Annotated in this window: 105 protein-coding genes, 1 tRNA gene and 1 pseudogene (1 of these 107 cut by a window edge); 54 read left to right on the top strand and 53 right to left on the bottom strand. The window is 66.8% G+C overall.

Annotated features, from left to right (window positions below; genetic code table 11):
• Positions 1-301, top strand: the end of a protein-coding gene (locus tag Q0Q36_RS06870) for an orotate phosphoribosyltransferase (RefSeq protein WP_293796688.1). It extends 413 nt beyond the left edge of the window; 301 of the gene's 714 nt are visible here — the last part of the coding sequence; its start codon lies beyond the left edge, outside the window; its stop codon occupies positions 299-301.
• Positions 302-304: 3 nt separating this feature from the next.
• Positions 305-940 carry a TIGR00725 family protein gene (locus Q0Q36_RS06865; RefSeq protein ID WP_293796686.1) on the top strand — a complete coding sequence of 212 codons (636 nt, stop codon included), beginning with the start codon at positions 305-307 and terminating at the stop codon, positions 938-940.
• 9 nt (positions 941-949) lie between these two features.
• On the opposite strand, the gene Q0Q36_RS06860 is transcribed toward Q0Q36_RS06865, so the two are convergent.
• Positions 950-1,453, bottom strand: coding sequence for a MarR family winged helix-turn-helix transcriptional regulator (locus Q0Q36_RS06860; protein ID WP_293796684.1), 504 nt, complete (start codon positions 1,451-1,453; stop codon positions 950-952).
• 45 nt (positions 1,454-1,498) lie between these two features.
• Between Q0Q36_RS06860 and Q0Q36_RS06855 the strand changes: the two genes are divergently transcribed.
• A complete protein-coding gene (locus tag Q0Q36_RS06855; RefSeq protein ID WP_293796683.1) occupies positions 1,499-2,389 on the top strand; it encodes an alpha/beta fold hydrolase in 891 nt (296 codons plus the stop codon).
• Position 2,390: 1 nt separating this feature from the next.
• On the opposite strand, the gene hemH is transcribed toward Q0Q36_RS06855, so the two are convergent.
• Entirely contained in the window at positions 2,391-3,455 is a 1,065-nt protein-coding gene (hemH, locus tag Q0Q36_RS06850) for a ferrochelatase (RefSeq protein WP_293796681.1), read from the bottom strand.
• 175 nt (positions 3,456-3,630) lie between these two features.
• Between hemH and Q0Q36_RS06845 the strand changes: the two genes are divergently transcribed.
• Together Q0Q36_RS06845 and ung are read left to right on the top strand one after the other, a co-directional pair.
• A complete protein-coding gene (locus Q0Q36_RS06845) occupies positions 3,631-5,151 on the top strand; it encodes a bifunctional UDP-sugar hydrolase/5'-nucleotidase (protein ID WP_293796678.1) in 1,521 nt (506 codons plus the stop codon).
• On the top strand, positions 5,148-5,846 hold the full coding sequence (gene ung, locus Q0Q36_RS06840) for a uracil-DNA glycosylase (RefSeq protein WP_293796675.1): 699 nt from the start codon (positions 5,148-5,150) through the stop codon (positions 5,844-5,846). Before Q0Q36_RS06845 ends, ung begins: the two co-directional genes overlap by 4 nt.
• Positions 5,847-5,855: 9 nt before the next feature.
• Here ung and Q0Q36_RS06835 read toward each other — a convergent pair whose 3' ends face one another.
• From Q0Q36_RS06835 to Q0Q36_RS06805, 7 genes are all read right to left on the bottom strand, one after another.
• Positions 5,856-7,088: a phenylacetate--CoA ligase family protein gene (locus Q0Q36_RS06835; RefSeq protein ID WP_293796674.1), complete on the bottom strand. Its 1,233-nt coding sequence runs from the start codon at positions 7,086-7,088 to the stop codon at positions 5,856-5,858.
• 41 nt (positions 7,089-7,129) lie between these two features.
• Positions 7,130-7,975: an ABC transporter ATP-binding protein gene (locus Q0Q36_RS06830; protein WP_293796672.1), complete on the bottom strand. Its 846-nt coding sequence runs from the start codon at positions 7,973-7,975 to the stop codon at positions 7,130-7,132.
• A gap of 70 nt (positions 7,976-8,045) precedes the next feature.
• Positions 8,046-9,374, bottom strand: coding sequence for an ABC transporter substrate-binding protein (locus Q0Q36_RS06825; RefSeq protein ID WP_293796670.1), 1,329 nt, complete (start codon positions 9,372-9,374; stop codon positions 8,046-8,048).
• A 104-nt stretch (positions 9,375-9,478) separates the two neighbouring features.
• On the bottom strand, positions 9,479-10,558 hold the full coding sequence (locus tag Q0Q36_RS06820; RefSeq protein ID WP_293796668.1) for a branched-chain amino acid ABC transporter permease: 1,080 nt from the start codon (positions 10,556-10,558) through the stop codon (positions 9,479-9,481).
• 12 nt (positions 10,559-10,570) lie between these two features.
• Entirely contained in the window at positions 10,571-11,485 is a 915-nt protein-coding gene (locus Q0Q36_RS06815; RefSeq protein ID WP_293796724.1) for a branched-chain amino acid ABC transporter permease, read from the bottom strand.
• Between the two features lie 172 nt (positions 11,486-11,657).
• Positions 11,658-12,452: an ABC transporter ATP-binding protein gene (locus tag Q0Q36_RS06810; RefSeq protein ID WP_293796666.1), complete on the bottom strand. Its 795-nt coding sequence runs from the start codon at positions 12,450-12,452 to the stop codon at positions 11,658-11,660.
• Between the two features lie 17 nt (positions 12,453-12,469).
• On the bottom strand, positions 12,470-14,452 hold the full coding sequence (locus tag Q0Q36_RS06805) for a long-chain fatty acid--CoA ligase (RefSeq protein WP_293796723.1): 1,983 nt from the start codon (positions 14,450-14,452) through the stop codon (positions 12,470-12,472).
• 270 nt (positions 14,453-14,722) lie between these two features.
• Between Q0Q36_RS06805 and Q0Q36_RS06800 the strand changes: the two genes are divergently transcribed.
• The gene (locus tag Q0Q36_RS06800; protein WP_293796665.1) at positions 14,723-15,121 is read left to right on the top strand and encodes a VOC family protein; all 399 of its coding nucleotides are present in this window, start codon (positions 14,723-14,725) and stop codon (positions 15,119-15,121) included.
• Between the two features lie 87 nt (positions 15,122-15,208).
• Here Q0Q36_RS06800 and Q0Q36_RS06795 read toward each other — a convergent pair whose 3' ends face one another.
• From Q0Q36_RS06795 to Q0Q36_RS06780, 4 genes are all read right to left on the bottom strand, one after another.
• Positions 15,209-15,511 (bottom strand): hypothetical protein, encoded by a 303-nt coding sequence (locus tag Q0Q36_RS06795; protein ID WP_293796663.1) that lies wholly within the window; start codon positions 15,509-15,511, stop codon positions 15,209-15,211.
• A gap of 79 nt (positions 15,512-15,590) precedes the next feature.
• A complete protein-coding gene (locus tag Q0Q36_RS06790) occupies positions 15,591-15,797 on the bottom strand; it encodes a hypothetical protein (protein WP_293796662.1) in 207 nt (68 codons plus the stop codon).
• 78 nt (positions 15,798-15,875) lie between these two features.
• The gene (locus tag Q0Q36_RS06785; protein WP_293796660.1) at positions 15,876-16,550 is read right to left on the bottom strand and encodes a Crp/Fnr family transcriptional regulator; all 675 of its coding nucleotides are present in this window, start codon (positions 16,548-16,550) and stop codon (positions 15,876-15,878) included.
• Between the two features lie 92 nt (positions 16,551-16,642).
• Positions 16,643-20,185, bottom strand: a complete 3,543-nt coding sequence (locus Q0Q36_RS06780) for an indolepyruvate ferredoxin oxidoreductase family protein (protein ID WP_293796659.1) — start codon at positions 20,183-20,185, stop codon at positions 16,643-16,645.
• A 309-nt stretch (positions 20,186-20,494) separates the two neighbouring features.
• On the opposite strand from Q0Q36_RS06780, the gene Q0Q36_RS06775 reads away from it, so the two are divergent.
• Positions 20,495-21,139 carry a DUF1007 family protein gene (locus tag Q0Q36_RS06775; protein ID WP_293796657.1) on the top strand — a complete coding sequence of 215 codons (645 nt, stop codon included), beginning with the start codon at positions 20,495-20,497 and terminating at the stop codon, positions 21,137-21,139.
• Entirely contained in the window at positions 21,130-22,152 is a 1,023-nt protein-coding gene (locus Q0Q36_RS06770; protein WP_293796656.1) for a nickel transporter, read from the top strand. The genes Q0Q36_RS06775 and Q0Q36_RS06770 overlap by 10 nt, the downstream gene beginning before the upstream one ends.
• Positions 22,153-22,156: 4 nt before the next feature.
• On the opposite strand, the gene Q0Q36_RS06765 is transcribed toward Q0Q36_RS06770, so the two are convergent.
• Genes Q0Q36_RS06765 through Q0Q36_RS06745 form a run of 5 tightly spaced genes read right to left on the bottom strand, consistent with a single transcriptional unit; the run spans position 22,157 to position 26,623 of the window.
• Positions 22,157-22,543 (bottom strand): nitrile hydratase accessory protein, encoded by a 387-nt coding sequence (locus Q0Q36_RS06765; RefSeq protein WP_293796655.1) that lies wholly within the window; start codon positions 22,541-22,543, stop codon positions 22,157-22,159.
• Positions 22,530-23,189, bottom strand: coding sequence for a nitrile hydratase subunit beta (nthB, locus tag Q0Q36_RS06760; protein WP_293796654.1), 660 nt, complete (start codon positions 23,187-23,189; stop codon positions 22,530-22,532). Before nthB ends, Q0Q36_RS06765 begins: the two co-directional genes overlap by 14 nt.
• Complete coding sequence (nthA, locus tag Q0Q36_RS06755) at positions 23,186-23,815, bottom strand: nitrile hydratase subunit alpha (RefSeq protein WP_293796653.1); 630 nt, start codon at positions 23,813-23,815, stop codon at positions 23,186-23,188. The genes nthB and nthA overlap by 4 nt, the downstream gene beginning before the upstream one ends.
• Before the next feature lie 12 nt (positions 23,816-23,827).
• Entirely contained in the window at positions 23,828-25,024 is a 1,197-nt protein-coding gene (locus tag Q0Q36_RS06750) for an amidase (RefSeq protein ID WP_293796652.1), read from the bottom strand.
• 6 nt (positions 25,025-25,030) lie between these two features.
• Positions 25,031-26,623 (bottom strand): gamma-glutamyltransferase family protein, encoded by a 1,593-nt coding sequence (locus Q0Q36_RS06745; protein ID WP_293796649.1) that lies wholly within the window; start codon positions 26,621-26,623, stop codon positions 25,031-25,033.
• 259 nt (positions 26,624-26,882) lie between these two features.
• On the opposite strand from Q0Q36_RS06745, the gene Q0Q36_RS06740 reads away from it, so the two are divergent.
• Positions 26,883-27,122, top strand: coding sequence for a hypothetical protein (locus Q0Q36_RS06740; protein ID WP_293796647.1), 240 nt, complete (start codon positions 26,883-26,885; stop codon positions 27,120-27,122).
• 18 nt (positions 27,123-27,140) lie between these two features.
• Here Q0Q36_RS06740 and Q0Q36_RS06735 read toward each other — a convergent pair whose 3' ends face one another.
• From Q0Q36_RS06735 to Q0Q36_RS06725, 3 genes are all read right to left on the bottom strand, one after another.
• Positions 27,141-27,506, bottom strand: a complete 366-nt coding sequence (locus Q0Q36_RS06735; RefSeq protein ID WP_293796646.1) for a DUF1850 domain-containing protein — start codon at positions 27,504-27,506, stop codon at positions 27,141-27,143.
• Positions 27,503-29,641 (bottom strand): TRAP transporter permease, encoded by a 2,139-nt coding sequence (locus Q0Q36_RS06730; RefSeq protein ID WP_293796722.1) that lies wholly within the window; start codon positions 29,639-29,641, stop codon positions 27,503-27,505. Before Q0Q36_RS06730 ends, Q0Q36_RS06735 begins: the two co-directional genes overlap by 4 nt.
• Positions 29,642-29,821: 180 nt before the next feature.
• Complete coding sequence (locus tag Q0Q36_RS06725) at positions 29,822-30,790, bottom strand: TAXI family TRAP transporter solute-binding subunit (RefSeq protein ID WP_293796644.1); 969 nt, start codon at positions 30,788-30,790, stop codon at positions 29,822-29,824.
• Positions 30,791-30,998: 208 nt separating this feature from the next.
• Here Q0Q36_RS06725 and Q0Q36_RS06720 point away from each other — a divergent pair, with 208 nt between their 5' ends.
• From Q0Q36_RS06720 to Q0Q36_RS06670, 11 genes are all read left to right on the top strand, one after another.
• Entirely contained in the window at positions 30,999-32,648 is a 1,650-nt protein-coding gene (locus Q0Q36_RS06720; RefSeq protein WP_293796642.1) for a glucan biosynthesis protein, read from the top strand.
• A gap of 419 nt (positions 32,649-33,067) precedes the next feature.
• Entirely contained in the window at positions 33,068-33,802 is a 735-nt protein-coding gene (aztA, locus tag Q0Q36_RS06715; RefSeq protein ID WP_293796641.1) for a zinc ABC transporter ATP-binding protein AztA, read from the top strand.
• 21 nt (positions 33,803-33,823) lie between these two features.
• Complete coding sequence (locus tag Q0Q36_RS06710) at positions 33,824-34,699, top strand: metal ABC transporter permease (protein ID WP_293796639.1); 876 nt, start codon at positions 33,824-33,826, stop codon at positions 34,697-34,699.
• Positions 34,700-34,733: 34 nt separating this feature from the next.
• Positions 34,734-35,675: a metal ABC transporter substrate-binding protein gene (locus Q0Q36_RS06705; protein ID WP_293796638.1), complete on the top strand. Its 942-nt coding sequence runs from the start codon at positions 34,734-34,736 to the stop codon at positions 35,673-35,675.
• A gap of 43 nt (positions 35,676-35,718) precedes the next feature.
• The gene (locus Q0Q36_RS06700) at positions 35,719-36,681 is read left to right on the top strand and encodes a GTP-binding protein (protein WP_293796636.1); all 963 of its coding nucleotides are present in this window, start codon (positions 35,719-35,721) and stop codon (positions 36,679-36,681) included.
• Between the two features lie 14 nt (positions 36,682-36,695).
• Positions 36,696-37,706, top strand: coding sequence for a WD40 repeat domain-containing protein (locus Q0Q36_RS06695; RefSeq protein ID WP_293796634.1), 1,011 nt, complete (start codon positions 36,696-36,698; stop codon positions 37,704-37,706).
• A 5-nt stretch (positions 37,707-37,711) separates the two neighbouring features.
• Positions 37,712-37,999 carry a hypothetical protein gene (locus Q0Q36_RS06690; RefSeq protein ID WP_293796631.1) on the top strand — a complete coding sequence of 96 codons (288 nt, stop codon included), beginning with the start codon at positions 37,712-37,714 and terminating at the stop codon, positions 37,997-37,999.
• A 252-nt stretch (positions 38,000-38,251) separates the two neighbouring features.
• Positions 38,252-40,069, top strand: coding sequence for a glucan ABC transporter ATP-binding protein/ permease (locus tag Q0Q36_RS06685; protein WP_293796628.1), 1,818 nt, complete (start codon positions 38,252-38,254; stop codon positions 40,067-40,069).
• Positions 40,070-40,124: 55 nt separating this feature from the next.
• The gene (locus Q0Q36_RS06680) at positions 40,125-41,105 is read left to right on the top strand and encodes a TRAP transporter substrate-binding protein (RefSeq protein WP_293796626.1); all 981 of its coding nucleotides are present in this window, start codon (positions 40,125-40,127) and stop codon (positions 41,103-41,105) included.
• A gap of 108 nt (positions 41,106-41,213) precedes the next feature.
• A complete protein-coding gene (locus Q0Q36_RS06675) occupies positions 41,214-42,323 on the top strand; it encodes a calcium:proton antiporter (protein ID WP_293796624.1) in 1,110 nt (369 codons plus the stop codon).
• 101 nt (positions 42,324-42,424) lie between these two features.
• Positions 42,425-42,760 (top strand): DUF1330 domain-containing protein, encoded by a 336-nt coding sequence (locus Q0Q36_RS06670; RefSeq protein ID WP_265056702.1) that lies wholly within the window; start codon positions 42,425-42,427, stop codon positions 42,758-42,760.
• A 6-nt stretch (positions 42,761-42,766) separates the two neighbouring features.
• Here the strand turns inward: Q0Q36_RS06670 and aroB are convergent, their stop codons facing one another.
• On the bottom strand, positions 42,767-43,906 hold the full coding sequence (aroB, locus tag Q0Q36_RS06665; RefSeq protein WP_293796621.1) for a 3-dehydroquinate synthase: 1,140 nt from the start codon (positions 43,904-43,906) through the stop codon (positions 42,767-42,769).
• Entirely contained in the window at positions 43,903-44,502 is a 600-nt protein-coding gene (locus tag Q0Q36_RS06660) for a shikimate kinase (protein WP_293796618.1), read from the bottom strand. Before Q0Q36_RS06660 ends, aroB begins: the two co-directional genes overlap by 4 nt.
• Before the next feature lie 175 nt (positions 44,503-44,677).
• On the opposite strand from Q0Q36_RS06660, the gene Q0Q36_RS06655 reads away from it, so the two are divergent.
• Entirely contained in the window at positions 44,678-44,830 is a 153-nt protein-coding gene (locus tag Q0Q36_RS06655) for a histidine kinase (RefSeq protein WP_293796616.1), read from the top strand.
• A gap of 256 nt (positions 44,831-45,086) precedes the next feature.
• Positions 45,087-46,016: a site-specific tyrosine recombinase XerD gene (locus tag Q0Q36_RS06650; protein WP_293796613.1), complete on the top strand. Its 930-nt coding sequence runs from the start codon at positions 45,087-45,089 to the stop codon at positions 46,014-46,016.
• 70 nt (positions 46,017-46,086) lie between these two features.
• Here the strand turns inward: Q0Q36_RS06650 and Q0Q36_RS06645 are convergent, their stop codons facing one another.
• Both Q0Q36_RS06645 and Q0Q36_RS06640 read right to left on the bottom strand, forming a co-directional pair.
• Positions 46,087-46,785, bottom strand: coding sequence for a carbonic anhydrase (locus Q0Q36_RS06645; RefSeq protein ID WP_293796612.1), 699 nt, complete (start codon positions 46,783-46,785; stop codon positions 46,087-46,089).
• A 60-nt stretch (positions 46,786-46,845) separates the two neighbouring features.
• A complete protein-coding gene (locus tag Q0Q36_RS06640) occupies positions 46,846-47,187 on the bottom strand; it encodes a DUF167 family protein (RefSeq protein WP_293796611.1) in 342 nt (113 codons plus the stop codon).
• Between the two features lie 133 nt (positions 47,188-47,320).
• On the opposite strand from Q0Q36_RS06640, the gene Q0Q36_RS06635 reads away from it, so the two are divergent.
• The gene (locus Q0Q36_RS06635; protein ID WP_293796609.1) at positions 47,321-48,814 is read left to right on the top strand and encodes an amidase; all 1,494 of its coding nucleotides are present in this window, start codon (positions 47,321-47,323) and stop codon (positions 48,812-48,814) included.
• 44 nt (positions 48,815-48,858) lie between these two features.
• On the top strand, positions 48,859-50,442 hold the full coding sequence (locus Q0Q36_RS06630; protein ID WP_293796607.1) for an ABC transporter substrate-binding protein: 1,584 nt from the start codon (positions 48,859-48,861) through the stop codon (positions 50,440-50,442).
• 50 nt (positions 50,443-50,492) lie between these two features.
• Here Q0Q36_RS06630 and Q0Q36_RS06625 read toward each other — a convergent pair whose 3' ends face one another.
• On the bottom strand, positions 50,493-52,088 hold the full coding sequence (locus Q0Q36_RS06625) for a gamma-glutamyltransferase (RefSeq protein WP_293796605.1): 1,596 nt from the start codon (positions 52,086-52,088) through the stop codon (positions 50,493-50,495).
• A 141-nt stretch (positions 52,089-52,229) separates the two neighbouring features.
• On the bottom strand, positions 52,230-52,520 hold the full coding sequence (locus Q0Q36_RS06620) for a YggT family protein (protein ID WP_265056692.1): 291 nt from the start codon (positions 52,518-52,520) through the stop codon (positions 52,230-52,232).
• A 119-nt stretch (positions 52,521-52,639) separates the two neighbouring features.
• Here Q0Q36_RS06620 and Q0Q36_RS06615 point away from each other — a divergent pair.
• Positions 52,640-52,715: transfer RNA gene (locus tag Q0Q36_RS06615), tRNA-Ala, on the top strand.
• A gap of 98 nt (positions 52,716-52,813) precedes the next feature.
• Here Q0Q36_RS06615 and Q0Q36_RS06610 read toward each other — a convergent pair.
• Positions 52,814-53,290 carry an Lrp/AsnC ligand binding domain-containing protein gene (locus tag Q0Q36_RS06610; RefSeq protein WP_293796719.1) on the bottom strand — a complete coding sequence of 159 codons (477 nt, stop codon included), beginning with the start codon at positions 53,288-53,290 and terminating at the stop codon, positions 52,814-52,816.
• A 148-nt stretch (positions 53,291-53,438) separates the two neighbouring features.
• Here Q0Q36_RS06610 and putA point away from each other — a divergent pair, with 148 nt between their 5' ends.
• Both putA and lhpH read left to right on the top strand, forming a co-directional pair.
• A complete protein-coding gene (gene putA / locus Q0Q36_RS06605; RefSeq protein WP_293796600.1) occupies positions 53,439-57,140 on the top strand; it encodes a trifunctional transcriptional regulator/proline dehydrogenase/L-glutamate gamma-semialdehyde dehydrogenase in 3,702 nt (1,233 codons plus the stop codon).
• Positions 57,141-57,227: 87 nt separating this feature from the next.
• Positions 57,228-58,235 (top strand): trans-3-hydroxy-L-proline dehydratase, encoded by a 1,008-nt coding sequence (lhpH, locus tag Q0Q36_RS06600; protein ID WP_293796598.1) that lies wholly within the window; start codon positions 57,228-57,230, stop codon positions 58,233-58,235.
• Between the two features lie 17 nt (positions 58,236-58,252).
• On the opposite strand, the gene Q0Q36_RS06595 is transcribed toward lhpH, so the two are convergent.
• Positions 58,253-59,335, bottom strand: coding sequence for an Ldh family oxidoreductase (locus Q0Q36_RS06595; RefSeq protein WP_293796595.1), 1,083 nt, complete (start codon positions 59,333-59,335; stop codon positions 58,253-58,255).
• Between the two features lie 71 nt (positions 59,336-59,406).
• The gene (locus Q0Q36_RS06590; protein ID WP_293796593.1) at positions 59,407-60,417 is read right to left on the bottom strand and encodes an amino acid ABC transporter substrate-binding protein; all 1,011 of its coding nucleotides are present in this window, start codon (positions 60,415-60,417) and stop codon (positions 59,407-59,409) included.
• Between the two features lie 183 nt (positions 60,418-60,600).
• Between Q0Q36_RS06590 and Q0Q36_RS06585 the strand changes: the two genes are divergently transcribed.
• From Q0Q36_RS06585 to Q0Q36_RS06575, 3 genes are read left to right on the top strand one after another with little or no spacing between them, the layout of a single operon-like run.
• Positions 60,601-61,401 carry an aldolase/citrate lyase family protein gene (locus Q0Q36_RS06585; protein ID WP_293796590.1) on the top strand — a complete coding sequence of 267 codons (801 nt, stop codon included), beginning with the start codon at positions 60,601-60,603 and terminating at the stop codon, positions 61,399-61,401.
• Positions 61,402-61,414: 13 nt separating this feature from the next.
• Positions 61,415-62,338, top strand: a complete 924-nt coding sequence (locus Q0Q36_RS06580; RefSeq protein ID WP_293796587.1) for a hypothetical protein — start codon at positions 61,415-61,417, stop codon at positions 62,336-62,338.
• A gap of 11 nt (positions 62,339-62,349) precedes the next feature.
• A complete protein-coding gene (locus tag Q0Q36_RS06575) occupies positions 62,350-63,282 on the top strand; it encodes a DUF6282 family protein (protein WP_293796585.1) in 933 nt (310 codons plus the stop codon).
• Between the two features lie 66 nt (positions 63,283-63,348).
• Here the strand turns inward: Q0Q36_RS06575 and Q0Q36_RS06570 are convergent, their stop codons facing one another.
• From Q0Q36_RS06570 to Q0Q36_RS06550, 5 genes are all read right to left on the bottom strand, one after another.
• Positions 63,349-64,335, bottom strand: coding sequence for a tripartite tricarboxylate transporter substrate binding protein (locus tag Q0Q36_RS06570; protein ID WP_293796583.1), 987 nt, complete (start codon positions 64,333-64,335; stop codon positions 63,349-63,351).
• 84 nt (positions 64,336-64,419) lie between these two features.
• Positions 64,420-65,223 (bottom strand): DNA-binding transcriptional regulator, encoded by an 804-nt coding sequence (locus tag Q0Q36_RS06565; protein ID WP_293796581.1) that lies wholly within the window; start codon positions 65,221-65,223, stop codon positions 64,420-64,422.
• Positions 65,224-65,315: 92 nt separating this feature from the next.
• A complete protein-coding gene (locus Q0Q36_RS06560; RefSeq protein WP_293796578.1) occupies positions 65,316-66,299 on the bottom strand; it encodes an NAD(P)H-quinone oxidoreductase in 984 nt (327 codons plus the stop codon).
• Positions 66,296-66,937 carry a fumarate hydratase C-terminal domain-containing protein gene (locus Q0Q36_RS06555; protein WP_293796575.1) on the bottom strand — a complete coding sequence of 214 codons (642 nt, stop codon included), beginning with the start codon at positions 66,935-66,937 and terminating at the stop codon, positions 66,296-66,298. Before Q0Q36_RS06555 ends, Q0Q36_RS06560 begins: the two co-directional genes overlap by 4 nt.
• Positions 66,934-67,803, bottom strand: a complete 870-nt coding sequence (locus Q0Q36_RS06550) for a fumarate hydratase (protein ID WP_293796573.1) — start codon at positions 67,801-67,803, stop codon at positions 66,934-66,936. The genes Q0Q36_RS06555 and Q0Q36_RS06550 overlap by 4 nt, the downstream gene beginning before the upstream one ends.
• Positions 67,804-68,041: 238 nt before the next feature.
• Between Q0Q36_RS06550 and Q0Q36_RS06545 the strand changes: the two genes are divergently transcribed.
• The gene (locus Q0Q36_RS06545; RefSeq protein ID WP_293796571.1) at positions 68,042-69,493 is read left to right on the top strand and encodes an aromatic amino acid ammonia-lyase; all 1,452 of its coding nucleotides are present in this window, start codon (positions 68,042-68,044) and stop codon (positions 69,491-69,493) included.
• A 4-nt stretch (positions 69,494-69,497) separates the two neighbouring features.
• Here Q0Q36_RS06545 and Q0Q36_RS06540 read toward each other — a convergent pair whose 3' ends face one another.
• Positions 69,498-70,181 (bottom strand): GntR family transcriptional regulator, encoded by a 684-nt coding sequence (locus Q0Q36_RS06540; protein WP_293796569.1) that lies wholly within the window; start codon positions 70,179-70,181, stop codon positions 69,498-69,500.
• A 321-nt stretch (positions 70,182-70,502) separates the two neighbouring features.
• Here Q0Q36_RS06540 and Q0Q36_RS06535 point away from each other — a divergent pair, with 321 nt between their 5' ends.
• The 11 genes from Q0Q36_RS06535 to Q0Q36_RS06485 are packed head-to-tail and all read left to right on the top strand — an operon-like array spanning position 70,503 to position 81,840.
• Complete coding sequence (locus Q0Q36_RS06535; protein ID WP_293796566.1) at positions 70,503-72,035, top strand: ABC transporter substrate-binding protein; 1,533 nt, start codon at positions 70,503-70,505, stop codon at positions 72,033-72,035.
• Positions 72,032-72,988 carry an ABC transporter permease gene (locus Q0Q36_RS06530; RefSeq protein WP_293796564.1) on the top strand — a complete coding sequence of 319 codons (957 nt, stop codon included), beginning with the start codon at positions 72,032-72,034 and terminating at the stop codon, positions 72,986-72,988. Before Q0Q36_RS06535 ends, Q0Q36_RS06530 begins: the two co-directional genes overlap by 4 nt.
• Positions 72,985-73,803 carry an ABC transporter permease gene (locus Q0Q36_RS06525; protein WP_293796562.1) on the top strand — a complete coding sequence of 273 codons (819 nt, stop codon included), beginning with the start codon at positions 72,985-72,987 and terminating at the stop codon, positions 73,801-73,803. The genes Q0Q36_RS06530 and Q0Q36_RS06525 overlap by 4 nt, the downstream gene beginning before the upstream one ends.
• A gap of 49 nt (positions 73,804-73,852) precedes the next feature.
• Entirely contained in the window at positions 73,853-74,677 is an 825-nt protein-coding gene (locus Q0Q36_RS06520) for a creatininase family protein (protein ID WP_293796560.1), read from the top strand.
• A 54-nt stretch (positions 74,678-74,731) separates the two neighbouring features.
• On the top strand, positions 74,732-75,787 hold the full coding sequence (locus Q0Q36_RS06515; RefSeq protein ID WP_293796558.1) for an extracellular solute-binding protein: 1,056 nt from the start codon (positions 74,732-74,734) through the stop codon (positions 75,785-75,787).
• Between the two features lie 10 nt (positions 75,788-75,797).
• Positions 75,798-76,847, top strand: a complete 1,050-nt coding sequence (locus Q0Q36_RS06510) for an ABC transporter ATP-binding protein (protein ID WP_293796556.1) — start codon at positions 75,798-75,800, stop codon at positions 76,845-76,847.
• Positions 76,844-77,686 (top strand): ABC transporter permease, encoded by an 843-nt coding sequence (locus tag Q0Q36_RS06505; protein WP_293796555.1) that lies wholly within the window; start codon positions 76,844-76,846, stop codon positions 77,684-77,686. Before Q0Q36_RS06510 ends, Q0Q36_RS06505 begins: the two co-directional genes overlap by 4 nt.
• Positions 77,683-78,471: an ABC transporter permease gene (locus Q0Q36_RS06500; RefSeq protein ID WP_293796554.1), complete on the top strand. Its 789-nt coding sequence runs from the start codon at positions 77,683-77,685 to the stop codon at positions 78,469-78,471. Before Q0Q36_RS06505 ends, Q0Q36_RS06500 begins: the two co-directional genes overlap by 4 nt.
• Positions 78,472-78,480: 9 nt before the next feature.
• A complete protein-coding gene (locus Q0Q36_RS06495; protein ID WP_293796552.1) occupies positions 78,481-79,161 on the top strand; it encodes an RraA family protein in 681 nt (226 codons plus the stop codon).
• Between the two features lie 10 nt (positions 79,162-79,171).
• Entirely contained in the window at positions 79,172-80,848 is a 1,677-nt protein-coding gene (locus Q0Q36_RS06490; protein ID WP_293796550.1) for a cephalosporin acylase I, read from the top strand.
• A 26-nt stretch (positions 80,849-80,874) separates the two neighbouring features.
• Positions 80,875-81,840 (top strand): 2-hydroxyacid dehydrogenase, encoded by a 966-nt coding sequence (locus Q0Q36_RS06485; protein WP_293796548.1) that lies wholly within the window; start codon positions 80,875-80,877, stop codon positions 81,838-81,840.
• A gap of 21 nt (positions 81,841-81,861) precedes the next feature.
• Here the strand turns inward: Q0Q36_RS06485 and Q0Q36_RS06480 are convergent, their stop codons facing one another.
• The 6 genes from Q0Q36_RS06480 to pobA form a co-directional block, all read right to left on the bottom strand.
• Complete coding sequence (locus Q0Q36_RS06480) at positions 81,862-82,578, bottom strand: ABC transporter ATP-binding protein (RefSeq protein WP_293796546.1); 717 nt, start codon at positions 82,576-82,578, stop codon at positions 81,862-81,864.
• Entirely contained in the window at positions 82,565-83,323 is a 759-nt protein-coding gene (locus tag Q0Q36_RS06475) for an ABC transporter ATP-binding protein (protein ID WP_293796544.1), read from the bottom strand. Before Q0Q36_RS06475 ends, Q0Q36_RS06480 begins: the two co-directional genes overlap by 14 nt.
• Positions 83,320-84,327 (bottom strand): branched-chain amino acid ABC transporter permease, encoded by a 1,008-nt coding sequence (locus tag Q0Q36_RS06470; protein ID WP_293796542.1) that lies wholly within the window; start codon positions 84,325-84,327, stop codon positions 83,320-83,322. Before Q0Q36_RS06470 ends, Q0Q36_RS06475 begins: the two co-directional genes overlap by 4 nt.
• Positions 84,328-85,191 carry a branched-chain amino acid ABC transporter permease gene (locus Q0Q36_RS06465; protein WP_293796540.1) on the bottom strand — a complete coding sequence of 288 codons (864 nt, stop codon included), beginning with the start codon at positions 85,189-85,191 and terminating at the stop codon, positions 84,328-84,330.
• A gap of 72 nt (positions 85,192-85,263) precedes the next feature.
• Positions 85,264-86,376: an ABC transporter substrate-binding protein gene (locus Q0Q36_RS06460; protein WP_293796717.1), complete on the bottom strand. Its 1,113-nt coding sequence runs from the start codon at positions 86,374-86,376 to the stop codon at positions 85,264-85,266.
• 219 nt (positions 86,377-86,595) lie between these two features.
• The gene (gene pobA / locus Q0Q36_RS06455) at positions 86,596-87,768 is read right to left on the bottom strand and encodes a 4-hydroxybenzoate 3-monooxygenase (RefSeq protein ID WP_293796538.1); all 1,173 of its coding nucleotides are present in this window, start codon (positions 87,766-87,768) and stop codon (positions 86,596-86,598) included.
• Positions 87,769-87,899: 131 nt separating this feature from the next.
• Here pobA and Q0Q36_RS06450 point away from each other — a divergent pair, with 131 nt between their 5' ends.
• On the top strand, positions 87,900-88,775 hold the full coding sequence (locus tag Q0Q36_RS06450; RefSeq protein WP_293796536.1) for a helix-turn-helix domain-containing protein: 876 nt from the start codon (positions 87,900-87,902) through the stop codon (positions 88,773-88,775).
• A gap of 6 nt (positions 88,776-88,781) precedes the next feature.
• Here the strand turns inward: Q0Q36_RS06450 and pcaD are convergent, their stop codons facing one another.
• The 5 genes from pcaD to Q0Q36_RS06420 form a co-directional block, all read right to left on the bottom strand.
• Positions 88,782-89,963: a 3-oxoadipate enol-lactonase gene (pcaD, locus tag Q0Q36_RS25095; protein ID WP_367187160.1), complete on the bottom strand. Its 1,182-nt coding sequence runs from the start codon at positions 89,961-89,963 to the stop codon at positions 88,782-88,784.
• 10 nt (positions 89,964-89,973) lie between these two features.
• Positions 89,974-91,113: a lyase family protein gene (locus Q0Q36_RS06435; protein WP_293796534.1), complete on the bottom strand. Its 1,140-nt coding sequence runs from the start codon at positions 91,111-91,113 to the stop codon at positions 89,974-89,976.
• Complete coding sequence (locus Q0Q36_RS06430) at positions 91,110-91,772, bottom strand: 3-oxoacid CoA-transferase subunit B (RefSeq protein ID WP_293796533.1); 663 nt, start codon at positions 91,770-91,772, stop codon at positions 91,110-91,112. The genes Q0Q36_RS06435 and Q0Q36_RS06430 overlap by 4 nt, the downstream gene beginning before the upstream one ends.
• Positions 91,772-92,482, bottom strand: coding sequence for a CoA transferase subunit A (locus tag Q0Q36_RS06425; RefSeq protein WP_293796531.1), 711 nt, complete (start codon positions 92,480-92,482; stop codon positions 91,772-91,774). Before Q0Q36_RS06425 ends, Q0Q36_RS06430 begins: the two co-directional genes overlap by 1 nt.
• Positions 92,483-92,667: 185 nt before the next feature.
• Complete coding sequence (locus Q0Q36_RS06420) at positions 92,668-93,102, bottom strand: PACE efflux transporter (RefSeq protein ID WP_293796714.1); 435 nt, start codon at positions 93,100-93,102, stop codon at positions 92,668-92,670.
• Between the two features lie 94 nt (positions 93,103-93,196).
• On the opposite strand from Q0Q36_RS06420, the gene Q0Q36_RS06415 reads away from it, so the two are divergent.
• Entirely contained in the window at positions 93,197-94,084 is an 888-nt protein-coding gene (locus tag Q0Q36_RS06415) for a LysR family transcriptional regulator (RefSeq protein WP_293796530.1), read from the top strand.
• 13 nt (positions 94,085-94,097) lie between these two features.
• On the opposite strand, the gene Q0Q36_RS06410 is transcribed toward Q0Q36_RS06415, so the two are convergent.
• Positions 94,098-94,970: a MurR/RpiR family transcriptional regulator gene (locus Q0Q36_RS06410; protein ID WP_293796528.1), complete on the bottom strand. Its 873-nt coding sequence runs from the start codon at positions 94,968-94,970 to the stop codon at positions 94,098-94,100.
• Between the two features lie 96 nt (positions 94,971-95,066).
• Between Q0Q36_RS06410 and Q0Q36_RS06405 the strand changes: the two genes are divergently transcribed.
• From Q0Q36_RS06405 to Q0Q36_RS06370, 8 genes are all read left to right on the top strand, one after another.
• Positions 95,067-96,680 carry an ABC transporter substrate-binding protein gene (locus tag Q0Q36_RS06405; protein WP_293796527.1) on the top strand — a complete coding sequence of 538 codons (1,614 nt, stop codon included), beginning with the start codon at positions 95,067-95,069 and terminating at the stop codon, positions 96,678-96,680.
• 85 nt (positions 96,681-96,765) lie between these two features.
• The gene (locus Q0Q36_RS06400) at positions 96,766-97,743 is read left to right on the top strand and encodes an ABC transporter permease (protein WP_293796525.1); all 978 of its coding nucleotides are present in this window, start codon (positions 96,766-96,768) and stop codon (positions 97,741-97,743) included.
• Positions 97,740-98,648, top strand: coding sequence for an ABC transporter permease (locus tag Q0Q36_RS06395; RefSeq protein WP_293796523.1), 909 nt, complete (start codon positions 97,740-97,742; stop codon positions 98,646-98,648). Before Q0Q36_RS06400 ends, Q0Q36_RS06395 begins: the two co-directional genes overlap by 4 nt.
• The gene (locus tag Q0Q36_RS06390) at positions 98,645-99,625 is read left to right on the top strand and encodes an ABC transporter ATP-binding protein (protein WP_293796521.1); all 981 of its coding nucleotides are present in this window, start codon (positions 98,645-98,647) and stop codon (positions 99,623-99,625) included. Before Q0Q36_RS06395 ends, Q0Q36_RS06390 begins: the two co-directional genes overlap by 4 nt.
• Positions 99,622-100,641 (top strand): ABC transporter ATP-binding protein, encoded by a 1,020-nt coding sequence (locus tag Q0Q36_RS06385; protein ID WP_293796519.1) that lies wholly within the window; start codon positions 99,622-99,624, stop codon positions 100,639-100,641. Before Q0Q36_RS06390 ends, Q0Q36_RS06385 begins: the two co-directional genes overlap by 4 nt.
• Positions 100,638-101,513 carry an alpha/beta hydrolase gene (locus Q0Q36_RS06380; protein ID WP_293796518.1) on the top strand — a complete coding sequence of 292 codons (876 nt, stop codon included), beginning with the start codon at positions 100,638-100,640 and terminating at the stop codon, positions 101,511-101,513. The genes Q0Q36_RS06385 and Q0Q36_RS06380 overlap by 4 nt, the downstream gene beginning before the upstream one ends.
• A 197-nt stretch (positions 101,514-101,710) precedes the next feature.
• Complete coding sequence (locus Q0Q36_RS06375; protein ID WP_293796516.1) at positions 101,711-102,352, top strand: outer membrane protein; 642 nt, start codon at positions 101,711-101,713, stop codon at positions 102,350-102,352.
• Positions 102,353-102,518: 166 nt separating this feature from the next.
• Positions 102,519-103,202: a response regulator transcription factor gene (locus tag Q0Q36_RS06370; protein WP_293796515.1), complete on the top strand. Its 684-nt coding sequence runs from the start codon at positions 102,519-102,521 to the stop codon at positions 103,200-103,202.
• Between the two features lie 31 nt (positions 103,203-103,233).
• On the opposite strand, the gene Q0Q36_RS06365 is transcribed toward Q0Q36_RS06370, so the two are convergent.
• Positions 103,234-104,562 (bottom strand): HAMP domain-containing sensor histidine kinase, encoded by a 1,329-nt coding sequence (locus tag Q0Q36_RS06365; protein ID WP_293796514.1) that lies wholly within the window; start codon positions 104,560-104,562, stop codon positions 103,234-103,236.
• A 135-nt stretch (positions 104,563-104,697) separates the two neighbouring features.
• Here Q0Q36_RS06365 and Q0Q36_RS06360 point away from each other — a divergent pair, with 135 nt between their 5' ends.
• Positions 104,698-105,432 (top strand): EipA family protein, encoded by a 735-nt coding sequence (locus Q0Q36_RS06360; RefSeq protein WP_293796512.1) that lies wholly within the window; start codon positions 104,698-104,700, stop codon positions 105,430-105,432.
• A gap of 20 nt (positions 105,433-105,452) precedes the next feature.
• Here Q0Q36_RS06360 and Q0Q36_RS06355 read toward each other — a convergent pair whose 3' ends face one another.
• From Q0Q36_RS06355 to Q0Q36_RS06340, 4 genes are all read right to left on the bottom strand, one after another.
• Positions 105,453-106,130, bottom strand: coding sequence for a DUF374 domain-containing protein (locus Q0Q36_RS06355; RefSeq protein ID WP_293796510.1), 678 nt, complete (start codon positions 106,128-106,130; stop codon positions 105,453-105,455).
• Between the two features lie 107 nt (positions 106,131-106,237).
• Positions 106,238-107,362 (bottom strand): amino acid ABC transporter permease, encoded by a 1,125-nt coding sequence (locus Q0Q36_RS06350; protein ID WP_293796509.1) that lies wholly within the window; start codon positions 107,360-107,362, stop codon positions 106,238-106,240.
• A 1-nt stretch (position 107,363) separates the two neighbouring features.
• On the bottom strand, positions 107,364-108,536 hold the full coding sequence (locus Q0Q36_RS06345; protein ID WP_293796507.1) for an ABC transporter permease subunit: 1,173 nt from the start codon (positions 108,534-108,536) through the stop codon (positions 107,364-107,366).
• Between the two features lie 179 nt (positions 108,537-108,715).
• Positions 108,716-109,738, bottom strand: a complete 1,023-nt coding sequence (locus tag Q0Q36_RS06340) for an amino acid ABC transporter substrate-binding protein (RefSeq protein ID WP_293796712.1) — start codon at positions 109,736-109,738, stop codon at positions 108,716-108,718.
• A gap of 292 nt (positions 109,739-110,030) precedes the next feature.
• On the opposite strand from Q0Q36_RS06340, the pseudogene Q0Q36_RS06335 reads away from it, so the two are divergent.
• A pseudogene (locus Q0Q36_RS06335) lies at positions 110,031-110,905 on the top strand (hypothetical protein); the annotation flags it as partial.

Raw genomic sequence — 110,905 nt, 5'->3', positions numbered from 1 at the left:
CGACGGGCGCAGCAAGGTCAATTTCGCCGAGGCGCTGCGCAATGCCGGCGCCGATGTGCAGCACTGCTTCGTGCTGTTCTATTACGACATCTTCCCGAAGAGCCGCGAATTGATGACCGAGATCGGCATCAACCTGCACTATCTCACCACCTGGTGGGACGTGCTCGCCGTCGCCAAGGATAGCGGCCATTTCCAGCCGAAGATCCTGGCCGAGGTCGAGAGCTTCCTGAACGATCCCGCGACCTGGTCGGCCAAGCATGGCGGCATCTCGGCCTTCGGCGAGGAAAAGAAGCCGGCCTGAGCCATGGCGTCCAACCTGCAACTGCGACTCGATATCGGGAACGGGCGGTTGCATGACGGGCACGGCCGGATCTTCGATCCGGCTGCACGGCGCTGGAACAAGACGGCGCTGCCAGCGTGGGGAGAGCCTGTCTCGCCCCGACGTGCCTTGCTCTGGCTCCAGCGCGACAGCGGCACCCCGCTGCGCGCGCCCGTCGCCGTGATCGGGACGCGCACGCCGACGGCGGCGCAGGTCGCTGCCGCGGTCGCGATGGGTCGTCTGCTCGCCGAGCACAAGGTCACCGTGCTCTGCGGCGGCCGCGCGGGCGTCATGGAAGAAGTCTGCCGCGGCGTGGCCGAGGCCGGCGGGCTGTCGATCGGGCTCCTTCCCGATGACGAGCCGGAAGCGGCCAATCCTTTCGTCACCGTCCCGCTTGCGACCGGCATCGGCGTCGCCCGCAATGCGCTGATCGCGCGAGCCGCCTGCTGCCTCGTTGCAATCGGCGGGGGCTATGGCACCTTGTCCGAGATCGCTTTCGCCCTGCAGTTCAAGCGGCCGGTCTTCCTGCTGGAAGGCGCGCCTGCAGTCGATGGCGGGCGGGCCTGTTCCGATGCGGAAGCCGCGCTCGACGCGGTGGCGCGGGTGATCCTGGCGCTCTGAACGTCGTTCCTACGGCTTGCCGGGGCGGCTCGGTGCCGCATTGGTCCGCGCCTCGAGCGCCTTGCCGACGCGGCGCATCGCTTCGCCGGCGGCATTGCATTCCTCGTCGGTGAGGACCTGCATCATCGCTTCGATCTCGGCGACATGGATCGCCATCGCCTTGCGGGTCAGCGCCTCGCCGTCGGGCGTGAGCCAGAGCCGCCGCAGGCGCTTATCGGCCTCGTCGTTGCGGCGCTCGATCAGGCCGCGCTTTTCCAGCACCGGCAGCAGCATGCTCATCGCGCTGCGCCCGACCAGCAGCTTCTCGGCCAGGGCCTGCTGCGACAGGCCGGGAACGTGGAAGACATTGGCCAGCACGTCGTAATGCGCGAGCTGGATTCCGAGTGGCGCCAGCGTTTCGGTGAGCACCTTTTCCCACATGTTATGGGCGCGGGCGATGGAGACCCAGTTGCGGAAGCGCGGCAGGTCCCAGGGCAGGATCTGCGTTTCCGAAGACTCTTGCTTTTTGTTCATGGCTGAACATAATGGTTCAGCGTTGAACAAAATCGGACCTTCGCCATGAGCGCTTCCGTCCTCCGTTACATGCGCCCGCTGGTCCGCGCGGCGAGCTTTGTGGCTCCGCGCACGGCCGGCCGGCTGGCCTTCCGCCTGTTCTGTACCCCGCCGAGGCCGCCAAAGCGAAACGGAAACGGCAGCACTGGAGAACAGGCTCTGCCTGCAAGGTTGCGGCAAGCGAACCTGCGCGCGATCCCGTTCCCCTGCGGGAGCGTGCAGGCCTATGTCTTCGAACAGGAGGAGCAAGCGCCGACGCGCACGGTGCTGCTGGTCCATGGTTGGACCGGGGATGCGGCCTCGATGACCGGCTTCGTCGAGCCGCTCCTGGCGGCGGGCTTCCGCGTCGTCGCCTTCGACCTGCCCGGCCATGGCGCCTCGACGGGGCGCGAGCTCAATATTCCACTGGGGGTTGCGAGCCTCGCCGCGGTCGCGCGGGTGTTCGGGCCGTTCCACGCGATCGTCACGCATTCCTTCGGGGGCGCGATCACGCTGGCTGCGCTGGCAGGTTCGGTCAGGGGGCAGCCGGTGGTCAGCACGGAACGGCTGGTCCTGATCGCCGCGCCGTCCTCGGTCACAGTCATCACCCGGCAGTTCGGCAACGCCATCGGGCTTGGCCGGCGCGGTCAGGCGGCGCTGGAGCGGCGCATCCATATCGTCGCCGGCAATCCGGTCGAGGCTTTTGAGGCGCCGCTTCAGCTCAAGGCGATCGGGTTGCCGGCGTTGGTGATCCATGACCGGCAGGATCGCGAACTGGGCTTCGCGCATGCCGAGGCGTTGGAGCAGGCCGGTCCGTTCGTCAGGCTGCAGGCGACGGAAGGCCTCGGCCATCGCCGCATCCTGAAGGCGCGGCCGGTGGCCGAGAGCGTGGTGCGCTTCGTGGCCGGCGGGAGCTAGCTCAGAGCCAACCCATCAATTCGCGCTGGACGACCTCGGCGATGACGTCGATGCCTTCGCGGGAATCGTTCAGGCAGGGCAGATAGGCAAATTTCTCGCCGCCATTGTGCAGGAAGATCTCGCGGTTCTCGCCGTCGAGCTCTTCCAGCGTCTCCAGGCAATCGGCGGAGAAGCCGGGCGCGACGATCGCCATCGATTTCCTGCCGGCCTGTGCGAGCGCCTTCACCGTCTCGTCGGTATAGGGCTGGAGCCATTCGTCCGGCCCGAAGCGCGACTGGAAGGTCAGCGGGAACTGCTCTTCGGAGAGGCCGAGCTCGGCGCGCAGCAGGCGCCAGGTCTTCACGCACTGGCAGTAATAGGGGTCGCCCTTCAGCAGGTATTCCTTCGGCATGCCGTGGAACGAGCAGAGGATGACCTCCGGCTCGAAGTTGAGCTTCGTCAGCGAGGCGCGCATCGAGCGGGCGAGCGCGCCGATATAGACGGGATCGTCGTGATAGGGCGGGGCAACGCGCACCGAAGGCTGCCAGCGCATCTGCATCAGCGCGCGGAAAGCCTGGTCGCAGGCGGTGGCCGAGGTCGGCGCGGCATATTGCGGATAGAGCGGCACCAGCAGGATGCGGTCGCAACCCTGGTCGAGCAGGGCCTTCAGGCGGCTCTTCACGTCGGGAAAGCCGTAGCGCATGGCCCAGTCGAAGACGACGCGCTCGCCGGAAAGCGGCTTCAGGCGCTCGGCGAGCTGCTCGGTCTGCGAGCGGGTGATGGTCTTGAGCGGCCCTTCATTGCGCTCGTTGTTCCAGATCGAGGCGTAGTCCTTGCCTTTCCGGCCTGGGCGGGTCGAGAGGATGATCAGGTTGAGGATCGGCCACCATTTCCAGCGGGGCTCCTCGATGACGCGACGGTCGGAGAGGAATTCCTTGAGATAGGCGCGCATCGGCCAGTAGCCGGTGCCTTCGGGCGTGCCGAGATTCATCAGCAGCACGCCGATGCGACCGTATTGCACCTTGGGGTGATCAGTGGGCAGGGAAGCGGCCTCGGGGCCGGGTGCCGTGGCGATGTCTGCAGTCATGAGCGCATGCTCTCCTTGCCCCCGTGATTTAGACGAGTTCGCGCTTTCGTCCAGCCTCGCAACCTTCCGAAAGTCCGGGTGCGACACTGCTGCCCCCCGGCGCAGCTTGCTCTGGCCAGCCCGGCCCCACTCTTGCTAGTCTGGAGCCGTTCTCAAAACACCAGGGGCGCCCGCCATGACGAAGCTCACCCGCCGCAAGGCTCTCGGCGTCCTGGCAGCTCCGGCGACGCTCGCCGCGACCGCACCTGTGGCGCTCGCCCAACAGCCGGCGCCGAGCTTCACGCTGCTGCTGGTCAACGACATCTACAAGATGAGCGACGACAAGGGCCGCGGCGGCTTCGCGCGGGCCGCGGGCATCGCCAAGGCCGAAAGGGCGAGGGGCGTGCCGGTGCTGTTCTGCCATGCCGGCGATTGTTACTCGCCTTCGCTGATGTCGGGCTTCGACCAGGGCGCGCATATCGTCGCGATGCAGAACAAGATGGGTCTAGATGTCTTCGTGCCCGGCAATCACGAGTTCGATTTCGGCAAGGAGAACTATCTCAAGCTGACGGCGGCTCAGACCTATCCGACCTTCGCCGCGAACCTGCGCGATGCCGGCGGGAACGTTCTGCCCGGCCACAAGGATTCGCAGATCTTCGAGCTCGGCGGGATCAAGGTCGGCGTCATCGGCACGACCTATGATCCGACGCCGCAGCTCTCCAATCCCGGCGACCTGAAATTCTCCTCGACCATGGAGGCGCTGGGCCGCGAGGCGAAAACGCTGAAGGGGCAGGGTGCCGACATCCTCGTCGCCGTCGTCCACGCCGATCGGAAGATGGATTACGAGATCGTGCGCTCGCGTCTGGTCGATATCGTCCTGACCGGCCACGACCACGATCTCGCCATCGCCTATGACGGCAAGGTCGTGATGGTCGAGTCGAACGAGGAGGGCAATTACGTCACCGCGATCGACATCGCCGTCAGCGTCAGGGGAGAGGGCGCGGCGCGGCAGGTCTCGTGGACGCCGACCTTCCGCGTCAACGATTCCCGCTCGGCGACGCCGGACCCCGAGGTCGCCGCCATCGTGAAGGGCTATGAGGGCGAACTCTCGAAGGAACTCGACGTCGATATCGCGACGCTTGCCGCGCCGCTCGATTCCCGGACCGGAGTCATCCGCACGCAGGAGACGGCGATCGGCAACCTGATCGCCGATGCGATCCGCTCCGCGACCGGCGCCCAGCTCGCCATCACCAATGCGGGCGGCATCCGCGCCAACAAGCAATATGCTGCCGGGCAGAAACTGACGCGCCGCGACGTGCTGAGCGAATTGCCCTTCGGCAACGCGACCGTGATGGTGGAAATCACCGGCAAGGACGTGAAGGACGCGATCGAGAACGGCTTGCGCGACGCGCCGCAGGGCGCCGGCCGCTTCCCGGTGGTGTCCGGCCTGAAGTTTGAGGCCGATCTCAAGCAGCCGCAAGGCTCGCGCGTCACCGCGGTCACGGTCGACGGCAAGCCGATCGATCCCGCCGCCAAATACACGGTGGCTTCCAACAACTTCATGCTGGAAGGCGGCGACGGCTACACGGCGCTCGGCCGTGGCAGGACCCTGCTCGGCCTCACCGACGGCAAGCTGATGGCGAACGAAGTGATGGTCTATGTCCGCAAGCTCGGCACGGTCGATGCCAAGGTCGAAGGCCGGGCGATCCTGAAGTGAGCTGCGAGGTAGCGCTCGCAGCCTTTCTGGCGAGCGAAGCGCCGCAGGGCTGGCGCGAATTGTCGGTCTTCGCCGCTGATGGAGCAGCCGCGCGGACCTGCGCGGCCGTCGATGCCGAGCGGGCGGGCGGTCATGTCGTGGCGCCGGCGCCGGAACGCGTCTTCGCCGCGCTGGCCCTGACACCGCTCCAGGCGGTGCGCGCCGTCATCCTGGGCCAGGACCCTTATCCGACGCCCGGCCATGCCAACGGGCTTGCCTTCTCCTATGTCGGCCCGCCGCCACTGCCGCGCTCGCTCGTCAATATCTACAAGGAGCGGGCGGAAGACCTGAGCAAACCTGCGCCGGCCGATGGCGATTTGACGCGCTGGGCGAAGCAGGGCGTGCTGTTGCTCAACACGGCGCTGACAGTCAGGGAAGGGGCGAGCAAGGCCGGCTCGCATCTCTCGCTTGGCTGGAGCGCGGTGACGGACGCGGTGATTTCGGCGGTCTCGCGCGAGCGACCGCATGTCGTCTTTCTGCTCTGGGGCAACCCGGCGCAGGCAAAGCGGCCGCTGATCAACGAAAGCCGGCATCTGGTGATCGCGAGCGCGCATCCTTCGCCGCTCTCGGCACGCCGCGGCTTCTTCGGCTCGAAGCCGTTCAGCCGGGCGAATGCTTGGCTGGAAGGGCAGCGGGAGAAGCCGATCGCGTGGTGACGCGCGGGCTCACCCCACCGGTCGTTCGTCGGCGATGACCTTGCCGTCGTTCGGCAACGCGCCGAGTGGCAGGATTTCCACCACTCCTTTCAGCTTGGTCACCTGCTGCAAGGTCGAGGAGACAGCGTCGATCAGGCCGGCAGCTTCAGCATGGATCTCGGCCTTCAAAGTCATCGTGTCGGTCTCGTCGGCGCGGCCGACGACGAGGCGGAGTTTTGCGATCTCGGCATGGCGCCTGGCGATCTCGGCGACTTGCTCGGGCCGCACGAACATGCCCTTGATCTTGGCGGTCTGGTCCGCGCGGCCCATCCAGCCCTTGATCCGGGTGTTGGTGCGCCCGCAGGCACTCCGGCCCGGCAGAACGGCGGTGAGGTCGCCGACGGCGAGTCGAATTTGCGGGTGGTGCGGGTCGAGATTGGTGATGACGACTTCGCCGACCTCGCCCTCCGGGACAGGGTCGCCGGTGCCCGGGCGCACGATCTCGACGATGAGGTTCTCGTTCAGCACCATGCCCTCGCGGCCCGAGGTCTCATAGGCGATGACGCCGACATCGGCGGTGGCATAGAGCTGGTAGGCGTCGATGCCGCGCTCCCTGACCCAGGTTTGCAGCGAAGGCGGAAAGGCGGCGCCGGATACCACTGCGCGCTTGATCGAGGAAATGTCGACGCCGCGCGTCTCGGCCGCCTCGATCAGAATCTTCAGGAAATCGGGCGTTCCGGCATAGGCGCTCGGGCGGTAGGCTGAGATAACCTCCATCTGCTGCTCGGTATTGCCGGGGCCGGCCGGGATCACGGCGCAGCCGAGGGCGCGGGCGGCCGAGTCCATGATGAAGCCGCCGGGCGTCAGGTGGTAGCTCAGCGTGTTCAGGACGATATTGCCTGGCCGGAAGCCGGCGGCATAGAGGCCGCGCGCTGCGCCCCATGCATCGGTCGCGATGCCCTCGGGCTCGAAGATCGGCCCTGGAGAGGTGAAGAGCCGACCGAAGGAACCGGGCGCTTCCGTGACGAAGCCGCCGAAGGGCAGGGCCGCCTTCTGCAGGGCGGGGAGGTCAGCCTTGCGCAGGACCGGCAGGCCGGCCAGCGCCTTGCGATCGGTGATCGCGGCAGAGTCGATGCCGGCGAGCCGCGTGGCATAGGCCGGCGCTTCCATGGCCGCAGCCAGCACCGCCGGCAGGCGGGCGAAGAGATCGGCCTCGCGCGCGGCAGGCGAACGGGTTTCGAGCGCGTCGTGGTGCTCTGTCATGGCGGGGTCTCGTCTGTCGGGTGCGGTGCCGGATCGTGCGTTCACGACAGCCAGCGCTTGCGGCGCTTGTAGCTCTTCACCTCGCGGAAGGACTTCTTGTTGCCCTCGGCGACGCCGAGATAGAATTCCTTCACGTCCTCGTTCTCCCGCAGCATCTTCGCTTCGCCGTCCATGACGACGCGGCCGGTCTCCATGATGTAGCCATAGGTCGCGTAGCGCAGCGCCATGTTGGTGTTCTGCTCGGCAACGAGGAAGGAGACGCCCTCATCGGCATTGAGCTGGCGGACGATCTCGAAGATTTCCTCGACGATCTGCGGGGCGAGGCCCATCGAGGGCTCGTCGAGCAGGATCATCTTGGGGTTCGACATCATGGCGCGGCCGATGGCGCACATCTGCTGCTCGCCGCCGGAGGTGTAGCCGGCCTGCGACGAACGGCGCTGCTTCAGGCGCGGGAACAGGGTGTAGATCTTCTCGAGGTCGCGCTTGATCGCGGCATTGCCGTCGCGGCGGGTGAAGGCGCCGGTCAGCAGGTTCTCCTCGATCGAGAGATGGCCGAAGCAGTGCCGGCCCTCCATGACCTGGATGCAGCCGCGCCGGACCAGCTCGTTCGGGGACATCTTGTCGACGCGCTCGCCGTCGAAGACGATCGAGCCCTTGGTGACTTCGCCGCGTTCGGCCTTGAGCAGGTTGGAGATCGCCTTCAGCGTCGTGGTCTTGCCGGCGCCGTTGGCGCCGAGGATCGCGACGATGCCGGCGCGTGGCACGGTGAGCGAGACGCCCTTCAGCACCAGCACGACATGGTCGTAGATGACCTCGATATTGTTGAGCGACAGGATCGTGTCGCTCGCGGTCGTTGCCGTTGGCTTTTCGAGGGTGGCGGTCGACATCGGCCTCTCCCGGGCAATCGGTATCGAAAGGGGTGCCGGCGGCGGGGAGCCGCCGCCGGCTGCCGTCAGATCAGGACGACTTCTCGCAGGGCTCGGTGCGCTTAGGCCAATTGCCGGCCTTCTCGATGTAGTCCTTGGCGTTGGACTCGATCAGCGGCCGGACCTCGTCCTTCAGAGGCTCGACCCAGTCGCCCTTCTTGGTCCACTTGGTGCCGTCCCATTCCGAGACGAACATCTTGCTGTGGCCGGAGTGGTCGGTGCAGGAGATCGTGGTCGGGGTGACGAAGCCGCCGAGACCGATTTCCTTGAGGCGCGCCTCGGTCAGGTTGAGCGATTCCAGGCCGCGGCGCATGTCCTCGGCGTTGATCACCTTCTTGCCGGTGAGCTTCTGCGCGTTGCGGATGCCCTCGACGACGAGCATCGCGTTGTAGACGCCGCGGTTGTAGAGGGCTTCGCCGACTTTCTCCTTCGGCGTCGTGCTCTTGCCCTTGTCGACCACGAACTTGAGGATGTCCTTCATCGCAGGCGCCTCGGTGCCGGCGAGCGTCCAGCTCAACGATTTGTAGCCCTTGGCCTGATCGCCGCCGGCACGGGCATCGTCGTCGCCGCCGGCCCACCAGACGCCGACGAACTTGTTCATCGGGAAGTTGTTCTTGGCGGCTTCCTTGACCGCGGTCGGGTTCATCGCGCCCCAGCCCTGGTTATAGAGGAAGTCCGGCCGGTCGCGGCGGATCGAGAGCCAGAGCGAGCCCTGGTTCTGCATGTCGGCGGCGGCGACCGGATAGAGCTTGAGCTCGAAGCCGTATTTCTTGGCGAGGTTCTCGAGAACCGGGATCGGCTCCTTGCCGAAGGGCGCGTCGAGATGGATCAGGCCGAGCTTCTTGCCCTTGAGCTTGTCCATGCCGCCGAGCTCGGCCGCCATGTGCTTCACCATGACGGAAGCGCCGTCCCAATAGGTGAAGGGCGGGATGAAGACCCAGGGGAAGTTCGTGCCGTCGGCCGAGGAGGACAGGCCGTAGGCCATCGACAGGATCGGAATCTTGTCGACATGAGCGCGCGGGATCGCGGCCAGCGTCGCGCCGGTCGACCAGGGCGAGTAGACGATGGTGTTCTTCGACTTGGCCTGCTCGTAGCACTCGATCGACTTCTTGGTGTCGTAGCCGGTCTCGCATTCCTCGTAGATGACCTTGACGCCGTTCACGCCGCCGTCGCGCTCGTTGATCATCGTGATGTAGTCGCGCATGCCGTCGCCGATCGGGATGCCCGAGCCAGAGAACGGGCCGGTGCGATAGGCGTTGTTGGCGAAATAGACGCTGTCCTGCGCCATGGCCGGGGCGAGCGCGCCGGCGGCGAACAGGGCTCCGAGCGCTGCACCCTTCAACAGATTGCTGGTCTTCATGGACTTCCTCCGTTCGTTTCCTCCCGACCAGACTGCTGTCGGATCGGTCTTTATCCGGCGGCGCTTCACTGTCGCCGGTCGTTTCTTGGGCCTCTCCCCCAGCCTCAGTAAGGGAAAGGCCACGTCCGCAATTTCTGCTTCCCGATTTGCCAGAGCCTGGCGAGGCCGTGCGGCTCGACGATCAGGAAGGTGATGATCAGCGCGCCGACCAGCATGAAGGTGACATGTTCGGCCGCCGCTCCCTGGATCGGGATGCCCAGTGCCGGCAGGCCGAATTTCAGCGCCGTCGGCAAGATCGAGAGGAAGGCCGCGCCGAAGAAGGAGCCGATCAGGGAGCCGAGGCCGCCGATGATGACCATGAACAGGATGTTGAAGGACAGGCGGATCGAGAACACGTCCGCCGCCTCGCCGCCGCCGTACCAGAGGAAGATCATCATCGCGCCGGCGACACCGCAGAAATAGGAGGAGACGGCGAAAGCCATCAGCTTGGCGTTGAGCAGCTTGATGCCCATCAGTTCGGCGGCGATGTCCATGTCGCGCACCGCCATCCAGGAGCGGCCGAGCTTGCCGTGGACGATGTTGGACGCGAACCAGGTCAGCACCACGACGAGGCCGAGGCAGACGAAATAGCGCGTTTCGGGCGTGGCGGCTGCGCCCGTCAGCGGGATGTCGAAAAGGGTGCGCTGCGGCACCTCGATCGCGCCCGAGGCGTTGTAGTTGAACAGCCAGGGCACGCGCACGAAAGCCCATTGCAGGAAGAACTGGGCAGCGAGCGTCGCGACCGCGAGATAAAAGCCCTTGATGCGCAGCGAGGGCAGGCCGAAGAGCACGCCGATGCCGGCCGAGAACAGTCCCGAGAGCAGGATCAGGACGATGATGTTCACGCCCGGGAAGAGCGTCGTGAGCTTGTAGCAGCTATAAGCGCCGACACCCATGAAGGCGGCGGTGCCGAGCGAGATCAGCCCGGTATAGCCGGTGAGAATGTTGAGCCCGATCGCGGCCAGCGAGAAGATCAGGAACGGTATCATCACCGAGGCGATGAAGAAGTCGCTGCCCAGGAAGGGGACGGCGACAAGGGCGATCGCCAGGATGACGGCGATGCCGATCCGGTCTTCCTTCAGGGGGAAGACCGCCATGTCGCTGGCATAGCTGGATTTGTATTGGCCGGCCTCACGGTAGAGCATGGTTCCGGCTCCTCAGATGCGTTCGATGATCTTGTCGCCGAACAGGCCCTGCGGCCGGAACAGCAGGAAGCCCAGGGCGATGAAATAGGCGAGCCAGCTCTCGATGCCGCCGCCGACCAGCGGGCCCCAGTAGAATTCGCCGAGCTTCTCGCCGATGCCGATGATGAGCCCGCCGACGATGGCGCCGGGGATCGAGGTGAAGCCGCCGAGGATCAGCACCGGGAGCGCTTTCAACGCCACGATCTCCAGCGCGAAGGACACGTCCGATCGGGCGCCCCACATGATGCCGGTGATCAGCGCGACGATGCCCGCAGTGAACCAGACGATGACCCAGATCTGGTTGAGCGAGATGCCGACCGAGAGCGCCGCCTTGTGGCTGTCGGCGACGGCGCGCAGCGCGCGGCCGATGCGGGTGTACTGGAAGAAGGCCGCAAGCGCGGCGATCATCAGCGAGGCGATCAGGGCGGCGGCAATGTCGATCTTCTGCAGCGAGACCAGCCCGCCGAGGATCTGCAGATCGACCGCGCCCTTGGGCAGGTAGAGCTGCTCGGCGATCATCTGCTTGGGATTGCCGCCGAAGAGCGCCTCGCCGAAGCCGATCAGGAAATAGGTGATGCCGAAGGTCGCCATGAACAGAATGATGTCGGGCTGGTTGACCAGCGGCCGCAGCACCACGCGCTCGATGGTGACGGCGAGCGCGAACATCACGCCAAGCGTGATGATGACGGCGAGGAAGGCCGGCACGCCCTTTTCGTAGAGGCCGACCAGCGTGAGGGCCGCGAACACGACCATGATGCCCTGGGCGAAGTTGAACACGCCCGAGGCCTTGAAGATCAGCACGAAGCCGAGCGCGATCAGGGCGTAGAGCACACCGGAGACGAGCCCTTCCCAGACCGTCTGCACGAGCAGGTCGGGCGCCTGGACCATCTGCTGGAATGGGTCCACGAAGATCGCATAGAGCGTGTTGGAAGTGTCGAGCCGGACGCCGATCGCGAGCGCGACGACGATGGCTGCGACGATCAGGCCGAACTTGACCAGCGGGCTGGCGAGGAGGCTCGGGGCGGGGCGGGTGGCGATGTCGCTCATGTCTCCACGCTCCTCAGTGCGCCACGCCGAGATAGGCGTCGATGACCTTCTGGTTCGCCTTGACCTCGTCAGGCGTGCCGTCGGCGATCTTGCGGCCGTATTCGAGCACGACGACCCGGTCGGACAGGTCCATGACCACGCCCATGTCGTGCTCGATCAGGGCGATCGTGGTGCCGAACTGGTTGTTCACGTCGAGGATGAAGCGGCACATGTCCTCCTTCTCCTCGAGGTTCATGCCGGCCATCGGCTCGTCGAGCAGCAGCAGTTCCGGCTCCATCGCGAGCGCACGGCCGAGCTCGACGCGCTTCTGCAGGCCGTAGGGCAGCTTGCCGACCGGCAGTTTGCGGATGTGCTCGATCTGCAGGAAGTCGATGATGTCCTCGACGACGCGGCGATGCGCGATCTCCTCCTGCATCGCAGGACCATGGCGGAGCGCCTGCCAGAAGAAGCCCTTCTTCATCTTGAGCGTGCGGCCGGTCATGATGTTGTCGAGCGTCGACATGCCCTTGAACAGCGCGACGTTCTGGAAGGTGCGGGCGATGCCGCCGGCGGCCGCGCGATGCGGGCGCATCTTGGCGCGGCGCTCGCCCTTGAAGACGATCTGGCCTTCCTGCGGCTGATAGAAGCCGTTGATGCAGTTCAGCATCGAGGTCTTGCCGGCGCCGTTGGGGCCGATGATGGCGCGGATTTCGCCCTTGCGGATGTCGAAGGAGACATCGGTGATCGCCTTCACGCCGCCGAAGCGCAGCGAGATGTTCTCGACCGAGAGCAGGACCTCGCCCTTGGCGCGGATGAGAGTGCCCGTCACGTTGATCGGCTCCGCGTTCATGCCGCCTTCGCCGAGGACGGCGCCTCCTGTCCGGTCGGATAGACCTTGGCGTCGCGCACCTTGACGCGGGCTGCGATCACGCCCTTGCGGCCGTCCTCGAAGGTGACTTCTGTCGAAATGTCGGCGGCGTCCGAGCCGTCATAGAGCGCTGTGACCAGCGGGGCGTAGCGCTCGGCGATGAAGCCGCGGCGGACCTTCTGGGTGCGGGTGAGCTCGCCGTCATCGGCATCAAGCTCCTTGTGCAGGATCAGGAAGCGTTTGATCTGAGCGCCGCCCATCATCGGCTCGGCGGCGAGCGAGCGGTTCACCTCGTCGACGTGTTTGGCGATCATGTCATAGACGAGATCGTGGCCGGCGAGCTCCTGATAGGAGGCATAGACCACGTTGTTGCGCTCGGCCCAGTTGCCGACGGCGATCAGGTCGATGTTCAGCGCGACGGTGGCGTAGTCGCGGCCCTGGCCGAAGGCGACGGCCTCCTTGATGTTCGGATAGAACTTGAGCTTGTTCTCGATGTATTTCGGCGGGAACAGGTCGCCGCTGGCGAGCTTGCCGACATCCTTGGCGCGGTCGATGATCTTGAGGTGCCCGCCATCGTCGAAGAAACCGGCATCGCCGGAGCGGACATAGCCGTCGGCGGTCATCGTCTCGGCGGTCTTGTCGGGGTCCTTGTAATAGCCGCCGAAGATCGAGGGCGAGCGGTAGAGCACCTCGCCATTGTCGTCGATGCGGATCTCGACCATCGGCGCGGGCTTGCCGACAGTGTCGGCCTTGATCTCGCCGTTCGGCTGCATGGTGATGTAGACCCCGGCTTCGGTCTGGCCGTAGAGCTGCTTCAGGTTGACGCCGATCGAGCGGTAGAAGCGGAAGAGCTCGGGGCCGATCGCCTCGCCCGCGGTGTAGCCGACCTTGATGTTGGTCAGGCCGAAGCGGTTGCGCAGGGGGCCGTAGACCAGCCAATCGCCGAGCTTGTAGAGCAGGCGGCCCTTCAGCGGCACGCTCTCGCCGTTCAGGATCTGCTCGCCATAGCGCTTCGCGACATCCAGGAAATAGTGGAACATCTTCCGCTTGAGCGCGCCGGCATCCTCCATGCGCACCATGGTCACGGTCAGCATGTTCTCGAACACGCGCGGCGGGGCGAACGCATAGGTCGTGCCGACCTCGCGGCGGTCGTCGATCACCGTGTCCGGGCTTTCCGGGCAATTGACGCAGAAGCCGGCGAGCATCGCCTGCGCATAGGAGAAGACGTGGTCGCCGACCCAGGCGATGGGCAGATAGGCGATCACCTCATCGGTCTCGTTCAGCCCGTCGAAGCCGCAGCCGATCTCGGCGGCGATCAGCACGTTGTAATGGCTGAGCATCACGCCCTTGGGCCGCCCGGTCGTGCCGGAGGTGTAGAGGATGATGCCGAGATCGGAGCCCTGGCCCTGCTCCATCTCGCGGGCGAGCGCGGCCTCGGCCTGCGAATCCTTCAGCGCCCGGCCGCCGTCAGCGATCACCGTCTCGATGGCGTGAAGCTTGCTGTGGTCGTAATCGCGCAGGCCACGGGGCTCGTCATAGAGCATGTGCCGGAGATGCGGCAGGCGATCGGCGATGGAGAGCAGCTTGTCGACCTGCTCCTGGTCCTGCACCACGGCGAAGACCGCCTCGGCATGGTCGAGGACATAAGCCATCTCCTCGGCGACGCCATCGGCATAGACCGGGACCGGGATCGCGCCGATCCATTGCGCCGCGCACATCGACCAGTAGAGCCGCGGCCGGTTCTGGCCGATGATCGCGACCTTCTCGCCGCGCTTCAGGCCGAGATCTGCCAAGCCTTTGGCGAAGTTGCGGACGTGCTCCGCGACCTCCGCCCAGTTCCAGGACTGCCAGATGCCCAAGTCCTTGTGGCGGAAGGCGACGCGCGAGGCGCGCTCCCGTGCGTTGCGCAACAGCAATTTCGGAAAGGTATCCGCCTGGCCGGCGGTGCCGCTTGCCACGATTGCGTTCTCCCTGTCGAGCCGCCATGCGTCGTGGCGACTTCCGCGGGCCGGTTTCCGGCCTCGTTCTCATGCAAGACTTGCAGGCGGCCATCATCCTTGCAAGGACCCGCTTGACAGACAATTCGCCTTTTGGTGACTATTGTCCCGCCGAAGTTTGCTTCGCGCGCAAATCAACCGCGCAACGCGTTGCTTTGGCTCTGATTTTCCTCACGAATTCTGCGGGTTGAATCGGCGGGCGCGATTGCGCCTGCGTCGGTGAGGGGCTGGCTCATGCTGCATCATCTGTCTTTCGGTGTCGCCGATATCGAGCGTGCGAGCGCCTTCTATGACGCGGTGCTGGCGCCGCTCGGCTATGGCCGGGTCTGGTCGGATCTGCGGCCGGGCGAGGCGGGACAGGCTGTCGGCTACGGCCTGCCGGGCGGGGGCGACAAGCTCGCGCTGAAGCTCAGGCCGGAAGGGCAGAGGCCGCCGGGGCCGGGTTTCCATCTCGCCTTCGCCGCGCCGGATCGTGACGCGGTCGACCGTTTCCATGAGGCAGCGCTTCACCATGGCGGACGCGACAATGGCGCTCCGGGTCTGCGTGCGCATTACGGGCCGCATTACTACGCGGGTTTCGTGGTCGATCCCGACGGCCATGCCATCGAGGCGGTGTTCAACGAGCCGGTTTAGCCGCCTCCGCCTCGCGAGATCCAGCTGGAAACGCCAAAGCCCGCCATCCCAGGCGATGGCGGGCCGCTGAAGCGGGATGGGAGATTGTCAGAAGCGCTCGTAATGGTGGCGCCGATAGCCATGCGCCGGCGCCCAGGGCGGCGGGCCGCCATGGCGGCGGCCATAGCCGTAGCCGCGATCATAACCACGACCGTGGCGATAATAGCCGTGCCTCTCCCTGTCGTGCCGCCTTTCCCAATGGCGATGCTCGCGTGTGTACTCGGCGGGCAGACGATCGAGGGTCTCGGCCTGCGGAAGCGTTACAGGGGCCGCTGTCGCTGGGGCCGCTGTCGCTGGGGTGGCGGCGATTGCAGCCAGCGCAAGGCCGGCTGCCATCAGAATTCCACGCATGGTCGTCTCCTTCGTTCGATATGCCCTATCTGAGCACGGCTCGATCCAACGCGACCTGAACGGTCGCGTTAGGCGCCGTTCAGAAACGCGGAGGCCGTTTCATCTGCGCGCGGGATGCCGTTTCGCCAGGGTTTTGGCGAGAAACCGGGATTCTCGCGGGCTGGTGGGCGTGGAAAGGATCGAGCCAGTCACCCCAGAGTCGCCGGGCGACATCCGACTGGACGGCGGCGTATTCGGCGATCTGGTCGTTGACCCGTTTCGTGAAGAGGTCGAGGAGACCAAACATAGCGGCGGTTCCTTTCTCAGCCTGGGCTGTTCGGGAGAAGGAACGCGCGAAACGCGATTTGGTGCCGTAGCGCGATCCTCAGCCTTCGTAGCGGGAAAGCCGGTCGAGGTCGCGAATGGTGACGCTGCCATGGCCAAGCTCGATGAAACCGAGATCGGCGAGCTTCGCCAGGCCCTGGTTGGCCATCTGCCGGGATATGCCGGCGAGCATGCCAAGTTCCTCCTGCGAGATCGCCAGCGTGCGGCCGAGATCAGGATAGAGGATCGGGTTGAACAGCCAGGCGAGGTTGCGGGCGAGCCGGCCTGTGGAATCGAGCGTGCGCTCGGTTTCGGCCAGCGAGATGAATTGCGCGAGGCGCTCGTTGAACTGGTGGACGAGGAAGCGGTTGAACGCGGCCGAGTGCTCGAACAGCCAGAGGAAGGTCGAGCGCCGCATCAGCGCGAGCCGGGTCTCGCGCAAAGCCACCAGTTCGTAGCGCCGCGGCTCGGCCTTGATCACGGTGCCCTCGCCGAACCAGGCGCCGGAGCGCATGCCGGCGAGCGTCGCGGATTTGCCGGTCTTCGAAGTCGTCGCCATCTTGACCAGTCCGTCGGCGATGCCGGTCCAGGCTTCCAGCCGGTCGCCGACATGGCAGATCGAGGCGTTCTTGCCATAGGTTTTGAAGGAGACGCCGCGCCGCGCCTCCTCGAACTCGGCCTCCGACAGGTCGCGGGACCAAGAGGCGATGGCGCGCAGTTCCTCAGGGGTGATCACAAGCAATCCTTGAAGCCGGCTGTCGGCTCAATATGGCGTGCGGCGGCAAGCGGACTCAAGTTGAACCAAAGAGGCGCCGGAAGCTCCATGTCTCATTCGGCGGCCTGCGGCAGTGCGGCTGAAGGCGATCCATCGCGCAACTGCGCTAACAGCGCGGCCTCCTCCGCCTTCGCTGCCTTGAGGTGCCGTTCCTTGACGTGGCCGAAGCCGCGGATCTTTTCAGGCGTCGCGGCCAGCGCCACGCAGAGCGCATGGTTATCCAGCGTGAGCTTGGTCAGCAGCTCGTTCAATAGCGCCTCGTAATCCGCGATCAGCTGTCGCTCCGTGCGGCGCTCCTGCGTGTAGCCGAAGAAATCGAAAGCCGTGCCACGCAGGCCCTTGAGCTTCGCCAGCACGGAGAACGCGCCCATCATCCAGGGGCCGAAGCTCACCTTGCGAGGCAGGTTGGTATTCGGGTCGCGCCGCGCCAGCAGCGGCGGGGCGAGATGGAACTCGTAGCGCAGCTTCTTGCCCTCGCTGCTCTCGGCCTCGAAGGTGGCGGCCACCTGCTTGCGGAAGGCGCCGTCGCTGTAGAGCCGGGCGACCTCGTATTCGTCCTTGTAGGCCATCAGCTTGAAGAGGTTGCGCGCGACGGCCTCGCTGAGCGCGCTCTGGCCGGGCATCACCGCCGCCTCCCGCGTCTGCACGCGGGCGACGAGATGGCGGTAGCGCGCCGCATAGGCAGCATTCTGATAGGCGGTGAGGAAGGTGACGCGGCGCTCGATGATCTCGTCCAGCGTCTGCGAGAGCTGGCGGCCCGGCGTCGCGGCCTTGCTTTGCGAGAGCAGGCCGCCGAGCGCTTCAGGGTCATGCGCGGCGCGGCGGCCGAGCTCGAAGGCCTGCTTGTTCATGGCGACGGCCTCGCCGTTGAGCTCGATCGCCCTGAGCAGCGCCGCGCGCGAGAGCGGCACCGCGCCGAGCTGCCAGGCATGGCCGAGCATGAACATATTGGCGGCGATGGCATTGCCGAGGAAGGCGACGGCGGCCGCCGTCGCATCGATGAAATGCGTCTGCTCGCGGCCGGCGGCCGAAAGGATCGCGCGCTTCAGGCGCTCGGTCGGCAGCGAAAAATCGGCATTGCGGGTGAAATCGCCCGGCAGGCTCTCGGCGGTGTTGACGATGACGGTGCCGCGCTCGGGCCGGATCGCGCCGAGAACCTTCTTCGAGCCGGTGACCGTCAAGTCGCAGCCCAGCACGAGATCGGCCTGTCCGGCGGTGACGCGGATGGCGTGGATGTCGTCCGGGTGCGGGGCGAGCTTGACGTGGCTGAAGACGGCACCGCCCTTCTGGGCGAGGCCGGCCATGTCGATCATGCCGCAGCCCTTGCCTTCGAGATGCGCGGCCATGCCGAGGATGGCGCCGATGGTGACGACGCCGGTGCCGCCGACGCCGGTGACGATCACCGCGAAGCTGCGGTCGAGCGTCGGTACGATCGGTTCGGGCAGTTCGGTTTCACCGAGCGCAGCAGCATCGAGCCGGAGCGGGTCGGCTTTCTTGGGCTTCGCGCCATGGACCGTGACGAAGGACGGGCAAAAGCCCTTTATGCAGGAAAAGTCCTTGTTGCAGTTCGACTGGTCGATCTGGCGCTTGCGGCCGAATTCGGTCTCCAGCGGCTGCACGGAGACGCAGTTCGACTGAACGCCGCAATCGCCGCAGCCTTCGCAGACCAGCTCGTTGACGATGACGCGCTTGTCGGGATCGGGATAAGCGCCGCGCTTGCGCCGGCGGCGCTTTTCGGTGGCGCAGGTCTGGTCGTAGAGCAGCAGCGAGACGCCGGAGGTTCCGGCCAGTTCGCGCTGGATGGCGTCGAGTTCGTCGCGATGGTGCAGGGTGGTACCGGCCGGCCACTGCGTTCCCGGCGGATATTTGCCGGGATCGTCGCTGACGACGGCGATGCGCTGCACGCCCTCGGCTGCGACCTGCCTTGCCATCTGGTCGGGCGAGAGATGGCCTTCCGCCTGCTGTCCGCCGGTCATGGCGACGGCGTCGTTGTAGAGCAGCTTGTAGGTGATGGTGACGCCGCTCGCGACGGCCCAGCGGATCGCGAGCGAGCCGGAATGGGTATAGGTGCCGTCGCCGAGATTCTGGAAGACATGGCCACGTTTCGAGAACGGCGCTTCGCCGACCCAGTTCGCGCCCTCGCCGCCCATCTGGGTGAAGCCCGCCGTGTCGCGGTCCATCCACTGCACCATGTAATGGCAGCCGATGCCGGCATAGGCGCGCGAGCCCTCGGGCACGACGGTCGAGGAATTATGCGGGCAGCCCGAGCAGAAATAGGGCGTCCGCCGTGCGATCTCCTGCGCTTCGGCGAGCCGCCCTTGCGCCGCAGCGATCTCCTCCAGCCGGGCGCGCAGGGCGGGATCGTCGTGGTATTGCAGCAGGCGGCCGCCGAGCGCGATGGCGATATCGTTGGGATCGAGCGCGCCATGGACGGGGAAGAGCCAATCGCCGTTCTCGTCCTTCTTGCCGATCACCATCGGCTGGTGCTTGGCGCCGTAAAGCTCTTCGCGGACCTGGACCTCGATCAGCGAGCGCTTTTCCTCGACCACCATGATCAGGTCGAGACCTTCGGCGAAGGCCTTCAGCTCGGCCGGATCGATCGGCCATGGACAGGCGAGCTTGAACAGGCGGATGCCCAAATCATTGGCGCGAACCTCGTCGATGCCGAGATCGGCCAGCGCCTGCTGGACGTCGAGATAGGATTTGCCGACGGTGGCGATGCCGATGCGCGGCGTCTTGCCGCCCTGAGTGACGATGCGGTTCAGCTTGTTGGCGCGCAGATAGGCCAGCATCGCATCGCGCTTGTAGAGATGCATCCGGCGCTCCTGCTCGACGAAATCGAGCTCGCGGCGGATGGCGAGGCCGCCGGGCGGCGGGGTGTAGTCGGTCGGCGTGACGATGCTGACGCGGTCGAGCGAACCGTCGACGGAAGCCGTCGATTCGATGTTGTCCTTGACGCATTTGATGCCGACCCAGACCGAGGCGAAGCGCGAGAGCGCGATGCCGTGCAGGCCGTAATCGATGATCTCCTGCACGCCGGCCGGGTTGAGGATCGGCATCATCCGGTCGACCAGGACGAATTCGGTCTGGTGGGCGTTGGTCGATGATTCCGCGGTGTGGTCGTCGCCCATCAGGCAGATGACGCCGCCCTTGGGATCGGTGCCGGCCATGTTGCCATGGCGGAAGACGTCGCCGGAGCGGTCGACGCCCGGCCCCTTGCCGTACCAGAGCGCGAAGACGCCGTCATGCTTGCCTTCGCCGCTGAGGCCCGCCTGCTGCGTGCCCCAGATCGCGGTGGCGGCAAGGTCTTCGTTCAGGCCGGGCTGGAAGACGATGTTTGCGGCCTTGAGCGGCTTGGACGCCCGCATCAATTGCTGGTCGAGCCCGCCGAGCGGGGAGCCGCGATAGCCGGAGACGAAGCCGGCCGTGTCGAGCCCGGCCTGCCGGTCACGCTCGCGCTGCATCAGCAGCATGCGGGCGACGGCCTGGGTGCCGGTGAGGAAGACCTCGCGCTTATCGAGATCGTATTTGTCGTCGAGCGCGACGCTGCGCAGCGCGCCCGCTTCGGTGCCGGATTTCCGTGGTGCCTGGGCCATGGCGGCCTCCCGGATCGTCGTTTCCCGCGACGGGCCAGTGGTCCCGGCCTCATGCTTTGCCGTCTCCGCGGCGAATATGTCAGCAAGGCTGACATATCGGCTAAGGGCGGTCAATTGATCTGGTATCATTCCAGTTTTCGGGGCCGGGTCCAGAGAATTGCGGGAACGGCTGGTGCGCGTCCAGCGGAGGCGCCGCGATTTGGCCCTGTTTGGCGGGGATGGCTGTTGCGAAGCGTCGCACGCCCGTCACGGTCGTTGACGATCGCTTCACCATGATCCACGCAAGCCGGGATCACGGAGGTTTCGCCTTTGACGCGACGCGCATCTTTGACGGCCCTCGCCGGGCTCATGCTGGCGGCCATCGCGGCCGGGCCGGCGGCTGCGCATCCGCATGTCTTCGTCGCGGCCAAAGCCGAAATCGTCTTTTCGCCTGATGGCGCGGTGCAGGCGATCCGGCACCATTGGAGCTTCGACGAAGCCTATTCGGCCTACATCACCCAAGGGCTCGATAAGAATGGCGACGGCAAGCTGACCTCGGACGAGTTGGCCGATCTCGCAAAGATCAATGTGGAATCGCTGCCGGATGTCGATTTCTTCACCGCCGCCAAGCTCAACGGCCGCAAGCAGGAATTCGGCACGCCGGGGGAGCAGGTCATGTCCTTCGACAACAAGGTGCTGACGCTGGTCTTCACGCTGCCGTTGAAGACCCCGGCCAAGGCGCGCTCCTTCGGCATCGAGATCGGCGACCCCACCTATTTCGTCGCCTTCGACATCGTCGATGCGCCGGATGCGGTCGTGACCAAGGGGGCGCCGCAAGGCTGCGTCGTGCGGGTCAACCGCCCCCCCAAGCTCGACGATGCGACGCAGAAGCGCCTTTCCGAGGCCGACATCACCGCGACGCCCGATGTCAGCGGGCTTGAGGTGACGACACGGGCGCTGGTGGCATGTCCGTGACATCGGCCGAGACAGCACGCCCGGCCGGAGCTGCGCTATCGCGGCGCCTGATCGCCTGCGCGCTGGCGCTGTTTCTGGTCGGGGGCGTGGTTGTACTCCTGGCCTTGCTGATCGCGAGCGTCAGCCCGCCGCCTCCGCCCCCGCCGCGCAATCCTTTCGGCACGGCCCTGCCGCGTGAGGCGCTGCCGTCGACTACCGGTTTTGGCGCCGTGCTGATCGCTTGGCAATCGAGCTTCTATCGCGAACTGACGGCGACGCTGAAGGCGATCGCGACGGCGCCGGCTGCGCTCTGGGGCTTGCTGGGGCTGTCCTTCGGCTACGGCGTCTTCCATGCGGCTGGGCCGGGACACGGCAAGGCTGTGATCTCCGGCTATATCGTCGCCGATAATCGCAGCCTGAAGCGCGGCCTGGGCCTCAGCTTCGCAGCCGCCCTGCTGCAGGCCGTGGTCGCGATTGCGATCGTGAGCGTGGCGACGCTGCTGCTGCGGGTGACCGCGATGCAGATGAACGCCGCGACGACCGTGATCGAGCAGGGCAGCTTCCTGCTGGTGGCGCTGGTCGGGCTGCTGATGGTCTGGCGAAAGTCCGGCGCATTGGTCAGGCTGGAAGCGGGCGGGGCGCATGACCCGGAGGCTTGTGACCATGTCCATATGCCCGATGCCGAGCAGGTTTCGCGGCTTTCCGGCTGGCGTGACATGGCGGGCGTCGTCGTCGCGGCGGGTGCGCGGCCCTGCGCGGGGGCACTGATCATCCTGGTCTTCGCGAATGCGCAAGGGCTGTTCTGGGCCGGCATCGCCGCGACCTTCGCCATGGCTTTGGGCACGGCGCTTACCACAGGGGCGCTCGCGGCTTTCGCGGTGTTCTTCAAGTTCGCGGCGCTGAAATTCGCCGGCGGCGGCAGTCTGCGCTCGGCCCGGCTGATCGCTGGGCTCGAATTGCTGGCGGCCGCCTTCGTCGCCGTGCTCGGCGCGGCGCTGTTCACCGGTCTCTGGATCGGTGGGATGGGGAGCTAGAGGCTCAGCTCCGCAGCGGATCGTTCTCCAGCAGGATCGGCTTGCCATGCGGCGTCGCCTCGGCAGCGCGGGCCCAGGAGGCGGCGAGCGCGTCGACGCCAGCATGGGAGGCGAGCCCCTTCGCGATCAGCAGGTGTTCCAGCGCCTCGCACCAGCGCTCGTAATAGTCCGAGCCGTCCTTGCAGCCACCGGCGGCGAGCGCTTCACGGATTTCGGCGCCGAGCGCCTGCGCCCATTCATCGGCGGTGAAGACGCCCTTGTTCTGGAGTTCGACGACCAAAGCGAAGGCTTGCGCCTGCCAAGGCTCGGCGAAGATCGGGCCCTCGGCATCGCGCGGGATCGGCGTGCCGGCGGCCAAGGCTGCCGCCAGATCGGTCTCAGGCCGGTTCAAGATAGCTCTCCCAGGCCTCGATGCTGACAGTGGAGGTCGGGTCGGCATCGCGGCCCCAGAGTTCGCAGCCGTCGAAGACGACCGTGTAGAGCCATTGCGCCGTCTCGGGCTGCCCTTGCGAACCTGTATCCGGGAAGACATGGCAGCCGGTAACGCGCTCGACCACGCCGGTCTTGCCGCGGGCGTAGCGCGGCAGGCGGGTGTGGTGCTGCGGGTGCATCACGATGGTGCGAATCCTGTCGCCGACGGCGAAGCGGGCCGGCGCCTCGGCCTTGCGCTCATAGGGGAAACCGCGGCGCAGGACGCCCGCGACCTCTTCGCCCTTGAGCACGCGCTTGGGCTCGCGGCGTTCGGGCGCCGGCTTGCCGGTTGCGAGTTCGTCGGCGCTCAGGAAGCCGTGCCCGATCAGTACCTTGTCGAGGGCGGCGAGCCAGATCTCGTAATAGGTCGAGGAGAGGTATTGCGCTGGTGGCAGGCTCTCGCGGGCGTGGCGGATCTCGTCGATGGTCCAGGCGCCCATGGCGCCGGCCGCGACATTGATCGCGAGCACGCGCTTCTCCCAGTCGCCGTGGAAGACCGGCTCGTTCGGCTCGGGGACGACCGGGCCGAAGGCCATCTGGCCGCCGAGATCGTGGGCGCTGTTCATGCGGCATCCTCCATGCGGGGGAGGCCGGTGCCGATCATCGAATCGCGCGTGACGATGCTGGCGAGCTTTTCCTCGCTCCAGCCCTCGGTGCCGGCCGGGCGCATCGGGATGACGATGAAGCGGGTCTCGGCCGTCGAATCCCAGACGCGGATGCGCTGGCTCTCCGGCAGCGTCACGCCGAAATCGGCGATGGTGCCGCGCGGGTCGATCACCGCCTTGGCGCGATAGGGCGGGGATTTGTACCAGACCGGCGGCAGCCCCAGCACCGGCCACGGATAGCAGGAGCAGAGCGTGCAGACGATCAGGTTATGCTGCTCCGGCGTGTTGAAGCAGGCGACGATGTGCTCGCCGCCGCGCCCGCCATAGCCCAGCTCGGCCGCGGCAGCCGTGCCATCCGCCTTCAGCCGCTCGGCGAAGGCCGGATCGGTCCAGGCCTTGGCGACGATGCGGGCGCCGTCGCGCGGGCCGATCTTGGTCTCGTAGGTGTCGATGATCGCGTCGAGCGCGGCCGGGTCGACATAACCCTTCTGAACCATCAGCGTTTCCAGCGCCTTCACCCGGGCCTCGATGGCGGTGAAGTGGTTGTCGTGATGATGGTCGTGATCGTGGTGGTGTTGTCCGCTCATGGTGGCCTCCTCTCAGGCGATCCGGATGCGGGCGGCGCGCTCGTAGCGCACAGCGAAAGCGACGAGCGAGCGGTCTGAGCCCTTCGGGCCGATCAGCGACAGGCCGAGCGGTGCGCCCTCGCGCTGCGCCACGGGAATCGTGACCTGCGGGAAGCCTGAGAGCCCCGCGAGGCAGAGCAGGCGCAGAGCACGGTTGCGGAAGTCCTCCAGCTCGGGCTCCTTCGCCGCGATCAGCGGGGCGATGTCGGGCATGGTCGGCAGGATCAGCACCCCGTCCTGACCGAGCAGGCGCGAAAGCCTGGTGCGGAAGGATTTCCGGGTGGCTTCGCCCTTGGCGTATTCGGTGTCGGTCACGGCCTTCGAGAAGGCGAAGCGCTCCTTCACGCCCGGCCCGAGCGGCGGGTTGAAGCGCTCGATCATCGGGCCATCGGCCAACCAGGCTTCGCGGCCCTGAATCCAGCGGAAGGCCCAGTAGAGCGCGTCGAGATCGCGGACGAGTTTGACGCCCTCGGGCTGGCCGAGGGTCGTGACCGTGCGCTGCACGACATTGCGCAGGATCGTCTCCGCCTCGGGCACGGCCTGGGCGAACAGGTCGTCGGCCATCAGCAGCCGCGGGGTTTCCGGCAGCTCGGTTTTGTCAGGGCCGAACAGGACATTGGCGACGCGGGCGAAGATGTCGCCGTCGCGGGCGAACCAGCCGGGCGTGTCCAGGCTTTCGGCCAGCGGCCAGGCGCGCTTCAGCGAGAGTCGGCCATGGCTCGGGCGGATGCCGAAGAGGCCGCCATAGCTCGCCGGTGCGCGCACCGAACCGCCGGTATCCGAGCCCAATGCGATATCGGCGAGGCGCCCGGCCACCGCCGCCATCGAGCCGCAGGAGGAGCCGCCGGTGATGCGGTCGGGCGCGGCCGGATTGATCGGCGAGCCGAAATGCGCGTTCTGGCCGTTGAGCGAGAAGGCGAGCTCGTCGGTATGGGTCTTGCCGACGAAGCGGGAGCCGGCCTGGAGCAGCTCCTTCACGATCGGCGCAGTCTTGGTCTTGATACCGGATTGCGCCAGCACCAGCGGCGAACCCGCCCCGGTCGGATAGCCCTTGATATCGAAGAGGTCCTTCACCGCCAGCGTCAGGCCGGCGAGGGGGCCGGCGACGGCGTGCTTCACCGGCGCATCGGGATAGGGGAGGAAGCAGCGGAACGGATCGTCGAAAGTCATCTGGCGTCAGACCCCCCTGGAATCGCCGTCGGAACGCGGATCATGCATGGCCTCGACCTGGCCCCTGGCGTGTTTCACCAGCATGCCGGCATGGCCGAAGTCCTCGCAATAGGCGAGACCGCTTTCGACGACCGGATGTCCGGCGGCGTCGAGCCGCTCCAGCAGCGACGGATCGAAGCGGTTCTCGACCTTGAGCTGGATCGAGCCGGAGACCTCGCTCTTGCCGAGGAGCCAGCGCGGCGCATCGATGGCGGTAGCGAGGCTCTGCCCGGCGCGATAGCGGGTCAGGATTTGCGCCTGGACCTGCGGCTGACCGTCGCCGCCCGTCGCGCCATAGGAAGCGACGCGCCCGTCGGCGAAACTGGCCAAAGCGGGGTTCAGCCGGTGAAAGGGCTTGCGGGCCGGCGCCAGCGGATTGGTGGCATCCCGGTCCAGCGAGAAGGAGGCGCCCTGGCCCTGCCAGAGGATGCCCGTCGCGGGCAGCACGCAGCCCGAGCCATAGGCCCAGCCGTTCGACTGCACATAGGAGACGGCGAGGCCTTTGCCGTCGATCGCGCCCATCCAGACGGCGCTGCCATCGTCGCCGTCGCGCAATGCCGGTTTCGCCGCCCGGCTCGCATCGATCGCGGCCGCCTCGCGCATCAGCGCGGCATCGCTCAGGAACTCGGCGGGCGGGCGTGCGAGATGGCTCGGGTCCGCCACATGGCGGTCGCGGACGGCGAAGGCGCGCTTTGTCGCCTCGATCAGCCCGTGATGCTGCTCGAAACTGTCGAGACGGGCCTCGTCCAGATGCTCGACGATGCCGAGGATCATGAGCGAGGCCAGCCCCTGCGTCGGCGGGGGCAGATTGGCGAGGCTGAGGCCGGGCAGTTTCAGCGTCAGCGGTACGACCGATCGGGCCTGATAGCGTTCAAGATCGGTACGGATGACCGGCGCGCCGATGCGTTCCAGGTCGGCGGCGATCTCGCGGCCGACATCGCCGCGGTAGAAATCGTCCAGCCCGGCATCGGCGAGCTGCTGCAAGGTCGCGCCGAGCGCCTCGGGCCTGCGACGGCCGCCGGGCTTGGGCGGGGCGCCATCGATCCAGAAGCCGGAAGCGAAGCCCGGGGCGGTCTTCAGGTCTTCCAGCGCGTGCGGCCGGCAGCGGAGCTCCGAGTCCGAGACGGCGTAACCTTCGCGGCAATGGTTGATCGCATCCAGCAGCAATTCGCGCAGCGGCACGCGGCCGCCAAGGGAGCGTGAAAGCTCGAGGGCGAGCTGCCAGCCGCCGACGGCGCCTGCAACGGTCAGCGCGGCCTCCGGTCCACGCGATGGGAGGATGTCGTAGCCCTTGCCGCGATAGCGCTCGATGGTGGCGAGCGAACCGGCCGGGCCGCAGGCCTCGATACCGTGCAGCCGGCCGCCCGGCTCATGAACCAGCCAGAAACCGTCGCCGCTGATGCCGTTTAGATGTGGGTAGAGCATGGCCAGCGTCGCCGCCATCGCGACGACGGCCTCGATCGCGTTGCCGCCTTCGGCGAGGATAGCCCGGCCCGCTTCGGAAGCGAGGCGATGGGGAGCTGCCACGGCGGCGGAGGCGAAGACAGGCGTATCCAGCATCAGGACTTTTCAAGCGCAGAGATCATGCCCATCTGGGCGATGGGCGCGAATTTGTTGCATGGGGCGGCAAGCTCCGCTAGGTGCCTAGAGCAGGATGCGAAAAAGTGGGAACCGGTTTTTCGCATTGAATCCTGCTCTGGCTTTTTAGTGAGAGACGGATTCAGCTTTCAGATGGAATTGCCTTGCGATTCCATCTGAAAGCATCCGGCTCTAAGGCGCATGGCTGCGTGAGGCAGCTGGCGCGTGAAGGAAGGACAGCATGGCCGGACGGCATATGAACTGGCGCAACCTGATCATGGTCTCCTCGTTCGGGATCCTGATCGCCGTCGAGCTCTTCGGCGTGGCGCTAGCGGCTGGCTGGGCCTTGGCCGGTCTGTTCGATCTCGGCGCCATCTTCGAATACATCATGATGGCGATCTTCTCGGTCTTCGCCGCTTTCGGGATGCTCAACCTGATGCGCCGCATGCTCAAGATCGAGCATCTGACCGAGGTCGATTGAGGCCCTCGGCCTCTCCTCTCACTCGCAAATCTTCAACGTGACCGGGTCTGCATCCGCGGGCAGGTCGTCGCCCATCGCGCGGCAGCCTGAGGCCGTGCAGATGCGCCAGTCGGCGGTCGCGCCCGAGCGGCGCATCACGACTTCCTTCAGCGGCGGCAAGGTCGGATGCCAGCGCCAGAAGCCATCGATGAGCTTTGCGCCGTCGGGCGGGTCCATGCCGGCGCCCGAGCCTTCGATTCGCGCCTCGACGATCTCCAGGCCAGCGGGCGTCTCGCGCCAGACCTCCTCCCACAGCGTTTTCTGTACCGAGTGGCGCCAGCCGAGCGTGATCTCGCCGCGGCCGAGCACTACCACGAGCGCACCGGCCACGAGGCACAGGCTCATGCGACCGCGGTCTCGGCCCTGCGCGCGGCCAACCAGTGCCGCGCGACGATCGCCGCGGCCAGCGCGTAGCCGAGCGGGTCGCTATAGGCGAACTCGCCGAAGAGCAGCACCGCCGCGCCGAAGCAGAGCACGCGTTCGAGGATGGTGAGCTTGCCGAAGAGATAGCCGATCGCGACCATGCCGAAGAGGCCGATGGCGACCGCCGCCTTGAAGGTGGCGTAGACCACGGCGGGCCAGAAGCCGATGACATCGGCCATGGGATCGCCCGGCTGTAACATCAGCGCCGGCGAATAGACCGCGATGAAGGGGATGACGTAGCCGGCGAGCGCGACGCGCATCGCCTCCCAGCCGATCTTGTCGGGGTTCTCCTTGGCGATCGGCGCGGCGGCAAGTGCGGCCAGCGCCACCGGCGGCGAGAGGTCGGCCATGATGCCGTAGTAGAAGGCGAACATGTGGCTGACGATCAGCGGCACGCCGAGCTTCTCCAGCGCAGGGGCGGCCAGCGCCGCGACGATGATATAGGTCGGGATCGTCGGAATGCCGGTGCCGAGCAGGATCGACAGGACCATCGTCAGGATCAGCGCCAGAAACAGGCTGGACTGGCCGAGCCCGATGATCCAGGCGCCGAAGGTCGTGCCGATGCCGGTCTGCGTCATCAAGCCGATGATCGTGCCGACGATGGCGCAGGCGATGCCGACCGGCAGCGCCGTCTTGGCGCTGTCGGCGAGTGCGTCGCGGCTGACTGTCAGCGTCGTGCGCCCGCCCAAGGTGAAGGCGTTGGCGAGGATCAGCAGCGCGATCAGCCCGGCGACGATGCGGATGTCCATGCCCTCGCGGAAGAGCGCGGCGGCGATGAGCCCGAGCCCGATCCAGAAGATCACGCGCAGCGTCTGCGTGCTGAACCCCGCGGCGATGCCCGCGCCGAGCAGCAGGCCGACCGTCAGCGCAAGCCCGATCGTGCCGGCGAAGAGCGGCGTGAAGCCGTGGAACAGCATGAAGACCAGCACAGCCAGCGGCAGTGCCAGGTACCAGCGCTCGCGCAGGGCCTTGAGCGGGCTCGGCAGCATGGCGCGCTCGATGCCTTTCAGCCCGTATTTGCCGGCTTCCAGATGCACCATCCAGAAGGCCGAAGCGAAATAGAGCACGGCGGGGATCGCCGCCGCCTTGACGATCTCGGCATAAGGCACGCCCAGCGTCTCGGCCATGATGAAGGCGACGGCGCCCATCACCGGCGGCATGATCTGGCCGCCCATCGAGGCGGTGGCCTCGACGCCGGCGGCGAAGGCGCGCCGGTAGCCGAACTTGATCATCAGGGGAATCGTGAACTGGCCGACGGTGACGACATTGGCGACGCCGGAGCCGGAGATCATGCCCATCATGCCCGACGAGACTACGGCGACCTTGGCCGGGCCGCCGCGAGCGCCGCCGAAGATGCCGAGCGAGACGTCGTTGAAGAGATGGATCATCCCGGCCTTCTCGAGGAAGGAGCCGAAGACGATGAACAGGAAGATATAGGTCGCGGAGACGTAGATCGGCGTGCCGTAGAAGCCCTCGGTGCCGAAGGAGAGGTGGCCGATGATCTGGTCGAAGCCATAGCCGCGGTGGTTGAAGGGCGCAGGCAGGTACTGGCCGAAGAACCAGTAGAGCAGGCACACCCCGCACATGATCGGCAGGGCGTTGCCCATCAGCCGGCGGGCCGCCTCGAAGATCAGCACGATCAGCAGCGTACCGACGACGAGATCCATCGTCGAAGGATCGCCGTCGCGCAGGATCAGGTCGGCGTAGAAGATCCACTGGTAGAGGCCGAGGCCGAAGCCGACGACGCCGAGCGCCCAGCCGAACAGACGGCCGGGCGTGTCCTTGGCCCGGAAATTGGCGACGAGGCCGAAGGAGAGCAACAGCAGGAAGCCGACATGGACGCCGCGTGCTGCCTGGCTCGGCAGGAAGTTCCAGGCGGAGATTGCGATCTGGAAAGCGGCGAAGGCGAGGCCCAGCCCATAGGCGAACACGCCCCAGCCGCCGGGGCCGAAACCTGGCGGGAAGCCATGCTCGAAATTGTCGAGATCGGCATGCTCGACCTCGCCCGGCTTGGCGCCTGAGAGGGTTTCCAACTGGTCGGTCTCGGTAGCGGCCATGGTCGAAGTCCTGCCGGTGTTCATGTGTCATCCCGCGCGCCTCGCGGCACGTCAGTGCTGCGGGGCTGATGCGGGATCGTTCTCAGGAAAAGGCGCCTTCTTGTCGCGCGGTCCCGTGTCTGCGCAGCAGCGTTGCACGCTGCAGCGCGCACGGGATGACACGCTTCATACGCACGCGCTTTACGAGCCGACCTTCAGGCCCTTTTCCTTCAGGTAGCGCGCGGCGCCGGGATGCAGCGGGATCGGCATGCCGTCCAGCGCCTTCTCCAGCTTGATCTCCCTGCCCGCCGCATGCGAGGCGGCGAGATCGCCGAGGTTGTCGAAGATGGCCTTGGTCATCTGGTAGACTAGCTCCTCCTTCACGCCCTCATGGGTGACGAGGTAGTTGACCACGGCAGCCGTGTTCACGTCGGCGGACTGGCCGGTATAGGTGTTAGCCGGGATCGGCGCGCTGATGAAGGGCGGGCCGGCCTTGTCGATCACCGCCTTGGGCACCTCGACCACATTGATCTCGACGGAGGTCGCGAGATCGCGCAGCGAGGCGACGCCGAGCCCGGCCGATTGCAGGGTGGCGTCGAGCTGGCGGTTCTTCATCAGCTCGACCGACTCGGCGAAGGGCAGGTACTCGATCTTGCCGAGATCCTTGTAGGTGATGCCGGCGGCGGCGAGGATCGCGCGGGCATTGAGCTCGGTGCCGGATTTCGGCGCGCCGACCGAGAGGCGCTTGCCCTTGAGATCGGCCAGCGTCTTGATGCCGCTCTCCTTGGAGGCGACGATCTGGACATAGTTCGGATAGATCGCGGTGATGCCGCGCAGCTTCTTCAGCGGTGCCTTGAAGCCGGCCTCCTCGTCGCCCTTCCAGGCGGCGTCGAGCGAGTCGCCGAGCGTGAAGGCGATCTCGCCGCGGCCCTGCTGGAGGAGGACGAGGTTCTCGACCGAGGCTTTCGTGGCCTGCACGGTCGGCCGGACGTTCTGGATCTTCTCGCCGTAGATCTTCGAGAGCGCGACGCCCATCGGGTAGTAGACGCCGGATGTGCCGCCGGTCAGGATGTTGATGAAGTCCTGGGCGCTGGCCTTCACGGGGGCGGCTGCGAGCGCGACAGCGGCAGCAAGGCCGGCAAGATGCCGGGCCCGGAACAGCGATTTCATGACGTCTCCTCGATTGCGTGATCCGGCTCATGCGGCCAGTTGTCGCAATTTTAGAGCATGCTGAACCGGAAAGGGAAAGCACGCGACGACAGGTGGCCGTTCGCCTTTAGCCGCAGGGGCAGACTGGTTTCGCCATGATTGGCTGCCTATCTCCGGGCGGCGCCATCGCCTTGCCATAGGGTAGGGGGACCGCGCATCCGAACAACGAATGATCAGGGACGACATGCACGATCGCGCCGAGCAGGGTAGCAGCCAGGGGCCTCGCCTCGACCGACGGACTCTTCTCGCAGGTGCGGGTGCGACAGCGACGCTGGCAGTGCTCGGCTTTGCGCCGGGAGCGCTGGCGCAGCAGGGGTTGAAGCTCGGCGATAGCAAGGATTTCGGCTTCGACGCCTTGAAAGCGCGCGCGAAGGAGATGGCGGCCAAGCCCTACGAGGCGCCGCCCAATCCGCGGCCCGAGGTGACGCAGCGGATCGATTACGACGCGCATGGCAAGATCCGGTTCAAGCCGGGATCGGCGCTCTGGGCGAACGGCCCCTCGCCCTGGCCGGTGACCTTTTTCCATCTCGGCCGCTTCTTCCAGAAGCCGGTCCGGATGCATGTCGTCGAAGACGGCAAGGCCCGCGAGATCATCTACGACGCCAGCTATTTCGAGATGCCTGCCGATTCGCCGGCGCGCGACCTGCCGGCCGGGGCGGGCTTCGCCGGCTTTCGCCTGCAGGAAAGCCGGAGCGGCCACCCCGGCCGCAATGGCGAGGCGCTGGACTGGAAGACGAATGACTGGGTCGCCTTCCTCGGCGCCTCCTATTTCCGCGCCATCGGCGAACTCTATCAGTACGGCCTGTCGGCGCGCGGCGTCGCGATCGACCCGGCCGTCTCCGGCAAGGTCGAGGAATTCCCCGACTTCACCCATATCTGGCTGGAGACGCCGCAGGCCGGCGCCGAATATGTCGTGATCTACGCGCTGCTCTCGGGGCCGAGCCTGGCCGGCGCCTATCGCTTCCGCATGCATCGCGGCAAGGGCGTCACCATGGAGATCGAGACTGCTCTGCACCTGCGCAAGGATGTCTCGCGGCTCGGCATCGCGCCGCTGACCTCGATGTTCTGGTATTCCGAGACCGCGAAGCCGACCGCGATCGACTGGCGCCCGGAAGTGCATGATTCCGACGGGCTCGCCCTCTGGACCGGGCCGGGCGAGCGCGCCTGGCGCCCCCTGAACAATCCGCCGCACACCATGGCCTCGGCCTTCGTCGACAATGATCCGCGCGGCTTCGGGCTGATGCAGCGCGACCGCGAGACGGGACATTATCTCGACGGGGTGCACTACGAGCGCCGCCCGAGCCTCTGGGTCGAGACCGATGGGCAGTGGGGCCGGGGCTCAGTCCAGCTCGTCGAGATACCCACGGACGACGAGATCCACGACAATATCGTCGCGATGTGGGTGCCGGAGGCGCCTGCCCGGGCCGGCAACGCCTACAATTTCCGCTACACGCTGCACTGGCTCGCCGACGAGCCCTTCCCGACCCAGCTCGGCCGGGTTGTCGCGACGCGGCTCGGCAATGGCGGCCAGCCGGGGACGGCGCGGCCGCGGGGCGTGCGCAAGTTCATGGTCGAATTCCTCGGGCCGGCGCTGGAGGCGGTTCCCTTCGGCGTGAAGCCCGAGGTGGTGCTCTCCACCTCGCGCGGCAGCTTCTCCTATGTCTTCGCTGAAGCCATGCCGGATGATGTGCCCGGCCATTGGCGCGCCCAGTTCGATCTCTCTGTCGCCGGCAGCGAGCCGGTCGAGATGCGCTGCTATCTCAAGACGGGCGATACGGTGCTCACCGAGACCTGGCTCTACCAGTACCTGCCGTTCTGAACGGGGACAGGTGCCGGCGGCTTTGAGAAGAACCACCTTTGTCATTCCGGGGCTTCGCGGAACGAAGAACCCGGAACCCGCGGCCGGGCGAGCCCTTCCCAACCGGACATCTGACCGTCCTGCCCAGTGTGGGTTCCGGGTTCGCGCCGATGGCGCGCCCCGGAATGACAAGGGCCGGAGCAGACCCTGCCATTACGCAGCGGGGACAGGCTCGGATTCATACTTGCTCCGGCATGGGCGTAACATTATATCGTTTCTCATGGCTCACGCGCACGCCCATCCCACGCATCGCGCTGCCTCGGAAGCTCCGGGGTGGTCATTGTTGCGTCTCTCGGCGGGAGCGCGCGTGGGATTGGCCGCTGTCGTCGTCGCGCTGCTCTGGCTGGCGACGCTGGCCGTGATCCTGTGAGTTTGCGTTGATGTCCGCCATCCGCCTGACCGACCTGACGCTGGGCTATGACCGCCACCCGGCGGTGCATCACCTCTCCGGCGAGATCGCGGCCGGGAGCCTGACCGCCATCGTCGGGCCGAACGGCGCCGGCAAGTCGACCTTGCTCAAGGGCATTGCCGGGGCGCTCGCCCCGCTCTCCGGCGGCGTCGCGCTCGCCAAGGGCAAGCGCCTCGCCTATCTCCCGCAATCGGCCGATCTCGATCGCTCCTTCCCGATCCATGTCTACGATCTCGTCGCCATGGGCCTGTGGAACCGGGCCGGCATCTTCGGCCGCATCGGCGCGGGTTCGGCCCACAAGATCGAGCATGCCATCGCGGCGGTGGGACTTACCGGCTTCGAGCGCCGGCCGATCGGCACGTTGTCCGGCGGGCAGATGCAGCGGGCGCTGTTCGCGCGGCTCCTGCTGCAGGATGCCGACGTGATCCTGCTCGACGAGCCCTTCACTGCGATCGATGCGCGCACCACCGCCGATCTGCTCGAACTCGTCCGGCGCTGGCACGGAGAGAGCCGCACTGTCGTTGCCGTGCTCCACGATATCGAGACGGTCCGGCAGGCCTTTCCGCAGACGCTGCTGCTGGCGCGCGAGGCCGTGGCCTGGGGCGAGACCGCGACGGTTCTGACGCCCGAGAACCTCTTGAAGGCGCGGCGCATGGTCGAGTCCTTCGACAGCCACGCCGCTCCCTGCCAGCGCGACGCCGCCTGATCCGCCCAAACAGGCCAGCCGATGCTCTATGACCTCCTCATCGGCCCCTTCGCCGAATTCGATTTCATGCGCCGCGCCCTCGTGGGAGTCGCGGCACTCTCCGTATCGGGAGCACCGATCGGCGTCTTCCTGATGCTCCGGCGGATGAGCTTGACCGGCGACGCGATGGCGCATGCGATCCTGCCTGGCGCGGCGCTGGGCTATCTGGTCGCCGGCTTCTCCTTGCCGGCGATGACGATCGGCGGGCTCGCAGCCGGTTTCGCGGTGGCGTTGGCGGCCGGCGCCGTGGCGCGTGCGACGGTGCTCAAGGAGGACGCCTCGCTCGCCGCCTTCTACCTGATCTCGCTGGCGCTCGGCGTCACCATCGTCTCGCTCCGGGGCTCGGCGATCGATCTGCTGCATGTGCTGTTCGGCAATGTGCTGGCGCTCGACGATCAGGTGCTGATCCTGCTCGCCGGCGTCGCGACGGTATCCTTGCTGTCGCTGGCGGCGCTCTATCGGCCGCTGGTGTTGGAATGCGTCGATCCCGGCTTTTTGCGCTCGGTCAGCCGCTCCGGCGGTGTCGTCCACCTGACCTTTCTGGCGTTGGTCGTACTCAATCTCGTCGCCGGTTTCCATGCGCTGGGAACCTTGCTCGCTGTCGGCATGATGATGCTACCGGCCGCCGCGGCGCGTTTCTGGACGGCGGATATCACGCGCCTGCTGCTGCTCGCGGCCGGCTTCGGCATGGTCTCCGGCTATGCAGGGCTGGTGACGTCCTATGCGGCCGGATCGAGCCTGCCGGCGGGGCCGTCGATCATCCTTGCGGCAGGAGCGATCTATATCGGCTCGCTCCTGTTCGGCTCGCAGGACGGACTTGCACGACGCCTCTTGCCTCGGGCCCATCTCCAGAGATAGAAACGTTATATCATTTCATTTCTTGGAGTCGCTCATGCCCACCCGTCGCGCCCTCGTCGCCGGCCTCGCTTTCGGGCTTGCCGCAGTCGCCACGCCGTTCGGTGCTTTCGCACAGGAGAAGCTGCAGGTAGTGGCGAGCTTCTCGATCCTCGGCGATTTCGCCCGGCAGATCGGCGGCGATCGCGTCAGCGTGACCACGCTGGTCGGTCCCGACGGCGACGCACATGTCTATTCGCCGACGCCGGCCGATGCGAAGGCGATGGCCGCCGCGAAGCTCGTCCTCGTCAACGGCCTGCATTTCGAAGGCTGGCTTCCGCGCCTCGTGAAATCCTCAGGCACCAAGGCGACCATGGCCGAGGCGACGAAGGGGATCGCGCCGATCGAAGCCGATGACGATCATGACGACAAGGCCAAGGGCGGCCATGCGCATGCCCACGGCCATGACGACCCGCATGCCTGGCAGAGCATCGCCAACGCGAAAATCTATGTCGCCAATGTCAGGGATGCGCTGAGCGCGGCCGATCCCGCCGGCAAGGCGAGCTACGACGCGAATGCCACGGCCTATCTCGCCGAGCTCGACAAGCTCGAAGGCGAGGTGAAGGCCGCCATCGCCCGCATCCCGGCCGATCGGCGCAAGGCCATCACCACCCATGATGCCTTCGGCTATTTCGTGAAGGCCTATGGCATCGACTTCATCGCGCCGCAGGGTGTCTCGACCGAGGCCGAGGCGTCCGCCAAGGATGTCGCCCGCATCATCCGGCAGGTGAAGGCACAGAAGATTCCGGCCGTCTTCCTTGAAAACGTCACCAATCCGCGCCTTGTCGAGCAGATCGCGCGCGAAAGCGGCGCCAAGGTCGGCGGCCGGCTCTATTCGGATGCGCTCTCCTCCGAGACCGGGCCGGCGGGGACTTACATCCGGATGATGAAGCACAATATAAGCGAAATCGAAAAGGCGCTGACCGCCGGCCCGGCTTGACCGGGCGGTGTCCTCCTCGCGTCGCAGTCATTCAGGTCAAGCCATGTCCGAGAAAATCCCCGTCACGGTGCTCACCGGCTATCTGGGCGCCGGCAAGACCACGCTCCTCAACCGCATTCTGACCGAGGACCACGGCAAGAAGTTTGCCGTGATCGTCAACGAGTTCGGCGAGGCCGGCATCGATGGCGACCTCATCGTCGGCGCCGACGAGGAAATCTTCGAGATGAACAACGGCTGCATCTGCTGCACCGTGCGCGGCGACCTGATCCGCATTCTCGACGGCCTGATGAAGCGCAAGGGCAAGTTCGACGCGATCATCGTCGAAACCACCGGTCTCGCCGACCCCGCGCCGGTCGCGCAGACCTTCTTCGTCGACCAGGATGTCGGCGACGCGACCCGCCTCGACGCGGTCGTGACGGTCACCGACGCCAAGTGGCTGAAGGACCGGCTGAAGGATGCGCCGGAGGCGAAGAACCAGATCGCCTTCGCGGATGTGATCGTGCTCAACAAGACCGACCTCGTCACGGCGGAAGAGCTCGCCGATGTCGAGGCCGCGATCCGCGCCATCAACCCCTATGCCAAGCTGCACAAGGCCGAGCGCGCCAATGTCGATATCGCGGCCCTGCTCGACCGCAAGGCCTTCGATCTCGACCGCATCCTCGATATCGAGCCGGATTTCCTCGAGGCCGGGCACCACCATCACCATGCCGAGGACGTGCGCTCGATCTCGCTGACGATCCCCGGCGATGTCGATCCCGAGAAGTTCATGCCGTGGATCAACGACCTCACCCAGATCCAGGGTCCGAACATCCTGCGCTCCAAGGGCATTCTGGCCTTCAAGAACGAGCCGCGTCGCTTCGTCTTCCAGGGCGTGCACATGATCCTGGACGGCGACCTGCAGCGCGACTGGAAGGATGGCGAGACCCGCGAGAGCCGTCTCGTCTTCATCGGGCGCAATCTCAACGAGAACGAATTGCGCAAGGGGTTTGAAGCCTGCGCGGCCTGAGTTAAAGCCGCGTCATGACGACGATGACTCCACCCGTCTCGCTGCGCGAGCATGTCACCCCGATCACGGCCGAGACGCATGTCGTCGCGGTCCACTGGCTGAAGCAAGGGCTCGTGCTCGCGCTGGCCGATGGACGCGTCCTGCGCTGGCGCGACGGCGCGCTCATCGACAGCGTCGAAGCCCATGCCGGTGGTATCCTCTGCGCGACTGGTGACGGCGAGCGCCTGATCACAGGCGGCGATGACGGGCGCGTTGTCGCGACGGGCTTCGAAGGCGAGCCGGTCGAGATCGCGAAAGACCCGAAGCGCCGCTGGGTCGATGCGATCACGCTGTCGCCTTCGGGCAATCTCGCCTGGAATACCGGCAAGAGCGTGCAGGCCCGCGACGAGAAGGGCCGCGTCCGCACGCTGGACGCCGCGAGCACGCCGCAGGGCCTCGTCTTCGCGCCGAAGGGTTATCGCCTCGCCATCGCACAGATGAACGGCGTCTCGCTCTGGTACCCCAATACCGAGGCGAAGCCGGAATTCCTGGAGTGGAAGGGCTCGCATCTCGACGTGGCCTGGTCGCCGGACGGACGCTTCGTCGTCTCCTCGATGCAGGAAAATGCGCTGCATGGTTGGAAGCTCGGCGACAAGCCCGGCCATATGCGGATGACCGGCTACCCCGCCAAGCCCCGATCGCTGTCCTGGTCGCATGACGGGCTCTGGCTGGCGTCGAGCGGCGCGGATGGCGCGATCGTCTGGCCGTTCCAGGGCGATGGGCCGCAGGGCAAGGCGCCGCGCGAATGCGGCGTGCGCCATGCCCGTGTCACCCGCGTCGCTTTCCATCCGGGCGCGTTGGTGCTGGCGATCGGCTATGACGATGGCTGCATCCTGATGGTCCGGCTGACCGACGGCTCCGAATTGCTGGTGCGCCCGGCCCTGCGCGGCAGCGGCATCAGCGCCTTCGCCTGGGACAAGGCCGGCAAGCGGCTCGCCTTCGGCGCCGAGGATGGCGCGGCCGGCGTGCTCGTGCTGCCGAGCTGAGCGCCATGCGCTTCGGTCTCTTCGGCAAGCCTGAGACCCGCAAGGGCGGCGATGCGAAGGCTGAAGCCAAGGTTCTGGCCGAGCGACTGAAGGCGCAGGTCAGGGCGTTGCTCGGCCTGCCCCAGAATGCGGCAATCGCCGTCAACGAGATCATCTGCGCCGATCCCGCCTGCCCGGGCAGCGAGACGGTGATCCTGGTCATGAAGCCGGGTGAGAAGACCCGCGCCTACAAATTGCAGATGGCGATGGCCGAGGTGACGGCGGAGGTACTGGCAGAGGCGCTCCGATCATAAGGCGGCGCAGGCAAAGGATGGATCGTTCGCGGCCGACGCCACCTTGTCATTCCGAGGCTTCGCGTAGCGAAGAACCCGGAATCCACGACCGGGTGAGCCGATTGTAATAGGCATAGGGCGCCTAGTGGTGGGTTCCGGGTTCACGCCTTTGGCGCGCCCCGGAATGACAACCGGGTGGCTCCTTGTCCGGACGCCGGATTTGTTCGAAAAGTGGTGCCCACCTTTCGGTCCGATGGTCTAAGCTTCCACCTAATGTCTCTGCTCTCGCTCTATGCCCGCGTCCTCGGTGAACTCGGCCCCGAAAAACGGCTAGGCGTCATTCTCGCGCTGGCCAATATCGTGCTGGCGGCGGTCGCCTTCGCCGAGCCGATGCTGTTTGGCGCGCTGATCGACCGTCTGACCACGATCCAGGCCTCGGGCGGGACGCTGACCTGGGCCAGCATCAACCTCCTGATCGTCGCCTGGGTCGGCTTCGGCCTCGCCAATATCGCGATGGGCGTCTTCGTCGCCCTGCATGCCGACCGGCTGGCCCATCGCGCACGTCTTGCGGTGATGGCCCGCTATTTCGAGCACGCGCTGTCGCTGCCGCTGGCCTATCACACGCAGACCCATTCCGGCCGCGTGCTCAAGGTGATGCTCGACGGCACGAACGCGATGTGGGGCCTGTGGCTCTCCTTCTTCCGCGAGCATTGCGCCTCGGCGGTCGCGCTGTTCGTTCTCCTGCCTTTCACGATCTGGAAGAACTGGCAGCTCGGGCTGCTGCTGATCGCGCTTGTCGTGCTGTTCGGCTCGCTCACCGCCTTCGTGCTGCGCAAGACCGATCGTTTGCAGCGCAATGTCGAGGCCTATCACTCGAACTTGGCCGAGCGGGCCTCGGATGCGCTCGGCAACGTGCCGGTGATTCAGAGCTTCACCCGCGTCGAGGCCGAGGTGCGCGGCCTGCGCACCACCATCGCCAACGTGCTGGCGGCGCAATTGCCCGTCCTGTCCTGGTGGGCGGTGGCGAATGTCGCGACGCGGGCCTCGGCAACGCTGACCGTGCTGCTGATCTTCGTCGTCGGTACATGGCTCCTGATGCATGGCCAGACCACGGTCGGCGAGATCGTCACCTTCATGGGCTTCGCCACCATGCTGGTCGGGCGGCTCGAGCAGATCGTCAGTTTCGTCAACTTCATCTTCATGCAGGCACCGAAGATGCGGGAGTTCTTCGAGGTGCTCGACACGCTGCCGAGCGTACGCGACCTACCCAACGCCAAGGATCCCGGCCGGCTCGAAGGTGCGGTCGCCTTCGAGGACGTCTCGTTCTCCTATGACGGCAAACGCTCGGCGGTGCGCGACGTCTCCTTTACCGTCAAGCCGGGCGAGACCATCGCCGTCGTCGGCTCGACCGGCTCCGGCAAGTCGACGACGCTTGGCCTGCTGCACCGCGCCTTCGACCCGCAATCGGGCCGGATCACCGTGGACGGCACCGATATCCGTGAAATCTCGCTGCTCTCGCTTCGGCGCAATATCGGCGTCGTCTTCCAGGAGCCGATGCTGTTCGCCCGCTCGATCCGCGAGAACCTGCTGGTCGGCAAGCCGGACGCGACCGATGCCGAGATGATGCAGGCGCTGGAACGCGCCCAGGCAGCCGAGGTGATGGGGCGCCAGCCCGACGGGCTCGACACGCTGGTTGGCGAGCGCGGCCGCACACTCTCCGGGGGCGAGCGCCAGCGTTTCTCGATCGCGCGTGCGCTGCTCAAGAACCCGCCGGTCCTGATCCTCGACGAGGCCACCTCGGCGCTCGATGCCGCGACCGAGGTCAAGCTGCAGAAAGCACTTGAGGAGGTGATGAAGAACCGCACGACCTTCGTCATCGCGCACCGGCTCGCGACGATCCGCAATGCCGACCGCATCCTGGTCTTCGAGCAGGGGCAGGTCGAGGAAATGGGCACGTTCGACGAGCTCGTCGCCAAGGGCGGGCGCTTCGCGGCGCTGGCACGGGCGCAGTACCTCGTCGCCGACAAGCCTGTGTCGGAGCCGAGTGCGGCGACTCCGAGCCCGCTGGCGCAGAAGTTGCGAGTGGATTGACGAGGGGCAGGCCCTCTTGCTGGAATGGTCCGGCAAAGATCAGGGGGACTTTCTCATGCGATGGCTGGCTGCCGGTTTCGTTGTCTCGGCTCTCGTCATCGGCGCCGGCGCCGCCCTGGCACAGACCGTCTGGGAGATGCCGACGGAATATCCGGAGACGGCGATCCCCGGAGAAGGCGTCGCCAGCTTCGCCAGGCTCGTCAATGAACAGGCCGGTGGGCGCCTGACGATCAAGCCGAGCTTCGATGCCAAGCGCGGCATCAAGTCCGGGCAGATGATCGCTGCCGTGCAGAAGGGCGAGGTTGCGGCTGGCGATGCCTTCGCCGGCGCGCTCGGTGCGGTCGATCCGTTGTTCGGTCTGTCCTCGCTGCCCTTTCTCGCGACCTCGATCGCGGATGCACGCCGCCTGACCGATCTCGCCCGGCCGGTCTACGAGAAGAAGCTCGCGAGCTTCGGCCAGAAGATCCTGTACACGACGCCCTGGCCAGCCTCTGGCATCTGGTCGAAGGCGCCGCTCGATTCGGCGGCTGCGCTGACAGGCCTGTCGATCCGGACCTACGACGCGACCTCGACCGCCGTGATGAACGCGGCCGGCGCGAAGGCCGCCAATCTTTCCTTCACTGACGCCATGCCTAAGGTGAAGGACGGCTCGGTCGTCGCCGTGCTCTCCTCCGGCGATGGTGGGGCGGGGCGCAATCTCTGGGATTTCCTGCCGCACTTCACCGAGGTGAACTACGCGATGCCGATCTCGCTCGCGACGGTCAATCTTGCTGCCTACGAGGCACTGCCGGCCGATCTCAGGCAGGTCGTGGACGCTGCGGCGAAAGAAACGGAGCAGCGGCAATGGACGGCGATCCGTACGCGTCTCGACGAGAACTATGCACGCATGCGGGCGAACAAGGTCGCGATCCGTGCCACGGTGCCGCCGGACGTCGCCCAGGCGCTCGCCAAGGCCGGGCGTGGCGCGGTCGAGGATTGGCGGCGCAGCGTCGGTGCGGACGGGGCGGCCCTTCTCGACCAGTACGAGAAGAAATAGCGCCTGATCGGGAACCGGATTGCCGCAGCGGAGGCATCGGTCGAGACAAAGCCCCGGGGATTGTGCGACTGTCGCCGCATTGCCGCCGATTGTCCGAGTCATTTCAGCATGATGATGCTTCGCCTTGCCGCCGCCTGGGCTTCCGTTGCCGTTTTCCTGCTGTTCGGCGATACCGTGCTCGGCCAGCTCGGCGCGCCGCTGCCGTCGCTGTTCGTCTTCGGCTGGCTGCTCGGCGTCATCATCTGGTCCGCCTTCGGCGTGGTCCATGAAGCCGAGGATATCGCGCATCGATTGGGTGAGCCCTACGGCACGCTGATCCTGACGCTCTCGATCGTGATCATCGAGGTGGCGCTGGTCGGAGCCGTCATGCTCGGGGCCAAGGGTGCGCCGACGCTCGGCCGCGACACGATGTTCGCGGTGCTGATGATCGTGCTCAACGGGGTCGTCGGCATCGGGCTATTGATCGGAGGGCTGAGACATTTCCAGCAGCGCTACAACCTTAAGGGCGCGACTTCCTATCTGGCCGTGATCATCCCGCTGACGGTGATCCCGCTCTTCCTGCCCAATTTCACCACCTCGACGCCAGACGGCACGCTGACCTCTTTCCAGGCGATCGCTTTCTCGATCTTCACGGTGGCGCTCTATGGCGCCTTCCTCGCGCTCCAGACAGGGCGGCACAGCATGTTCTTCCGCGAGCCGGATGAGGAGGGCAAGCCTGTCCTCGCGGCAAACGAAGACGGCGAGGCCGCATCTCCGTCCTCGATGCGGGAGGTGCTGCCGCATGTCGGGCTGCTGCTCGCCAATATCCTGCCGATCGTCATTCTCTCGAAGGGCCTCGCGGCCGTGCTGGATTTCGGCATCGCCAAGCTCGGCGCGCCGGCGGCGCTGGGTGGTATCCTGATCGCGATGGTGGTGTTCACGCCGGAATGCATCACGGCGCTGCGGGCGATCACCTCGAACCAGCTCCAACGCGCGATCAATCTCTGCCTCGGTGCCGCCGCCTCGACGCTCGGCATGACCGTGCCGGCCGTATTGCTGATCGGCGTCTTCACCGGCCAGCCGGTCGTGCTCGGCCTCTCGGCGACCAATATGGTGATCGCGGCGATGACGCTCCTGCTGTCGACCCTGACCTTCACCGGCACGCGCACGACGATGCTGGAAGGCGCGGTGCATCTCGCCGTGTTCTTCGTCTTCATCGTGCTGGTTTTCAGCCCCTGACGGCGGCGCGATTACCCCTGTGGTAATCGACCTCATGCCCTCCGAGCGTCATGGTCCTTCGCAACGAACGGCCTGCCGGCCGCGATCTGCAGGAGAGAAACATGACTGCCTATGCCATTGCACATCTCCAGGATGTTCGCCTCGGCGCCGAGATCATCGACTACATCGCGCGGATCGACGAGACGATTGCGCCGTATGACGGCCAGTTCCTGATCCATGGCGCGACGCCGGAGATCGTTGAGGGGCCGTGGCCGGGCGACATCGTCATCATCGGCTTTCCGGACATGGAGCGGGCACGCGCCTGGTACGATTCACCAGCCTATCGCGAAATCCTGCCGCTCCGGACCGAGAACTCGCGCAGCGTGACGATGCTGGTCAAGGGCGTGGCGCCCGGTTATCGTGCGAGCGATTTCCTGGCCAAGGTCGGACCGGCCTGATCTTGCTCAGGCGGCGAGCTCGTCCTCGATGAAGCCGCGTACTTCCTCAGCGGCGACGCCGTGAGCGATGAAGCTCTTGCCGATGCCGCGGGCGAGGATGAAGGTCAGCACGCCGCGCTTAACCTTCTTGTCCTGCGCCATGGCGTTGACGATCTCCTCGGCGCTGCCGGTTCCGCCCGGGACCTGCTGCAAGCGGCTTGGCAGACCGATATGGTCGAGATGGCGCGCTACACGGATGGCGTCTTGGCCCGAACAAAGCCCGAGACGCTGCGAGAAGCGGAAAGCCAGCGCCAGGCCGATCGCGACCGCTTCGCCATGGACGAGGCGGGCGGAATCGTAATTCGTCAGCCGTTCCAGCGCATGGGCGAAGGTATGGCCGAGATTGAGCAGCGCACGGTCGCCCTCCTCGCGCTCGTCACGGGCGACAATGGCGGCCTTGGCGCGGCAGGAGACGGCAACGGCATGGTCGCGCTCCGGGCCGCCGGCGATGATGCGGCTCCAGTTGACTTCGCACCAGTCGAAGAAGTCGGGATCGTCGATCAGCCCGTATTTCACCACTTCGGCATAGCCGGCCTTGAACTCGCGCTCGCTCAGCGTGTCCAGCAGGGCGGTGTCGGCGATGACCAGCGCCGGCTGGTGGAAGGCGCCGATCAGGTTCTTGCCGTGGGGCGAGTTGATGCCGGTCTTGCCGCCGACCGAGGAATCGACCTGGGCGAGGAGGGTCGTCGGCACCTGCACGAAGCGCACGCCGCGCCTGAGCACAGCTGCCGCGAAGCCGGTGAGATCGCCGACGACGCCGCCGCCGAAGGCGATGACGAGGTCATTGCGTTCGATCTTGGCCGCCAGCAGCGCATCGCAGAGTGCGACGAATTGGGCATAGGATTTGGACGCCTCGCCCGGCGGGATGGTGATGCGCGTCGCCGTGATGCCTTCCTGCTGAAGGCAGGTCTCGAAGGCCGCGCCATGCAGGGCTGCGACGCTCTCGTCGGTGACGAGGGCCGCCTTGGCGCCCGGCGCGAAGGCGGCGATCAGGGCTGCGGCCTCGCAAAGCTGGTGGCGGCCGATATGGATGTCGTAGCCGCGGCCTTCGAGCGCCACGGGGACGACAATGCGGGCGCCGGTCTTCTCGGGCGTCGTGGCGGTCATGGCATCGTCGCTCCGGCTGCCGGCCCGAGATAGTCGCCCAATGCGGCGATGGTTTCGCCGACCACGATTTCGTGAGGCTCGTCGCTCGACAAGATGGTGATGTCGGCCAGCGCATAGACCGGCTCGCGCTCGGCCAGCATCCGGCGGAGCGTCGCCTCGGGGTCGGCGGTAGCCAGCAACGGCCGGTTCGAGCGCTTGCGGACCCGGCGCATCAGCACGTCGGGCTCGGCCTTGAGCCAGACCGAGATGCCGAGCTCCTTCACCCGGGCGCGCGTCTCGGCATTCATGAAGGCGCCGCCGCCGGTCGCGAGCACCAACGGAGCGCGCGTCGTCAGCACGCGGCTGATCACCCGGCGCTCGCCCTCGCGGAACTCGGCCTCGCCGCGCTGCGCGAAGATCTCGGGGATCGTCATATGCGCCGCCGTCTCGATCTCGGTATCGGCATCGACGAAGGGCAGGCCGAGGCGCGTCGCCAGCCTGCGGCCGACCGAGCTCTTGCCGGAACCCATCATGCCGACGAGCACGATCGCGCGCTGGCCGAGAATGGCGCGCAGGTCGGTCGTGCCGGGGGCGGCGATGGTGGCGGCGGCGGTCATGGCAATCTGGTCCTCGGCACGGCTGTAGCACCAGGCGGCCGCTGCGTCATGCCCTTGTCATGCGCTTTACACGGGCTGAGGCTCGCTGGCTCTTGCGCGGGCCGGTTGTGATCGGGGATACTCAGGTCCGGTGCCGGGATCGCGCACCGCAAGCGATTGCGAGAGTCCGCCCGACGTGCCGACGCTGTTCCGTTTCCTGGCTTTCATCGCGATCATCGCCGGGCTGATCTTCGGGGGCATGATCGCGCTCGTCACTTTCGTCCAGCCGGTCCAGCGGGCGATGATCGAGATCGTGCCGCCGTCCAAATTGCAACCTAAGGGCCTCTAACAAAACTGGGAGGGGTCTCGATGGGCTTTGGAGGAGCCGAATGCCAGGAGGAGCGCGCCGCCGATATCTCTCGATATCGGCAAGTCGCTCCGACGCCGCAGGCGGCCCTCCAAAGCCCACCTTCGGCGCCGGGAATTCGACCGCCCGCGGCGTCGCGGCGCTTGCCGATACCAACGGTATCGGCTTCACCCCGCTCCTGGCGGAGCGGACGAATTGCCGGCGTCGAGACCCCTCCCAGTTTTGTTAGAGGCCCTCAATGAGCCGGTTGGGACGCCAGAGGCTCAACGCCTTCCTCGACATGCTCGCTGCCGAGCGCGGCGCGGCGCGCAACACGCTCGACGCCTATGAGCGCGACATCGCGGATTATCTCGAATTCCTGGGCGGCAAGGCGCCGGGCGACGCCGCGGCCGAGGATATCCGCGGCTGGCTCGCCGATCTCGCCGCGCGCGGTCTCAAGGCGTCTTCGGCAGCGCGCCGGCTCTCGGCCGTGCGTCAGTTCCACCGTTTCCTCTACACGGAAGGGCTGGCGGGCTCCGATCCATCGGCCGCAATCGCCGGGCCGCGGCTGGGCCGGCCCCTGCCCAAAGTGGTGACGGTCGCCGATGTCGACCGCCTGCTGGAGGCAGCGCGGGCCGCTTACGAGCGGGAGGAGATATCGAAGGCGGCCCGGCTCAAGGCCCTGCGCATGCGCTGCCTCGTCGAGATGCTCTATGCCACAGGCCTGCGCGTTTCCGAGCTGATCGCGCTGCCATTGTCGGCAGCGACGACGCGCGAACGCTTCCTGATCGTGCGCGGCAAGGGCGACAAGGAGCGTCTGGTGCCGCTGAACGATGCGGCGCGGCAGGCTGCCCGCGATTGGTTGGAGGCGCTGAGGGAGACTGGATCGGCGGATAGTCGCTGGCTCTTCCCATCGGAAGGCGAGAGCGGGCATCTGACGCGGCAGGTCTTCGCCCGGGATCTCAAGTCACTGGCCGGGGCGGCTGGGCTCTCGGCCGCAGCCTTAAGCCCGCACGTCCTGCGCCATGCCTTCGCCAGTCATCTCCTCCAGAACGGCGCCGATCTCCGGGTCGTGCAGGAATTGCTGGGCCACGCCGATATCGCGACGACGCAGATCTACACCCATGTCCTCGACGAGCGGTTGAAGAGCATGGTGCGCGATCTCCATCCCCTCTCGGATGGGGAGTGAGGCGAGATGTCATCCCGCACGCGCCGCGGCACGCAGTGCTGCGGCGCAGATGCGGGATGACGCGCTGAGCTCACGCCTCGGAGCAGCGGATCTGCTGGACGCGCTTGGGCATCTCGCCGACAGCCGGGATGAACTGGCCGGTCGCGTTGTCCAGGATCATCAGCACACCGGTCGCGACGGCGAAATAGGCGCCGTGCAGATGCAAGCGGCCCTTGCTCTCCAGGATCTGCACGCAGGGGAAGGTGCGCAGGTTGGCGAGCGATTGCTGGATCGAAGCCAGCTCCAGGCGCTGGAGATAGTCGTCGAAATTCTCGTTGCGGCCGCGCCCGCCGGTGCGCTCGGCGGCCGGGCCGATCAGCGTGATCCATTTGCCGATGAAGTCACCCGGCGACAGCGCCTGCTGGCTATCGTCGGCGAAGGCGCGGATGCCGCCGCAGCGGCCATGGCCGAGCACGACGATATGCTGCACCTTGAGCGCCTGGATGGCGTATTCGAGCGCGGCCGAGGTGCCGTGGAGCTGGTCGTCCGGCTGGAAGGGCGGCACGAGATTGGCGATGTTGCGCGCGACGAACATCTCGCCCGGCTTCGCATCGAAGATGACTTCCGGCGAAACGCGCGAGTCGCAGCAGCCGATCAGCATGATCTGCGGCGTCTGGCCGTGCTCGCCGAGCTCTTCGTAGCGGCTCTGTTCGCGGATGAAACGATCGTCGAGGAAGGAACGATAGCCTTCCGTCAGGCGCTGCGGGAATGGCTCTGCAGGCTTGTCCATAGCCTCTCTCGAACAGGAAACCGGCGGCTTCGTCAAGTCTATGTTGCGGTGCGGCATCGCTCAGCCCGTCTGCCGGCCTGCGCCCAGGCGCGTTTCGAGCATGGTGGCGATAGCAGCGGGATTGCCGCTTAAGGCGATCGTCTTCAGCCGGGCGGTTGCACCTGAGGCAAGCGTCACCTGCGAGCGGGGCAGCCCGAATTCCTGTGCCAGCAAGCGGATCAAGGCCGTGTTCGCCTCTCCCTCGGTCGGCGCGGCACGGACGCGCGCCTTCAGGACGGCACGGCCATCCGCGAGCGTCTCGACGCCGTCGAGGGCGTCGCGCCCGCCGCGCGGCGTCAGACGGACATCGAGCGCGATGCCCTCTTTCGTTTCCCGCCAGGGCCGGGCGCCCGGATTGCTCATCGGACCTCCCATGGGGAAGGGGCGGCCATGCGCGGCCGGGACATGGACATCTCGGTCTCGTCGCCTAGTCTGGGCGGATTACCCGGCGTGACATAGCGCGTGCGCCGGGCCGCGCGCAACGGAGTGACCTGTCTTGACCGAACCCTGCGACCTCAGCGCCGTTGCCGCGCGCGCCCTCATCGGCGCCAAGAAACTCTCGGCCCGCGAACTGCTCCAGAGCTGCATCCGCCGGATGGATGCGATCGACCCCGCCGTGAACGCGATGGTCGCGCGCGACGACGACAAGGCGCGCAAGGATGCCGGCGTGGCCGACGAGGCGACAGCGCGCGGCGATGCGCTGGGTGCCCTGCACGGTCTCCCGGTCGGCATCAAGGACCTCGAGAACACGGCCGGCCTGCGCACGACCTATGGCAGTGCGCTCTATCGCGACTTCGTGCCGAAGGAAGACCAGCTCATCGTCTCCTCCGTGCGCAAGGCCGGCGGAATCGTCGCCGGCAAGACCAACACCCCCGAATGGGGTGCCGGCGCCAATACCCGCAACGCCGTCTATGGCGCGACCGGCAACCCGTTCGATCCCTCGAAGAGCGCGGCCGGCTCCTCCGGCGGTTCGGGCGTCGTGCTGGCCACCAACATGGTGCCGCTCGCGACCGGCTCCGATACCGGCGGCTCCTTGCGCAATCCGGCCGCCTTCAACGGCATCGTCGGCTTTCGGCCGACGCCCGGCCTCGTGCCTAGCGAGAAGCGTCAGCTCGGCTGGTCGCCGCTGCCGGTGCTCGGCCCGATGGCGCGCAATGTGCCCGATCTCTGCCTGTTGCTTTCCGCCATCGTCTCCGACAACGCAGCCGATCCGCTGGCGACCACCATCCATGGCCGGACCGTGCGGCGGCCGGCGGATTTCGCCCGCCCCGATGCTATCGATCTCGCCTCGCTCAAGGTGGCTCTGACGCCGGATTTCGGCTTCGCCCCGACCGAGCGGCTGATCCGCGACACGTTCTTCGACAAGACCAAGGCCTTCAGCCACCTGTTCCGGGCTGCCGAGGAAGCCACGCCGGATTGCGAGGGCACGGACGAGGTGTTCGAAATCCTGCGCGCGAGCAATTTCCTCGCGGCCCATCTCGACAAGGTGCGCGAGACGCCGGACATGGTCGGGCCCAATGTCCGTGCCAATGTCGAGGAGGGCTTGCGCTATTCGGCGCTCGACGTCACCCGCGCGATGAAGCAGCAGACGGGGATCTACCAGCGCTGGCAGCGCTTCTTCGACGATTATGACGTCATCCTCTCGCCGGCGGTGACATTGAGCCCGCGGCCCTGGACCGAGCTCTTCCCGTCCGAGATCGATGGCAAACCGACGCGGACCTATTTCCACTGGCTGGCGGCGGCCTATGCCGTCACCATCGTCGGCCATCCCGCGATCTCGCTGCCGGTCGGGCTCGACCGCAACGGCATGCCGTTCGGCCTGCAGATCGTCGGACCGCGTGGCGGCGACGCCAAGGTTCTGGCGGTAGCGGCGGCACTGGAAGCGGCGCTCGCGGGCGATCCTCTGACCGCGCGTCCGGTGCCGGACCTCGCGAAGCTCGCCAAGGCCCGGCCGCTCAGCGAGAGCCCGAATTTCATGGGTTTCGCCTGAGTCCGAGCCTACATTCCAAAGCAACCATAATGGGGAGAGACCAGATGAAACGTCGTGATTTTCTGATGGGGACGGCCGCGCTCGGTCTGGCCGGGCCGGCTCTGCCGCGGCCGGCCGCGGCGCAGGCCAGTGCAACGCTGATGAAGTTTGTGCCGCAGGCCAATCTCTCGGCGCTGGACCCGGTCTGGACCACAGCGACCGTCACCAACAACCACGGTTACTATGTCTTCGACATGCTCTACGGGGCGGACGAGAACCTGAAGCCGCAGCCGCAGATGGCGGAGGGGCACGAGGTCTCGGCCGATGGCAAGACCTGGCGCATCAAGCTGCGCGAGGGGTTGACCTTCCATGACGGCACGCCGGTCAAGGCGATCGACTGCGCCGCCAGCGTCAAGCGCTGGACGCAGCGCGACCCCTACGGCCAGCTGCTCGGCAGGGCGGTCGAGGAATGGGGTGCGCCCGACGATCGCACGATCGAGATCAAGCTCAAACGGCCTTTCCCGCGGATGCTGGAGTGCCTGGCCAAGTCGGACCAGCCGCCGGTAATCATGCCTGAGCGCCTGGCGAAGACCGACGCCAACACGCAGGTCACCGAGATGGTCGGTTCCGGTCCCTACAAGTTCGTTCCCTCCGGCTATGTCTCGGGCAGCAAGGTCGTCTACGAGAAGTTCGAAGGCTACAAGCCGAGGAACGAGCCGCCAAGCCGCAACGCGGGCGGCAAGGTCGCCCATTTCAAGCGGATCGAATGGAGCATCCTGCCCGATCCGGCGACAGCCGCGGCGGCGCTGACACGTGGCGAGATCGATTGGTGGGAACGCCCGCTCGCCGACCTGCAGCCGATGCTGGCCGGCAGCCAGGACATCAAACAGGAGGTGATCGACAAGGCCGGCCGCGGCGCGATCATGCGCCTCAACCATCTGCAGGCGCCCTTCAATAATCCGAAGATCCGCGCCGCGGTGCGGATGGCGGTCAAGCAGGAAGACTACATGCGCGCCACCCAGGGCGACGACACCTCGCTCTGGCAGACCTGCCGCAGCCTATGGTGGCGCGGCACCCCGTACTATGTGGGGGAACAGGAAGACCTGATGCCGCAGAGCCTCGACAAGGCCAAGGCGGCACTCAAGGAATCCGGCTATAACGGCGAGAAGGTCGTCATCATCAACCCGACGGACTTTCCCGATATCGGGCCGCTTGGCGAGGTGACCTTCGAGCTCCTCAAGAAGCTCGGGATGAATGTCGAGATGGCGGCGAGCGACTGGGGCACCGTCGTGCAGCGCCGCGGCAGCCGCGAGGCGGTCGAGAAGGGCGGCTGGAGCATCTTCCACACCACCGGATCGGCGATCAGCTGGGGCGATCCCGCGCAGTCGACCATCATTCGCGGTCAGGGCGAGAAGGGCTGGTTCGGCTGGTGGAAGAGCGACAAGGCCGAGGAACTCGCCGAAGCCTGGCTGTATGCGTCCGACGAGGCGGCGCAGAAGGAGACGGCCAAGCAGCTCGGCCGGCTGGCGCTGGAGGAGGTGGCGACCATTCCGCTCGGCCAGTTCCTCAGCCGAACGGCCTATCGCAAGGATATGACCGGGATGCTTCCTGGCTCGGCGCCCTATCCGTGGGGCCTGAAACGGGGCTGATCGCAGAAAATAGGCAGGAGGGCGGCCGCTGCGGCCGCCCTTTTTTTGTTTCAGCGCCTTGCGGCAACCGCTGCCGACCAGGGCGAGGCGGCGTCGCTCGATCCTTCCGCGCCGCTCTTGTCGACACGGACGAAGTTCGGGCAGGCGAAGTTGATCGGCAACACGCTATGCTCGACGATGGCGGTCGGCCCCGCCGCTTCCAGAGCGGCCAGCGTCTCGGCCGGCAGGCGCAGGTCGGCGCTGGCCGAATCCGGGCCGGAGACGTCGATGCGCGGCTGATGCGCAGTCTCTTCCGTGCCCATGTCGAAATCGAGTTGCCAGGCCAGCGTCTGGTAGACGCTGGCAAGGATGCGGCGTCCGCCGGAGGAGCCCATCGCGTGACGCGGCCAGCCGCCATCCTTCGGTGTGACCACGACCGGGCACATGTTGCAGAGCGGCCGGGCGCCGGGCGCGATTGCATTGGCGCTGCCGGGGCGCGGATCGAACCACATCATGCCGTTGTTCATCAGCACGCCGGTCGAGGGCAGCACGACGCGGCTGCCCATCGAGGAGAGCAGCGTCGTGGTGACGGTGACGAGATTGCCCTCGCCATCGACCACGGTGAGATGGGTGGTGCAGGTATCGCCCGGCTCCTTGGCCGTCACGGCGGCGCCGAGGCCCTCGAGCCTCTCCTTGTAAGCCTCGCGCATGACGCGCGAGAGCTGGGCGAACCAGGCGGCCGATGGGCCGTCGCCCTCGAGCGAGGCATCGGCCATGCCGGCGACGACGCGCTCCAGCGTCGGCGCAGCGGTCAGGCCGCCGGCCGTGTGAATGAGGTGGCTGCCGCGCCAGTCGATCGTCGGGGCGTCGCGCAGTTCGGCCTTGCAGTTCGCCAAGTCCTGGGCGTCGACCACGCCGCCTGCCGCGGCGATATCCGCCACGAGCCGGTTGGCGACATCGCCGCGGTAGAAGTCCTCGAGTCCGGCCTTGGCCAGCCGCTCGATCGTGTCGCCGAGATTGCCCAGCTTCATGAAGCCCGGAACGCCCTGATAGGGTGGCACCGGCGGCAGTCCGCCGGGCAGGTAGATGCGCGCGCTTTCCGCATAGAGGCGCAGGACCGACGCCGAGGAGGCGATCTTCAGCGTCGTGTACCAGTCGGCCGGCAGGCCGCGCTTGGCGAGCGCGATGGCCGGCGCGAGGATGTCGGCGAGCGGCAGCTTCGAGCCGAAGGCCTCCTTGAGCTTGGCATAACCGGCGACGGAGGAGGGCGTGACGAAGGAGAGGGGGCCGTGGATATTACGGTCACCGACCACCTCGGGCCACGTGAAGAGGTCCTTCTTCATCTCGCCGGTGAGGGGGTAGTCGGCGGGATCGGCACGGCGCGGTGCGACCGGCCCGAAATCGACGACCTGCGCGCGGCTATCGCCGGCCTTGAGCACCACCGCGAAGCCGATGCCCCCGAGCCCACTGTTCCAGGGCTCGACCGCGGCGAGCGCGAAGCAGGCGGCGACGGCGGCGTCGGCAGCATTGCCGCCTTGCTCGAGGATCGCGGTCCCGGCTTCCGCGGCCTCACGGCTCTGCGAGACGACGATGCCGTGCCTGCCGCGCGCGGCAGGTTTGGTCAGAGCCCAGTTCTGGCTGCGATAGGGGGCGGGGGTAGCGGCCATGCGGCGACCTCGAACAGATTTGCGAGGTCGCCATACTGCATACCGCCCGGCATGGCGTCGAATGCGTCGTGGCGGATCGAGGGCCGCGCCGGGCGCAGGGCGCGAATGGTCGCCATGCGCCCTACCGGTCCGATGCCCGGGTCAGAACACGTTGGGGTAGAGATAATGCGTGATCACGCTTTGGATGAAGTAGATGATCAGCAGCAGGATGATCGGCGAGATGTCGAGGCCGCCGAGATTGGGCAGGCGCTCGCGAATCGGCCGTAACACGGGCTCGGTCACGCGATAAAGCACATCCCAGACGGTGGAGACGAACTGGTTTCGCGTGTTGACGACATTGAAGGCGATCAACCAGCTCAGTACGGCCGAAGCGATCAGAACCCAGATATAGAGGTTCAGCGCGATCATGATCACGTCGAGAACGGCACGCATCGGGCTTCCTTTTAGGCCTGTCCGGAAAGGTGACGCGGAATATCCCCCGCTTGCGCCAAAATCAGATGGCGGAAGTGATTGACATCCACGCGACGCACAGCCTAGAAGGCCAGCGCCTTGGGGCTGTAGCTCAGATGGGAGAGCGCTGCAATCGCACTGCAGAGGTCAGGGGTTCGAATCCCCTCAGCTCCACCAAGGCCTTCCACCTAGACGCTGATGTTGGATCGCTCTCCACGAGCGGCCTGCGCTGATTCCAGCTTTCCCGACGCTCGATACGGCCGTGCCACGCACCGTCACCAGGTCTCCTTGACAGTCTCCATCGCGACGTTGGTCGAGGTGTTCGCGACATGGGGCAGATTCGAGATCTTCTCGCCCAGTACGGCTCGGTAGCGCCGGATATCCGGCGTCCGGATTTTGAGGAGATAGTCGAAGCGCCCTGCGATCATGTGGCATTCCTCCACCTCGCGGATCTTTTTTACCTCCTCGTTGAATTTCATCAGCGCCTTTTCGGTGGTGTCCGAAAGCTTCACCTCGGCGAAAGCGATGTGATCGAGCTTGAGCTTCGCCGGATTGAGCGTCGCCCGGAAGCCTTCGATGTAGCCATCATCGAGCAGTCTGCGGAACCGGATCTGGCAGGGCGTCTTCGAGAGGCCTATCCGCGCGCCGAGCTCGGCTATCGATATCCGGCCGTCTTCCCTGAGGACATCGAGAATCTTGCGATCGAGCGCGTCCAGATCGCCTTCGATTGGCGTTTCCTTGGACCTTTTCAATTCCACTCTCCAAATCTGAAGTCCGAATGGACTACAGGATAGCGAAAATTGGACCGCGTGAGAATCGTGCTCGTGATAAACTCCCGCGCAAAGAACGGGAGAGGGTATCGCCCTCGGCCCGTCGTGCTCGAACCCGCCGGGAACCGCCATGAGCCAAGCCACCGCTGCCGCACTCGACGCCAAAGCCGACCCGGCCGCCTTCACGGGTTTCGCCCCGCCGATCCGGGAGCAGTCGCCGCTGCGCCAGGCGATCACCGCCGCCTATCGCCGCCCCGAGACCGAGTGCCTGCCACCTTTGCTGGTTGCTGCGAAGCTGCCGCCGGCGAGCAAGCAGGAGATCGCCCGCACGGGGCGCAAGCTGATCGAGGCGCTGCGGGCCAAGCACAAGGGCACCGGCGTCGAGGGGCTGGTCCAGGAATATTCGCTCTCCAGCCAGGAGGGCGTGGCGCTGATGTGCCTTGCCGAGGCGCTGCTGCGCATCCCGGACACGGCGACGCGCGATGCGCTGATCCGCGACAAGATCGCCGATGGCGACTGGAAATCCCATGTCGGTGGCGGCAAGTCGCTCTTCGTCAATGCCGCGACCTGGGGCCTCGTCGTCACCGGCAAGCTGACCTCCACCGTCAATGACCGCAGCCTCGCCGCTGCCCTGACACGCCTCATCGCCCGCGCGGGCGAGCCGGTGATCCGCCGCGGCGTCGACATGGCGATGCGGATGATGGGCGAGCAGTTCGTCACCGGCGAGACGATCGACGAGGCGCTGAAGCGTGCCAAGCCGCTGGAGGCCCGCGGCTTCCGCTATTCCTACGACATGCTCGGCGAGGCCGCGACGACCGCCGCCGATGCCGCCCGCTACTACCGCGACTACGAGAACGCGATCCATGCCATCGGCCGGGCGGCGAACGGGCGCGGCGTCTATGAAGGGCCGGGCATCTCGATCAAGCTCTCGGCGCTGCATCCGCGCTATAGCCGCGCGCAGGTCGGCCGCGTCATGAGCGAGCTGCTGCCGCAGGTGCGCGAGCTCGCGCTGATCGCCAAGAGCTACGATATCGGCCTCAATATCGATGCCGAGGAAGCCGACCGGCTGGAGCTTTCGCTCGACCTGCTGGAGGCGCTGAGCTTCGACGATGGCTTGAAGGGCTGGAACGGTCTCGGCTTCGTGGTGCAGGCCTATGGCAAGCGCTGCCCCTTCGTGCTCGACTGGATCATCGATCTCGCCCGTCGCGCGGGCCGGCGCATGATGGTGCGCCTGGTCAAGGGCGCCTATTGGGATGCCGAGATCAAGCGCGCCCAGGTCGACGGCCTCGCCGATTTCCCGGTCTATACCCGCAAGGTCCATACCGACGTCGCCTATGTCGCCTGCGCCCGCAAGCTGCTGGCGGCGCCGGACGCGGTCTTCCCGCAATTCGCCACGCATAACGCCCAGACGCTGGCGACGATCTATCATCTCGCCGGCAACGACTTCGCCGTCGGCAAATACGAGTTCCAGTGCCTGCACGGCATGGGCGAGCCGCTCTATGACGAGGTCGTCGGCAAGGACAATCTCGACCGGCCCTGCCGCATCTATGCGCCGGTCGGCACGCATGAGACACTGCTGGCCTATCTCGTGCGGCGCCTGCTCGAGAACGGCGCGAACTCCTCCTTCGTCAACCGCATCTCCGATCCGAAGGTGACGATCGACTCGCTCGTCGCCGATCCCGTCGATGTCGTCGAGGCGATGCCGGTCATCGGCATGATGCATGAGCAGATCGCATTGCCGGAAGACCTCTATGGCGCCGACCGCGCCAATTCGAGGGGTATCGACCTCTCGAACGAGGTGGCCCTCGCGGAGCTTGCCGGCAATCTCACTGCCACGGTCAAGCGAAGCTGGCATGCCGTGCCGTTGCTGGCGGACAACTCGACCGCCGGCACCACGCGCCCGATCCTGAACCCGGCCGATCATTCCGACGTCGTCGGGCAGGTCACCGAGCTTGCGGTCGAGGAAGCCGCCAAGATCGCGCGTCTCGCGGCCGAGGGCGGCAAGGCCTGGGCCGCCGTGCCCCCGGCCGAGCGCGCTGCCTGTCTCGACCGCGCCGCCGATATCATGCAGGCGCGCATCGAGACGCTGATGGGCATCGCCATGCGCGAGGCCGGAAAATCGGCCGCCAATGCTGTGAGCGAGGTCCGCGAGGCCATCGACTTCCTGCGCTACTATGCCGACCAGGCGCGCAAGACGCTGGGGCCGACGCATGCCCCGCTCGGACCGATCGTCTGCATCAGCCCGTGGAACTTCCCGCTGGCGATCTTCACGGGGCAGGTCGCGGCGGCGCTCGTCGCCGGCAATGCGGTGATGGCGAAGCCCGCCGGCGTCACGCCGATCATCGCGCATGAGAGCGTCAAGATCCTGCACGAGGCCGGCGTGCCGCGCGGTGCCTTGCAGTTCACGCCGGGCAGCGGGCGCCTCGGCGCCGCTCTGGTCGGCGCGGCCGAGACGGCCGGCGTGATGTTTACCGGCTCGACCGAGGTCGCGCGCGGCATCCAGGCACAGCTTGCCGAGCGCCTCTCGGCCGAGGGCAAGCCGATCCCGCTGATCGCCGAGACCGGCGGCCAGAACGGTATGATCGTCGATTCCTCGGCGCTGGCCGAACAGGTTGTTGCTGACGTCATCGCCTCGGCCTTCGACAGCGCCGGACAGCGCTGCTCGGCCCTGCGCGTGCTCTGCCTGCAGCAGGATATCGCAGACCGCACGCTCAACATGCTGCAGGGCGCGCTGAAGGAGCTCACGATCGGGCGCACCGACAGGCTCAGCGTCGATATCGGCCCGGTGATCAGCGAGGGTGCCCAGCGCGAGATCGACGAGCATGTCGAGCGCATGCGCGGCCTCGGCCGCAAGGTCGAGCAGCTCCCGCTGCCGGACGCCGCGGCGAAGGGGACCTTCGTGCCGCCGACCATCGTCGAATTGAAGAGCCTGACCGATCTGAAGCGCGAGGTGTTCGGCCCCGTGCTGCACGTCATCCGCTATCAGCGCGACGATCTCGACAAGCTGATCGACGAGGTCAATGGCTCGGGCTACGGCCTGACCTTCGGCCTTCACACCCGGCTCGACGAGACGATCGCCCATGTCACCAGCCGCATCAAGGCGGGCAATCTCTACGTGAACCGCAACATCATCGGCGCGGTGGTCGGCGTGCAGCCCTTCGGCGGGCGGGGCCTTTCCGGCACCGGGCCGAAGGCGGGCGGGCCACTCTATATCGGCCGCCTCGTGCGCAAGGCGCCGATCCCGCCGCAGCACAGCTCGGTCCATACCGATCCGGCTTTGCTCGAATACGCCGCCTGGCTTTCGGGCAAGGGGCTGAAGGCGGAAGCCGATGCCGCCCGCGAGATCGGCGGCCATTCCGCGCTCGGCCTGCATGTCGAACTGGCCGGTCCGGTCGGCGAGCGCAATCTCTATGCGCTGCATCCACGCGGCCGCATCCTGCTCGTGCCGCAGACTGAAGCGGGCCTCTACCAGCAGGTCGCGGCGGCTCTGGCGACGGGCAACCAGCTGATCATCGATGCGGCTTCCGGGTTGAAGGGCGCGCTGTCGGGTCTCCCGGCGGCTGTGGAAGTCCGCGTCAGCTGGACCTCGGACTGGGAGGCTGACGGCCCGTTCTCGGGCGCGCTGGTCGAGGGCGACACCAAGCGGATCGGCGAGGTGAACCGCCGGATCGCCGGATTGTCCGGCCCGCTCGTGCTGGTGCAGGCAGCGAGCACGGAGGAGCTGAAGCGCCATCCCGATGCCTATTGCCTGAACTGGCTGCTGGAGGAGGTTTCAACCTCGATCAACACCACCGCGGCCGGCGGCAATGCCAGCCTGATGACGATCGGCTGAGGCGCAAACGCAGGTCCGGACGCCTTGCGGATGGCGCCCGGACCTGCTCAAGGCTGCACCGAGGCAGCGCGATACCAGGGGGGAACGATGCAGGCCGATCGCGTCATCCAGACCGTCGAGGCCCATACCGGCGGCGAGCCCTTCCGGATCGTGACGAGCGGGCTGCCGCGATTGCCCGGCAAGACGATCGTCCAGCGGCGCGATTGGGTGAAGAATAATATCGATGAGGTCCGGCAGGCGCTGATCTTCGAGCCGCGCGGCCATGCCGACATGTATGCGGGCTACCTGACCGAGCCGGTCTCGCCCGAGGCCGATTTCGGCGTCATCTTCGTCCATAACGAGGGCTATAGCGATCATTGCGGGCATGGCGTCATCGCGCTCGCGACCGCCGCGGTCGAACTCGGCTGGGTGAAGCGCACGGAGCCGGAAACGCGGGTCGGGATCGATGCGCCCTGCGGCTTCATCGAGGCCTTCGTCACCTGGGACGGGAAGCGCGCGGCCAGCGTGCGCTTCGTCAATGTGCCTTCCTATCTCGTCCATCGCGACGTCTCCGTGGAGACGCCTACCTTCGGCAAGGTCACCGGCGACATCGCCTTCGGCGGCGCCTTCTATTTCTACACCGATGGCCGCCCCTTCGGCCTCGCGATCCGCCGGGAGAACGCCGAGGCGCTGATCCGCTTCGGCGCCGAGGTGAAGATCGCCGCCAACAAGGCCTTCCCGGTCGTGCATCCGGACATCCCGGAGCTGAACCATATCTACGGCACGATCATCGACGGCGATCCGCTCGACCTGAAGGCGACGCAGGCCAATTGCTGCATCTTCGCCGACCGGCAGCTCGACCGCTCGCCGACCGGCTCCGGCACCGCCGGACGGACCGCGCTGCTCCATGCCAAGGGGCTGCTCAAGCCCGGCCAGGTTCTGGTCAACGAATCCATCGTCGGCTCGATCATGACGGGGCGGGTACTGCAGGAGACGAAACTAGGAGCGATCGACGCGGTCATCCCCGAGGTTTCGGGCAGCGCCCATCTCTGTGGCCAGGCGACATGGTTCATCGACCGAGACGACCCGCTGCGGCAGGGCTTCCTGCTGCGATAGGGCGTCCCGAAGCGGCGTCAGCTGCGGGTGGGTGGAACGCCAGCCGCGAGAAGGGCTGTTGGAAACGCGACGCCGAGCCGGCTGGCATGGCTTCGCAGCGCTTCGAGCGTCTCCGATCCGAGAGGGCAGTGGCCTTCGAAGCGGCTGCGCGCCTGGGCTGCGCGATCGCCGGGGACTCGGACAGGAGCCGCTCCGGGCGCGCCACGCGAGGCGCGGATGCGATCGGTCAGGCCCGATGCAGCCGCGGCGAAATCCGCAGGGGGCCGCAAACCCTCGATCCGGATCGCCAGGAACAGGTTGGCGCTGTCATAAGGGCGAGCCATGTCGCCATAAAGCGGCTGCACGGCTTCGCCCATGCCGCCGGCAGAGAGGCCTCCGGCGATGAGGTCGATCATCAGCGCGAGCCCGAAGCCCTTTGCGCCGGCTGCCGGCAGCAGCGTGCCCTTGAGCGCTTCCAGTGCGTCGCGCGTCGGCAGGCCGTCAGTCGTCTGCGCCCAGCCTTCGGGAATCGGCTCGCCCTTGCCTGCTGCCAGCCTGATCTTGCCCATGGCACCGGCACTCATCGCGAAATCGAGGACGATGGGCTCGTCATGGGTCGGGACTGCGATGGCGAGGGGGTTGTTGCCGACGACCGCCTCCGTTCCGCCGGGGGCGGGCAGCATCGGGCGCGTATTCGCCATGACGATGCCGATCTGTCCGGAGAGCGCGATCTTGCGGGCGAAACGGCCGGCGGCGCCGAAATGGAAGGCGTTGCGGACGGCGACCAGCGCGAGACCATGGGCCTCGGCGCGGGCGATCGCGATGTCGCTGGCCGTTTCCGCGGTAACCTGCCCCAGCCCATTGCAGGCATCGATCGTCAGGCGCGCGCCCTGATCCACCACGATCTCGCCGGTGGCGCGCGGATCGACGGAACCGCCCGCGATCCGGGCGAGGTACATCGGCAGGTGCAGCAGCCCGTGCGAGGGCAGGGCCTCGCTATCGGCCTCGACCAGCGCCTCGGCCACGATCGCGGCATTGTCGGGCGGCGCGCCGGCCGCTTCGAGCAGTGCTACGGCGAAGCTTTTCAGGCTCTCCGCGGGATAGGTGTTCGAAGCCGCCATCAGCCTGTCCTCGATGCAAAGACGCCCGGCGCTGAGGCCGGGCGTGGTCGCCAGGTTGTCGAAAGCGGCGCTCAGCGCACAGGCGGGGCGTATTGCAGGCCGCCCTGGGTCCAGAGCTTGTTCAGGCCGCGGGCGATGCCGAGCTTCGAGCCCGTACCGACATTGCGCTCGTAGACCTCGCCGTAATTGCCGACCTGCCTGACGATCTGCAGGGCCCAATCCTGCTTCAGACCCATCGATTCTCCGAAATTGCCGTTGCTGCCGAGCAAGCGTTGCACTTCGGGCGAGCCGCTGGTCTTGAGCTGATCGGCATTGGCTGAGGTGACGCCCAGCTCCTCGGCCACGATCATGCCGTAGAGCGCCCAGCGCACGATGCTGGTCCAGGTCTCGTCGCCCTGGCGCACGACGGGACCGAGCGGCTCCTTCGAGATCAGCTCGGGCAGGATGACGTATTCGGCCGGGTTGACCAGCTTCAGCCGATAGGCGGAGAGCGCAGAGACGTCGTTGCTGAACACGTCGCAGCGGCCGGATTCGAAGGCTTTCGCGACCTGGTCGCCGGCTTCGAAGGCGACGCCCTCGTATTTCATGCCGTTCGCCCGGAAATAATCGGCGATGTTGAGCTCCGTCGTGGTGCCAGTGGGCACGCAGACCGAGGCGCCGTTCAGGTCCTTGGCCGAGGCGATGTTCGCGGACTTGCGGACCATGAAGCCTTGGCCATCGTAATAGCCGATGCCGACATAACGCAGGCCCATCTGGGTATCGCGCCCCAGCGTCCAGGTCGCCTGCCGGGAGAGCACGTCGATCTCGCTGGTCTGCAGTGCGACGAAGCGGTCCTTCGGGCTGAGCGGGGTGAAGCGCACCTTCTTGGCATCGCCGAAGACGGCGGCCGCGACCGCGCGGCAGATATCGACGTCGAAGCCGCCCCAGAGCCCCTTCTCGTCGGGCACGGAGAAGCCGGCCACGCCCGGGCTGACGCCGCAGACCAGCTCGCCACGGTTCCGGACGTTTTCGAGCGTGCCGGCGGCGGCGGGCAGGGCGGAGGCGGCGAGCATGCCGGCGAGCAGCAGGAGGCGCTTCTTCATTGCGATGGCCTTTCAGACGGTACGATCCGCCGTTTCGTTGATCCCTGCGCGATCCTGTCGGCTTTCTGACCCAGGGGCAGGCCAGTGTCGATGCATTTCGCAAAATGAAACGAAGCCAATTCCGACGGCGATCGGTGCTGGTCGTGCCCATCATCACGACCATCGAAACCGGCAGGCCGCAGCATGCAGACTCCCGCACCGAACAGCTTCCGTCAGCGCCTGCTCAGCGGCGCCTTCCTGGCCGGGAGTTTCATCAAGACGCCGACCGCCCATGCGACCGAAATCCTTGGGGCTTCCGGCTACGATTTCGTCGTCGTCGACCAGGAGCATGCGCCTTTCGACCGCAACACGACCGATATCGCGCTGCTGGCGGCCCGTGCCGCGCGCATCGCCGGTGTCGTCCGCGTTCCCACGCTCTCGGCAGATGCGATCCTCGCGGTGCTCGATTGCGGCGCCGAGGGCGTGCTTGCGCCCCATATCGCCACGGTCGCCGATGCCGAGGCGCTGGTCGCGGCCTGCCGCTACCGCGGCGGCAAACGCGGCTTTTCGGGCGTCACCCGTGCCGGCCGCTATGGGGGCTCGAAGATGTGGGACCTCGTCGACGCCTCGGACGCCGCCGTCGCGACCATCGCGATGATCGAAGACTCGTCGGCGCTTGAGAAGATCGACGCGATCCTCGCGGTCGAAGGGCTCGATGCCGTCTTCATCGGTCGAGGTGACCTGACGGTTGCCTTCGGAGCCCCCACCCGCGATGCGCCGGTCGTCCGCGACGCGGTCGACACGATCTTCCGGGCCGCGAAGGCTGCCGGCAAGCCGGTCTGCGTGATGACCGACAACGGCGAGGAATCCGCCGCCTTCGCCGAGCGCGGCGCCAGCGCCTTCATCCTTTCCTCGGATCAGGGGTTCCTGCGCAAGGCCGCGAGCGACACCCTCTCACAGATGCAGGCCGCCCGGAGCCGGGTCGAAGCCGCCGCCGCGCGATAGGAGAACCGAACCCGTGTCCAGCTATCCTTCCAGCGATCCGCGCTCGCAACTGGCGACACAGCCAGCGGGCAAGGCGCCTGCGGTCAAGGCCTATGCCGGGGCCGACTATGCCCGCTTCTATGCCGAGGAACCGCAGCAGGCCGGCGCCGGGTTCAAGACCTGGCTGGCGCGCGGGCAGAACTTCATCGTCGCTTATTCCGATGTCGAGGCTGGTGCCTCCCTGGCCCGCCCGGCGCAGCCCGACGAATACTGCCTGATCCTGCCTGAGGAGACGCTTGGCGCAACGGTCACGGCTGGTGGTGAGACGGTCGAGGTGTCCGGCCGCTCGATCGCCTTTATCCCGCCCGGCGCGTCGAAGGTGATGGTGGCCGGCAAGGGGCGCCTGATCCGCATCTTTTCCAGCGCGGCGCCCGACCTCGCGGCCGCCTGCTCCAACGCGGCGTCCTATGCCGAGCCCCATGTCAATGTCGCGCTGCTCAAGCCCTGGCCGGAACCGCGTGGCGGCTGGAAGGTCCGATCCTACAGCCTCGATGTCGATGCCGGCGGCACGGGGCGCTTCGGCAGCATCTTCCGCTGCACGACGCTGATGGTGAACATGCTCGACCCGCGCTTCGGCCTGCGCGACATCACCACGCTCTCGCCGCACCATCATGACGATTTCGAGCAGGGCTCGCTGGTTATCGACGGCGGCTATATCCACGACATCCGCTGGCCCTGGACGCCGGACATGCGCATCTGGCGCGAGGACGAGCACGAGCTGATGGCCGCGCCCTCGCTCACCGTGATCCCGCCGCCGTCGATCCATACCTCGCGCTCGGTCCTGCCGGGCCTGAACCAGATGATCGACATCTTCTCCCCGCCTCGCCTGGACTTCTCGCTGAAGCCCGGCTGGGTCATCAACGCCGCGGATTATCCGATGCCCGGCGAAACCGCATGAGGGCCACGGACATGAATGCCACTGTCACGAATGCCGATGCGCGCAGCCGCCAGATCGCCGATCTTCTGGTCGGTGCCGTCGACCTGCATTGCCATAGCGGCCCGGCTGCGATGCCGCGCATCCTCGACCATCACGAGGCAATGCTGGACGCCGCCGAAGCGAAGTTCCGCGCCGTCGTGTACAAGGACCATTTCTACCTGGGTACCGCGCATGCGATCCTGCTGGAGAAGCTCGTGCCGAATACCGGCGTCAGGCTGTTTTCCGGCATCGCGTTGAACAACGCCTCGGGCGGCTTCAATCCGCATGCCGTCGACCATGCGATCAAGCTCGGCGGCAAGATCGTCTGGCTGCCGACACTCTCGGCCAAGAACCATATCGACGTGCTCGCCTCCGGCGCGGTGAAGACCTTTCCCAAGACCGCGCAGAAGATGCTCGATCCGATCCCGCTGACGGCCTTCGGCCCGGACGGCAAGTTGATCGACGAGGTCAAAGTAATCCTCGATCTGATCGCTGAGGGCGATATCATCCTGGCCGGTGGCCATCTCTCGACGCCCGAGCTTTTCGCTGTGTTCGAGGAGGCGAAGGCCCGTGGCGTGAAGAAGCTGCTCGTCAATCACCCGACCTACATGGTCAATCATTGCAGCGATGCTGAAATCCGCCATCTCGTCGATCTCGGCGCGGTGATGGAGCATTCGATCTGCATGTTCGTCGAGGGCAAGTCGAAGAAATTCGATCCGCCGGAACTGCGCCGGGTGATCGAGGTCGCCGGCGTCGACAAGACGGTGCTTTGCTCCGATCTCGGCCTCACCGGCTCGCCGCGTCCGGTCGACGGCTATCGCGAGATCGTCGGCCATCTGCTCGACCTGCAGTTCACCGAGGCCGAGATCAAGCGGATGACCGGTGGCCATGCCGCGGAATTGCTGGGGCTCGATCAGGCCGCCTGAGGACAAACGAAAAACGGCCCGGGTTGTCCCGGGCCGCCCTGTTTTGACGTCAGGCTGCTTCGCGGCTCAATCGAGTGAAATGCCCGCAGCCTTGATCACGTCGGCCCATCGGGCAATCTCCATGGCCTGCGCCGTCCGCATCGCCTCGGCATCGCCGGTGCGGGCGCGCACGCCGATGACGTCGAGCTTCTGGCGACCTTCCGCACTGTCAATGTAGGCGCGCGTAATCGAAGCCAGCCGCGTCACCATCGGAGCCGGCAGGCCCTTGGGGCCGACGAGCCCGAACCAGCCGGTGGCATTGATATCGGGCAGGCCTGCTTCCGCGAGCGTCGGAATATCGGGCAGTTGCGGTGCGCGCTGGTCGCTGGTGACGGCGAGCCCGCGGATCGCGCCGGTCTTGATCTGCGGGATATAGGTCGGGATGAAATCGATCGCGACATTGACGGTCCCGGCGAGCAGGTCGGTCGCGAGCGGCGCCGAGCCGCGATAGGGCACATGCGTCATCTGGAAGCCGGCCTTGCGCTGGATCAGTTCGCCGGCCATGTGGCCCATCAGGCCGAAACCGGGACTGCCGAAGGTGAGCTTGCCCGGATTGGCCTTGCCGTAGGCGACGAGCTCCGCGAAGGACTTCACCGGCAGCGAAGGATGCACCGCTACGATGCCCTGGACATCGCCGAGCAGGGCGATCGGCGTAAAATCGGTCAGCGGATCGAAGGTGAGCGTCTTGTAGAGCAGCTTGTTGGTCGCGAGCGGGCCCGAGGACGAGAACATCAGGGTGTAGCCGTCGGGCGCTGAGCGGACGACGCTGCTGGCGGCGATATTCCCGCCGGCGCCGGTCTTGTTCTCGACGACGAAGCCCTGTCCCAGTTCGGCGCGCAGCCGCTCCGCCAGAAGCCGGGCGACGACGTCCGTCGAGGCGCCCGCCGGGAAGGGCACGACGATATTGGTCGCGCGGCTCGGCCAGGTATCGGCGAGAGCCTGCGAACGGCCTGCGAAAACGCTCGCTCCGGCGATGCCAGCCAGGACATGGCGGCGTGAGAGCTGTCGCTGCATCTGAAATCTCCTCCCAAGGCGCCGCTGCGGACGCGTTGCGCGAAGACTAGGAGCGAGCCGTCGACGGGCTCTGGAAATGGGGCATCATTTCTCTCCTTGAAACGCGACGCCCATGGATTGCGAGAGCGCTTCCAACTGCGCCTCGATGCTGGCGGCCGCCTTCTTCAAGGGATGGATGATGCGCGCCTTGTCCTCGGGATTGGCGACAGCCGCGCGGAAGAAGGTGACGCCGAAGGTCGCGAGCACCCGTTCGCCGAGCTTGATCGGCACGGCGATCGTCGCCGAGTTGCGCGGCTCGGCTGTGCTGTCCCGCTCGGTATAGCCGCGCCAGCGGGCCTGCGCGATCAGGCGCTCGATATCCTCGTCGGCGAGGCTGCTGTTTTCAGCGTCGGAGGAGGCCCGCATTGCCGCGAGCAGCACGGCACGCTCCTCATCCGGACAGAAGGCGAGATAGGCGCGTCCGAGCGCCCGCCCGCCGAGGCTGAGGCGATAGCCGAGCGTGGCGTGGAAGGGCGAGATCGGGCTGTCCGGAATCGTGCTGAAGCGGACGATGACGGCGTCGTAGTCGAGCAGGCAGACGGCGCAGGGCCACTTGATCTGGCGGGTCAGCGCCGTCGCCCAGGGGCGCGCGGCTTCGATCACCATCGGCGCGCCATGGAAACCCGAGCTTAGCTGCGTGACCTGCGAGGTGACGAGATAGCCGCGCATGCGCTCGTCGCGGCTGACATAGCCGGCCTCGATCAGCGTCTCCAGCAGGCGCACGATGGTCGGCTTCGGCAGGCCGGTGCGGCGATGCAATTCGCCCACGGTCGCCGGGCTGGAGCGATTGACCTCGGTGAGCAGCTTGAGCGCCTTGAGGACGGATTGAACGGGGGCGAAGGAGAACAATCTGCGGGTCCGGCGTGACGACAACGAAGGCCGACACTAGAGCAGAACCCGCAGCGCTTGCTTGCAGTTTTTGAGGCTTTGCTCCGCGATACTCAGCCCGGCATGGTCAGGACGACCTTGCCGATCTGCTCGCCCGCATCCATCAACGCATGGGCGTCGCGGACATCGGCCCAGTCGAAGGTCGCGCAGATATGGCTGCGGATTCTGCCGTCCGCGAGCCGGGGCCAGACCTGATCGACCAGCTCCATGGCGATCCGGCCCTTATAGGCGGCGGTGCGCGGGCGTAGCGTCGAGCCGGTCAGGGTCAGCCTGCGGCGGACGATGTTGCGGACATTCACCTCCGCGGTCTGACCGAGATGGCTCGCGATCAGGACGACGCGCCCGTCCGGCGCGAGCAGGCCGAGCTGCATTTCGGTATAGGGGCCGGCCTGCGCGTCGAGCACGACATCGACCTTTTCCTTGCCGATCGCAGCCTCGATCTCGGCGACCCAGTCGGCGCGATAATCGACGGCGTAATCGGCTCCGATCTCCAGGCTGACAGCGCGTTTCTTGGCCGAGCCCGCGGTCGCGATCACGCGGGCGCCTCTAAGCTGCTTGGCGAGCTGGATCGCGGCCATGCCGACGCCGCTGGTGCCGCCCTGGACCAGCAAGGTCTCGCCTTCGGCCAGTCGGCCGAGCCAGATCACGTTGTTCCAGGCGGTGAAGAAGACTTCCGGCAGCGCGGCGGCCTGCGCGAAGGAGAAACCATCCGGCAAGGGCAGGCATTGCGAAGCCGGCACCACGCAGAACTCGGCATAGCCGCCACCATTGGCCAGCGCGCAGACGCTGTCGCCGACCTTGGGCCAGGCGACATCGGCGCCGACCGCCTCGACCACGCCGGAGACGTCGAGACCAGGCAGGTCGGTCGCGCCGGGCGGTGGCGGATAGAGCCCGCGGCGCTGCTGGATATCGGGGCGGTTGACGCCGGCGGCGCGGACGCGGATCAGCGCGTCGTTCGGGCCGAGCTCGGGCCGCGGGCGTTCGCCGAAGGCCAGGACCTCTGGGCCGCCGGGCCGGGTGATTTCGATCACTTTCATCGCGATGTCTCGTTGTTGCCCGCAGAGGGGTGAAGCGATTGCAGGATGTCGGGCATCCGTTCGCGCGCCGATGCCATCAGGCGCTCGTAGATCGAGTTGCCGTGCGCATCGATGGCGATGATCACGGGGCCGAAGCCGTCGAGCCGGATGCGGTTCAGGCGGAACTGCATGATCAGGTCGGTCCAGGCGCAATCCGTCACGGCCTGGACGCCCTGGCTCAGCAGCGCGGAAGCGCCGCCGACGAAGGAGAAATAGACGCAGCCGATGTCGCGCATCGCTTCGACGCTTTCACGCCCGAGCCCGCCCTTGCCGCCGGTCGCGCTGAGGCCAAGCGTCCGGATCAAGGTCGGCATCAGATGGTCGAAGCGGCTCGACGTGGTCGGGTTGACGTAATGCAGCGGGCCGGGGCCGTTCGGGGCTTCCTCATAGCTCACGCCCATGTGGAAGAAGGCGCCGCCGCGCAGTGGCAGGGGCAGTTCGCGGGCGGCTGCGAGTTCCGCGACCATGCGCTTCTGCGTGGGCATGCCGACGGTCGCGACCGCGTCGCCGTCGAGCAGCACGACCTCGCCGAGCTTCAGCGATCGCGCGTCTTCGCGGGACAGGGGCAGGGTGAGGCGGCGGAGCGACGGGGTCGTCATTCGATCCGCTCCACCACGCCGGAATTATGGATGCGCGCGCGGGTGCGCCGGTTGATCCAGCAATTGAAGGAGACTGCGATCGGCGTGAAGCCATGGCCCGAGGCGTACTCGATATGGACGCCGAAGGTCGTGGTCGAGCCGCCGACGCCCATCGGGCCGAAGCCCATCTGGTTGACCGCGCGGGTCAGGCGTTCCTCCATCTCGGCAACCATCGTCTCGGGATTGCGCTCGCCGAAGGGTCGTAACGTCGCGTCCTTGGAGAGCTTGGCGGCATGGTCGAAGGTACCGCCGATGCCGACGCCGATCACGACGGGCGGGCAATGCTGTCCGCCGGCACGCAGGACGAGCTCCAGAATGCAGCGCTCGATCTCCTCCAGGCTCGGGCTGACCAGCGTCTCGATCGCGGCCCAGCGCCCGCCGCCGAGCGCCTTGGGCGCGCAGGTGATGTCGAGATAGTCGACATCACCGATCAACTCGCAGGAGACCAGCGGCATGTCCTTGCCGTGGAAGCTGCGCTCATTGGTCAGGGGATTGGTGACGAAGCGCAGGAGCGGCGGCTGGATCGTGCGGACGAGATCGGCGAAGCCGTCGACGATGGCCTGGCGGATATCGCCTTGCATCCGGGCGCCGGAGCCGATCTTGAGCGTGTATGAGGGCACGCCGGCATCGGAGCAGAGGAATTTGCCGGTCTGTTCGGCGCGTTCGGCGCTGTCGAGCATGAAGGCCAGCGTCTGGCGCGCCTGCGGTTCGGTTTCTGTCGCCAGCGCCTTGCGAAACTCGGCCTTTGAGGATTCCGGGATGCGGCGCAGCGACCAATCATAGAGATTGGCGGTGACCTCCTTGACCAGATCGTAGGTGATCGCCATGCGCTCAAGCCCGTTTCAATGATCTGAAACTAGCGGATCCGGGGCGAGCGGCCGTGCGGCCGTGCTCTATTTCAATGAATGAAACGAAAGCGTTTCCCGGTCGCATGCGCGTGCTTCCCGGCCATCACGGAATCGGTCAGGGCTGCGCATACGGTGTTGCGTTCGCGCGCTGAAGAACAGGCCGGGTGGCGGAGAAACTCTCCGAATGTCAGGCGGTCGTGCTGGGGAGGTAATTGCCATGAGCCATGTCGACATCACAGGTTTCGACCTCACGATCGATCAACTCGTCCGCATTGCCCGGGAGAAGGTGGCGGTTTCGCTCACGGCGGAGGCGGTCGAGCGGATGAAGGCGGCCCGCGCCGTCGTGGATGGCGCCGTGGCGCGCGGCGAGAAAGTCTATGGCGTCACCACCAGCGTCGGCGCCAAGACCGGCGTGCCGTTGGCGCACGACCGGATCGGCGAGTTCAACCGCCGCCTGCTGCTAACCCATAACGTCGCGCATGGTCCGCTGGCGCCACATGAGGCCGTGCGGGCGATGATGGCGGTTCTGCTCAATTCGATGGCGAGCGGGCGTCTCGGCGTCCGGCCGCTGCTCGCCGAGCGACTGGTTGCCGCCTTGAACGCGGATCGTCAGATCGACGTCCATATCTGGGGCTCGATGGGCCAGAGCGACATGGCGCCGATCACCGATCTGGCTCTGACGCTCTACTCCGACATCGAATTGCAGGCCGGCGAGGCGCTGGCGATGCTGAATTCCAGCGCGCTCGCGCTCGGCACGGCGGCGCTGGCCATGGCCGATTTGCGGGATGTTCTCGACCAGTGGAGCCTGATCGCTGCGTTCAGCATGGAAGGCTTCGCGGCCAATCCCTCCATCGTCTCGAACGCCGCCCTGCAGTCGCGGCCTTTCGCCGGCCTCAAGCGGCATGGCACCCGTATTCGCGGCTATCTCGCTGGGAGCTATCTCTTCGCCAAGGGCGGACCGCGCCATCTGCAGGATCCACTGAGCTTTCGCTCGCTGCCGCTGCTCCATGGCACGGCGGCCGACAGCCTGTCCTTCGCCTATGGACAGGTCGAGGCCGAACTCAGCGCCAGCCAGAACAACCCGATCGTCTCGATCGAGGAACAGGCGCTGGTCTCGGTCGCGAATTTCGACACGGTCTCGCTGTCGATGGCGCTCGATATCGCGCGGCTCGGCTTCGCGCCGGTGATGACGAGCTCGGCTGAGCGCGTCGCCAAGCAGGTCGATTCCTTCTGGTCGGGGCTGACTGTCGGGCTGATCGAGGAAGACGGCGTCGGCTTGCCCGGTTTCAACGGGCTGGCGCAGTTCCACAAGGCGATCACCTCCGAGGCGCGCCTCGCGACCGCGCCCGTGGTGCATGAACTCGCCAGCTCCAGCCACTCCAATGGGAATCTCGACCGGGCCGGCATGGCCGGCCTCGCGGCGCGCAAGACCGGGGAGGTCGCGTCGCTGTGCCGGTCGATCGCGGGGGTCGAATTGATGGTCGCCGCGCAGGCCGTCGATATCCGCAAGGCGACGCCGCTTGGTGCCGTCACCGGCAAGCTTCATGCGCTGGTGCGGGAGGTGGTGCCTTTCGCGGCGGCTGGCGACCGCGTGCCCCATCTCGATCCGTTATTGCGGCATCTCGGGGAACACCGCAGTGCGCTTCAGGCCATGCTGGACCTCGTCTGACGTGTCAGGCTTCGGCCGCCTGTTCCGGCAATCGCGAGATCACGCCGACCATCGGCCGCAGATGCTGTTCGAGGATGGCGAGCGCCTTCTCCTCGTCCCATTCGGAGAGAGCTGCGACCAGAGCGTGATGCTCCTTGCTGATGCGTGCGACGCGCGTCGGATCGGTATTGATCGCGGTCATCGCGACACGCTGCTGGCGGGCGCCGAGCGACTGGTAGAGCTCCGACAGCACGACATTGCCGAGCGCGGCGATCATGACGAAGTGGAACTCGCGGTTGAGCTCGACCCGGCTGAAATAGTCGGTCTGCGGCAGGCGCTCCAGTTGCTCGAGGATCGCGTGCATGGCGGCGGGAACCGGTAGTTCCTCCTGGCAGATCCGACGGATCGCATGGCCCTCGATCATGCGCCGGGTCTCGTAGAGATCGAGCAGTTCCTTCGCCGTCACCTGCCGGACGAGCGCGCCGCGGCGCGGCAGCAGGTCGATGAAGCGCTCGGCTTCGAGACGGTGGAACGCCTCGCGGACCGGCGTCCGCGACACGCCTAGAGCGGAGGAAATCTCTTCCTCCTCGATGAAGCTGCCGCCGAGGAAGCGGCCGCGCAGGATCTGCTCGCGCACATAGAGGTAGACCCGTTCCCGGGTCGGCTTGCCGCGCAATGCGGCCATCTCGTCCTGTTCGATCACGGCCATCGACATCGCGCCCCTTTCGCTCTTCCATAGGGCGTTCGAGAGTAGACAACAAAAAATCCGCCACGTATACATGGCGCATCAAGAGCGTGGCTCGCCCATTCGTCTATGGCGAAGCCACGCCGGGGAACCGCATGACCGTGCACGCCACCATCGCGACAGAGAGCCGGAGTCCGGGCCGTTTGACCGGGCGCGGCCGGCCTTGTCGGATCGCTGGCGCGGTTATTGCTCGCGTCCGCCCGGCTCCGCCCCTCCCGCCATCGACGGGACGCGACAGGGCTTGAAGCCCTCAGGCAGCCGGACCCAGCAGCAGAGGATCAGCCGATGACCATCTCTCGCCGTTCCGTCCTTGGTGCCGGTCTTGCCGGTCCGCTGCTGGCCTCGCCCTTCCTGATACGCCCCGCGAGCGCGCAACGCGCCGCCGGGATCATCCGCTACGGCCTCTCGGCTTTCCCGCCGAACCTGCAGCCCTGGGTTTCGACGGGTGCGTCGGCCGGCACGGTCAAGATGCTGATCAACCGCAGCCTCGTTTCCTATGACGGCAAGGGCGAATTGCGCGGCGAGCTCGCGGAATCCTGGTCGCGCGATGCCGATGGCGCCTGGGTCTTCAAGCTGCGCAAGGGCTGCGTCTTCCATAATGGCGAGCCGGTCACGGCAGACGACGTGAAATGGTCGATCGAGCAGATCGCCGGCGAGAAATCGACCGCCTATATGCGCTCGCAGTTCCAGTTGATCGAGCGCATCGAAATCCCCGATCCGCAGACGGTCCGCCTCATCACCAAGGAACCGCTGGTCACGCTGCCGAGCTGGTTCGCCAACTACAACACCTTCGTGATCTGGCGGAAATCGACCCCGAACGAGCCGATCGGCGCCGGCCCCTTCCGCCTCGTCGGGCAGGAGCGCGGCACCTCGCTGGAGCTTGCGGCCTTCGACAAGTTCTACAAGCCGGGCATTCCCAAGGCGAAGGGCATCAAGTTCATCGTTTATGCCGACGAGAACCTGCGCAACGCGGCGCTGATCTCGGGCGACGTCGACATGATCGAATACGTGCCCTGGCAGTCGATGGCGACGGTCCAGGCCGATCCGCGCCTGAAGCTCGACACCCAGGAAGGGCCGTTCATGGACGTGCTCTTCAACGGCACGAAGCCGCCCTTCAACGATCCGCGCGTGCGCCGCGCCGTCGCCCACGCGGTGAAGCGCGAGGACATCGTCAAGGTCGCCTTCTTCGGACGCGGCAAACCGCTCGAAGGCGTGCCGATCGTCGAGGGCACGCCCTGGTACGACAAGGAGCTGGCGCATGGCTGGAACTACGATCCGGCCCGGTCCAAGGCGCTGTTGACCGAAGCGGGCTTCGCCAACGGCTTCCAGACCACCATTCTCGCTACCGCCCAGTTCGGCATGCACAAGGACACCGCCGAAATCGTCCAGCAATATCTCGCGGCGATCGGCATCCAGGCGGAACTGCAGCTTCCCGACTGGTCGACGCGGGTGAGCCGCGGCACGCGCGGCCAGTACGACATGGCGATCCACGGCGTGTCCTCGGACAACAACGATCCGGACGGGCTGACCGTGGTGCTCGACACCTCGCTTTCGCCGACGCATGGGCGTTCCTTCAAAGTCGACGCGCCGCGCACCGTCGCCGCGCTGGCCAAGGGCCGGGCCGAGTTCGACCAGGCCAAGCGCGTCGAGATCTACAAGGAGATGCAGCGTGCCGCCCTCGAGGAGGTGCCGATGGTCGGCCTCGCCTGGCGTGAGCAGGGCTATGGCATGGACAAGGGCGTGATGGGCTTCGTCAACCAGCCCGGTGCGCTCTCGACCTCCTCCGGCAACATGCTTGAGGAGACGTATTTCGGATGAGCGCGGGCTGGCTCGGACGACGGCTGTTCCTGACCCTGGCGATGGCCTGGGTCGTCGCGACGATCGTGTTCCTGGCGCTGCACATGGTGCCCGGAGACCCCGCCGAGCTGCTGCTTTCGACCTCCGGCGCCATGCCCGATCCGGCGACGGTGCAGGAATTGCGCGAGAAGCTCGGGCTCGACCAGCCGCTGATGGTCCAGTACGGCCATTTCCTGGCGGGCCTCGCCCGCGGCGACCTCGGTACTTCGCTGGTCGACGACTACCCGGTCATCCAGGAGATCGCGCTTCGCCTGCCACGTACGCTGGAATTGATCCTCGCGGGGACGTTGATTGCGGTGGTCGTCGGCGTGCCCGCCGGCGTCTATGCCGCGGTCCATCGCGGCGGCGCCTTCGATCGTGTCGCCTCCTGGATCACCGCGCTCCTGCTCGCCGTACCGGTCTTCGTCGTCGGCACGCTGCTGGTCCTGCTGTTCGCGCAGACGCTTCGCCTCATGCCGGCGGGTGGCTTCGTGCCCTTCACACAGGATCCCGGCCAGCATCTCAAGCTCCTGGCGCTGCCGGCGATCGCGATCGCCAAGGGCCTGGCCGCCGTACTGTTCCGGATGACGCGGGCGGCGACGCTCGATGCGCTCGCCCATGATTATGTCCGCACCGCCCGCGCCAAGGGGCTGTCGCCGAAGCGTGTGCTCGTCGTGCATGTGCTGCGCAATGCGCTGAACCCGGTCGTCACCGTGCTGGGTCTGCAGATGGGCACGCTGCTCGGCGGCACCGTGCTGGTCGAATACGTCTTCAACTGGCCGGGCCTGTCGACGCCGCTGCTGCGTGCGGTCGAGGGGCGCGACTATCCGATGGTGGTCGGCATCATCCTGACCATCTCGGTGCTGTTCCTGCTCATCAATCTCCTCGTCGAACTGCTGCATGCGGCGATCGATCCAAGGGTGCAGCACGGATGAAGCGGCGCGGCATCAAGAAGCTCATCCTGCCCGGCAGCGTGGTCGCGGCGATCCTGCTGATCGCGATCGCGGCGCCGCTGCTACCCTTGCCCGATCCGATCCGGCAGGATGTGGCGCGGCGCCTCGCCGGGCCGATGCCGGGCTCCTGGCTCGGGCGCGACGAGTTCGGTCGTGACGTGCTGTCGCGACTGGTCTGGGGCGCGCGCACCAGCCTTTCCGTCGCCTTCGTCTCAGCATTGTTCGCCGGACTCGTCGGCATCACGCTCGGGCTGATCGGCGGCTGGGCGCGCAGCTGGGGCGCCTTCCTCACGGTGCGCAGCGTCGAGATCATCATGTGCTTCCCGCCGGTGCTGCTGGCGCTCTTGGTGGTGACGCTGCTCGGCCCCGGTGCCGGGACGCTGATCCTCGTCCTCTCCGTGCTCTATGTGCCCGGCTTCGCGCGGGTGACCTATGCCGAGGTGCTGGCAGTGAAGGGGCGCGACTATGTCGAGGCGACGCGGGCGCTCGGCGCCACGCAGTCGCATCTGCTGTTCCGCACCGTGCTGCCCAATATCGCCGGGCCTCTGCTCGTGCAGTTCTCGCTCGCCGTCGCCGCCGCCGTGGTGATCGAGAGCGGCCTGTCCTTCCTGGGGCTCGGTGTCGTGCCGCCGGCGCCGTCCTGGGGGCTGATGATCCGTGGTGCGCGCTCGACCATGGAGCAGGCGCCGCTGCTGCTGCTCTGGCCCTGCGCCGTGCTGACCCTCACCATCCTCGCCATGAACCTGCTCTGCGACGCGCTGCGCGACGTCCTCGACCCACGCACCAGCGAACGCTGAATACCAAGCCGATCCCAAGGCAAAGCTGATCTCAAGGAAGGACCAAGCCATGGCTACCAAGACCGATCCTCTCGTCCATATGGGCACCATCTCGGGCGGGGAGGCGCGCGAGCTGCTCAAGTCCAATCCCGTCATCCTGCTGCCGATGGGCAGCCATGAGGACCAGGGCCCGCATGCGCCGATGGGCGACTACCTGCTGGCCGAGAAGATCGCCGAGCTCGCCGCCTTGCAGGCGAGCAAGGCCGGCACGCGCACGCTCGTCGCGCCGGTGCTGCCCTATGGCGGCGCCGACTGGTTCGGCCCGATGATCGGCGGCATCGCCATTTCGCAGGGCACGCTGACGGCGGTGATCGCCGAGATGGTCGACTCGCTGCATCGCAACGGCCTGACCCGGATCATCGTCATCAACGGCCATGGTGGCAATGTCGGCCCGATTGCGGAGGTCGCGCGAGAGCTCTACCAGCGCGAGCGCATCGTGCTGCCGAGCCTCTATCTCTGGCGCATCGCCTACGGCATGCTGCCGGGCATCGTCGGAGCCGAAAAGTCGGCGAAGGTCTCCGGCCACGGCGCCGATCCGCTGACCAGCCTCGGCCTGCACCTCTTCCCCGAGCTGATCCGGAAGGACCTCATCCCGGCCGGCAAGCCGATGAAGCGCGATCCGATCCTCGACCTGCCCTTCACGGGCCTGGGCACCGCGAGCTTCGACGGCGCCGAAATCGGGGTGCCGCATGAATATGACGAGGTCTATCATGACGGCGTCGGCAAGGGCGATCCGACGCTCTGCTCGGCCGAGACCGGCGTGCAGCTCGCGGAGAAGCTGACGGATGTCTGCGCTCGCTTCATCGCGCATTTCGCGTCGAAAGTCCCGGCCTGAGCCGATCGGCCTTTAGCTAGCCGCCCGAGGCGGCGCTACAGCAGGAGATTTCCCATGCTCACCCGCCGCCTCGCTATCCAGTCCGGCCTCGCGACCATTGCGATGCCGGCCGTCCTCCGGGCGCAGACGCTCTCCGGGCAGATCACGTTGATGTCCTATGCGGGCATCTTCCAGGACAACTATACCAAGACGGTGATCGAGCCGTTCCTGCAGGCGCATCCCGGCGTCAAGGTGAATTACGTGCCCGGCGGCACCTCGGCCCAGATGGTCGGATCGGTCCGGGCGCAGAAGGCCGATCCGCAGACCGATGTCGTGATCATGGACGTCACGACGTCCAGCATCGGTAATCTCGAGGGTCTGTTCGAGAAGCTGGCGCCGGCCGAGTTCCCGGTGCTGAACGAACTCCTGCCGGAGGCGCGCGCGGCCGGCGGCGAGTTCGGTCCGGCTGTGACCTTCGACCATCTCGTCATCGTGCAGGATGCGGCGCTTCAGCCGCAGATCGCCAAGCTTGCAGATCTCTGGCGGCCGGATCTCAAGGGCCAGATCGCGCTCGCGGCGCCGCCGAACATTCAGGGGCTTGCGCTGACGGCCATGGTCGAGAAGATGGCGGGTGGCGACTACCGCAAGTCGATCGATGCAGCGATGAAGAAGCTGAAGGAGCTCGCCCCCGGCGTTAACACCTTCGATCCCAATCCGGACGGCTATTCGCTGATCCTGAACGGCGTGGCCAAGGTCGCGACTGGCTGGAACGCCCGCGCGCAGCTCTATTCCGATCAGACCGGCGGCAAGATCAACGCGTTGCTGCCGCCGGAAGGCTCGGTCTTCCAGGTCAATACGATCAACCTGACGGCCAGCTCGAAGAACCGCGCCGCGGCCGCCGCCTTCGTCGCGCATGCGCTGTCGCAAGGCGCGCAGAAGGCCTTCACCGAGCGGATGTTCTATGCGCCGACCAACGGCAAGGCCGATATCGACGCCAAAGCACTGGCTCGCACCGCCGCCTCGCCCGAGAACCGCGCCCGGATGATCCCGGTCGATTGGAACGAGATTCTCAAGGTGCGCGACCAGTGGAACAACCGCTGGCGGCGCGAGGTCATCGCGGCGGCACGCTGAGCGGCAGGCGATGAGCTATCTCGAACTCGCCGGGCTGCAGAAGCGCTACGGCAACTCGATCGCGGTCGACGACGTCTCGCTCTCGGTGGAGCAGGGCGAGGCCGTCGCCCTGCTCGGCCCCTCCGGCTGCGGCAAGACCACGACCTTGCGGATGCTCGCCGGACTGATCGAACCGAACCACGGCACGATGACGCTCGACGGCAGCGAGATCACGCGGCTGCCGGCCCATAAGCGCAATATGGGCTATGTCTTCCAGTCCTATGCGCTGTTCCCGCATCTCTCCGTCGGCCGCAATATCGCCTTCGGCCTGGAGGAACGCGGCGTCTCCCGCGCCGAGATCGAAAAACGCGTTCAGGAGGGACTGGCACTGGTCCGGCTCAGCGGCCTGGAGCAGCGCCGCCCGAAGGAGCTCTCCGGCGGCCAGCAGCAGCGCGTTGCACTGGCGCGAGCCCTGGTGATCCAGCCTTCCGTGCTGCTGCTCGACGAATCCCTGTCCAATCTCGACGCCAAGCTGCGCGACGCGATGCGTCACGAGATCCGCTCGATCCAGCGCACGCTTGGGATCACCACGCTCTTCGTCACCCACGATCAGGTCGAGGCGCTGACGATGTGCGACCGGATCGCGGTGATGCATCGCGGCCGCATTGCCCAGATCGGCAGTGCCGAGGATATCTATGACCGGCCGGCGACGCGCTTCGTCGCCGAGTTCGTCGGCCGCGCCAATGTGCTGCCGCTGGCGCGCGACGGGCAGGGCCGAGCGACCGTCTGGGGGCAGGCGATGCCGGTGGAAGCGGCCGACAATGCCGATCTCTTTGTCCGGCCGCAGCGCATGCGGATCGTGCCGGTCTCCGAACCGGCCGGCGGCGACACGGCGCGTTTGACCGGTCGCGTGCTGCGCAGCGTCTTCGTCGGCGACCATGTCGAGGTGCTGGTGGAAGGCACTGGGGGCCAGCTCACGGTCGAAATGCCTTCGGGCTCGGCTGCGCCGGCCGAGGGGACCGAGGTCGCAGTCGTCTGGCCGCGGTCCGAGAGCCGCGTCTTCGCGCGCGACGCGTCATGACCGTCTCCCGCCGCCTGCCGCTGCTGTTGATCCCGGCGACGCTGTTCCTGCTCGTCGTCTATGTCTGGCCGTCGCTGGGGTTGTTCCGCAATGCGTTCAACGAGGTCGGGCCGACCGGCGCGATGGTCGAGGCCTGGTCGCTGGAGACCTGGCGCGCCACCTTCCATGACAGCTTCACCTTCGAATTGACGCTGAACTCGCTCTGGCTTTCGGCTGTGGCGACGCTGGTCGCGCTCTGCCTTGCCTATCCCGTCTCGCTTTTCCTGTTCCGAACCGATTCACGCTTCCGCGGCCTGCTCGCGGTGGTCGCAATCCTGCCGATGCTGGTTTCCGGCGTGGTGCGAGTCTTCGGCTGGCTCGCCATTCTGGGTGATCGCGGGCTCGTCAATACGACGCTGCAATCGCTCGGCTTGATCTCGACGCCGTTGAAGCTCGTCTTCAACTGGACCGGCGTCACCATCGGCCTCGCCGAGAGCATCATGCCCTACATGATCCTGGCGCTGCTCGCCGGCTTCGGCCGGCTCGACCGCACGCTGGAGGAGGCTTCGCGTTCGCTCGGTGCCTCGCCGTTCCGCACTTTCCGGCGTGTGACCTTGCCGCTCAGCCTGCCGGCGATTGCTCTGGCGGCGGGTCTCGGCTTCGTGCTGTCGATGTCGGCCTATATCACGCCCAAGCTGCTGGGTGGCGGGCGCGTTTTCGTGCTGGCGACGGAGATTTTCGAGCAGGCGACGACCAATACCAATTGGCCGGTCGCGGCGGTGCTGGCGATCTACACGCTCGTCCTGCTGCTCGCCCTGCTCGTGGTCTCCAATCTGGTGGCGTGGAGGCTGCAGCGATGACCGGGGCGGGGCGCGTTCTCTCCAGCTTCGCGGCGCTGGTTTATGCGATGATCCTGGCGCCGATCGTCGTCGTGGTCATGCTGTCCTTCTCGGCGGACAACTTCATCCTGTTTCCGCCTTCGGGCTATTCGCTGCGGTGGTTCCAGCAGCTCGCCGGCAACGGGCCGTTGCTGGCGGCGCTCTGGCTCAGCGTGCAGGTCGCGGCGGTGGTGACGCTGCTGTCGCTCACGGTCGGCGTGCCCGCCGCACTCGCCTTGGCGAAGGGGCGCTTCGCCGGCAAGGCGGCGCTGACCAGTTTCTTTCTGGCGCCCCTCCTGCTGCCGACTCTGATCACCGGCCTCGCGCTGCTGCTGTTCTTCTCGCCCTTGAAGCTGACGGCGACGCTGCCGGGCCTGGTGCTCGGCCATATGACGGTGACCGTGCCCTTCGTGATCCGGATGATGGCGACGGCGCTGGCCAACCTGCCTGACGATATCGAGGCGGCCGCAGCCACGCTCGGCGCCACGCCCTGGCGCGTTGTGCGGCGGGTGACGCTGCCTTTGGCGACGCCGGGCCTGATCGCCTGCGCCTGCCTATCCTTCCTGCTCTCCTTCGACGAGACGGTCATCTCGCTGTTCATCGCCGGCCCGCGCGCTTCGACCCTGCCGGTCGAAATGGTGCGCTATGTCGAGGGACGTACCGATCCGCTCATCGCGGCCCTGTCCGTGGTGCTCATCGTCGCCACGCTCGCCGTCGTTCTCGTGGTCGAACGCCTTGTCGGCGTCGCCCGTGCTGTTGGAAAGTAGGAGAGAAACATGCCCGATTATCGCATCGAAGCCATGCCCGAGCAGCTACCGGCTGCGCTGGTCGAGAAGCTGCAGAAGGTCGAGACAGCGACCATCGGCCATTCCCAGCACTGGGGCTTCATGGATCGCGGCATCCAGCCGCTGCTGCGCGGCAAGCGTATCGCGGCGGCGGCGGTGACGCTGGCGATCCCCGGCCAGGATTCGACCCTGTTGCACCATACGCTGGGCCTGTTGCGTCCCGGCGATATCCTCGTCGTCGATCGGCTCGGCGACGACAAGCATGCCTGCTGGGGCGGCGGCGTCACCGTGGCGGCGAAGGCGGCCGGCGCGGTCGGCGGCATCGTCGACGGGCCCTGCACCGATCTCGCGGAGATCGAGGATTCCGACTTCCCGATGTGGTGCCGCGGCATGTCGCCGATCACCACGCGACTCTACAATCTCGGCGGCACGCTCAACCTGCCGATCTCCTGCGGCAATGTCCCGGTCAAGGCCGGCGACGTCATTCTCGCCGATGAATCCGGCGTGCTGGTGCTACCGCGCGCGGAGGCCGAGGCCATCGCGGACGCCGCCATCGCCCGGCAGGAGCGCGGCGAGAAGACGCAGAACCGCGTCAAGCTGGGCGAGAAGCTCGGTGACATCTCAGGCGCGACCAAGATGGTGCTTGACGCCATCGCGGCGACGAAGGCCTGAAGAGGCCGCCATGAACGCTTCTGTCTCCGTCCCGCGCGTCGCCGACTTCACCTGCGAGAAGAAGCCGGCGACCGGCTCGCGCGGCATGGTCGTCACCAATCACCCGCTCGCCTCGGCGGCGGGGGCGCAGATGCTGCTCGCCGGCGGCAACGCCATCGACGCGGCGGTCGCCTCGCTCTTCGCGCTGACGGTGGCCGAGCCGATGATGGTCGGCATCCTCGGCGGGGGCCTGAGCCATATTCGGCTCGCCGACGGGCGTCATGTCGTGATCGACAATCTCTCGACTGCGCCGGGCCAAGCGACGGCCGACATGTACGAGTGCCTGTCCGACGAGATCGGCAAGCAGCGCGACACGCGTGACCGCGAGAACGTGGTCGGCGCCAAGGCGGTCGCGGTTCCCGGTGCGCTGAAAGGTTGGTGCGAGGCGCTCGCCCGCTTCGGCACGCTGCCGCTGGCCGATGTCCTCCAGCCGGCGATCGGGTTGGCGGAGCGCGGTTTCGTCGTCACGCCCTATCTCTCGAACTGCATCACCGACAACGCCAGTGATCTCGCCCGTGATCCCGGCCTCGCCGCGATGCTGCTGCCGGGCGGGCAGCCGCTGCAGCCGGGCATGCGGCTCGTGCAGTCTGATTACGCTGCGAGCCTGAAGCTGATCGCGGCAGAAGGGCCTGAGGCGCTCTATGGCGGGAAGCTCGGGCGGGCGCTGACCGACTACATGGCGAAAAATGGCGGCCTGATCGATCAGGCCGATCTCGCCAATTACCGTATCGAGTTGCGCGAGCCGATCCGCGGCTCCTATCGCGGCTACGAGATCATCGGCCCGCCGCCGCCCTCGTCATCCGGCGTGCACATCACGCAGATGCTCAATATTCTCGAAGGCTACGATATCGGCGCGCTCGGCTTCGGTTCGACCGATGCCGTGCATCTGCTCGCCGAAGCGCTGAAGATCGCCTTCGCCGACCGCGCGGTGGCGACCGCCGATCCAGCCTTCGTCAAGGTCCCGGTCGCGAAGCTGATCGACAAGGCCTATGCCGATGAGCGCCGCGCCCTGATCGCGATGGAGCAGGCGAAGAGCTGGACGGCCGGCCTTTCCGGCGGCGAATCCGCCGATACGACCCATGTCACCGTCGCGGACGCCATGGGCAATGTCGTCAGCGCGACGCAGACGATCAACGGGCTGTTCGGCGCCTGCGTGCAGATTCCCGGCACCGGGATGATCGCCAACAACTACATGTTCAATTTCGATCCGCATCCCGGCCGCGCGCTCTCGATCGCGCCGGGCAAGCGGGTCTTTACCTCAATGGCGCCGATGATGGCGGTAAAGGACGGCCGGCTCGCCTTCGCGCTCGGCCTGCCTGGTGCCTTGCGCATTTTCCCCTCGGCCCTGCAGGCGATCGTCAACCTGATCGACCATCGCATGAGCCTGCAGGAAGCCGTCGAGGCGCCGCGCGTCTGGACCGAGGGGGGCGTGCTCGAACTCGAGGAAGCGATTCCCGAGTCCGTGGCGCAGGCGCTGATCGCGCGCGGCCACAAGGTGGTGCGCTCGCCCCGCGTCGCCGGCGGCATGAACGCCATCGCCTTCAACCCGGACGGGACCTTGACCGGCGCCGCCTGCTGGCGCGCCGACGGCACGCCCGTCGCCATCTCCGGCGGGCTCGCCCGCGCCGGTGCCCGCTTCACCATCTGACCCGATCTTTTCGACTGGACCATCCCATGCCCGAGACCATCTGCCTCCTCGACATGACCACGCCCGAGCGGGCCGACCGCTTGCGCGCATTCCTGCCTGAGGGCTTCGTGCTGACCCATGGCACCGCCCGCGGCGACGAGCACATGAAGGAGATCATCGCCGAGGCCGATTATGCGATCTCCGGCCAGGTCGGCGTTTCCGGCGACGTGCTGCGCGCCGCGAAGAAGCTGAAGCTCCTGCATAAATGGGGCGTCGGCTACGACAATATCGATATCGAGACGGCGAAGGAGCTCGGCATCAAGGTGGCGCGCACGACCGGCTCCAATGCGGGCGCCGTCTCCGAATTCGCTGTTGGTCTGATGATCTCGACGATGCGCTACATCGCCTTTGGCAATGCCGAGTTGAAGAAGGGACACTGGGCGACCGGCAAGCTCCCCGGCGATACCTATACGCTTTCCGGCAAGACGGTCGGCATCGTCGGTTTCGGCGCGATCGGCAAGAATGTCGCCAAGCTGCTGAAAGGCTTCGGCTGCACGATCCTCTATAGCAAGCGCACGCAACTCGATGCTGCCGAGGAGGCGGCGCTGGGGGTGAAGCATGCCTCGATCGAGGAGATCCTGACCCAGGCCGACGTCGTCTCGCTGCATTGCCCGCTGACGCCCGAGACCAAGGATCTGATCGACCTTGCGGCGCTCAGGAAGATGAAGAAGACGGCGGTGCTGATCAATTGCGCGCGTGGCGGCGTCGTCAACGAAGCCGATCTCGTCACTGCGCTCCGGGCGAAGGAGATCGCGGGCGCGGCGATGGATGTCTACGAGATCGAGCCGCTGCCGGCCGACAGCCAGTTGCTCACCCTCGACAACCTCGTGACGACGCCGCATCTCGCCGCGATGGCGGCCGATAATTTCGCGCCGGTGGTGAAGCGCATGTTCGCGAATATGCAGCATGTCTCGCGCGGCGAGCCGGTGCCGCCGCTCGATCTGGTGGTGTGAGATAATGCCGGCGTCGGCGGCTCAGTGTAGCCCGCCGACGCCGATATAGCGTTCGAGCACGTCCGCGTCAGTGCGCAACGCGTCGGGCTTGCCTGACCAGACGATCCGACCGCGTTCGAGGATGATGACATCGTCGGCGAAGGAGAGTGCGCTTTCCAGGCGCTGCTCGACGAAGAGGATCGTCATCGCGCCGCTTGCGGCGAGGCGGCCGAAAGCCTCCATCAGCATGTCGCAGATCACCGGTGCGAGGCCTTCCAGCGGCTCGTCCAATAGCAGCACGGAAGGCTGACCGAGGATGGTGCGCGCGGTCGCCAGCATCTGCTGCTCGCCGCCGGAGAGCTGCGAGCCGAGATTGCGGCGGCGCTCGCCGAGGCGGGGGAAGAGCGCATAAGCCTCTTCGATCGCGCTGCGCGGCTGGCCCTTCAATCCGGCGAAGAGGTTTTCCTCCACCGTCAGGCCTTTGAAAATCTCGCGGGTCTGCGGGACGAGGCCGATACCGCCATGGGCGCGGGCTGCCGTGCCGAGCGCGGTGACATCCTGCCCGCCGAGGCTGATGCTGCCGGCATAGCGGCGGGTCAGCCCCATCAGGCTCGCCATCAGCGTGGTCTTGCCCATGCCGTTGCGGCCGAGGATCGAGAGGCGCCCGCCCGCCGGCACGGAAAACGAGACATCTTCCAGCACATGGGTCTGGCCGTAGCCGGCGCTGAGGTTGCGGATGTCGAGCTCAGCCGCCGGCATGGGCATAGCTTCCGAGATAGGCTTCGCGAACCTTGGGATCCCTGGCGACCTCGGCCGGCAGGCCCTGGAAGATGAGCTCGCCCGCGGCCAGCACGACGACGCGTCTGGCGAAGCGGAAGACGAGGTCCATGTCATGCTCGATCATCAGCACGGCGAGCGAGGCGGGCAGGCGAGCCAAGGCTTCCTCGATGCGCGGCGTATCGCTGGAGGGCACGCCCGCAGCCGGCTCGTCGAGCAGCAGCACCTTGGGGCGTTGCGCCAAGGCGATCGCGATCTCCAGCAGGCGCTGCTGGCCATAGGCGATCGTTGCGACCTTGCGGCGGGCGACCTCGGTGAGGCCGAGCGTCGCGAGGATTTCGGCTGCTTCGTCACGGACTTCGGAGGCGCCGTGGAAGCGGGCGAGGATGCGCGTCGCGCGGCCCAGCCGCTGCAGGATGGTCATGACGACATGCTCTTCCGGCGTCATGTCCGGGAAGAGACGCGTGACCTGGAAGGTGCGGACGAGGCCGCGCCTGACCCGCTTCACAGCGCCAAGTGCGGTGATGTCCTCGCCCGCGAGCTGGACGCTGCCGGCGCTCGGCGGGATGCGGCCGGTGACGAGATTGACGAAGGTGGTCTTGCCGGCGCCGTTCGGGCCGATCAGCGCGAGGCGCTCACCCTCGTGCATCGCCAGCGAGATGTCGCGGCTGACCTTGAGCCCGCCGAATTCCTTGGAGAGGCTGGAGACTGCGAAGACCGCGCTCATCGACCGGCCCTCCAGCGGTCGCGGGTCAGCAGGCGGACGAGTTCGTCCAGCGTGCCGGAAAGCCCGCGCGGGGCGAAGAGCACGATGGCGATCAGCACGGCGCCGACCAGCGTCATCCAGTGGAACGGGTTGATCGCGGCGACGACATGCTCGAGCGCCATGAAGATGACGGTGCCGATCAGCGCGCCGTAGAGATGGCCGATGCCGCCGAGCACCAGCATGACCAGCGCATTGGCCGAGATCTCGAAGCTGACGCTGTCGAGCCCGACGACCTGCGTCGCGATGGCTGCCAGTGCGCCGCCCATGCCGGCGACCGCGCCGGAGATGACGAACATCTTGAGCAGGACCGGGAAGGCGTAGATGCCGAGCGCACTGATCCTGAGCGGGTCCTCCTTCAGGCCGCGGCAGACCATGCCGAAGGGCGAGCGCGTGACGAAGCGCAGCACGGCGAAGACGATCAGGAATAGGCCGAGGCCGAAAAGATAGGCGCTGCGGCCCCAGAGATCGAATTCGAAGAGGCCGAAGAGCGGGGCAGGGCTCATGCCGGAGAGGCCGTCGCTTCCGCCGGTGATGGAGGAGGCCTTGTTGGCGGCCTCGTGCAGGAGCTGAACGATGGCGATCGAGAGCACGAGCTGCGGCAGTCCGTGGGCGCGCAGCATGATCGTGCCCATCAAGAGACCCATGACGGCGCCCGCCGCCGCACCGATCAGGATCAGCAGGACAGGGTCGGTGATCCCGTGCACGCAGGCGATGCCGGCCGCATAGGCGCCGGCCCCATAGAGCGCCCCCTGGCCGAGCGAGGCGATGCCGCAATAGCCGACGATGAGGTCGAGCGAGAGCACGAGCAGCGCGACCGAGATCACACGAGTGAGGAAGGCGAGGTTGTCGGGAAACAGCCAGTAACCGGCGAGGCCGACGCACGCGATCAGGGCGAGGCCGAGGAGATCGCGGCCGAGCGTGCGGCTTGCGGAGGCAGCAGCGGGCATGGTCGTTGCGCTCGCCATTTACTCCGCCCGCCCCATCAGGCCGCGCGGGAAGGCGCAGACGACCAGAATCACTGCGAGATAGAAGAAGAAATTGCCGAAATCCGGCACGAGATAGCGGCCGGTCACGTCGATCGCACCGAGGAGCAGGCAGGCGGCGAGCGCGCCGGGAATCGAGCCCGCGCCGCCGACCGAGACGACGACGAGGAAGGTGACCATGTAGCGCAGCGCGTAATAGGGCTCGATCGGCAGGAACTCGGCGCCGACCACGCCGCCGAAGGCCGCGAGTCCGATCGCCAGCGCGAAGCTTGCGGCATAGATGATCTCGGTGCGGATGCCGAGCGTGCGCGCCATCGGTGCGTTCTCGACGGCGGCGCGCAGATGAATGCCGAAGCCGGTCCGCTCGATCAGGAACCACAAGCCCCCGGCGACGACGAGGCCGCTTGCGATGACGAAGAGCCGGTGGCCGGCGATGCTGCGGAAGCCGAGATCGACCGAGCGGGCGAGTTCCGCCGGCAGGAGAATCGTCTTCAGGGTCGGGCCGAAGAAATAGTTGGTGATGCCGATGACGCAGAAGGTGATGCCGATCGTCATCAGTACCTGCGAGAGCTCGCTGCGATCGTAGATGCGTCGATAGAGCAGGCGCTCCAGCGGGACGGCGATGATCACCGTGCCGATCATCGCGAGGATGATCCCGAGCGTGTAGCCGAGGCCGAGATCGCGGGCGGCATAGGAGGCGATGTAGCCGCCGATCATGGCGAAGGCGCCATGGGCGAGATTCACCACCCGCATCAGACCCATGGTCAGCGACAGGCCGATGCAGATGATGAACAGCGCCATGCCATAGGCCAGCGCATCCATGGCGATGCTCAGCGCGGTCTGCATTCTGCGGGCCTCGTCGAACGGGAGCAGGGGGCGGGAGCTTGCTTGCTCCCGCCGTGTTTCAGGCTGGCGTCGTTACTTCGCCAGGCCAGGGTCCTTCTGGTCCGGCACGCTGGCGATCTCCTTGTTGATCCAGCGACCCTGCGCGTCCTTCGCGACTTCGCGCAGATAGATCGTCTGGGTGATGTGGCGGGTCTCCGGATCGATCTTGACCGGGCCGCGCGGGCTTTCCCAGCCTAGCCCCTTGACCGCCTCGACCGCCTTCTCGGCGTCCTGCTTGCCGGCGGTCGCCGCGATCATCTTCGAGATCACGAACAGGCCGTCATAGGCGCCGACCGCCGGGAAGGAGAGCAGGTCGGGTGCGCCGATCGCCTTCTCGGCGGCGGCGGCGAAGCGCTTATTGATCTCGGAATCATGCGAGACGGCGTAGTGGAACGAGGTGATCATGCCGGAAGCGGCCTCGCCCAGCGCCGGCAGATCCGATTCCTGCGTGAGGTCGCCGGTGGCGAAGAGCTTGACGCCCGCCTTCTTCAGGCCGGTATCGCTGAACGCCTTGACGAAGCCGAGCGTCGGCGGGCCCGAGGGCAGGAAGGCGAAGACGCCCTCGGCCCCGGCATCGCGGATGCGCTGCATGATCGGGCTGAACTCGGTGGTGTTCAGAGGAATGCGGATCGATTCCTTGATCTCGCCGCCGGCCGCCTCGATCGCCTTCTTGAAGGCGCCCTCGGCATCGACGCCCGGGCCGTAATCGCTGACGACCGAGACGAATTTCTTGACGCCGCGCTCCACCGCCGCCTTGCCGAGTGGGGTCGTGGTCTGCGCCGTGGTGAAGGAGGTGCGGACCACCAGCGGCGAGGAGGTCATGATCGCCGAGGTCGCGGCGTTGAAGATCACCAGCGGGACATTGCCCTGTTTCAGCAGCGGGGTGATCGCCATCGCGTCCGGCGTGAAATAGACGCCGCCGAGATACTGCACCTTGTCGCGGACGATCAGCTCCTGCGCCAGCGCGCGGGCCTGCTGCGGATTGGCGGTCGGCAGGTCGCGATAGACCAGCTCGATATCGTGGCCGGCAACGCTCTTGCCGTTCTGCGCCAGCCAGGCTTCGGCGCCGGCCTGGAAATTCTTGCCCTGCAGGGCGAAGGGGCCGGAGAACGGCCCGATGATGCCGACCTTGATCGTATCCGCCATGGCGGAAGCGCCAAGTGCCAGCGCCCCGGCCAGTGCCAGCGCGCTCGCGGGCAGCAATCTGTTCAGGAAACCCTTGGTCATTCCATCTCCTCCCGATCCTGCCTGACGATCCAGCAACGCTGTTGCGCGGATCGAAGCTCTAGCTGCTCGGACCAGTCGCCGCCATGGCGCCGGCCTCTTGTCGTTACCAACGCAATTTTCTGCCGCGGGGCAATGCCCTCAATATGGCAGGCCGACATAGTTCTCGGCGACGGCGGTCGCCGCCGCGCGGGAATGGACGAGATAGTCGAACTCCGCCTCCTGGATGCGCCGGTCGAAGCCGTCCCGCTCCGGGAAGCGATGCAGCAGGTTGGTCATCCACCAGGAGAAGCGTTCGGCCTTCCAGACGCGGGCCAGCGCGCGGGCGGAATAGCCGTCGAGCCCGGCCTGCGAGCCCTCGCGATAGTGCTCGCGGAAGGCATCGAAGAGATAGCGGATGTCGCTGGCGGCGAGATTGAGCCCCTTCGCGCCGGTCGGCGGCACGATATGGGCGGCGTCGCCCGCGAGGAAAAGACAGCCGAAGCGCATGGGTTCGGCGACGAAACTTCGCAAAGGCGCGATGCTCTTCTCCAGCGAGGGGCCTGTCTGCACGGCCTCTGCGACCTCGGCCGGCAGACGTCGGCGCAACTCGTCGAAGAAGGCGTCGTCGGACCAGCTCTCGACCTTCTCGTCGAGCGGGACCTGAACGTAATAGCGGCTGCGCTCGGCCGAGCGCATCGAGCACAGCGCGAAGCCGCGCTCATGGTTGGCGTAGACCAGTTCATGCGCCGCGGGCGGCCGGTCGACCAGCAGGCCGAGCCAGCCGAAGGGATAGACGCGCTCGAAGGTCTGTAAGGAGCGCGCCGGCACCGAGGCGCGCGAGACGCCGTGATAGCCGTCACAGCCGGCGATGAAATCGCAGCGCAGTTCCTGTTCCTGCCCGTTCGCCCGGAAGGTCACGCGCGGCGAGGTGCCATCGAAATCATGCAGCGCGACGTCTTCGGCCTCGTAGACGGTAGGGCGGCCGAGCGCCTGCCGGGCCTCGATCAGGTCGCGCGTGACCTCGGTCTGACCGTAGACGGTGACCGTCTTGCCGCCGCTCAAGTCCTTGAGGTCGAGGCGATGGAGCGCGCCATGGAAGGCGAGCGAGAAACCGTCGTGGACCAGGCCTTCCTGATCCAGCCGCTCGCCGACGCCGGCCTCGTGCAGGAGGTCGACCATGCCCTGTTCGAGCACGCCGGCGCGGATGCGCGAGAGCACGTAATCGGCGCTGCGCCGTTCGAGAATGACATTGTCGATGCCGGCGCGCGACAGGAGCTGCCCGAGCAGCAGTCCCGCGGGCCCGGCGCCGATGATGGCGACCTGCGTCCGCATTGTTCTTCTTTGCCTCCCGCGGAGCGACGGTTTGCACCGTTCGAACCGCAAGCCGATGCTAACGCGCTCGCCGCCGTTGACGGAATGGAGGATTCGCGCATTGTCTTGGACGAATCGATCGTGAGTGCGACATGCCCGGCAGAAGCGTCCCCGCCTACTGGCTCTATGGCGAGCGCCTGACGGAGCGCTTCCCGGACGCGTTGCATATCGAGCCGATCGTGGCGCGCAGCTCCCTGCATGGCTGGACGATCCAGCCGCATATGCATCACGACCTGTTCCAGTTCTTCCTGGTCACGGCGGGGGGAGGACGCACGCGCGTGGATGGGCGCGAGCACGCCTTGTCGCCCGGCTCGGTGCTGCTGCTGCCGCCTTCGACCATCCATGAATTCGCCTTCCTCGACGATACTGACGGCTTCGTCGCCAGCGCGGCCGCGACTTCATTGAAGCGCCTCTTCGCCAGCGAACCGGAGGCGCGCGCGCTGCTCGGGAGCGCAGCGGTGCTGCATGTACCGGTGGGTGGGGGGCATTATGCCGGGCTCGATGCCACGCTTCGGCTGGCGATGAGTGAATTCGCTGCCAACCGACCGGTGCGGGAATTCTCGCTCGGAGCCTATGCCGATCTGATCGCGGCGTGGTTCGTGCGGGCGATGCGCGGGGCGCGGGCGGTGGCGGAGCCGGCGCGGGATGCGCGGGCCGAGCTCGTCCACCGTTTCGTCGAGCGTGTCGAGACGCGCTTCCAGCATCATGACGCGCTGACGGACTATGCGCGGATGCTCGGCGCCTCGGTGCCGCATCTCTCCCGCTCGTGCCGGGAGCTGCTCGGCCGCTCCGCCGCGCGGGTGATCCAGGACCGGCTGATGATCGAGGCGCGGCGCGACCTCGTCTATACGTCGATGTCGATCTCGCGGATCTCGTTCCGGCTGGGCTTTGCCGATCCCGCCTATTTTTCGCGGTTCTTCTCCAAGCGGGCGGGCGTGTCGCCTTCGGACTACCGGACGAAGACCTGAAGCGGCCTAGCCGGCCGCCTCGATTTCCTTCATCACGGCAGCGGCCTCGGCGAAGGCGGTGTTGCCGGCAGGCACGCCGGCATAGATCGCCGTCTGCATCAGCACCTCCTTGAGGTCGTCCTGCGTGAAGCCGCCGCGCGTCAGGCCGGCGCGGACATGCAGGCGGAACTCCTCCCAGCGGCCGAGGCTCGCGGTGATCGCCAGCACGAGCAGGCGGCGCGTGCGGTCGTCGAGACCGGGCCGGCTCCAGATCTCATGCCAGGCGATGCGGGTGATCATCGCCTGGAATTCGGCGTTGAACGGCGTGCGATTGGCGAGCGAGCGGTCGACCCAGGCGTCGCCGAGCACGCGGCGGCGGTTCGCGAGGCCTGCTTCGAACAGGGCTTCTGCCGCATCGGTCGTGTCGGCGCCCGGTGCGAGGAAGGCGCGGAGCGCCCCGGCCAAGGCGGCCGGGGCTTCGACGGGGGCGAGATGGGCGCAGTCGAGATGTGCGTGCTTCGCGGCCGGCATCGCCGCGAGCAGGCTCTCGCCATGGTCGGCGAGGGGGGTCGAGACGTCGCGCCCGCCGGTAACGACGAGAACCGGGCAGGCGATCGCGCCGATCCGCCCGATCAGCTCCATGTCGCGGATGGCCGCGCCGGCTCCGGCATAACCCTGGCTCGCCTGGGCGACGAGGTTGCGCTTGAGGCTCGCGGCGATCGCGGGCTGGCCGGCTGCGAAGGTGGGCGAGAGGAAGCGCTGCAACGCCGCATCCGCGATGGAGGCGGTGCCGCCTGCGCGAACCTGCGCGATGCGATCCCGCCAGACAGCCTTGTCCATCGTGGCCGAGGTGCAGATTGCAGCGACGGCGGAAACGCGCTCGGGATGGCCGAGCGCCAGCTCCATGGCGATCATGCCGCCGAGCGAGACACCGGCAATGGCTGCGCGTTCGATGCCGGCCGCTGCCATGGCGGCGGCGACATCTTCGGCGAGCAGGACCAAGGTGTAATCTCCTTCCGGCGCATCGGAAGCGCCATGGCCGCGCGTGTCGATCCGCAAGGTCCGGAAGGAGGCGAGCAGGGCCGGCATCGCCGCGTCCCAGAGCGATAGGTCGGTGCCGATCGAGTTCAGCAGGACAAGCGCCGGCTTGTCCTCGGAGCCTTCCAGCTTCCAGTAGATGCGGGCGCCGCTGCTCGTCGCGAAGGGCATCGTAGCTTCCTCAGTCGTGCTGGACGAGCAGCGCGGCGACCAGGGCCGCGCTCTCGCCGATATCATTGCCGAGCCCGGCGGCCGTGAGGTTGCGGGCGATGGTCGTTTCGTCGATTTCCAGCCCTTCTCCGACCGTCGCCATGGCATCGGCCGCGCCGGCTGCAAGCAGGAAGAGCTCGGCCAGCGCCGGGCCTTCGGCCTGCCAGCCGCCGAGGCCGCGTTCCTGCTCGGCGGGGAGTCCGGCGAGGATGCTGGCAACGAGGCCGGGCGCGCGCAGGCTTGCCGAGAGCGCGACCTGGCAGCCGGTCGGGTTGCGCTTATGCGCCATGGCGGAGGAGCCGCCGCGGCCGGGAATAGCGGGTTCGCGCGCTTCGCCGATGCCGTTCTGGGCCAAAAGCGAGACGTCGCGCGCCATCTTGCCGAGCGCGCCGATGACAATGGCGGTCGCTGTCGCGATGCCGGCGATGCCGCCGCGGCGCGCGTGCCAGGGCGGTGCGTCGGGGAGGCCAAGCGCGGCGGCGAGGCGGGCGGAGACGGCAGCGGCCTTGCCGCCGAGACCGGCACGGGAGCCTGCCGCGCCGCCGAATTGCAGGACGGCACCTGTCTCGACTTCATGGCGCAGGCGGATCGCGGCTTCCGCGATGCCGGCCTGCCAATGCGCGATGCGCAGGCCAAAGCCGATCGGGAGCGCGTCCTGCAACAGGGTGCGGCCGATGGCTGGGGTGGTGGCATGGCGCCGGGCGAGGGCAGCGAGCGCCGTCGTGACGCGAGTCAGGTCGCGATCCAGAAGGCCGCTCGCAGCACGAATCTGACAAGCCAGAACGGTGTCGGCGACATCCTGGCTGGTGGCGCCCTTGTGCAGGGCCTTTGCGGCGTCACCGCTCAAGGCGGCACGCAAGCGCGCCACCAGCGGGATCGCCAGCGTGCCGGCGAGCGCCGCTTCCTCCGCCAGTTCGGCCAGATCGATCGAGATCGTGGCGCAGAGTACGGCGATGGCCTCGACAGCCTCCGCGCCGATCAGGCCCTCGGCCGCCTCGGCGCGGGCCAGCTCCGCCTCGAAGGCGAGGGCGTGACGTAACGTGGCCGCGTCCGAGAACGCGGCCAGCATCGCTGGGGTCGTCGCCGGCCTTGCGCGGAGGAGGTTGCTCACGCGGCCTTTGCGAGACTTGGCGCGACGGCGAAGGCGGCCTGGGTCTTGGCCTTGACCTCGTCGAGCGAGACGCCGGGGGCAAGCTCGATCAGGGTCAGGCCGCCGCCATTGGCCTTGTCGCAGGTCATCACGCAGAGATCGGTGATGATCATGTCGACCACGCCCGCGCCGGTCAGCGGCAGCGAGCAGCGCTCCAGCACCTTGGATTCGCCGGCCTTGTTGGCATGGTCCATCACGACGATGACCTTCTTCACGCCCGCGACGAGGTCCATCGCGCCGCCCATGCCCTTCACCATCTTGCCGGGAATCGTCCAGTTGGCGATGTCGCCATTGGCCGCCACTTCCATGGCGCCGAGAATGGTCAGGTCGATATGGCCGCCGCGGATCATCGCGAAGGAATCGGCCGAGGAGAAGAAGCTCGAGCTCGGCAGCACCGTGATCGTCTGCTTGCCGGCATTGATCAGGTCTGGGTCGGCCTCGCCCTCATAGGGGAAGGGGCCGATGCCGAGCAGGCCGTTTTCGGACTGCAAGGTGACGTCCACACCTTCGGGAATGTAGTTCGCCACGAGCGTCGGGATGCCGATGCCGAGATTGACGTAGAAGCCGTCCTTGAGCTCCTTGGCCGCGCGGGCGGCGACCTCTTCGCGGGTCCAGGCCATCAGGCTGCCTCCCTCTTGCGCTCGGTCAGCTTCTCGATGCGCTTCTCGTTGATCGTGCTCTTGATGACGCGGTCGACATAGATGCCGGGCGTGTGGATCGCCTCGGGATCGAGCGAGCCGACCGGCACGATCTCCTCGACCTCGGCCACCGTCACCTTGCCGGCTGTCGCCATGTTCGGATTGAAGTTCCGCGCGGTCTTCCGATAGACGAGGTTGCCGGCGGTATCGGCCTTCCAGGCCTTGACGATGGCGACATCGGCGCGCAGCCAGGTCTCGCGGACATAGAGCTGGCCTTCGAACTCCTCGACCGGCTTGCCCTCGGCCACGACCGTGCCGACGCCGGTCTTCGTATAGAAGGCCGGGATGCCGGCGCCGCCGGCGCGGATGCGCTCGGCCAGCGTGCCCTGCGGGTTCAGTTCCAGCTCCAGCTCGCCGGCGAGGTACTGCTGCTCGAACAGCTTGTTCTCGCCGACATAGGACGCGATCATCTTCTTGATCTGCCGGGTCTGCAGCAGCATCCACAGGCCGAAGCCGTCGGCGCCGGCATTGTTCGAGATCACCGTGATGTTCTTCACGCCGGAATCGCGGATCTGCGGGATCAGGCTCTCGGGGTTGCCCGACAGGCCGAAGCCGCCCGACATGATCGTCATCCCGTCGAAGAGCAGCCCTTCGAGCGCGGCGCCCGGGCCGTCATAGATCTTACCTGTCATTGCTCCTCCCAGGCGCGGCCTGATGCCGCGACACGCATGCCTCGCCGGGACGGAGCGGGCCGTCCCGATGGTTCCGGCGCGATCAGAATACGATCGTCGGCGAATGTCCATGGCTGCCGTAGCATAGACCGGCGGCAGGCGGGGAGGGCCTTTGGCGGCGCGGCGGCTTCAGGCCGCAGAGAGGCTCAGGCTGCGGCCATCCGCGGCAGCGCTGGAACGGGGAAGACCCGGTCATAGGCCAGATTGAAGAGGAAGGCGTAGACCACGTAGAAAACGACGATGGCGAGGTCCATCACGAAGGTCTGCCACAGGCCCATGCCGAGATACCAGGCCATCGGGGGCAGCAACAGGACCAGCAATCCGCCCTCGAACAGCAGCGCATGCAGCACGCGCAACGCCAGGCTCTTGCGGGTGTGGCCGGCGAAGCGGAGCATCGCGTGGTCGAAGCCGAGATTGTAGACGAAGTTCCAGAGCGTCGCGACGGTGGCCGAGCCGACGCCGATCACGCCCATATGGGTCGCCGGCAGGTTGAACAGCATGGCGCCGCCGGGGATCACCAGCGCAAGCCCGATGACCTCGAACATCACCGTATGGCGAATCCGGTCGGGGAAGGAGCGCATGGACATTCGAAACACCTGTCGTTCTCGTTGACGCGGTGCCTTCTATCGCCAAATCTGGATGCATCAAGTTAGGTTATATCTGGATATCAGATAGATGAATCTTTCCTTCGAGCAATTGGAGGCCTTCGTCGCGGCGGCCGAGCATGGCTCCTTCTCGGCAGCGGGCCGTGCGCTGCGCAAGGCGCAGTCGGCGGTGAGCACGCAAGTCGCCAATCTGGAGGAGGACCTCGGCGTCGCGCTGTTCAGCCGGGCCGGGCGCAATCCCGTGCTGACGGCGGCGGGCGAGAGGCTCCTGCGCGAGGCGAAGGTGATCCTGGATCGCCGGGCGCATCTGATCGGCGTCGCCAGCAGTTTCGAGAGCCATGTCGAGACGCGGCTCGTGGTCGCGATCGACGAACTCTATCCGGAGCATCTGCTCGGCGCGCTCTTCGCCGATTTCGCGCGGCATTTCCCGCATGTCGAACTGGAGCTGCTCTTCCCGCTGATGGAGGATGTCAGCCAGCTCGTGCTCGCCGGGCAGGCCGATATCGGGGTGATGTGGCGCCAGGAGGCGCTGCCGCCGGAGCTCGGCTTTCAGACGGTCGGCTGGGTGCCGATCAAGCTGGTCTGCGGCAAGGAGCATCCTCTGGCCGGCACGCGCGTCGACTGGGAGGAGCTGAAGCGCCATCGCCAGATATTGGTCGCGGCGCGCGGCGACGGGCCGGAAAAGCAGCGACTGCGCGTCGCGGCCGAGGTCTGGTGGGTCGAGAGCCATTGGGTGATCCTGCAACTGGTCAAGCAGGGCATCGGCTGGGCCTTCGTCTCCAGCTATGTCATCGCGAATTCGCCGGTGACGGCCGATCTCGTCACGCCCGATCTCCAGTTCGACGATTTCGACCTGCCGGTGGCGCTGGAGATGGTCTGGCACAAGCAGCGCCCCTGCGGACCGGCCGCGCACTGGCTGCGCCAGCGCTTTGCGGCCGCGCGGATCGGAGCGGCGTGAGCCTCTCGGTCACCTATTGGTGGAAGGTCCAGAGCAGGCTTTCGCTAAGTTCCTTGAGGGCCTCGACCGCATCCGGCCGCTCACGCGCGACGGCGGCGATCAGCGCATCGGCAAGCGCGAAGACGGCGGTCGGCGAGTTCGGCAGCAGGCGGCTGCGGGCCGGCGCGAACAGCGTGACATCGGCGATCGGAGCGAGTGGCGAGGTCGGGCTGTCGGTCAGGGTCAGCAGGGCCGCGCCGCGCTTCTTGGCAAAACTCGCGAGATCCAGCGTGGCGCGGGAATAGCGCGGCACCGAGATCGCGACGACGAGATCGTCGGGGCGAGCCGACATCATGTGCCGGATGGCGCGTTCCGGGCCGGTGCGCGATGACGCGAAGATCACGTCGGCATCGAGATAGAGCGCAAGTCCATCCTCCAGGAAGGAAGCGACGTGGTGGCTGGCGCCGGAAGCCGCGATGAAGACGCGTGGCGCCTTCAGCAACAACGCGACCGCCTTCGTCACGGAGGCTTCGTCGAGGCCGTCGCGGGCGGCCTGGAGATTGGCGTTCTGGTCGGCGAGCGCAGCTGTGAAGGTCGCGAAGGTCGAGCCGGCGGCAGTGCGGGCACCGGCGAAGCTGTCGACCGGGTCATGGGCGAATTTCAGGGCGGCGGAGAGCGCGCCGCGGAACTCGCCATAGCTGCCATAGCCGAGCGCCCGGACGAAGCGCGTCACCGTCGCGTTCGAGGTGCCGCTACCCTCGGCCAGGCCTTCGATGGTCATGGTCGCGACATCGAGCGGATGCTGCAGCACGAAATCGGCGGCGCGGCGATGGCCGTTGCTAAGCGACGGGTAGATCTGGGCGATCCGGTTGGAGAGATCCGTCGTCGGCTTCAGGCCCTGTGACATGCGCGGCTACCCGATTGACGTTCGAAAATTTTCATGTTTGCTACTAGACGAAAATAAAGCTGTCAAAAGCGGCTTCAACCGGGAGCGGATCCTATCATGCGTAAACCCCTATTCCTCGCGGCTTTCGCGGCCGCCTGCCTTGCCGGAACGGCCGTCTCGGCGCAGACGCTGCGCATCGCGCTAGCCTCCGAGCCGACGGCGGTCGATCCGCATTACCATGACCTCACCCCCAACAATGCGTTGGCTCAGCACATCTTCGACTCGCTGGTGCGCCAGGACGAGCAGCAGAAGCTGCATCCGAGCCTTGCCGCCTCTTGGGAGAATGACGGCAAGAACCGCTGGACCTTCAAGCTGCGCGACGGCGTCAAGTTCTCGAACGGCAAGCCCTTCACGTCCGAGGACGTGGTCTTCACCTTCTGCCGCACGCTGAAGAACGAGACCAAGGTCTCGGATTCCTTTGCCGACACCACCGGCAATTTCGCCTCGGTCGAGACGCCCGATCCGAAGACGCTGGTGATCACCACGAAAGAGCCCGAGCCGCTGCTGCCGAATCTGCTTTCGGGCCTCAGCATCCTCTCGGCCTCGATCGCCGAGCATGGCCCGATCAGCTATGACGTCGCCAAGAACTGCGGCGTCACCGGCCCGTGGCCGACCGTGACGGGCTTCAACGACGGCACGCTCGCCATCGGCACCGGCCCCTACAAGCTCAAGTCCTATGTGCGCGGCTCCGCGATCGAGCTCGAGCGCAATCCGACCTATTGGGGCAAGGCAGAGCCTTGGGCGACCGTGCGCCTGCTGCCTGTGACGAATGCCGGCCCGCGCCTCGCCGGCCTGCTCGCCGGCGATTACGACGTGATCGAGAACCCGGCGGCGCGCGACCTCGGCCGGATCAAGGACGACAAGCGCTTCGGCCATGTCATCACGCCCTCGACCCGCGTGGTCTATTTCCAGCTCGACGTCGCCCGCGACCAGAGCCCCTTCGTCAAGTCGGATGACGGCAAGAACCCGCTGAAGGACCTGCGCGTCCGCAAGGCGATGTCGCTCGCCATCGACCGTGACGCCATCGTCAAGCGCATCATGGACGGCGCGGCGGAGCCGGCCTACCAGTACCTGCCGACCGGCATGTTCGGCACGCGTCCGAACCCGCCGAAGCTGGCTTATGACCCGGCGCAGGCGAAGAAGCTGCTGGCCGAAGCCGGTTATGCCAAGGGCTTCCAGGTCACGCTCTCGACCACCAACGACCGCTATATCAATGACAGCCAGATCACCCAGGCCGTCGCGCAGTACCTGACCCAGGTCGGCATCAAGGCCGAGGTCGACGCGATGACCCGCGCGATCTATTTCCCGCGTCGCGCCAAGAAGGAATTCTCGGTTGCGATCGGCGGCTGGGGCTCCGGCACGGGCGAGGCGGCGTCCTTCCTGCGCCAGTGGCCGCCGACCCCGAACGAAGCCAAGACCCTCGGCGGCTCGAACTATGGCGGCTACAAGAACGACCAGTTCGACAAGATCATCCGCGAGGCCGTGACCACGCTCGACGACAACAAGCGCGCATCGCTGCTGCAGGAAGCCGGCAAGATCGTCGTCGACGATTACGCCTTCATCCCGCTGCACTTCGAGAGCGGCATCTGGGCCTTCAAGTCCGATCTCGACGTCAAGGGCCGTGCCGACCAGTTCATGCTGGCGATGTCGGTGAAGCCGAAAGCCAAGTAAGCCGCCGGCCGACAGGCCTATCGGAAAGCCGGGCCGCCTCTCGCAGGGCGGCCCGTGAACCATTGAGCGGAGCCGGTCGAGCATCATGACCGCCTATGTCCTGCAGCGACTGATCCAGAGCGTGCTCGTGCTGCTCGCGGTCTCGGTCGTGGTGTTCTTCGCCGTCTACGGCATCGGCGACCCCGTCGAATTGCTCGTCTCGCCCTCCGCCAGCGCGGCCGAGCGCGAGGCGCTGATCCGACGCCTCGGGCTCGACCTGCCGGTCTGGCAGCAATATTTCGTCTTCATGGGCAATGCCCTGACGGGCGACCTTGGCCGCTCCTTCGTGCATGGCGTGCCGGCGATCGAGCTCATTCTGGGGCGCCTGCCGGCGACCTTCGAGCTCGTCCTGCTCTCGATGACGCTGGCCATCGTCACCGGCGTGCCGCTCGGGCTCTATGCCGGGCTCGACCCCGAAAGCCGGCCCTCGCGCATCATCATGGGTGCCACCGTCCTCGGCTTCTCGCTGCCGAGCTTCTGGAAGGGCATGATGCTGATCCTGCTCTTCGCAGTCGTGCTCCACTGGCTGCCGACGGCCGGACGCGGCGAGACGGTCTCGGTCCTGGGCATCCAGACCAGCCTCCTGACCTGGGACGGGCTCGTCCATCTCGCCCTGCCGGCGATCAACCTCGCCATTCCCCAGATCGCGCTGATGATCCGCCTCGTCGCGGCCGGCACGAGCGAGGCGATGACACAGGACTACGTCAAATATGCTCGCGCCAAGGGTGTGAAGCCGCGCCGCGTCGTCGGCCGGCACGTGTTGCGCAACATCCTGATCCCGGTCGTCACCGTGGTCGGCATCGAGTTCGGCAGCCTCGTCGCCTTCTCGACGATCACCGAGACGGTCTTCGCCTGGCCGGGCATGGGCAAGCTCCTGATCGACTCGGTCTACCAGCTCGATCGGCCGGTGGTGGTCGCCTATGTGCTGCTGGCGACGCTGCTCTTCGTCACCGTCAACTTCCTCGTCGACATCCTCTATGCCGCGCTCGACCCGCGCGTGAAGCTGACGGGAGAGATGGCATGAACGCCCCAGCGAAAGCGCCGGCCATCCCTGATTATGCCGACACGCCGCTCCGCGAGAAGGTGCTGCGGCGCATCCGCAACCGACCGACGACGCGCGGTGCCGCGATCCTGCTCGGCATCATGGTCGCGCTGGCCTTGCTGGCGCCGGTCATCGCGCCGCAGAATCCGCATGATCTCGCCTCGCTCAGTGTGATGGACAACCGCCTGCCGCCGGGCGAGGCCGGCATGAACGGCATGACCTACTGGCTCGGCACGGATTCACAGGGCCGCGACATGCTGAGCGCCATCCTCTACGGCCTGCGCACCAGCCTGATGGTCGGGCTCACCGCGACGCTGGGCGCGCTGTTCATCGGCATCTCGGCCGGGCTTGTCGCCGCGCAGTTCGGCGGGGTGGTCGACGCCGTGATCATGCGCATCGTCGACTTCATGCTCGGCTTCCCCTCGATCCTGATCGCGCTCGTCCTGCTCGCCTCGATCGGGCGCGGGGTCGACAAGGTCATCCTCGCCATCGTGCTGGTACAATGGGCGCAGTACGCCCGGCTGATGCGCGCCTCCGCGCTGGTCGAGCGGCGCAAGGAATATATCGAGGCCGCGCTCAATTTCGGCCTGCCGACGCGGCACATCATGATCGCGCATCTGCTGCCGAACTCGGTCGGCTCGGTCCTGGTCGTCGCTTCGATCAGCATCGCCGGCGCGATCACGCTGGAGGCGACGCTCTCCTTCCTCGGCGTCGGCGTTCCCGTGACACAGCCCTCGCTCGGCCTGCTCATCGCCAACGGCTTCGAGTTCCTGCTTTCCGGCGAATACTGGATCGCGGTCTTCCCCGGCATCGCGCTGGTTCTGCTGATCGGCTCGCTCAACCTCGTCGGCGACCGGCTGCGCCGCAGCTTCAACGTGCGCTCATGAGTGATCCCTTGCTCGACGTCCGCGGCTTGCGAACCGTTTTCCATGCGCTCGACGGTGCCTGGCCTGCCGTCGACGGCGTCGATCTCAGCGTCTCGCGCGGCGAGGTCTTGGGGCTCGTCGGCGAATCCGGCTCCGGCAAGTCGGTGACCGGCTTCTCGCTGGTGCGCCTGATCGATCCGCCTGGCGAGATCGTCGCGGGGACGGTGAGCTTCGGCGGCGAAGACCTGCGCGCCGCGACCGAGGAACGCCTGCGGAGCCTGCGCGGCGACCGCATCGCCATGATCTTCCAGGACCCTCTGATGACGCTGAATCCGGTGCTCAGCATCGGCGAACAGATGAGCGAGGCGATCCTGGAGCATCGCGATTGCAGCCGCGATGAGGCGCTCGGTGAAGCCGCCAAGGCGCTGGCCCGCGTCGGTATCTCCTCGCCGGAAGCGAGGCTGAAGCAGTTTCCGCACGAGTTCTCCGGGGGCATGCGCCAGCGCGTCGCGATCGCGACGGCGCTGCTCAACGCGCCCGACCTGATCATTGCCGACGAGCCGACGACGGCGCTCGACGTCACCATCCAGAGCCAGATCCTGTTCGAGGTGCAAAAGCTCGCCCGCGAGACCGGTACGGCCGTGCTCTGGATCACGCATGATCTCGCGGTCGTCGCCGAGCTCGCCGACCGAGTGGCGGTGATGTATGCCGGCCGCGTCGTCGAGGTCGGGCCGGTGGACGAGGTACTCGACGCACCGCGCCATCCGTACACGCTCGGCCTGCTCAATTCCTCGGCGGCCAATGTCGCGCCGGGCGAGCGCCTGAACCAGATCGATGGCGTAGCGCCGCGCATCGACGCTCGGCCCAGCGGCTGTCCCTTCCGTCCGCGCTGCCCGCGCGTCCAGCCGATCTGCGCTGAGCGCGATCCCGAGACGACGAGCGAAGGCGCCCGCAGCTTCCGCTGCCACAATCCGGTGCCGGTGGGAGAAGCGGCATGAGTGCTTCGACCAGTGCTCCGATCATCGAGCTCAAGGGCATCACCAAGCATTTCCGCCGCAAGCCGACGCTGGCGGAACGCATCCTGATGGCGACCGGGCGGGGCAAGGCGCCGCCGGTGTTGCGCGCCGTCGACGGCATCGATCTCAGCGTGAAGCGCGGCGAGGTGCTCGGCCTCGTCGGCGAATCCGGCTGCGGCAAGTCCACGCTCGCCCGCGTCGTCACCGGCATCCTCAAGCCGACGACCGGCGAGGTGGTCTACGAGCAGCAGCCGGTTGGGGGCCTGAAGGGCAAGGAGCGGCTCGATTTCCTGCTGAAGGTCCAGATGATCTTCCAGGACCCCTATGCCTCGCTCGATCCGCGCATGAAGGTCAGCCGCATCGTCGGCGAGGCCTTGAGCGTCCACAAGCTTCTGCCCAAGGCGGAGATCGATGGGGCCGTCGATCAAGCGCTGAGCGAGGTCGGGCTCGATCTCGCCTATCGCGAGCGCTATCCGCACCAGTTCTCGGGCGGTCAGCGCCAGCGCATCGGCATCGCGCGGGCACTTGCCGTGAAGCCTGACTTCCTAGTTTGCGACGAGCCGGTCTCGGCGCTCGACGTTTCGATCCAGGCGCAGGTGATCAACCTGTTCATGGATGTGCGCGAGCGCCACGGCCTGACCTATCTCTTCGTCAGCCATGATCTCGGCCTTGTCCGCCATATCAGCGACCGGGTCGCGATCATGTATCTCGGCCGCATCGTCGAGGTCGGCACGGCGGCGGAGATCTTCGCCGAGCCGGCGCATCCCTATAGCGCGGCGCTGATCGCGGCGATTCCCTCGGCGGCGCGGCGCAAGCGCGCCTTCCAGCCGCTCAAGGGCGAATTGCCCTCGCCATTGGCGCCGCCGCCCGGCTGTCCGTTCCACCCGCGCTGCGACAAGGCGATGCCGGTCTGCCGTGAGGTCCGGCCGGTCCTTGCCGAGATCGCGCCCGGCCGCAGCGCCGCCTGCCACTTGCACAAGGCTCCGGAGGCCGCATGACCACCAAGACCCTGAACCCGCCAATCGGGCGCAGCACGCTGCCCTTCATCGACGTCAGCCATCCGGACAAGCCGCTGGAGGTCAATTGCTACCGACCGGCGCGGCGTCAGCCGAACGATCCGGTGATCGTCGTGCAACACGGCATGCTGCGCAACGGTGACGAGTATCGCGATTTCTGGATCGATGCGGCCGACAAGCACAACCTGCTGATCGTCGCGCCGACCTTCCCGAACGAGCCTTTCCCGAAGGCCGAGGGCTACAATAACGGCCTTGTCGTCTCCAGCGAGGGGACGATCGCGCCGCGCGCCGAGTGGCTCTATGCCGTGCCCGGCCGCGTGCTCGATGCGCTGCGCGCAGCGGGGGTAATCGACAAGCCGGTCATCCGCATCTTCGGGCATTCGGCCGGCGGCCAGTTCGTACATCGCATGCTGGCGATGGAAGGCGGCGCGCTGTTTGAGGCGGCGATGGCCTCCAATCCCGGCTGGTACACCTTGCCGACGCCAGAGCGGAATTTCCCGGAAGGGCTCGGCGGGCTCGGGCTCGACAAGGCGGCGCTGACGCGCTGGCTCGCCTATCCGATGATCCTGTTCGCGGGCGATCGCGATATCGTCACCGACGATCCGAACCTGCCAGCTCAACCGGAAGCCCTGGCGCAGGGGCCGCATCGCTATGGCCGCGCCCAGTTCATGCTCGATTTCGGCAAGGCGGAAGCGGCGCGCCTCGGCGTGCCCTGCAACTGGCAACTGATCACGGTTGCCGGTATCGGCCATGACGGAGCGGCGATGTCGCGCGCCGCTGCGTCCTACTGGTTCGAAGACGGCCGGATTCCGCCGGCCGAAGAGCTCGGCAAGCAGGCCGCTCCGGTTCTCTGACCAGCCTCTATCCGGCCTCGCCCGCTCAGGGCGGGGCCTTTTTCGATATCGCTCCGCTCCGGCCGCCCTTGCCGCCGGAATGGGCAACCTTGCCGTAATCTTCGCCCGCAATCTGCGCGTGCCGGCCCGCTCCGATCCACGGAGTCGAATCGGCTGGCAGATGTGTCGGCGGCGAGGAGCCGCGCAAGGAGTCATCGATGTCTCGTATCCTTCCTTTGGCCGGCCTCGGCCTGATGGCCCTGTTCGCGCTGCCCGCGCAGGCGGCCGACCGCGCCCGGCCACGGCCCCAGGAATGGCCGGCCTATTCGGCGCCGCGCGCCTATAACTGGAACGGCCTCTATGTCGGCGCGCATGCCGGCGGCGCCTTCGACCGCTTCAACGGCGTCAGCAAGAAGAGCCGTAACGAAATGCTGCTCGGCGGCCAGCTCGGCTACAATGTCCAGATGGGCACGATGGTCTTCGGCCTCGAAAGCGACCTGTCGATGAACGGTTTCGGCAAGGGCTCGAAGCGCGGCGGCGGCACCAGCGCCGACATGCGCTATGTCGGCACGCTGAAGGCGCGCGCCGGCGTCACCTTCGATCGCCTGCTGGTCTACGGCACCGGCGGTCTCGCCTATGGCAGCGTCAAGGCCAGCGACGGCCTCGTCTCCAAGACGCGCGGCAAAACCGGCTATGTCGTCGGCGCCGGCGCCGAATACGGCATCACCGACCATCTCTCGGCCAAGGTCGAGTACAATTATGTCTCGCTCGGCAAGGACAACTTCCAGCTCGGCAACAGCCGCACGCGGGTCGGCGTCAACGAGCATCTGGTCAAGGCCGGCTTGAACTACCGGTTCTGATTGGGAAGGCTCCGGGCCGCCCGTCAGCCGGCCCGGTTCGGGTTGCGGTATCGCGCGTGCGTCGCTGTCGCGCCGCCCGCAACCGGTCATGGGTGGAGCGTCATGTCTGGATTTGTCGCCCCTTCTCCGACATGACGTTCCATCCATGCATCACGACGGACGTGACATGCGCGCTTTGATTGTCGAGGACGAGCCCGAGCTCATGTCCTATCTCTCGCTCTTGCTGACCAATGCGGGGATGGTCGTGGATCGCACGGATACCGTGGAGACTGCGCTTGCGGCCTTGCGGACCGCGCCGTTCGACATTGCCGTGGTCGACCGGTGCCTGCCCGACGGCGATGGTTTGTCGATCGTCAAGGCGATTGCCTCGGCCGAGAACCGCCCGGCCTTCCTGATGCTGACGGCACGCGACGCCAAGCCCGACGTGATCGAGGGCTTGAACGGGGGCGCCGACGATTATCTGGTCAAGCCGTTCGAGCCGGGTGAACTGATCGCGCGGGTGCGCGTACTGGCGCGGCGGCGCCATCCGAAGCGCTCTCTTCTTCTCAGCGCCGGCAATCTCTCGCTCGACCTCGAAGGCCGCAATGCCTCGGTCGGGACGGAACCGCTCGACCTGCGCCGGCGCGAGGCCCTGATCCTCGAGGCACTGGTCCAGCGCAATGGCCGCGTCGTCACCCGCGACGTGCTGATCGAGGCGGTCTACGGCTTCGACGACCTGATCGAGTCGAACACGCTGGAAGCGCAGATATCGCGGCTCCGACGCAAGCTTCGCGATGCCGGCGCGGATGTCGAGATAACCTCGCTGCGCGGCATCGGCTATATCCTCAAGAAGGCGGAGCCGGCGCTGTAGCGAATAGTCGGCGCCACGATTGTCATTCCAATTACACCACACGGAAGGTCAGGCGGATCGTCGTGCCGCCGCCTTCGGTGTCGCTGAGATCGAGCGTGCCGCCATGGGCAGCCATGATGTCGCGCACGATCGTCAGGCCGAGTCCCGCTCCGGTCGAATGCGGCGACATCCGGTTGAACGGCTCGGTCACCTGCGCGCGCTTCGCCGCCGCGATCCCGATCCCGTCGTCGCTGACCTCCAGCACGCTCCCGTCGATGACCTTGACCAGGATGGAGGAGCGCGCCTGCGCGTGGCGCAGCGCATTGTCGATGAGATTTGCGAGTGCTGCGCGAGTGGTGGCCTCGTTGGCAGCGATCAAGACATCGCTCGCGCCCTCTTCCTCCAGCGCGATGCCGATGCCGTTGCTGAGTACGAGCGGGGCGAGATCGGCGAGCACGTCGCGGGCCAGCGCGTTCAGACGCAACGGCTCGAAGGGCAGTTCGGTGTTATGCAGGCGCGCGAGCTGCAGCATCGAGGAAACGATGATGGTGAGGCGGCTGACATCGGTCGTGAGCGCGAGGCGCGCAGCCTCGTCGGGCAGCGAATCCACCTTGGCCCGCATCACCGCGAGCGGCGTGCGCAGCTCATGCGCGACATTGTTCATGAAGCGCCGCTGAACCTCCATGTTGCCCGCGATCTGGTCGAGTGCTGAATTCAGCGCGGTCGTCAACGGCATCAATTCGACTGGGGTCTCCTCCGTCGGCAGCAGGCCGCGCGGGGCTCGTGGGTCGATGCGGGCGGCGGCTTCGGCCGCGCTGCGCAGGCGGCTGGTGATATAGGACACCGACATCGCGATGGCGGCGGCGATCATGATCCCGAACACGACCGAGATCGCCGCGGCCGAGCCCGCGATGGCTCGCAGGAAATAGCCGAGAATCACGTCCCAGCCCGGCCGCCCGCCGCCGGTGGCGACGAGGATACGGCTGCCGTCCTGCTCGGCGACGTCGACGGACAGCGCGTTGTCGCCGCCGACCCGCATCTGGGCGGCGATGGTCGGGCCGTCCAGCCGGATGTCGATCGGCAGACCGGGCCGCAATTCTGGCGCATACTCGACGACGGAACGTCCGTCGGAGACCAGATACCAGAGCAGCGGGCTGGCCTGCTCGACCTTGATCAGGCCCGGCGACTTCTCGACCCGCAGCGCAGCGCTGCCGGACGGGCGCACGCTTTGCCGAATGATCTGGGAGGTGACATCGTTGCGCAGGACCCCAGGGTCCTCGGTGATGAAGGTGAAGGCAAGCACGGCCGCGATGAAGGCGACGAACAGCACGATGCCGAGCAGCGTCAGCCGGATGGTGAGGGCGCGCGAGAGCGACCTCATTGCCGGCCACCCGCCAGCGACCGCGAGCGCTTCGACGCAGGGGATATCGAAACGGTTTCAACGTTGCGGGTCGTCACGGAGCCTCTGTGCGGGTATGGCTTCTCGGGCCGGGGGCTTCGCCCTGCCGGACACTGCATGGACCGTATCACCGTTGCCGTTCAACTCCCTCATGGATCGCCGGGCCTGATGCATGTGCTGCGCGCCATGACGGGATGGGTCCGGCTGCGCCATCTGGCGCTGGCGGTCCTGCTTGCCGCCGCGCAGGTTCAGGCGCCGGTGTCCGCGCAAGGCGTTCCCCGGCGGGATGACATCAAGCCTGGCCAGCTCGCGACTGTATCGCCCAAGGACATCGCCCGGCTGGTCGAAGGCGTGTTCGACACGGCGTCCAAGACGGTCAGCGTTCCGATCGAGCGTTCGCTCGCGCTGTTCGGCGAGCCGAACGCCTATATCGTCGGCGGCGAGCTCAGCGGCTCCTTCGTGGTCGGCGGGCGGCATGGCAGCGGCGAGTTGCGCTTCTCCGACGGGATACCGATACCGGTGATCTGGACGGCGCTCTCGGTCGGCATCGGGCTCGGCGCCGATTACGGGCGGGTGATCATGCTGGTCTACGGGCTGGACCGGTACGAGGACGTGTTCGGGACCTATGCCAGTCTTGGCGGCAGCGCCCATTTCCTCGCTGGCGCGAACGCGACAATCCTCGCCTCGAGCCGGGCGCGGATCGTGCTGATATCCTCGGGTCTGGGCCTCAGGCTTTCGGGAGACCTTAGCCGGATTCGGATCGAGCCCGGCGGCGAGCCGGAGACGCTGCGCCCGCCGGCGGATATCTGTGGGACGCCCGGCGGCTGCGCCACGCCACCCGGCCGCCGATGAAGCAAGGCGCGCGGTCAGCGTCAGCGGCCGACATTGCGTTGCGCGGTCGCATGGAGCTCGTCGAGGCGCTCCGAGATGTCCATGGCGATCAGGCCGACCTCGCGGGCGTCGGCGGCACGGCGGACATAGAGCGGCTCCGACCAGAGGATGCAGCCGCGTCCGAAGGGCAGGGCGATGCTGGCATGGTCCCAGTTCTCAAGATTGACACGCGCGCTGGTGACGGCTGCGAAGAGGTAGATCGGCCGGCCGGTGACGCGGGCGAGCTGCACCGCGCCCTTGCCGGCGACGCGCGCGGTCCGGGGTACGTCGGCGGTGAGCACGAGGCTCGTACCCTGGCGCAGGGCATCGCGCATCTCGAAGAACGCGGGCACGGAGCGTTTCGCCAGGATCTTGGCCCGGCTTTGCGTGCCCGAGCCGCGGATGCTGCGGTAGCCGGCGCGTTCGACGACGGAGGTCACGACCGCCCCGTCGAAATGCAGGGAAGTCAGGACCGCGACATGCGCGGCGCCCCCCAGCGCGGCGAGGCTCAGCATCTGCTGGCCATGCCAGGTCAGGGCGATGAAGGGCTCGCGGTTGCGCTCCCAGGGGCGTGCGCCGGGGATGACCGGCTTGAAGCGCGTCGTCCGCCGGACGAGGTCGAGATAGGCATGAAGGGCGCGGCCGGCGAGGGCTGCCGACCGATCGGGGCTGAAGAGCATCGTCCGATCTCCACGATGAGAATCATCGGGAGTGGTCGGCGTGCCGGCTTGCTCGAACATTGCGCGAGGGCCGGAATGCCCTCTGAGCGAGGCTCAGAGGGCGATTTTCAGTGCCGGCCGTGGCTGTGGTCGGTCTTCAGGCGCCGTTCGATGAAGCGGCTATAGGAACCCATACCGTAGCTGAAGACAGCATAGACCAGAGCCGCGAAGATATAGCCCTCCAGCACGGCGATGCCCTGCCAGACGGGATCGCGCATCGCCGAGCGGACCGTGTCCAGGAAGTCGAGCAGGCCGATGATGGTGACCAGCGTCGTGTCCTGGAAGAAGCCGATGAAGATGTTGACCAGCGGCGGGATGACGATCTTCAGCGCCTGCGGCAGCACGATCTTGCGCATCGACAGCCAGTAGCCGAGGCCGAGCGAGGCGGCCGCTTCGTGCTGGCCCTTCGGCACCGCCTGCAGGCCGCCGCGGACGGTCTCGGCGATATAGGCGCCGGCGAAGATGATGATCGCGACCTGCGCCCGCAGCAATTTGTCGATGGTCACGCCATCCGGCATGAACAGCGGCAGCATCACCGAGGCCATGAACAGGATCGAGACCAGCGGCACGCCGCGGATCATCTCGATGAAGACGACGGCGATGACCTGGATCGCCGGCAGCTTCGAGGAGCGCGCCAGCGCCAGGAGCACACCGAGGATGAAGCCGAAGGCGAGCCCGACCGAGGACAGCATGAAGGAGAGGGGCAGGCCGCCCCAGCTCGTGGTGTTGACCACGGTGAGGCCGAAGACACCGCCATACATCAATACGCCGCAGGTGACGACGACGGCGAGCCAGAGCCAGAGCAGGCGGCGGGACCAGAAGCGCGGGATCATCGAATAGATCATCGCGCCCAGGAAGAGCAGCACCGCCAGCGCCGGCCGCCAATGCTCGTCATAGGGGTAGAAGCCGAAGATCATGAAGCGCAGCTTCGCCGCCAGGAACGGCCAGCAGGCGCCGGCCCCAGCCGCCGCCTTGCAGGTCTGCGGGCCGCCCTCGACGATGGCGCGGGTGACGAGCCAGCCCCAGGCGCCGGTGATCAGACGATAGATCAGCCAGAGGCAAGCGAAGGTGACGACGGCGTTGAAGGGCGAGCCGATATAGGGCTTGAGCAGGGCGAACCAGCTTTGCGCCGGTCGCACAGGCCGCTCGTCGGGGACGGACGCCAGGGTGTTGAGCTGAGCGGTGTCGGTCATCTCAACGCTCCACCAGTGCGACGCGGGCGTTGTACCAGTTCATCAGCATGGAGATCGTGATCGACATGCCGAGGTAGACCATCATGAAGATGGCGATGCCTTCGATCGCCTGTCCGGTCTGGTTCATCGTCGTGTTCGAGACCATCACGAGGTCGGGATAGCCGATGGCGATGGCCAAGGACGAGTTCTTGAAGGTCGAGAGATAAGAGCTGGTCAGCGGCGGGATGATCACGCGCAAAGCCTGTGGGAGGACGACGAGCCGCATCGTCTGGCGGTCATGCAGGCCGACCGAGCGCGCGGCCTCCCACTGGCCGCGGCCGACCGAGAGGATGCCGGCGCGCACGATCTCAGCGATACCGGCGGAAGCCGAGAGGCCGAGCCCGACCAGGAGCGCGGTGAATTCCGGCGTGACCTGCACGCCGCCGGTGATGCGGAAGCGGCCTTTCTCCGGCCAGTTCACCACCAGGTCCGGCTGGAAGACCAGCATGGCCAAGAGGACCGGGACGACGAGCGCGGCCAGAACATAGGGCCAGGCCATGCGGCTCTGGCCGGTGGCGACCCGCTTGCGGCGGAAGGCCGAGGCGATGAAGCAGGCCAGCACGATGCCGAGCACGGCGGCTACGAGCACGCCGGTATGCGCCGGCGACCAGCGCAGCGAGGGCACGATCAGGCCGCCATTGCTGAGGAAGACGTCGGGCAGGATCTGCCAGGCTTCACGCACCGGCGGGAAGACCGCGACGATGAGCGCGTACCAGAGGAAGAGATAGAGCAGCAGCGGCACGTTGCGCAGCGCTTCGACATAGAGCAGCGCCAGCGTCGAGAGCAGCGGGTTGCGTGACAGCCGGGCTATGCCGACGGCGAGGCCGAACACGGTCGAGAGGGCGACAGCGAAGACCGAGACCCAGACCGTGTTGAGCAGGCCGACCAGGATGGCGCGGCCATAGGTGTCGCCGGAATCGTAGGAGATGAAGGACTGGCTGATGACGAAGCCGGCAGGGCGGGAGAGATAGGCGAAGCCGGTCGCGATATTCTGGTCCGCCAGCTTCCGCGAGACGGTGCTGAAGAGATAGAAGCCGATGCCGATGACGAGCGCGACCGCGACGACCTGATAGAGCACGGCGCGGACGCGCACGTCATAGAGCAGCCGCACCGGGCTGGAATCGGAGGTGGCCATCGGGCTGTTCCGGGCTGGGGACGCGCCGGCCGCAACGCGGCGGCCGGAGGTCTCAGGTCAATCGAGGGAACGCATGGCAGATCGCTTCGCGTCCCATTGGGCGCGGCAACAGCGATCCATATCCTTATTGCCGTATCGGACCGGGGCGCGGAGCCTCCCGCCCGACGCGGTCGCCGGGCTTACCGGAAGGGCGGGGAGTAGAGCAGGCCGCCCTTGGTCCAGAGCTGATTGGGGCCGCGGGACAGGCCGAGCGGGGTCTTCTCGCCGAGGTGACGCTCGAAGAGCTCGCCGTAATTGCCGAGCTGCTTGATCGCGTTATAGGCCCATTTGTTGTCGAGGCTCAGCATCTTGCCGAGGTCGCCGTTGACGCCGAGCAGGCGCTGGATCTCGGGATCCTTGCTCTTGAGCTGCTCGTCGATATTGGCCTGGGTGATGCCGTACTCCTCGGCCGCGATCAGGGCGTTGACCGTCCAGGAGACGATGTCGCGCCAGTTGCTGTCGTTCTGGCGGACGACGGGGGCGAGAGGCTCCTTCGAGATCGTCTCGGGCAGGATCACGTATTGCTTGGGGTCGTTGGCGATGGCGCGCACGGAAGCCAGGTCCGAGCGGTCCGTCGTGATGACGTCGCAGCGGCCGGAGAAGAAGGCGTTGCGCCACTCGTCGGGATTCTCGAAGACGACCGCCTCGTACTTGATGTTGCGCGGCTTGAAATAGTCTTCGAGGTTCTGCAGCGTCGTCGTGCCCGGCAGGATGCAGACGGCGGACTGGGACAGTTCGGCGGCGCTCTTCACGCCGAGCTTGGCCGAGACCATCAGGCCCTGGCCGTCATAGAAGACGACCGGCGCGAAATCGAGGCCGAGCGAGGTGTCGCGCGAGAAGGTCATCGTGGTCTGGCGCGAGAGCAGGTCGACCTCGCCCGACTGCAGGCCCTGGAAGCGGACATTGGTGTTGAGCGGGACGAAATCGACCTTGTCCGGCACGCCGAAGACGGCGGAGGAGACGGCACGGCAAACGTCGACGTCGAAGCCTTGGCGGACGCCCTTGTCGTCGGCATAGGAGAAGCCTGGGGCCGTCGGGGAGACGCCGCAGAGAACCTTCCCGCGCTTCCTGACGGCTTCGAGCGTCGCTTGCGCCGAGGCCGGTGCGGCAAATACGGAAAAGGCCGCAGCGGCGAGGCCGAATGCGACCATTTTGGTGATCATCTTTGACATAGGCGTTTCCCCTTGCGCGCGCCTGTCATCGGCGCGTCGAAGTGGAGCCTATTGGGCCGAGATGGCGTCCGCAAGAGCGTTTCACGCGTCTGCCACGAGGGATTTCTACCCTTGCGTCGCGTCACAGCACTTGCTCGTTACCCGACGGTGACGGCCCGCGACCGGCGCTGTAGGCTGGGCCGCAAACCGGATGGAATTCTTGACACCGCGCCTGGCACCGTTCCTGCTCCTCTGGATTCCGCTGGCGCTTGCCGGGTTGGGGCTCGGCGCCGGCGTCGAGTTCATGCGCGCGGGCGATGCGCTTCAGCGCGAGGGGACGACGCTGCACCGCATCGTCTCGCAACGCGTCGAGCAGCATGATGCGCATCTGACCAGTCTGGCGGCGGTGCTTGCCAGCTCGAATGCGGAATCGGCGAGCTTCCGGGCCGTGATCGAAGCGATGCAGCGTTTCTATCCGCGGATCGCGGCGGTGGAATTGATCGAGACCGCCTCTGCCGGAAACGTACCGCCCAGCCTGGCCGATTTCGATCCGGCCATGCTGTCGGCACGCGTGCGTGCGCTGGCGCCCGGCCAAGCCGTCACGCTCGCCAGCCGCTCGGGAAGCCCGTTCTACGTCGTGGTCAAGCGCGTGCCGGATGTAGGCCACGGGCCGCGGGCGCTGGTCCTCGTCATCGATGCCCGGCTTCTGACCGAGCCCGAAGGCGGGTTTCCCCGCGATGCCGCCCTGAAGCTGGGCGACACGGGCGGGAATGCGATCGTCCAGCGCGACTGGTCACCGCCAGCGGGTCGCTGGATTCCGAATATCTCCTTCGAGAAGGCTCTGGGCAGCCGGTCGCAGCCGTTGGTGCTGCAGCTCGCACGACGGCCGACCTTGGCGGAGTTGCTGCCGCCGATTCTCCTGTTCGGTTGGCCGATCGCCGCGGGCCTTGGCCTGTTCCTGCTGCTGGCAGTGCTGCGCGAGCGGCGCGCCAGCCGGCGGGCGCGCGAGGCGGTGCGGCTGCACGAGCACGACGCCCGGCTCGCCCATGCGATGCGGGTCAACACCGTCGGCGAGATGGCTTCCGGCATCGCCCACGAGATCACCCAGCCGCTGACGGCGATCCTGATGTGTTGGAACGGCCCGATTGCACCGTCTGCGCCTGGGAATAACCTCTCTGA

Source organism: uncultured Allobosea sp. (assembly GCF_945957345.1).
Taxonomy (GTDB): domain Bacteria; phylum Pseudomonadota; class Alphaproteobacteria; order Rhizobiales; family Beijerinckiaceae; genus Allobosea.
Note: the sequence above shows the minus strand (reverse complement) of the source record. Positions and strands in the feature narration are given on the sequence as shown.

Bases quoted from the DNA above. Each gene is read 5' to 3' on its own strand.
- Q0Q36_RS06670 (WP_265056702.1), top strand. From the start codon at position 42,425: ATGACTGCCTATGCCATTGCACATCTCCAGGATGTTCGCCTCGGCGCC.
- Q0Q36_RS06700 (WP_293796636.1), top strand. From the start codon at position 35,719: ATGTCCGAGAAAATCCCCGTCACGGTGCTCACCGGCTATCTGGGCGCC.
- Q0Q36_RS06685 (WP_293796628.1), top strand. From the start codon at position 38,252: ATGTCTCTGCTCTCGCTCTATGCCCGCGTCCTCGGTGAACTCGGCCCC.
- Q0Q36_RS06500 (WP_293796554.1), top strand. From the start codon at position 77,683: ATGACCGGGGCGGGGCGCGTTCTCTCCAGCTTCGCGGCGCTGGTTTAT.
- Q0Q36_RS06845 (WP_293796678.1), top strand. From the start codon at position 3,631: ATGACGAAGCTCACCCGCCGCAAGGCTCTCGGCGTCCTGGCAGCTCCG.
- Q0Q36_RS06835 (WP_293796674.1), bottom strand. From the start codon at position 7,088: ATGACAGAGCACCACGACGCGCTCGAAACCCGTTCGCCTGCCGCGCGC.
- Q0Q36_RS06340 (WP_293796712.1), bottom strand. From the start codon at position 109,738: ATGATCACCAAAATGGTCGCATTCGGCCTCGCCGCTGCGGCCTTTTCC.
- Q0Q36_RS06450 (WP_293796536.1), top strand. From the start codon at position 87,900: ATGCCCGGCAGAAGCGTCCCCGCCTACTGGCTCTATGGCGAGCGCCTG.
- Q0Q36_RS06535 (WP_293796566.1), top strand. From the start codon at position 70,503: ATGACCATCTCTCGCCGTTCCGTCCTTGGTGCCGGTCTTGCCGGTCCG.
- Q0Q36_RS06430 (WP_293796533.1), bottom strand. From the start codon at position 91,772: ATGGCCTGGACCCGCGAAGAGGTCGCCGCCCGCGCGGCCAAGGAGCTC.
- Q0Q36_RS06660 (WP_293796618.1), bottom strand. From the start codon at position 44,502: ATGACCGCCGCCGCCACCATCGCCGCCCCCGGCACGACCGACCTGCGC.
- Q0Q36_RS06800 (WP_293796665.1), top strand. From the start codon at position 14,723: ATGCTGCATCATCTGTCTTTCGGTGTCGCCGATATCGAGCGTGCGAGC.
- Q0Q36_RS06720 (WP_293796642.1), top strand. From the start codon at position 30,999: ATGATCAGGGACGACATGCACGATCGCGCCGAGCAGGGTAGCAGCCAG.
- Q0Q36_RS06525 (WP_293796562.1), top strand. From the start codon at position 72,985: ATGAAGCGGCGCGGCATCAAGAAGCTCATCCTGCCCGGCAGCGTGGTC.
- Q0Q36_RS06730 (WP_293796722.1), bottom strand. From the start codon at position 29,641: ATGGCCGCTACCGAGACCGACCAGTTGGAAACCCTCTCAGGCGCCAAG.
- Q0Q36_RS06350 (WP_293796509.1), bottom strand. From the start codon at position 107,362: ATGACCGACACCGCTCAGCTCAACACCCTGGCGTCCGTCCCCGACGAG.
- Q0Q36_RS06520 (WP_293796560.1), top strand. From the start codon at position 73,853: ATGGCTACCAAGACCGATCCTCTCGTCCATATGGGCACCATCTCGGGC.
- Q0Q36_RS06770 (WP_293796656.1), top strand. From the start codon at position 21,130: ATGTCCGTGACATCGGCCGAGACAGCACGCCCGGCCGGAGCTGCGCTA.
- Q0Q36_RS06815 (WP_293796724.1), bottom strand. From the start codon at position 11,485: ATGGTCCAGGCGCCCGACCTGCTCGTGCAGACGGTCTGGGAAGGGCTC.
- Q0Q36_RS06630 (WP_293796607.1), top strand. From the start codon at position 48,859: ATGAAACGTCGTGATTTTCTGATGGGGACGGCCGCGCTCGGTCTGGCC.
- Q0Q36_RS06795 (WP_293796663.1), bottom strand. From the start codon at position 15,511: ATGCGTGGAATTCTGATGGCAGCCGGCCTTGCGCTGGCTGCAATCGCC.
- aztA (WP_293796641.1), top strand. From the start codon at position 33,068: ATGTCCGCCATCCGCCTGACCGACCTGACGCTGGGCTATGACCGCCAC.
- Q0Q36_RS06385 (WP_293796519.1), top strand. From the start codon at position 99,622: ATGAGTGCTTCGACCAGTGCTCCGATCATCGAGCTCAAGGGCATCACC.
- Q0Q36_RS06675 (WP_293796624.1), top strand. From the start codon at position 41,214: ATGATGATGCTTCGCCTTGCCGCCGCCTGGGCTTCCGTTGCCGTTTTC.
- Q0Q36_RS06650 (WP_293796613.1), top strand. From the start codon at position 45,087: ATGAGCCGGTTGGGACGCCAGAGGCTCAACGCCTTCCTCGACATGCTC.
- Q0Q36_RS06555 (WP_293796575.1), bottom strand. From the start codon at position 66,937: ATGACGACCCCGTCGCTCCGCCGCCTCACCCTGCCCCTGTCCCGCGAA.
- pcaD (WP_367187160.1), bottom strand. From the start codon at position 89,963: ATGCCCTTCGCGACGAGCAGCGGCGCCCGCATCTACTGGAAGCTGGAA.
- Q0Q36_RS06395 (WP_293796523.1), top strand. From the start codon at position 97,740: ATGAACGCCCCAGCGAAAGCGCCGGCCATCCCTGATTATGCCGACACG.
- Q0Q36_RS06510 (WP_293796556.1), top strand. From the start codon at position 75,798: ATGAGCTATCTCGAACTCGCCGGGCTGCAGAAGCGCTACGGCAACTCG.
- Q0Q36_RS06360 (WP_293796512.1), top strand. From the start codon at position 104,698: ATGGACCGTATCACCGTTGCCGTTCAACTCCCTCATGGATCGCCGGGC.
- lhpH (WP_293796598.1), top strand. From the start codon at position 57,228: ATGCAGGCCGATCGCGTCATCCAGACCGTCGAGGCCCATACCGGCGGC.
- Q0Q36_RS06345 (WP_293796507.1), bottom strand. From the start codon at position 108,536: ATGGCCACCTCCGATTCCAGCCCGGTGCGGCTGCTCTATGACGTGCGC.
- Q0Q36_RS06620 (WP_265056692.1), bottom strand. From the start codon at position 52,520: ATGCGTGCCGTTCTCGACGTGATCATGATCGCGCTGAACCTCTATATC.
- Q0Q36_RS06855 (WP_293796683.1), top strand. From the start codon at position 1,499: ATGAGCGCTTCCGTCCTCCGTTACATGCGCCCGCTGGTCCGCGCGGCG.
- Q0Q36_RS06370 (WP_293796515.1), top strand. From the start codon at position 102,519: ATGCGCGCTTTGATTGTCGAGGACGAGCCCGAGCTCATGTCCTATCTC.
- Q0Q36_RS06425 (WP_293796531.1), bottom strand. From the start codon at position 92,482: ATGACAGGTAAGATCTATGACGGCCCGGGCGCCGCGCTCGAAGGGCTG.
- Q0Q36_RS06735 (WP_293796646.1), bottom strand. From the start codon at position 27,506: ATGAGCCTGTGCCTCGTGGCCGGTGCGCTCGTGGTAGTGCTCGGCCGC.
- Q0Q36_RS06415 (WP_293796530.1), top strand. From the start codon at position 93,197: ATGAATCTTTCCTTCGAGCAATTGGAGGCCTTCGTCGCGGCGGCCGAG.
- Q0Q36_RS06465 (WP_293796540.1), bottom strand. From the start codon at position 85,191: ATGCAGACCGCGCTGAGCATCGCCATGGATGCGCTGGCCTATGGCATG.
- Q0Q36_RS06540 (WP_293796569.1), bottom strand. From the start codon at position 70,181: ATGGCCGTGATCGAACAGGACGAGATGGCCGCATTGCGCGGCAAGCCG.
- Q0Q36_RS06380 (WP_293796518.1), top strand. From the start codon at position 100,638: ATGACCACCAAGACCCTGAACCCGCCAATCGGGCGCAGCACGCTGCCC.
- Q0Q36_RS06390 (WP_293796521.1), top strand. From the start codon at position 98,645: ATGAGTGATCCCTTGCTCGACGTCCGCGGCTTGCGAACCGTTTTCCAT.
- Q0Q36_RS06860 (WP_293796684.1), bottom strand. From the start codon at position 1,453: ATGAACAAAAAGCAAGAGTCTTCGGAAACGCAGATCCTGCCCTGGGAC.
- Q0Q36_RS06590 (WP_293796593.1), bottom strand. From the start codon at position 60,417: ATGAAGAAGCGCCTCCTGCTGCTCGCCGGCATGCTCGCCGCCTCCGCC.
- Q0Q36_RS06545 (WP_293796571.1), top strand. From the start codon at position 68,042: ATGAGCCATGTCGACATCACAGGTTTCGACCTCACGATCGATCAACTC.
- putA (WP_293796600.1), top strand. From the start codon at position 53,439: ATGAGCCAAGCCACCGCTGCCGCACTCGACGCCAAAGCCGACCCGGCC.
- Q0Q36_RS06820 (WP_293796668.1), bottom strand. From the start codon at position 10,558: ATGCTCTACCGTGAGGCCGGCCAATACAAATCCAGCTATGCCAGCGAC.
- Q0Q36_RS06690 (WP_293796631.1), top strand. From the start codon at position 37,712: ATGCGCTTCGGTCTCTTCGGCAAGCCTGAGACCCGCAAGGGCGGCGAT.
- Q0Q36_RS06460 (WP_293796717.1), bottom strand. From the start codon at position 86,376: ATGGCGGATACGATCAAGGTCGGCATCATCGGGCCGTTCTCCGGCCCC.
- Q0Q36_RS06710 (WP_293796639.1), top strand. From the start codon at position 33,824: ATGCTCTATGACCTCCTCATCGGCCCCTTCGCCGAATTCGATTTCATG.
- Q0Q36_RS06420 (WP_293796714.1), bottom strand. From the start codon at position 93,102: ATGCGCTCCTTCCCCGACCGGATTCGCCATACGGTGATGTTCGAGGTC.
- Q0Q36_RS06405 (WP_293796527.1), top strand. From the start codon at position 95,067: ATGCGTAAACCCCTATTCCTCGCGGCTTTCGCGGCCGCCTGCCTTGCC.
- Q0Q36_RS06825 (WP_293796670.1), bottom strand. From the start codon at position 9,374: ATGAAGACCAGCAATCTGTTGAAGGGTGCAGCGCTCGGAGCCCTGTTC.
- Q0Q36_RS06865 (WP_293796686.1), top strand. From the start codon at position 305: ATGGCGTCCAACCTGCAACTGCGACTCGATATCGGGAACGGGCGGTTG.
- Q0Q36_RS06550 (WP_293796573.1), bottom strand. From the start codon at position 67,803: ATGGCGATCACCTACGATCTGGTCAAGGAGGTCACCGCCAATCTCTAT.
- Q0Q36_RS06830 (WP_293796672.1), bottom strand. From the start codon at position 7,975: ATGTCGACCGCCACCCTCGAAAAGCCAACGGCAACGACCGCGAGCGAC.
- pobA (WP_293796538.1), bottom strand. From the start codon at position 87,768: ATGCGGACGCAGGTCGCCATCATCGGCGCCGGGCCCGCGGGACTGCTG.
- Q0Q36_RS06790 (WP_293796662.1), bottom strand. From the start codon at position 15,797: ATGTTTGGTCTCCTCGACCTCTTCACGAAACGGGTCAACGACCAGATC.
- Q0Q36_RS06705 (WP_293796638.1), top strand. From the start codon at position 34,734: ATGCCCACCCGTCGCGCCCTCGTCGCCGGCCTCGCTTTCGGGCTTGCC.
- Q0Q36_RS06410 (WP_293796528.1), bottom strand. From the start codon at position 94,970: ATGTCACAGGGCCTGAAGCCGACGACGGATCTCTCCAACCGGATCGCC.
- Q0Q36_RS06365 (WP_293796514.1), bottom strand. From the start codon at position 104,562: ATGAGGTCGCTCTCGCGCGCCCTCACCATCCGGCTGACGCTGCTCGGC.
- Q0Q36_RS06585 (WP_293796590.1), top strand. From the start codon at position 60,601: ATGCAGACTCCCGCACCGAACAGCTTCCGTCAGCGCCTGCTCAGCGGC.
- Q0Q36_RS06470 (WP_293796542.1), bottom strand. From the start codon at position 84,327: ATGGCGAGCGCAACGACCATGCCCGCTGCTGCCTCCGCAAGCCGCACG.
- Q0Q36_RS06695 (WP_293796634.1), top strand. From the start codon at position 36,696: ATGACGACGATGACTCCACCCGTCTCGCTGCGCGAGCATGTCACCCCG.
- Q0Q36_RS06640 (WP_293796611.1), bottom strand. From the start codon at position 47,187: ATGAGCAATCCGGGCGCCCGGCCCTGGCGGGAAACGAAAGAGGGCATC.
- Q0Q36_RS06740 (WP_293796647.1), top strand. From the start codon at position 26,883: ATGGCCGGACGGCATATGAACTGGCGCAACCTGATCATGGTCTCCTCG.
- hemH (WP_293796681.1), bottom strand. From the start codon at position 3,455: ATGACTGCAGACATCGCCACGGCACCCGGCCCCGAGGCCGCTTCCCTG.
- Q0Q36_RS06780 (WP_293796659.1), bottom strand. From the start codon at position 20,185: ATGGCCCAGGCACCACGGAAATCCGGCACCGAAGCGGGCGCGCTGCGC.
- aroB (WP_293796621.1), bottom strand. From the start codon at position 43,906: ATGACCGCCACGACGCCCGAGAAGACCGGCGCCCGCATTGTCGTCCCC.
- Q0Q36_RS06495 (WP_293796552.1), top strand. From the start codon at position 78,481: ATGCCCGATTATCGCATCGAAGCCATGCCCGAGCAGCTACCGGCTGCG.
- Q0Q36_RS06745 (WP_293796649.1), bottom strand. From the start codon at position 26,623: ATGCTGGATACGCCTGTCTTCGCCTCCGCCGCCGTGGCAGCTCCCCAT.
- nthB (WP_293796654.1), bottom strand. From the start codon at position 23,189: ATGAACAGCGCCCACGATCTCGGCGGCCAGATGGCCTTCGGCCCGGTC.
- nthA (WP_293796653.1), bottom strand. From the start codon at position 23,815: ATGAGCGGACAACACCACCACGATCACGACCATCATCACGACAACCAC.
- Q0Q36_RS06560 (WP_293796578.1), bottom strand. From the start codon at position 66,299: ATGAAAGTGATCGAAATCACCCGGCCCGGCGGCCCAGAGGTCCTGGCC.
- Q0Q36_RS06530 (WP_293796564.1), top strand. From the start codon at position 72,032: ATGAGCGCGGGCTGGCTCGGACGACGGCTGTTCCTGACCCTGGCGATG.
- Q0Q36_RS06515 (WP_293796558.1), top strand. From the start codon at position 74,732: ATGCTCACCCGCCGCCTCGCTATCCAGTCCGGCCTCGCGACCATTGCG.
- Q0Q36_RS06375 (WP_293796516.1), top strand. From the start codon at position 101,711: ATGTCTCGTATCCTTCCTTTGGCCGGCCTCGGCCTGATGGCCCTGTTC.
- Q0Q36_RS06490 (WP_293796550.1), top strand. From the start codon at position 79,172: ATGAACGCTTCTGTCTCCGTCCCGCGCGTCGCCGACTTCACCTGCGAG.
- Q0Q36_RS06680 (WP_293796626.1), top strand. From the start codon at position 40,125: ATGCGATGGCTGGCTGCCGGTTTCGTTGTCTCGGCTCTCGTCATCGGC.
- Q0Q36_RS06355 (WP_293796510.1), bottom strand. From the start codon at position 106,130: ATGCTCTTCAGCCCCGATCGGTCGGCAGCCCTCGCCGGCCGCGCCCTT.
- Q0Q36_RS06400 (WP_293796525.1), top strand. From the start codon at position 96,766: ATGACCGCCTATGTCCTGCAGCGACTGATCCAGAGCGTGCTCGTGCTG.
- Q0Q36_RS06750 (WP_293796652.1), bottom strand. From the start codon at position 25,024: ATGACTTTCGACGATCCGTTCCGCTGCTTCCTCCCCTATCCCGATGCG.
- Q0Q36_RS06480 (WP_293796546.1), bottom strand. From the start codon at position 82,578: ATGCCGGCGGCTGAGCTCGACATCCGCAACCTCAGCGCCGGCTACGGC.
- Q0Q36_RS06625 (WP_293796605.1), bottom strand. From the start codon at position 52,088: ATGGCCGCTACCCCCGCCCCCTATCGCAGCCAGAACTGGGCTCTGACC.
- Q0Q36_RS06575 (WP_293796585.1), top strand. From the start codon at position 62,350: ATGAATGCCACTGTCACGAATGCCGATGCGCGCAGCCGCCAGATCGCC.
- Q0Q36_RS06645 (WP_293796612.1), bottom strand. From the start codon at position 46,785: ATGGACAAGCCTGCAGAGCCATTCCCGCAGCGCCTGACGGAAGGCTAT.
- Q0Q36_RS06595 (WP_293796595.1), bottom strand. From the start codon at position 59,335: ATGGCGGCTTCGAACACCTATCCCGCGGAGAGCCTGAAAAGCTTCGCC.
- Q0Q36_RS06485 (WP_293796548.1), top strand. From the start codon at position 80,875: ATGCCCGAGACCATCTGCCTCCTCGACATGACCACGCCCGAGCGGGCC.
- Q0Q36_RS06475 (WP_293796544.1), bottom strand. From the start codon at position 83,323: ATGAGCGCGGTCTTCGCAGTCTCCAGCCTCTCCAAGGAATTCGGCGGG.
- Q0Q36_RS06505 (WP_293796555.1), top strand. From the start codon at position 76,844: ATGACCGTCTCCCGCCGCCTGCCGCTGCTGTTGATCCCGGCGACGCTG.
- Q0Q36_RS06725 (WP_293796644.1), bottom strand. From the start codon at position 30,790: ATGAAATCGCTGTTCCGGGCCCGGCATCTTGCCGGCCTTGCTGCCGCT.
- Q0Q36_RS06570 (WP_293796583.1), bottom strand. From the start codon at position 64,335: ATGCAGCGACAGCTCTCACGCCGCCATGTCCTGGCTGGCATCGCCGGA.